At 62.6% G+C, this 115,343-nt stretch carries 88 protein-coding genes and 3 pseudogenes (1 of these 91 only partly in view); 60 read left to right on the plus strand and 31 right to left on the minus strand.

Annotation, left to right across the window (positions count from 1 at the left end; genetic code table 11):
- Positions 1-443 precede the first annotated feature (443 nt).
- Both ACFVTE_RS16455 and ACFVTE_RS16460 read left to right on the plus strand, forming a co-directional pair.
- Entirely contained in the window at positions 444-614 is a 171-nt protein-coding gene (locus ACFVTE_RS16455) for a hypothetical protein (protein ID WP_387102108.1), read from the plus strand.
- A 146-nt stretch (positions 615-760) separates the two neighbouring features.
- The gene (locus tag ACFVTE_RS16460; protein ID WP_387102110.1) at positions 761-1,039 is read left to right on the plus strand and encodes a hypothetical protein; all 279 of its coding nucleotides are present in this window, start codon (positions 761-763) and stop codon (positions 1,037-1,039) included.
- Between the two features lie 302 nt (positions 1,040-1,341).
- Here the strand turns inward: ACFVTE_RS16460 and ACFVTE_RS16465 are convergent, their stop codons facing one another.
- Positions 1,342-1,584, minus strand: a complete 243-nt coding sequence (locus ACFVTE_RS16465) for a hypothetical protein (protein ID WP_387102112.1) — start codon at positions 1,582-1,584, stop codon at positions 1,342-1,344.
- A 135-nt stretch (positions 1,585-1,719) separates the two neighbouring features.
- Here ACFVTE_RS16465 and ACFVTE_RS16470 point away from each other — a divergent pair, with 135 nt between their 5' ends.
- Positions 1,720-2,601, plus strand: a complete 882-nt coding sequence (locus tag ACFVTE_RS16470; protein WP_387102114.1) for a hypothetical protein — start codon at positions 1,720-1,722, stop codon at positions 2,599-2,601.
- A 532-nt stretch (positions 2,602-3,133) separates the two neighbouring features.
- Here the strand turns inward: ACFVTE_RS16470 and ACFVTE_RS16475 are convergent.
- Genes ACFVTE_RS16475 through ACFVTE_RS16485 form a run of 3 tightly spaced genes read right to left on the minus strand, consistent with a single transcriptional unit; the run spans position 3,134 to position 5,961 of the window.
- The gene (locus tag ACFVTE_RS16475; protein ID WP_387102116.1) at positions 3,134-4,174 is read right to left on the minus strand and encodes a DUF4365 domain-containing protein; all 1,041 of its coding nucleotides are present in this window, start codon (positions 4,172-4,174) and stop codon (positions 3,134-3,136) included.
- Between the two features lie 41 nt (positions 4,175-4,215).
- Positions 4,216-5,319 carry a helix-turn-helix domain-containing protein gene (locus tag ACFVTE_RS16480; RefSeq protein WP_387102118.1) on the minus strand — a complete coding sequence of 368 codons (1,104 nt, stop codon included), beginning with the start codon at positions 5,317-5,319 and terminating at the stop codon, positions 4,216-4,218.
- Between the two features lie 24 nt (positions 5,320-5,343).
- Positions 5,344-5,961, minus strand: coding sequence for a hypothetical protein (locus ACFVTE_RS16485; RefSeq protein ID WP_387102120.1), 618 nt, complete (start codon positions 5,959-5,961; stop codon positions 5,344-5,346).
- Between the two features lie 1,078 nt (positions 5,962-7,039).
- On the opposite strand from ACFVTE_RS16485, the gene ACFVTE_RS16490 reads away from it, so the two are divergent.
- The 4 genes from ACFVTE_RS16490 (at position 7,040) to ACFVTE_RS16505 (ending at position 12,937) form a co-directional block, all read left to right on the plus strand.
- Positions 7,040-8,068, plus strand: a complete 1,029-nt coding sequence (locus ACFVTE_RS16490; protein ID WP_387102122.1) for a hypothetical protein — start codon at positions 7,040-7,042, stop codon at positions 8,066-8,068.
- Positions 8,065-9,015, plus strand: a complete 951-nt coding sequence (locus tag ACFVTE_RS16495) for a hypothetical protein (RefSeq protein ID WP_387102124.1) — start codon at positions 8,065-8,067, stop codon at positions 9,013-9,015. The genes ACFVTE_RS16490 and ACFVTE_RS16495 overlap by 4 nt, the downstream gene beginning before the upstream one ends.
- Before the next feature lie 2 nt (positions 9,016-9,017).
- The gene (locus tag ACFVTE_RS16500; protein WP_387102126.1) at positions 9,018-10,067 is read left to right on the plus strand and encodes an ImmA/IrrE family metallo-endopeptidase; all 1,050 of its coding nucleotides are present in this window, start codon (positions 9,018-9,020) and stop codon (positions 10,065-10,067) included.
- Positions 10,068-11,458: 1,391 nt separating this feature from the next.
- Positions 11,459-12,937 (plus strand): ThiF family adenylyltransferase, encoded by a 1,479-nt coding sequence (locus tag ACFVTE_RS16505; protein WP_387102128.1) that lies wholly within the window; start codon positions 11,459-11,461, stop codon positions 12,935-12,937.
- A 372-nt stretch (positions 12,938-13,309) separates the two neighbouring features.
- Here the strand turns inward: ACFVTE_RS16505 and ACFVTE_RS16510 are convergent, their stop codons facing one another.
- The gene (locus ACFVTE_RS16510) at positions 13,310-16,951 is read right to left on the minus strand and encodes a family 78 glycoside hydrolase catalytic domain (protein ID WP_387102130.1); all 3,642 of its coding nucleotides are present in this window, start codon (positions 16,949-16,951) and stop codon (positions 13,310-13,312) included.
- A 312-nt stretch (positions 16,952-17,263) separates the two neighbouring features.
- Between ACFVTE_RS16510 and ACFVTE_RS16515 the strand changes: the two genes are divergently transcribed.
- Genes ACFVTE_RS16515 through rhaS form a run of 4 tightly spaced genes read left to right on the plus strand, consistent with a single transcriptional unit; the run spans position 17,264 to position 21,995 of the window.
- Positions 17,264-18,826, plus strand: a complete 1,563-nt coding sequence (locus ACFVTE_RS16515; RefSeq protein WP_387102132.1) for a sugar ABC transporter ATP-binding protein — start codon at positions 17,264-17,266, stop codon at positions 18,824-18,826.
- A complete protein-coding gene (locus ACFVTE_RS16520; protein WP_387102134.1) occupies positions 18,823-19,845 on the plus strand; it encodes an ABC transporter permease in 1,023 nt (340 codons plus the stop codon). The genes ACFVTE_RS16515 and ACFVTE_RS16520 overlap by 4 nt, the downstream gene beginning before the upstream one ends.
- Positions 19,835-20,848, plus strand: coding sequence for an ABC transporter permease (locus tag ACFVTE_RS16525; protein WP_387102136.1), 1,014 nt, complete (start codon positions 19,835-19,837; stop codon positions 20,846-20,848). Before ACFVTE_RS16520 ends, ACFVTE_RS16525 begins: the two co-directional genes overlap by 11 nt.
- A 49-nt stretch (positions 20,849-20,897) precedes the next feature.
- Entirely contained in the window at positions 20,898-21,995 is a 1,098-nt protein-coding gene (gene rhaS, locus ACFVTE_RS16530; protein WP_387102137.1) for a rhamnose ABC transporter substrate-binding protein, read from the plus strand.
- Positions 21,996-22,230: 235 nt separating this feature from the next.
- Here the strand turns inward: rhaS and ACFVTE_RS16535 are convergent, their stop codons facing one another.
- Positions 22,231-23,298, minus strand: a complete 1,068-nt coding sequence (locus ACFVTE_RS16535; protein ID WP_387102139.1) for a LacI family DNA-binding transcriptional regulator — start codon at positions 23,296-23,298, stop codon at positions 22,231-22,233.
- 165 nt (positions 23,299-23,463) lie between these two features.
- On the opposite strand from ACFVTE_RS16535, the gene ACFVTE_RS16540 reads away from it, so the two are divergent.
- The 10 genes from ACFVTE_RS16540 to ACFVTE_RS16585 all read left to right on the plus strand — a co-directional run bounded on the left by ACFVTE_RS16540 (position 23,464) and on the right by ACFVTE_RS16585 (position 33,876).
- Complete coding sequence (locus tag ACFVTE_RS16540) at positions 23,464-23,811, plus strand: L-rhamnose mutarotase (RefSeq protein WP_387102141.1); 348 nt, start codon at positions 23,464-23,466, stop codon at positions 23,809-23,811.
- 74 nt (positions 23,812-23,885) lie between these two features.
- Positions 23,886-25,064, plus strand: coding sequence for an L-rhamnose isomerase (rhaI, locus tag ACFVTE_RS16545; RefSeq protein WP_387102142.1), 1,179 nt, complete (start codon positions 23,886-23,888; stop codon positions 25,062-25,064).
- Positions 25,052-27,118, plus strand: coding sequence for a bifunctional aldolase/short-chain dehydrogenase (locus tag ACFVTE_RS16550; protein WP_387102144.1), 2,067 nt, complete (start codon positions 25,052-25,054; stop codon positions 27,116-27,118). Before rhaI ends, ACFVTE_RS16550 begins: the two co-directional genes overlap by 13 nt.
- The gene (locus ACFVTE_RS16555; protein ID WP_387102146.1) at positions 27,115-28,596 is read left to right on the plus strand and encodes a rhamnulokinase family protein; all 1,482 of its coding nucleotides are present in this window, start codon (positions 27,115-27,117) and stop codon (positions 28,594-28,596) included. The genes ACFVTE_RS16550 and ACFVTE_RS16555 overlap by 4 nt, the downstream gene beginning before the upstream one ends.
- A 4-nt stretch (positions 28,597-28,600) precedes the next feature.
- Positions 28,601-29,404 carry a (Fe-S)-binding protein gene (locus tag ACFVTE_RS16560; protein ID WP_387102148.1) on the plus strand — a complete coding sequence of 268 codons (804 nt, stop codon included), beginning with the start codon at positions 28,601-28,603 and terminating at the stop codon, positions 29,402-29,404.
- Positions 29,404-30,876, plus strand: a complete 1,473-nt coding sequence (locus ACFVTE_RS16565; RefSeq protein WP_387102150.1) for a LutB/LldF family L-lactate oxidation iron-sulfur protein — start codon at positions 29,404-29,406, stop codon at positions 30,874-30,876. Before ACFVTE_RS16560 ends, ACFVTE_RS16565 begins: the two co-directional genes overlap by 1 nt.
- On the plus strand, positions 30,873-31,502 hold the full coding sequence (locus ACFVTE_RS16570) for a lactate utilization protein C (RefSeq protein WP_387102152.1): 630 nt from the start codon (positions 30,873-30,875) through the stop codon (positions 31,500-31,502). Before ACFVTE_RS16565 ends, ACFVTE_RS16570 begins: the two co-directional genes overlap by 4 nt.
- Positions 31,503-31,628: 126 nt before the next feature.
- On the plus strand, positions 31,629-32,930 hold the full coding sequence (locus ACFVTE_RS16575) for an MFS transporter (RefSeq protein WP_387102153.1): 1,302 nt from the start codon (positions 31,629-31,631) through the stop codon (positions 32,928-32,930).
- A gap of 264 nt (positions 32,931-33,194) precedes the next feature.
- Positions 33,195-33,425, plus strand: coding sequence for a hypothetical protein (locus ACFVTE_RS16580; RefSeq protein ID WP_387102155.1), 231 nt, complete (start codon positions 33,195-33,197; stop codon positions 33,423-33,425).
- Between the two features lie 37 nt (positions 33,426-33,462).
- Entirely contained in the window at positions 33,463-33,876 is a 414-nt protein-coding gene (locus ACFVTE_RS16585; RefSeq protein WP_387102157.1) for a hypothetical protein, read from the plus strand.
- 286 nt (positions 33,877-34,162) lie between these two features.
- On the opposite strand, the gene ACFVTE_RS16590 is transcribed toward ACFVTE_RS16585, so the two are convergent.
- Genes ACFVTE_RS16590 through ACFVTE_RS16600 form a run of 3 tightly spaced genes read right to left on the minus strand, consistent with a single transcriptional unit; the run spans position 34,163 to position 37,333 of the window.
- On the minus strand, positions 34,163-34,948 hold the full coding sequence (locus ACFVTE_RS16590) for a citryl-CoA lyase (RefSeq protein ID WP_387102159.1): 786 nt from the start codon (positions 34,946-34,948) through the stop codon (positions 34,163-34,165).
- Positions 34,949-36,628 carry an AMP-binding protein gene (locus tag ACFVTE_RS16595; RefSeq protein ID WP_387102160.1) on the minus strand — a complete coding sequence of 560 codons (1,680 nt, stop codon included), beginning with the start codon at positions 36,626-36,628 and terminating at the stop codon, positions 34,949-34,951. It abuts the gene before it with no gap.
- A gap of 39 nt (positions 36,629-36,667) precedes the next feature.
- A complete protein-coding gene (locus ACFVTE_RS16600; RefSeq protein ID WP_387102162.1) occupies positions 36,668-37,333 on the minus strand; it encodes a TetR family transcriptional regulator in 666 nt (221 codons plus the stop codon).
- A gap of 248 nt (positions 37,334-37,581) precedes the next feature.
- Here ACFVTE_RS16600 and ACFVTE_RS16605 point away from each other — a divergent pair, with 248 nt between their 5' ends.
- The 7 genes and pseudogenes from ACFVTE_RS16605 to ACFVTE_RS16635 form a co-directional block, all read left to right on the plus strand.
- Complete coding sequence (locus ACFVTE_RS16605) at positions 37,582-38,460, plus strand: MaoC family dehydratase (protein WP_387102163.1); 879 nt, start codon at positions 37,582-37,584, stop codon at positions 38,458-38,460.
- Positions 38,460-39,326, plus strand: coding sequence for an alpha/beta fold hydrolase (locus ACFVTE_RS16610; RefSeq protein ID WP_387102165.1), 867 nt, complete (start codon positions 38,460-38,462; stop codon positions 39,324-39,326). Before ACFVTE_RS16605 ends, ACFVTE_RS16610 begins: the two co-directional genes overlap by 1 nt.
- Positions 39,327-39,378: 52 nt before the next feature.
- The gene (locus ACFVTE_RS16615) at positions 39,379-40,809 is read left to right on the plus strand and encodes an MFS transporter (protein WP_387102167.1); all 1,431 of its coding nucleotides are present in this window, start codon (positions 39,379-39,381) and stop codon (positions 40,807-40,809) included.
- Complete coding sequence (locus tag ACFVTE_RS16620) at positions 40,806-42,299, plus strand: aldehyde dehydrogenase (RefSeq protein ID WP_387102169.1); 1,494 nt, start codon at positions 40,806-40,808, stop codon at positions 42,297-42,299. Before ACFVTE_RS16615 ends, ACFVTE_RS16620 begins: the two co-directional genes overlap by 4 nt.
- 28 nt (positions 42,300-42,327) lie before the next feature.
- On the plus strand, positions 42,328-43,500 hold the full coding sequence (locus ACFVTE_RS16625; RefSeq protein WP_387102171.1) for a zinc-binding dehydrogenase: 1,173 nt from the start codon (positions 42,328-42,330) through the stop codon (positions 43,498-43,500).
- A gap of 88 nt (positions 43,501-43,588) precedes the next feature.
- Positions 43,589-45,097, plus strand: a complete 1,509-nt coding sequence (gene tcuA / locus ACFVTE_RS16630) for an FAD-dependent tricarballylate dehydrogenase TcuA (RefSeq protein ID WP_387102173.1) — start codon at positions 43,589-43,591, stop codon at positions 45,095-45,097.
- 563 nt (positions 45,098-45,660) lie between these two features.
- A pseudogene (locus ACFVTE_RS16635) lies at positions 45,661-45,862 on the plus strand (CoA-transferase); the annotation flags it as partial.
- Between the two features lie 24 nt (positions 45,863-45,886).
- On the opposite strand, the gene ACFVTE_RS16640 reads toward ACFVTE_RS16635, so the two are convergent.
- Positions 45,887-46,924: a LacI family DNA-binding transcriptional regulator gene (locus tag ACFVTE_RS16640; RefSeq protein WP_387102175.1), complete on the minus strand. Its 1,038-nt coding sequence runs from the start codon at positions 46,922-46,924 to the stop codon at positions 45,887-45,889.
- A 329-nt stretch (positions 46,925-47,253) separates the two neighbouring features.
- Here ACFVTE_RS16640 and ACFVTE_RS16645 point away from each other — a divergent pair, with 329 nt between their 5' ends.
- Together ACFVTE_RS16645 and ACFVTE_RS16650 are read left to right on the plus strand one after the other, a co-directional pair.
- Positions 47,254-48,540: an MFS transporter gene (locus tag ACFVTE_RS16645; protein ID WP_387102177.1), complete on the plus strand. Its 1,287-nt coding sequence runs from the start codon at positions 47,254-47,256 to the stop codon at positions 48,538-48,540.
- A gap of 65 nt (positions 48,541-48,605) precedes the next feature.
- Positions 48,606-51,476, plus strand: a complete 2,871-nt coding sequence (locus tag ACFVTE_RS16650) for a family 78 glycoside hydrolase catalytic domain (RefSeq protein ID WP_387102179.1) — start codon at positions 48,606-48,608, stop codon at positions 51,474-51,476.
- A gap of 309 nt (positions 51,477-51,785) precedes the next feature.
- On the opposite strand, the pseudogene ACFVTE_RS16655 reads toward ACFVTE_RS16650, so the two are convergent.
- From ACFVTE_RS16655 to ACFVTE_RS16695, 9 genes and pseudogenes are all read right to left on the minus strand, one after another.
- Positions 51,786-54,277: pseudogene (locus ACFVTE_RS16655) on the minus strand (FAD-dependent oxidoreductase).
- A 52-nt stretch (positions 54,278-54,329) separates the two neighbouring features.
- Entirely contained in the window at positions 54,330-55,238 is a 909-nt protein-coding gene (gene purU / locus ACFVTE_RS16660) for a formyltetrahydrofolate deformylase (protein ID WP_387102181.1), read from the minus strand.
- 157 nt (positions 55,239-55,395) lie between these two features.
- Positions 55,396-56,163, minus strand: coding sequence for an SDR family NAD(P)-dependent oxidoreductase (locus ACFVTE_RS16665; protein WP_387102183.1), 768 nt, complete (start codon positions 56,161-56,163; stop codon positions 55,396-55,398).
- 32 nt (positions 56,164-56,195) lie between these two features.
- On the minus strand, positions 56,196-57,785 hold the full coding sequence (locus ACFVTE_RS16670) for an APC family permease (protein WP_387102184.1): 1,590 nt from the start codon (positions 57,783-57,785) through the stop codon (positions 56,196-56,198).
- A gap of 218 nt (positions 57,786-58,003) precedes the next feature.
- The gene (locus ACFVTE_RS16675; RefSeq protein WP_387102186.1) at positions 58,004-59,515 is read right to left on the minus strand and encodes an aldehyde dehydrogenase family protein; all 1,512 of its coding nucleotides are present in this window, start codon (positions 59,513-59,515) and stop codon (positions 58,004-58,006) included.
- Between the two features lie 76 nt (positions 59,516-59,591).
- Complete coding sequence (gene dapA / locus ACFVTE_RS16680; RefSeq protein WP_387102188.1) at positions 59,592-60,491, minus strand: 4-hydroxy-tetrahydrodipicolinate synthase; 900 nt, start codon at positions 60,489-60,491, stop codon at positions 59,592-59,594.
- Positions 60,492-60,763: 272 nt separating this feature from the next.
- Entirely contained in the window at positions 60,764-61,645 is an 882-nt protein-coding gene (locus ACFVTE_RS16685) for a glycine betaine ABC transporter substrate-binding protein (RefSeq protein ID WP_387102190.1), read from the minus strand.
- Positions 61,646-61,687: 42 nt separating this feature from the next.
- The gene (locus tag ACFVTE_RS16690) at positions 61,688-62,584 is read right to left on the minus strand and encodes an ABC transporter permease (RefSeq protein ID WP_387102192.1); all 897 of its coding nucleotides are present in this window, start codon (positions 62,582-62,584) and stop codon (positions 61,688-61,690) included.
- Complete coding sequence (locus ACFVTE_RS16695; protein ID WP_387102194.1) at positions 62,574-63,680, minus strand: betaine/proline/choline family ABC transporter ATP-binding protein; 1,107 nt, start codon at positions 63,678-63,680, stop codon at positions 62,574-62,576. The genes ACFVTE_RS16690 and ACFVTE_RS16695 overlap by 11 nt, the downstream gene beginning before the upstream one ends.
- 413 nt (positions 63,681-64,093) lie before the next feature.
- Here ACFVTE_RS16695 and ACFVTE_RS16700 point away from each other — a divergent pair, with 413 nt between their 5' ends.
- The 5 genes from ACFVTE_RS16700 to ACFVTE_RS16720 are packed head-to-tail and all read left to right on the plus strand — an operon-like array spanning position 64,094 to position 68,112.
- Entirely contained in the window at positions 64,094-65,476 is a 1,383-nt protein-coding gene (locus tag ACFVTE_RS16700; RefSeq protein WP_387102195.1) for an LLM class flavin-dependent oxidoreductase, read from the plus strand.
- A gap of 12 nt (positions 65,477-65,488) precedes the next feature.
- Positions 65,489-66,049, plus strand: a complete 561-nt coding sequence (locus tag ACFVTE_RS16705) for a flavin reductase family protein (RefSeq protein WP_387102197.1) — start codon at positions 65,489-65,491, stop codon at positions 66,047-66,049.
- Position 66,050: 1 nt separating this feature from the next.
- Entirely contained in the window at positions 66,051-66,500 is a 450-nt protein-coding gene (locus tag ACFVTE_RS16710; RefSeq protein WP_387102199.1) for an ester cyclase, read from the plus strand.
- Positions 66,490-67,278 carry a 2-keto-4-pentenoate hydratase gene (locus ACFVTE_RS16715; protein ID WP_387102201.1) on the plus strand — a complete coding sequence of 263 codons (789 nt, stop codon included), beginning with the start codon at positions 66,490-66,492 and terminating at the stop codon, positions 67,276-67,278. The genes ACFVTE_RS16710 and ACFVTE_RS16715 overlap by 11 nt, the downstream gene beginning before the upstream one ends.
- 39 nt (positions 67,279-67,317) lie before the next feature.
- Positions 67,318-68,112, plus strand: a complete 795-nt coding sequence (locus ACFVTE_RS16720; protein WP_387102202.1) for an IclR family transcriptional regulator — start codon at positions 67,318-67,320, stop codon at positions 68,110-68,112.
- A gap of 143 nt (positions 68,113-68,255) precedes the next feature.
- Here ACFVTE_RS16720 and ACFVTE_RS16725 read toward each other — a convergent pair whose 3' ends face one another.
- A complete protein-coding gene (locus tag ACFVTE_RS16725; RefSeq protein WP_387102204.1) occupies positions 68,256-68,714 on the minus strand; it encodes an NUDIX domain-containing protein in 459 nt (152 codons plus the stop codon).
- Between the two features lie 579 nt (positions 68,715-69,293).
- Here ACFVTE_RS16725 and ACFVTE_RS16730 point away from each other — a divergent pair.
- From ACFVTE_RS16730 to ACFVTE_RS16755, 6 genes are all read left to right on the plus strand, one after another.
- Positions 69,294-69,458 (plus strand): hypothetical protein, encoded by a 165-nt coding sequence (locus ACFVTE_RS16730; protein WP_387102206.1) that lies wholly within the window; start codon positions 69,294-69,296, stop codon positions 69,456-69,458.
- Between the two features lie 237 nt (positions 69,459-69,695).
- Positions 69,696-71,036: an MFS transporter gene (locus ACFVTE_RS16735; protein ID WP_387102208.1), complete on the plus strand. Its 1,341-nt coding sequence runs from the start codon at positions 69,696-69,698 to the stop codon at positions 71,034-71,036.
- Between the two features lie 55 nt (positions 71,037-71,091).
- Positions 71,092-72,675 (plus strand): aldehyde dehydrogenase (NADP(+)), encoded by a 1,584-nt coding sequence (locus tag ACFVTE_RS16740; RefSeq protein WP_387102209.1) that lies wholly within the window; start codon positions 71,092-71,094, stop codon positions 72,673-72,675.
- Between the two features lie 206 nt (positions 72,676-72,881).
- A complete protein-coding gene (locus ACFVTE_RS16745) occupies positions 72,882-73,055 on the plus strand; it encodes a hypothetical protein (protein ID WP_387102211.1) in 174 nt (57 codons plus the stop codon).
- Positions 73,056-73,140: 85 nt separating this feature from the next.
- On the plus strand, positions 73,141-73,845 hold the full coding sequence (locus ACFVTE_RS16750; RefSeq protein ID WP_387102213.1) for a fumarylacetoacetate hydrolase family protein: 705 nt from the start codon (positions 73,141-73,143) through the stop codon (positions 73,843-73,845).
- Between the two features lie 42 nt (positions 73,846-73,887).
- Positions 73,888-74,646, plus strand: coding sequence for an SDR family NAD(P)-dependent oxidoreductase (locus tag ACFVTE_RS16755; RefSeq protein ID WP_387102215.1), 759 nt, complete (start codon positions 73,888-73,890; stop codon positions 74,644-74,646).
- Between the two features lie 108 nt (positions 74,647-74,754).
- On the opposite strand, the gene ACFVTE_RS16760 is transcribed toward ACFVTE_RS16755, so the two are convergent.
- Entirely contained in the window at positions 74,755-75,687 is a 933-nt protein-coding gene (locus tag ACFVTE_RS16760; protein WP_387102216.1) for an alpha/beta fold hydrolase, read from the minus strand.
- A gap of 194 nt (positions 75,688-75,881) precedes the next feature.
- On the minus strand, positions 75,882-77,096 hold the full coding sequence (locus ACFVTE_RS16765; protein WP_387102218.1) for a PucR family transcriptional regulator: 1,215 nt from the start codon (positions 77,094-77,096) through the stop codon (positions 75,882-75,884).
- A 115-nt stretch (positions 77,097-77,211) separates the two neighbouring features.
- Between ACFVTE_RS16765 and ACFVTE_RS16770 the strand changes: the two genes are divergently transcribed.
- From ACFVTE_RS16770 to ACFVTE_RS16790, 5 genes are all read left to right on the plus strand, one after another.
- Positions 77,212-78,546 (plus strand): Glu/Leu/Phe/Val dehydrogenase dimerization domain-containing protein, encoded by a 1,335-nt coding sequence (locus ACFVTE_RS16770; protein WP_387102220.1) that lies wholly within the window; start codon positions 77,212-77,214, stop codon positions 78,544-78,546.
- A 4-nt stretch (positions 78,547-78,550) separates the two neighbouring features.
- Positions 78,551-79,963 (plus strand): amino acid permease, encoded by a 1,413-nt coding sequence (locus tag ACFVTE_RS16775; RefSeq protein WP_387102222.1) that lies wholly within the window; start codon positions 78,551-78,553, stop codon positions 79,961-79,963.
- Positions 79,964-80,054: 91 nt separating this feature from the next.
- Positions 80,055-81,056, plus strand: a complete 1,002-nt coding sequence (locus ACFVTE_RS16780; RefSeq protein WP_387102224.1) for a thiamine pyrophosphate-binding protein — start codon at positions 80,055-80,057, stop codon at positions 81,054-81,056.
- A complete protein-coding gene (locus tag ACFVTE_RS16785; protein WP_387102226.1) occupies positions 81,026-81,706 on the plus strand; it encodes a thiamine pyrophosphate-dependent enzyme in 681 nt (226 codons plus the stop codon). Before ACFVTE_RS16780 ends, ACFVTE_RS16785 begins: the two co-directional genes overlap by 31 nt.
- 971 nt (positions 81,707-82,677) lie before the next feature.
- Complete coding sequence (locus ACFVTE_RS16790) at positions 82,678-84,660, plus strand: glycoside hydrolase family 2 protein (RefSeq protein ID WP_387102228.1); 1,983 nt, start codon at positions 82,678-82,680, stop codon at positions 84,658-84,660.
- A 112-nt stretch (positions 84,661-84,772) separates the two neighbouring features.
- Here ACFVTE_RS16790 and ACFVTE_RS16795 read toward each other — a convergent pair whose 3' ends face one another.
- On the minus strand, positions 84,773-85,723 hold the full coding sequence (locus ACFVTE_RS16795) for an AraC family transcriptional regulator (RefSeq protein ID WP_387102229.1): 951 nt from the start codon (positions 85,721-85,723) through the stop codon (positions 84,773-84,775).
- A 34-nt stretch (positions 85,724-85,757) separates the two neighbouring features.
- Between ACFVTE_RS16795 and ACFVTE_RS16800 the strand changes: the two genes are divergently transcribed.
- From ACFVTE_RS16800 to ACFVTE_RS16820, 5 genes are all read left to right on the plus strand, one after another.
- Positions 85,758-89,063, plus strand: coding sequence for a DUF5107 domain-containing protein (locus ACFVTE_RS16800; RefSeq protein ID WP_387102231.1), 3,306 nt, complete (start codon positions 85,758-85,760; stop codon positions 89,061-89,063).
- 119 nt (positions 89,064-89,182) lie between these two features.
- On the plus strand, positions 89,183-90,391 hold the full coding sequence (locus ACFVTE_RS16805) for an ABC transporter substrate-binding protein (protein ID WP_387102232.1): 1,209 nt from the start codon (positions 89,183-89,185) through the stop codon (positions 90,389-90,391).
- 71 nt (positions 90,392-90,462) lie between these two features.
- Positions 90,463-91,359 carry a carbohydrate ABC transporter permease gene (locus ACFVTE_RS16810; RefSeq protein WP_387102234.1) on the plus strand — a complete coding sequence of 299 codons (897 nt, stop codon included), beginning with the start codon at positions 90,463-90,465 and terminating at the stop codon, positions 91,357-91,359.
- On the plus strand, positions 91,359-92,294 hold the full coding sequence (locus tag ACFVTE_RS16815; protein ID WP_387102236.1) for a carbohydrate ABC transporter permease: 936 nt from the start codon (positions 91,359-91,361) through the stop codon (positions 92,292-92,294). Before ACFVTE_RS16810 ends, ACFVTE_RS16815 begins: the two co-directional genes overlap by 1 nt.
- Positions 92,230-93,603, plus strand: a complete 1,374-nt coding sequence (locus ACFVTE_RS16820; RefSeq protein WP_387102238.1) for a cellulase-like family protein — start codon at positions 92,230-92,232, stop codon at positions 93,601-93,603. The genes ACFVTE_RS16815 and ACFVTE_RS16820 overlap by 65 nt, the downstream gene beginning before the upstream one ends.
- Before the next feature lie 582 nt (positions 93,604-94,185).
- Here the strand turns inward: ACFVTE_RS16820 and ACFVTE_RS16825 are convergent.
- The 3 genes from ACFVTE_RS16825 to ACFVTE_RS16835 form a co-directional block, all read right to left on the minus strand.
- Complete coding sequence (locus tag ACFVTE_RS16825) at positions 94,186-95,538, minus strand: adenylosuccinate lyase family protein (protein WP_387102240.1); 1,353 nt, start codon at positions 95,536-95,538, stop codon at positions 94,186-94,188.
- An 11-nt stretch (positions 95,539-95,549) separates the two neighbouring features.
- The gene (locus tag ACFVTE_RS16830; protein ID WP_387102242.1) at positions 95,550-96,971 is read right to left on the minus strand and encodes a cation:dicarboxylate symporter family transporter; all 1,422 of its coding nucleotides are present in this window, start codon (positions 96,969-96,971) and stop codon (positions 95,550-95,552) included.
- A 102-nt stretch (positions 96,972-97,073) separates the two neighbouring features.
- The gene (locus ACFVTE_RS16835; protein WP_387102244.1) at positions 97,074-97,796 is read right to left on the minus strand and encodes a GntR family transcriptional regulator; all 723 of its coding nucleotides are present in this window, start codon (positions 97,794-97,796) and stop codon (positions 97,074-97,076) included.
- A 190-nt stretch (positions 97,797-97,986) separates the two neighbouring features.
- Between ACFVTE_RS16835 and ACFVTE_RS16840 the strand changes: the two genes are divergently transcribed.
- Entirely contained in the window at positions 97,987-98,295 is a 309-nt protein-coding gene (locus tag ACFVTE_RS16840) for a hypothetical protein (RefSeq protein WP_387102246.1), read from the plus strand.
- 588 nt (positions 98,296-98,883) lie between these two features.
- Here ACFVTE_RS16840 and ACFVTE_RS16845 read toward each other — a convergent pair.
- Both ACFVTE_RS16845 and ACFVTE_RS16850 read right to left on the minus strand, forming a co-directional pair.
- A complete protein-coding gene (locus ACFVTE_RS16845; protein ID WP_387102248.1) occupies positions 98,884-100,404 on the minus strand; it encodes an MFS transporter in 1,521 nt (506 codons plus the stop codon).
- 342 nt (positions 100,405-100,746) lie between these two features.
- Positions 100,747-101,352: a TetR/AcrR family transcriptional regulator gene (locus tag ACFVTE_RS16850; protein ID WP_387102250.1), complete on the minus strand. Its 606-nt coding sequence runs from the start codon at positions 101,350-101,352 to the stop codon at positions 100,747-100,749.
- Between the two features lie 274 nt (positions 101,353-101,626).
- Here ACFVTE_RS16850 and ACFVTE_RS16855 point away from each other — a divergent pair, with 274 nt between their 5' ends.
- The 6 genes and pseudogenes from ACFVTE_RS16855 (at position 101,627) to ACFVTE_RS16880 (ending at position 109,978) form a co-directional block, all read left to right on the plus strand.
- Positions 101,627-102,919, plus strand: a complete 1,293-nt coding sequence (locus ACFVTE_RS16855) for an alpha/beta fold hydrolase (protein WP_387102252.1) — start codon at positions 101,627-101,629, stop codon at positions 102,917-102,919.
- A 203-nt stretch (positions 102,920-103,122) separates the two neighbouring features.
- Positions 103,123-104,301: an iron-containing alcohol dehydrogenase family protein gene (locus tag ACFVTE_RS16860; RefSeq protein ID WP_387102254.1), complete on the plus strand. Its 1,179-nt coding sequence runs from the start codon at positions 103,123-103,125 to the stop codon at positions 104,299-104,301.
- Between the two features lie 68 nt (positions 104,302-104,369).
- Positions 104,370-105,419 carry a hypothetical protein gene (locus tag ACFVTE_RS16865; RefSeq protein ID WP_387102256.1) on the plus strand — a complete coding sequence of 350 codons (1,050 nt, stop codon included), beginning with the start codon at positions 104,370-104,372 and terminating at the stop codon, positions 105,417-105,419.
- Between the two features lie 151 nt (positions 105,420-105,570).
- A complete protein-coding gene (locus ACFVTE_RS16870; protein ID WP_387102258.1) occupies positions 105,571-107,094 on the plus strand; it encodes an NAD-dependent succinate-semialdehyde dehydrogenase in 1,524 nt (507 codons plus the stop codon).
- Positions 107,095-107,436: 342 nt separating this feature from the next.
- On the plus strand, positions 107,437-108,456 hold the full coding sequence (locus ACFVTE_RS16875; protein WP_387102260.1) for an alpha/beta hydrolase: 1,020 nt from the start codon (positions 107,437-107,439) through the stop codon (positions 108,454-108,456).
- 211 nt (positions 108,457-108,667) lie between these two features.
- Positions 108,668-109,978: pseudogene (locus ACFVTE_RS16880) on the plus strand (ISL3 family transposase).
- Positions 109,979-110,198: 220 nt separating this feature from the next.
- Here the strand turns inward: ACFVTE_RS16880 and ACFVTE_RS16885 are convergent.
- On the minus strand, positions 110,199-111,437 hold the full coding sequence (locus ACFVTE_RS16885) for an ATP-binding protein (RefSeq protein ID WP_387102261.1): 1,239 nt from the start codon (positions 111,435-111,437) through the stop codon (positions 110,199-110,201).
- Between the two features lie 125 nt (positions 111,438-111,562).
- On the opposite strand from ACFVTE_RS16885, the gene ACFVTE_RS16890 reads away from it, so the two are divergent.
- Positions 111,563-112,948 carry a plasmid pRiA4b ORF-3 family protein gene (locus tag ACFVTE_RS16890; protein WP_387102263.1) on the plus strand — a complete coding sequence of 462 codons (1,386 nt, stop codon included), beginning with the start codon at positions 111,563-111,565 and terminating at the stop codon, positions 112,946-112,948.
- A gap of 486 nt (positions 112,949-113,434) precedes the next feature.
- A complete protein-coding gene (locus ACFVTE_RS16895) occupies positions 113,435-113,716 on the plus strand; it encodes a hypothetical protein (protein ID WP_387102264.1) in 282 nt (93 codons plus the stop codon).
- 396 nt (positions 113,717-114,112) lie between these two features.
- Here the strand turns inward: ACFVTE_RS16895 and ACFVTE_RS16900 are convergent, their stop codons facing one another.
- Both ACFVTE_RS16900 and ACFVTE_RS16905 read right to left on the minus strand, forming a co-directional pair.
- Positions 114,113-114,733: a hypothetical protein gene (locus ACFVTE_RS16900; RefSeq protein WP_387102266.1), complete on the minus strand. Its 621-nt coding sequence runs from the start codon at positions 114,731-114,733 to the stop codon at positions 114,113-114,115.
- A 349-nt stretch (positions 114,734-115,082) separates the two neighbouring features.
- Positions 115,083-115,343, minus strand: the 3' portion of a protein-coding gene (locus ACFVTE_RS16905) for a hypothetical protein (RefSeq protein ID WP_387102268.1). Its footprint extends 222 nt past the window's final position; 261 of the gene's 483 nt are visible here — the last part of the coding sequence; its start codon lies beyond the right edge, outside the window — the gene reads right to left on this strand; the stop codon is at positions 115,083-115,085.

The following is a 115,343-nucleotide window of genomic DNA, read 5'->3' on the forward strand; positions in this document are numbered from 1 at the left end:
CCCCGGCGGAGAACTGTCCGTTCGCAGCGGGATAACCGCTTTGGCTCTGCCAGGTACAACCTTAAATCAGCAGCTGAAAAGAGAGCGGCCACCTGCTCTCACGGAATATGGAACGGAGTCCCAGTTGAATTCGTCATCCACTCGATACCGTTGGCGAGGGCCTGCCGGAGAGTCACAGCCAAGCACCGCGACCACTCCTGTCCACTGGAACGAACTAAGCCCAGGCGACCTCGTGTTAGTGCTGTCCGGGAAGACTTCGCACATCGGAACGGTCGACACTGTATCCGCTGACGGCGAGTACCTGTGGCTGCTCCTGAGCGACGGCACGGGCCGACGCCTGTTCACTCAAGACGAGGTTCACAAAACGTACGCCGATCCGATAGATCTCGCCAAGCACTCAGGCCCAGACCAGTGAATGCACTCACTTCACCTCATGGAGGACGATGAAAATGCTGCTCAATCTCATTTCGGTTCTGGTCGATGCGGTCGGCTACGGAGGCGACGGCAGCGCATGGTCCCATGACCCCGAAGAGGCGCGGTTTCCCCAGGGACTCCTCGCATCATTTCCTTGGGAAGGCTGGTGGCAGGAGGACCCGGAAAAGGACCGCGCCTGACGGCAACCCACGCTCTGCCAGACGGAGATGAATAAAGCGCCCGCAGCGCAGGGCACCCGCGGCACAAAAGACCGCTGCGTCCGGGCGACTGTCCGGAACACCCCGCCACCGATGCCTTGTCACAAGAACGAAGAGGAGACACCCTGTTGGAACCACTCGTAGTAGGACTCCTGGGAATCACCCACCCCCACGCCTCCGCACGGGTTCGTACCCTCCGCGAGATCGAAGGAGTCGAAGTGGTGGCCGCCGCAGACGACGATCCACGGCTGAAGTACTTCACTGACAAGTACGACATGGAGCCCCGTGACATCGATGGTGTGATTCAGGACGGGCGCATCTGGCCGCATCAACCCAACGGCCGGCTGGCCCACCACCTCAGTGTCTCCAAGCCGTGGAAACCTGCATTAGATGCAGGAAACCTTTAGCTACTGCGCTGCTCGTGGCCAGCTCCGGCGATGTCAGGCCGAACCGAAGGGAATGTAAGCCCCGCTTGACCTGCGAAAACTTCTAATTCGCACACAGACGGCAGTTCTCGAAGCTACTTCTACTCCCGCGGTTTAGAACGCCGATAATGCAGATTCCGTCAAGCTGACCGGTATCGGCAGCCTCGTATCTGTAACGGGATCGGTGGAAGCGGTGCGGGTGAGGGATGGTGTCCCTGACGGCGGCCAAGGCCAAAGTCCGGTTGCCCGTGCGGCTTCCCGCAGGCAACCAGACTGGCCGGAGTTCAGCAGGGCATCTGGGCCTGGATCTGCAGGACGTCGGCGATGAGCTCATCGGCTTTGGCGAGCGGGATGGTTTTGCCTGTCTGTGCCTGTATTTGGTTGATCAACGCGCTCAATGTCGTGCAGACGCCGGGAGTATCACCAGACGAAAGGGAGGTCTGAGCGCCAGCGACCTTGTCGGCCAGACTGGTGCCCGGACCCACGCCCTGCACGGCTGCGCCGTGAACAGGGTGCTGGCTGAACAACTCTGACTCCCGGAGTCCGGGAGAGAAGCCCGGAAACGCCCGATTTGCAGCCAGGCTGGTAGCAGGTCCCCATCGCCATCGAACACGCCGTGCCACAATACAGGGCGTGGATTCAGCTAATAGTACTATTAATGGATGATGCCGGAATCCGATATGTCTGAAGAGGGCGGAAAGCAGCCCCAGTACCGCGAGAAGACCAGCTTCTATCAGGAGCGGGTGGCCGCGGACCGAATGCGTGCAGCGTTCCTGAACACCAGGGCGATCACCGGCTTTGCCTCGCTGAGTGAATTTATCAACGCTGCCATCGAGGAAAAAGTTGCCGGCTTGGAGCAGGCGCATAACGATGGATGCCCCTGGTCACCGCTCGGCGCGGGTGAGATTCCGCAGGGCAAGCCTGCAGGGCTGCAGTCAAGGAGAACCGTTGCCACGGCTGGAAAAGAAGCACTGCGGGCACGGCGTCGCCTGGCACTGCGGGACCTCGTGGAGGGCATCCTGCCGGAGATTGAATCCAGACAGTCGGCCGGTGGCGGGGAGGTGCGTGCTTTCTATCGCGAAGACGGGCAGGAGGCGCTGATCGAGACCTATGGCGCCAGGGAGGGCGTGCCTGTTTTTCGCCGGTACGACGCTGAGACGTCGTTTGGGGAGGTTTGGATTCATACCAGCAGCGGATATGGCTGGGACGAAGGGGACGGGCTTCCGGGCGGAGAGATTTCGGCCGGGCCGGGGCGCCGGCCCGAGGCCGATGGCCAGGCTGCCGGAACACCCGCCGCCGACCTCCGCGGAACCGTCGAGAGAGCCCGCAAAGACCTGGAACGCCAGTCCTCTCAGCGGCAGATTGAGATCGAAGTGTTCTACAGTTCAGACGGTGCGCAGGCACTTGTCGAGTCATACCACTACGGCACCGAGATCTCGGATTTCATCCACTACGCCTATGACCCGGCCGCCGGCCAGATCGCCGCGCGAAACAGCTCCGGACACAGCTGGAAGGACTGGCAAACAGCCCCCTTCGACGCGTGACGGTGGCCGGGAAGCCTGCATGGCGGCGGGGTCGATGCCGAATCGCCTCGCAGGACATATGGACCTGAGTGGGCGGCTTGCGGTCGCCGGCCCTGGCCTTGGAGCCGGACGGTCGCACGGCCCCCGGCCTCAGAAGACTGTCTCGCTCCGGATCCAGTCAGGGCCGGCTTTCCGTTCCCGGTTGCCGCCAGCATCTGTGCACGGAGACCCCCGACAGGAGAACAGATAAGCGAATCTCTCGTCTAATGAGAGCCCACACCAGAACGCCGATAATGGACCTTATGTCAAGTTGCTTGAAAAAACGTCGCTTGATTCCTCTCTTGTAGAAAAGATCATCGCCCCTGTGTCAGCGCAATGAACAAAGGCTCAACGTTGGGCCCAGACGGGAAAGTTACTCGAGGTAGCTTGCCGGCATGCAGGAGGCGAGCAAAAGGATGCTCCCCTGCCCAGCAGGACGGGTGCGGTTCGACATCGCAATTGCGGACGACTCCAGGAAATATGCAGAAATCACTATGAAGCCTTTTTCAAAGCCTCACGTTGCGAAGTCCAGAAATGGATCCGTTCTGGGCAACCGTTCCATTCGACCCAGCGCTTGATAGTCACGACCCAATAGGTCAATAGTGCCTAGGCGACGCAGCTCCCAATCGGCCTTTCGGTCGAAAAGCTCCGCCAACTCAGTTCGCAGGCCTTCGTCGGTTTGCGAACGCGTCGCTAGCCTGTGATCCATATCTTGGCACCACTGGTAGATATCATCGAGGTCCGACGTCGCAGTGTGCAATATTTTCCAGTCGCGGTCTTCTGGGACAGGCCACACATCCTGCCGGCGTATCTCTTCTACATAGCTAGAAAAACGCCCAATGAAAGCGATTGCTGCTTCAAAGTACTTTTCCGATGGCTCGGGGCCATCGAACCCACTTTGGGGGAAGGCATTGCGAAGTTCTTCTTTGTAGTGATGGATGAGATTGAATGCTGAGAAGAGCTTACTGCGCCGAGCAAGGCGTGAAAAATAATTCCAGTGTTCCTCCAGCTCGTTCTCTTTGCCTGAGGTCGTGAGCTGGTTGCGTCGGGGAACATAGATCTTCACGCTCTTTTGTTCCCGCCATTTGGTTTTTTCACCGTCGAGATAATGCGAAACGTAATCGGTCAGGCACACGTAGTAGATCTCGTTTTTACTCCTATCCACGAGCAGCAAAACCACGGGGACGCTCGCCCCCATCCGGTCGACAAGCTTCAAATCTGTGGTCGACATTTGGAATGTCGCCACCGGTAGGTCGCTGGAGTCACCGCGGGGCAATTCCAGGGTTTCAAGGTTGTCTGTCGTCTTAACCTGCAGGTAGAGATGCTCCCCCCGTGTTTGGTACCTACGCACACCGTTCTTGGCACGCGCTGAGACTTCATAGAACACTTCCAGTTCCAGGTCGAGCCCGTAGTCGTCTGGTATCGGCCTCACGACCCAGTGTGGCGGGAACGCAAAGGCCGCCAGAAGCTCCCCGTAACGGCCTTTTACTTGATTTTCGTCCTGAAGCTTCTTATCCCAGTCCGGGTCACCGGGCGGGCGCTCTTCCATTGTCATCGCACTTCCTCATCTACTGCCTTGCTTAGGGACCGGCTCAACTAATTTGAGCTGTGGACGAGTTGCAGGTCAGGCCTCTTTGGCGGTGATTTCTCTGCGTTTCCGGCAACAGCTACGGGCGCAAGACCAAAAATCAGGTCGTTAATGTCTTGATCGGTTAGGGCCAGATCTTGACGGAGGCGCTCAAAACCGCCCCTGCTGGACCAGAGATCTGCAATCACCAGGCTGAGCAGCTTAGAAGACTCTCGGTCCATCCCATCTGGCTCACCGGATCGGTAACCGCGGCGTGAAAGATTCACGCATGTGGTGTGATACAACCAATCAGATAGCATCCCCAAGTCATGCAATCGATACGCAAGAGCAATCGCAGCGACCCCCCAGCGCCGTTTTTTTCGAATAATGGTTTCAACACTGCTGTTTTGGCTCATGTTGGCGCGCACATCGGCCTCCGGCATAAGAAACGCGGAGGCAAAAGCATCGGCTTCGCGCTCCGCTTCCAGGCCTGTGGAAGCGGCCGCTTCACCGTGCAAAACTAGGTGGCCCAATTCGTGGGCAGCATCGAACCTGCCCCTTTCTGCTGACTTGGTCGTGCTCAAAAGCACAAAAGGACGTCCATTGTCACGGAACGAAAAAGCGTCAAATTCACCTTTTTCTGCCTTTATGGAAAATACCGCGACTCCATGAAGCTCTAACAAATGCACCATATTCCCCAATGGCGCCTCCCCCAGACCCCACCGAGCCCGAACAATGGCGGCCGCTGCTGCGGCATCGTCTACGCCCACATGCTTGTGTAGCGTCGGGATGTCCGCCTCAGGGGTCGCGTAATTCCTGTCTATCCAACGCCGGAGTTCTATTGAATGGCTGGCCACCGACAACGCCATATCCCGGGTTTTCGCAGCCATTTTCGATGGGGCGCGAAAACTAGCAGCCGCTGCCGGTAGCTCGTCCAAGACAGGCCGCTCAAAGTACGCTGCAGGAACCTGCAATGCGTCAGACAGACGATTAACTGTCTCGCTGGAGGGTACCTTCTTTGAGTTCTCGAAGTCCGAGACACTCTTGGTGCTTAGTCCAGCTAGTCCACTGAGCGCAGTTATGGTTAGTCCGCGGCGTTTCCTTGCAGCTGTCAGTCGCTCGGGGACAAACATGAAAACTTCACTTTCTGCAGTCGGTTACTTCCGCACGACTGCAAAGTCGTAACTAGGGGGCTCTTCGTCCCTGGCATCGGCTTCTCCGCCTTGTGGGTCAACCGGGGGCATAAGGATCCGGTGATGCCATCCCGAAATGAACTCACCGCTCATACTGTTCGGCAGGCTTACTTCCGAGTAAATCTTTCCGTCAGGAGAATGAAAACTAAGAAGCATCCAAGTTTCCTTGAGACCCGCAAGGGCCGGCTCCAGTTCCGCCAAGTCAACGAGAGCCGCGTTATTATCCACGGCCGTCCGGATGCTTCGGCCTCGCGGGTTCTTCGTGGACGGCGTCGCGTACCGGACTCCGGTGAAGACGTTGCCACTCGCTACCACCAGACTGTGACGATTGCTTGGGTGCACGATCGTGGGCTGATTGTCGGGGTTTATCCTCGTCCACCCCTGGGGAACGTAGACTTCAGAAAGCCTTCGGATCTGACGGGTCCATCGCGCATATTCTCCGGCCCCTGGCGCATCAAAACTCGTGTAGGTCTCACGTTCAGCATGGCCGTAAAGGAGTGCGTCATGGATGGACGAGACGTCGAGGCCAAGCGCCTCGAGCTTGCGCTCTCCCTCGCTCCAATTGCCTGCTTCTAGAATCACGAACTTCTCCCGTCCTCGTAGCCCTAGTTCACGATATGCCACCTAAATCTAGGTGTCAAAACATGAACCTTGGGCCTTGCGGTTACACGCGACGCTCGGCGTGCGGCCCCGGTTCTCATCAAGTGAGAGAATCGCGCATCCGGTCACGGAAAACGGCAGCTCTGATGGCCCGCCGAACGTACCTGGCAGGGCTCACCTTCACCCTTAGCTCAGTGCTGCTGTTCGGTTGCGAAATCGCTGCTCCCGGGACGGTAGGAACAGGGCGTGGGCACCTCCCGGCTCATTTCATGGATCAGTAGCAGCAGGCAAATCCTCGGCATTCATCCGACGTCCTGCTATATGCAGGACGTCGGGGCCGCGGGAAAATATGCTGGAACAAAGAGGGGCTGACGAAGGAAGCTGTGGCTAACACCATCGATCTCAAGACCAGGGAGGATCGGACTTTGCCGGCCTGTTCGTCGAGGACGCCAACCTGACCGAGGGCTAACTTGTCGATCTGGCCGCCAGACTCCTGCATGGGCATGAGACGGCCTTCCTCTTAGCGCACCCCGAAATATCCTGAGACGACGACCCCTCTGAGGACCGGTAGAGAGTCCCGACCCTCGCACGACCGGCAATCGCTTCGAGGTCCGCCGCAACGGCGTCGATGTCAGTAGGCGACCATGCCCTTTTCGTCGCCGCTGAGTGCATACGGATCCGGCTCTGGCCTCCCGACGTACCCGGTCCCGAATGCGTCTTTGCCTGCCTCAGGCCCAAGCCGTTTTCGCCAAAAGTCCGGAGCTCAGACTCGGGCCGATGCGCTCCGCGCTGGGGACTTGGTCCAGAGCCGGAACTGTGCTGGGGCTGTTACCAACTGGTCCTGCTGTTTTGCCTGGTTCCTCAACGTCTTCAATCCGGCAAGAGACGCGAGGCTGACGATTGACCAGCTCGCCTTACCCGGTTGGCCATGGCTTTGCGGCATGTCCGTGTTTTCCCGGCGCTCACATGCGGTGGCGTCCAGCCGTGTAAGATCCGGACCAAGCGAAACGCAGAGAATCTATGTGGGCGTGTCGGAACAGAAGGAGCTGGCGGGGGCGGCATGGATCACGAAACGAGCGTGGCGGCAACAGTATTAGTGGAAGAGCTCCGTGCGCTTGGGTCATTTGGCCCTGAGACCGTGGAACTTCTTCTCGACACGGCCCGTGAGGAGCTCGGAAGATTCCCTGGCCTGACAGCCGATGCTGCGTCAACTTTCGAAGATTATGCCTATGACTTCTTCCTCGATCGCGGTAAGGCGTTAACGACAGCAATCCGACTCGAGGCTGAAGATGACGCTGCCCTAGGCCGCATGATTCGCCGCTGGCTTCGCAATTGGTTGGTCGACCTCAACAGCCAAACAGCTCTGGGTGCGCTGCGGGATCGTTTGGAAAAACGAATGAGCCGAGATGGACGGTTTGGTCGGGCGCCGGTCGGGCATTACTGGCGCCTAAATGATGGACCGACAGAAGCGGCAGCCGTCGACTTGGCAGCTCTTGCATCGGTCGCTCGACGCGTACACGTTGCGTTTTTTCCGGAACCCCCAGACGGAATCCGCCGTGCGCAACTGGGAAGGGCCGGCGAGCTTGAAACCTTGCTCGAGCAGCTTTTCAAGACCGCGCAGGGGAGCCTGCATATCTCCACACTCGTGCACGTTATCGCGAATCGTTTCCCGCACGTCCTAGACCCCCTCACCGTCTCAACGGAGGACGAGGTAACGGAATTGGCTGCAGCAGGCGGGGTGCTGCCCCTGGAACAGGTCGTTGAAGACGAGGAGCAGGAATACATCGAAAAACTTGCCCAAGCAGCTTTCGAGTCCTTGTCCGCGCAAGAGCGCGATCTCATCCTCGTCCTCGATGACCCGAAGGCGGCTGCAGCCATGCTCGGACTCGGGAAGAGTGCAACCGCTCTGCGAATTCGCGCGCTCAAATCGAAACTCATAGAAGTCTCAGGAGACGAAACGAGCGTGCGGGACGTAGCACGGCAGATCATCGCCCTTTGTTTGGAAGTGCATGAAAGCCCACCAGCTTCAGCTCTCGGGGACACCGCGCGCTTTGTCCCGTCAGTCCCGGATGGAGGACAAAAACTATGAGCAAGACCCACCCGGATAAGCGGGCCAAACTTCTGGAACTGGCAAGCCGGACTAAGACGCCCGTCACCGCGAACCAAGAAAAAGTGACAGCGGCCGACGTTGATTCATTCGATTTCGACATACGAACCAATGACCTGTGGCTCGCCCGGTGGTCTGGAGCCACCATGATGCTCCTGGTCATCAGCGAATCCACACCCCAGACTGTCATGGCCGCGCCCGTAACAGTCGAGCCCGGGTTGCTGGATCAGGAGGCAGTTACCGTGGAACCGTCAGCCAACACCCTCGGACTACCGATCACAGTTTGGTTCGGCATCACCCGCGAAGTGCCGATTCAAACCTTTGAACGTCGCCTCGGCGAACTCCCCCCTCACGCACTGGACACGGCTCGGAGCAGTAGCAAAACTAACTTCCTCCCTGAAGCCGAACAAGACCTTCTCCACTGGTCTTCCCCAAGTGCAGAGAAAAAAGCGGAGTTGGAGGACATCTTGGAGCGCTGGCTCACAGACCTCAAACCGTTACCGTCCTCGGCAACAAAATCAGGGCCAACACACGGAAGGCCCCCCTTTACCCTGCAACAGGTAATGGAAGCATTGAACGTTCCCCAACGAAAGGCAATGAACGTCATACGGGGCACCTTTCAGCTCAGTCCTGCGGAGACCGAGCAGTTGGCTTTGCATACGGGTCTTCCAGTAGATGCCCTGAGTTCCTTGGCCGCACCGTTGCCGGACGAGTTGTTATTTGAACTCCAGCAGCCACGTTGGAGATTCCTCATCCGGATGGAGGCGAAAAAGCTAAAAACGGATGAATCCGAGGCTCGATTGGCTGTTGCACGCGAAGCCTATGCGCTAGCGGCGCGACAAAAAGGCGAAGGCACAAACGTCTGGAGGCAGAGGCTCAGAACGATCGCGCTCGGACATCTGGGCAGCGGGACGAATGAGGGGAGATAGTCTTGCCCAAGCTGTTTGATGGAACGGCTAAACAGGTTGAGGGCATGATGGCCGTACTCGAGCAGCGCTGCCCTGGAGCTGCTGATAGGTTGGCCTCAGATGCCATTGCCGAAATTGGCACATGGGATGACCTTACGATTGCACCGGTCCCCGAAGAGGCAGATGTTCGCGATGGCTCCAGCGGTGGGTGTTCCGTGGCAGGCGCCTACCTTTGGGGAACCGAACCTCCGACCCTTGTCTTCGCGGAGTCCATGTCAACGCGCCGGCAGCGTTTTACACTGCTGCATGAACTCGGGCATCACATCCAGAGCACGGACGTCGACCTCGGTTCTGCGCTGATGCAAGTCGAAGACTCTGAAGAATTTGAAGACGCAGCTTGTGATGCCTTTGCAGCCGAGATTCTTCTGCCCTCGACTCTTGTCGGCCAGATCGCGCGACGCGGTCCCACGGCGGAGAGCGCGGTGAATCTATTTCGCATTTCCAAGGCCTCCCGGGCTGCTATCTGCGTCCGCCTAGCCGAGGAGCTCAAGAGCCCGGGCATCATTGCAGTCTTGGATTCAGACGGAAGCGTGAACTTCGCAGCTTCCCGCGGTCAGATTTTCCCTCCCGCCAGAGGTTCGGATCAGTCCGAAAACCCGTTGGTCGCCGCGGCGCTGGCCGATTCCTATCCCGATCGAGTGATCCAACGCGACGACAGTCTGATTCACTACTCCACGGGGCACACATCGAATCGCCTCTATGGCCAGATCAGCTGGTGCGACGGACTCTATGTTGCTGTCATGGTCGAGTACGGCGCCCCGTGGAAGAGCTTCTCTCCACCACAGGACGGCACAGCGTCATCGTCCGGTAGTAGCAGTTGGGAAGACTGCGATACCTGCGGCAGTAATTTTGTGATCGCCAAAACATGCTCCCGCTGTCGGGAGCCCCGCTGTCCTCAGGGGCACTGCGGGTGCACGAGAGCCGCTGAGCGGCTGTGTGAGGAGTGTTTCCTCCTCAAAGTTCCGTCTCAGTTTGAGGGTGTCTCCAAGGTTTGCATCGAGTGTTCCTCATGACGGCCGGACAATTCTGACGTTGTCCCGTCACTCCTAGTTGAGACGGGAAGAGTTCCGGTCTCTGCACCTGGAGAGGACGACCGTGGACAGTCACGAGACCTTAAAAGAACAGAATCATTCTCAGGCGATCACAATTACAGTGGTCCACGAGGACAGCGGGCGGGAGGTAGGAATCAAGGCCGGCCCCGGAACCCCTGTCCGGACTATGATTGAACGCGCATACGCAGAGCTGGGAATCGAGCGCAATCCCGCTGATCGTCTGCGGGTGGAGTCGTCAGGAACAAGCGTATTCGAACACCTGAGCCAGCACCTCGGTGACTTCCTGCAACTCGTCGGGGCGGACACTGTCTGGCTTCTGGCGGGCCCCACAGGTGGTGCATAAGGTGCCGGCAGTTCCGCTTGCAGACGCCGAATATGCTGCGCTGACATTCGCCACCCACCTGGAGTCGTTCTGGGCAACAGGGCGGCCAGAACGATGGGGATGGAGCTACACACTACTGGATCCCCTTCACGCCAAGGTACAAGCTGCGGGCGTTTCGGCGGATGGCTCGATCGACGATTACTGCATCCTGCTGGACGCCCGCAGCTATGACGCAATGCCTCCTGGCGTCTACTTCGTATCACCGACAAACCCGCAAGGTCCGAGACCGCAGCCTGGCAGTCGATGGCTGCCCTCCCACAGTTGCGTGCCTTTTGGTTTCGCTATCCATCAGACGTACAACTATCCCGATGGATCAATGGACCAACTGGTGTGCTTCTCGCAATCCCGCGACTACTACATCTCCAACCACACCCCGCTGCCCGGCGAGGAGTGGCAACCTGGAGCCCAAACTCTGGCCGCCACCCTGAGCCGACTACACGAAGTCCTCAGTCCCCCTTACTACATGGGTCGAGCCGGTGCTCTGGATACCTGAAGACATTTGGCACGGGCTGCTTCGGAATTTCGCCCAAGCCCCTGAGGGTGTGGAGAGAGTCGCTTTTCTAGACGGAGTTCCCCTGCCATCCGGTCAAGGCGGCGTCGTTACCACGCTTACCATTCCAGCTGCCGTTCTCACCCCGGGGAACTACCGGATCGGTGCGGCCGAAATGAGTGCCGCGGGCAAGCACCTGAGAGAGTATCGGTTGCAACGACTCGCTCAGGTGCACACTCACGGGGGTGGTTGCACGGCGCATTCATCCACCGACGATGCCATGGCCTTTTCCCAACACATGGGAGCCCTTTCAATTGTGCTTCCTCACCATGCGGTAGGGGACCCAGCACCGTGGGACGGGACGGTTCACGTCCGCGAGGCGGACGGGTGGTCCGGCCTAAGGAGCGGCGATGCACGCTCAATGATCCGGCTGGTTCCGTTGCAGATAGACCAGAGCCAATACTCGAAGGAGGTAGTTCCGTGGAAAGCATCGAAAACCGGCATACTGGCACGGCTGGAGGCGCTTTGGTCGCGTCTGACCAAAGCAAACCACTGAAGGTCCACGTCGCGATTTCTCTCTCTGCTTCCGGTACGGTGGCGGGTCAGAGGGCGCTATGGATGCTAACCAACCTCTTAGCCAGAGCAGTCGGCGCGGTCGCCAGCCTCACTGTCTCTTGCCCTGAAAGCAGGCTCTTGCCCGGTGTTTCCCCCGGATACGCCGACGGTTCCCCCCTCCTCCCGGCGGTGCTCAAGCCCGCGGAAGCGATCAAGGGGGTACCGCTGGCGCCTGCAACACAGGCGCCGGAACGGAGCTTTGTCATCGGCATCGGCGACATTGAAGACGCGCAGCTGTTCCTGGTCTTTGGCGACTGGTGGGGAGGGATCACTTCCACCGTTCACGAGGACAGCGCAGCGATACTACCTTTCGGTCCCTATATCGCGGCCGCGCACGCTGCCGGGCAGGTCTTCCGGGCATCACGTGGCCGTACCGAATTCGTCCCCTTCATCTACGACAGCTGGCAACACATCACGTCAGCTGAGATTCCGATCAATCATCCTCCGGTACCAGGCAAGCTCACGAGCAATCTTCTTCTTGCCGGAGTCGGGGCCGTCGGGACAGCGACGATGCTTGCACTGTGGGCGACACCGGGACTTGAGGGTACGGTCCAAATCGCAGATGCAGATACTGTCGACCTGACAAATCTGAACCGCTGCGTCCTCTTCGATACGTCCTCCATCGGGCTTCCAAAAGCGACTATTGCGGCCAACGCGCTGAAGTTTGGAGGAGCTGGAACACTGACGTGGGATCCGCATAACGGACTGGCCCAGGAGCACCCCCGCCGACAGCAGCCCCTCAACCTGCTGCTGTCGGCCGTAGACAAGAACCGCTCCCGCCTAGCGCTACAGCGACTGATTCCGACAACCACATTCGGTGCGTCCACCTACAACCTCCGCGCCAGTCTCATGCGCGCAGGACCCCCCGGCGCCCGGGCATGCCTGGTCTGCCACAACCCACTTGAGCCGGAGATCAGCGACCATGAACTCCGCGAGCGATATTTAGCAGCGGACACCGTAACCCGGGCACGCCTCGCAGAATCCCTCGCAATATCAAGAGTCGAGCTGGATGCCTGGGCGCGCACGGCGCGGTGCGGTGAACTGGACAACAGGGCACTCCCCTTCCTGGAAGAAGAGTTTGACGCTCAGCCAAGGCAATTCTCGGTCGGCTACCTGAGTGTCCTTGCCGGAGTGTTGCTTGCTGCCGAGGCAGTCAAGGAAGGGGCCGCTTCTCAAGGAAGTCTTAACGACGACCTGAATTACGTCAGCATTCAGACGGTAGGCCCATGGTCACCTCGCAATGGCGCGACCAGATACCTGCGTCAAGACGACTGCCTCTTCTGCGGCACGGGGAGCTCTACTACAATGCTGCAGATGTGGAAAACGCGGTTCTCTCATCGTTGAATGGCTCATCCTGCAACGGAGGTTCAGAACCAACTTGACGGGCCGGGACCAAGGCTGCCGGACTGGATTCAGCCGAGACTGCCGTACGGACGGATCGCGGTAGTCCTCGTTTAGGAGCGAGCTTTAGGCTTATGTGGCCACCACACCTTTAGTTGACGAAATCACCATTATCGGCGTTCAGAATGGCCAAGGGGAAACCTCCGTGTCCACGGGATCCGTGTGGTTCGACTCTGCAGGGGTCTGTGGCAATTTCCCGCGAATTCAAGGATCCTGGTGTGGCATGGTCAATCGAGACCCGTGAAAAGAACAAGGGTGCGGCCAGGAGTCTTCAGACCCGTGGCCACACCTTTGCACACTCGTTGCGTCTGACTACTATCGGTCGAGCGGAATGCCTCCCGCCGTCCGCAATTCCGTCCGGAGAGCTGTCGCCAGCGCAACCAACTCCGTCTTCGCGGCGGCCGAGGCCCGCGTCGAGTTGGCGTTTTCGATCTGGTTGAGGAACGAGCGCAGAGCACTGTCCGCGGGCTGCGCCTTACCCTGTCCGGATGTGTCAACGGCTTCGCTCACGAGCTTGAGTAGGTTGGCAGCGAGCTGGGAATCCAGGTCCCCGCTTGCCGCTCGTGTTTCGACGGCCGCCCTGAGGTCGCCGTACGACTGCGTCGGTGCGGTGAACGTAAACCGTCCGGCTCCGACGGAGTAGACGGCGAAGTTGCCGTTGATCCGCTGGAAGGTAGCCCGGGGAGGCGTCAACACGGCACGGTCTCCGCCCGTGGGCACCCAAACTTCTGCCGTCGTATTGGCCGGGACCTCTACCGTCAGAGTGAGCCGCTCGGCATTTTTATCCCATCGGCTGCTGGCGAGTCCGCGGGGGGTCTCAAAGCTGCCTTCGACCCAGGTGAGGTCGCCTGCAGGCTGGGGTTTGAAGACGAGCTTGTCATAGTTAACCGACCCTTCCGCACGATCGATTCCTGCAAGGCCGGTCTGGAACCACTCCACGATCTGAGCGAGAATCATGTGGTTCTTCGAGTCACCACGCGTCCACCGCTCGCCGATGGTGGTGAAACCGTCGGGATTGGCGGGCGTCGGCTGCATGAAGAAGCCGTAGCCGGGTTCAGTGTCGGTCTGCAGGGCGTCAAAGATCGCTTCTCCGTTGCCCGAATCCGTCAGCTGGCGGATAACGGCCGCGAGTCCGATCGTTCCGGCGCTGAAGTGCGGACCGTCATCAGGGCCGAACGCCTTCAGGTTTTCAACGAGCTGCTCCGTCACTGACTCCTTGTACTCGTCCGGCACCAGTCCCGCGTCCAGCGCCAGAGCCTGTGCGGCTTGCGTCGCACCCGCAGTTCCGGTGTTGCCAGTGGCCGTGTAGTACCCGAGCGTCGTGTTGAGGAATGCGTTATTGAATGCCGTCTTGATGCTCTTGGCGAGTTCAGTGTATTTGGCTGCGTCCGCATCATGGTCCGTGAGCTTGGCCATCATTGCCATCTTGGTGATCATGACATAGTAGCCCCAGGTTCCGGTGATGCGACCTGATGTTTGCTCCGCGGCGACCCAGTCTGCGAGGGCGGCGTCGACGATGTGCTCATTCTCGCCGGTGCCCACCTTCTGCCGCTGGATGTAGTTCACGAATTCGACCATGCGGTCGTAGTACCGCGTCATGGTCTCAGTGTCGTTGTAGTACTCGTAGAGGAACGCTGGAACCAGGATGATCCCATTTCCCCAGTTGATCTCGTCTCCGAACTGGCGCGTGTAACCCCAGTCATGCACGGGGGTCTTGAGCGCAACGTTGCCGAACATTGATGTGTCTGCCCGCGACTGACCTTCTACGAGGTGATGCTCGGTCGTGCGCATGTAGGCATCAAACTCGAACATGCGGTGGAGGCCGTTCATCGGCATTGTGTAGTCCGCCGGGTACGACTGCTTTTCACGTCCGGGAGTATCGGTGAAGGTTGAGAAGATCTGCGAGGCCATCGAGTAGTAGGCCATTTTATTGATCCGGTTAATGCGTGCGTTCGAACTGTCAAACGAGCCCACATCCGGCGTTCCCGCCTGCAGGCGGACGCCGCTGACGATATCGGCGGTAGGAGTGAAGCCTTCCGGCAAACCTTCAATCTGCACCCACTGCATGCCGAAGTAGTTGAACTTCGGATGATGGGCTTCTCCGCCTTTCAGGCCAGCCGTGATATAGGTGTTGAACAGGTCTGTCCCGCGGCCACCGGGACCGAGGGAAGACTGGTTCACGGTGCCGTCGGCATTGAGGCTCTCGGCTGGCTTGACCTTGACCATGGTCCCGGCGGGCAGTTGGGGAAGATTGAGCTCCGGCCAGCCCGCGAAGTTTTGTCCGAAGTCAAACACCCAAACCCCTGGCTTCGGGCTAGTCACCTTCTTGGGCACAAAACGCTCGGCCTCGAAGATGCCTTCAGCATCGCGGGAGACGAGTTCCGTGGCGAGGTTCGGCGGAGGTGCGATGCCTGCCGAAGTCCAGTTCATGGCTGATCCATCGCGTCGGGTGGCACCGTCGCCAAGGTTCGCCGCTGGCTTGTTCCAGCCCTCCTGCACACGACGCGCGTCGAAATCCTCGCCGGCGTACCAGGCATCTGTGACCAGAGCGCCCGATGCAGCCCGCCAGTTCCGGTCGGTCACGATAACATCGCTGGTTCCGTCCGTGTAGGTGATCTCCACGCGACCGATGAGGCGTGGTGTTACGGCTGCGCCGGCACTCGGATCGCTTGCGGCAATGTTGTTACCGGAGGCGGTCACCGCCGCGCCCTTTTGGTGAGCCGAGGACAGAGCTGGCTCGAAGCTGATGCCCGTGCCCTGTGCGCCGGCCGTGCCGATCGCCGTAATGACACGCGATTCAAGGCGGTCTCCGCCGTCTCCGGTGTCGATATTGATCGTTCCACCGACGTGGTAGTTCGTGGTCGCGCTTAGCTTGACGTTCGTGGCTCCGGCGACCACGTCCGCAGCGAGCGTACCGCTTCCCTTGATCTGACTCTGCCACCATGCGTAGGGCGCCGTTCGGCCTACACCGGGATTTGTGATCGACCGATTCACGTACGCGGTACCGTTGCCCAGCTCCACACCGACGGCGTTCTGTCCGGCCTCCAGAGCGGACTTGATGTCATAGGTCCGGTATTCCGTCGAGAGTTGATAGTTCGTGTTACCTGGTGCGAGGTGTTCTTCCGTGATCTCCTGCCCGTTGACTGTGGGGTAGTGTAGTCCAACTCCCGAGAGGTACAGGTTTGCGCTTTGGACCCGCTTGTTCTCGGGTATGGCGAACTGCCGTGCGAAGATCGGCAGCGGCTCTGACGGTGTGCGGCCGGCCTGCTCGATCCAGCGGGCGTCACCCCAGTCATCCTTCTTGAGTAGTCCAACGGTGAACGTCGAAGTTTCGCTCCATCCGGAAGGCTTGCCGAGGGCATCCCAAACACGGACTCGCCATGCCACCGTGTCGCGGGATTGCAGCTCCTCGGCGGCTCCGTATTTGATGTTGTTCTGCTGGTCGGACGAGACCTTTCCGGTGTCCCACAGAAGATTGCCCGCATTTAGGGCAGCGACCGTTTCGGCGGCCTCGATCTCGTATGCTGTCTGCTTATCGAGCGCGCAGACGCCATTAGCAGCGGCGTCGAAGCACGGGTTGCCGGGGGTGTCCTTTGAAGTCATACTCCATCCCAGAACCGGCCTGGAGCTGCCGATACCGAGAGATGAGCCGCTACGCCCGTTGATGCTGAGGGCTTTGACCTCGACCGGAAACAGCGACGCCTTGTCTTCGGCGAAGGCCGGTGCAGCCGCTAAGGGAGCGGTGAAGCCAAGGACCGCGGTGGCGACGAGCGCCACACGGATAGACTCCCTCATGACGCAATCACCGTCCTCCTGCGACGGTCCCCGGCAATCCTCGATGCTGGTGCTTTGGGAGCTGGGTCGTTGTTTAAAAATGTATGCATTGCACTCCTTCGTGACGGTGCGGTGATCAGCAATGGCGATCGCATGAATCGATTCATCCACTGCGGTGATCACTCTTCCCCCTCAAAATCGTCAAAGTCAATACCAAGACGGCTTGAGTCAGGTCATTACCTTGGCCAAAAGGTCTGAGGAGGATCCTTCAAGCCTGCATGCCAAAAGGCGGGAAAACCCCGGTTTGCATCGGTTTATGGACTGATAATGGCGAAACATTTACCCCCGGCGTTGGGCGCATAGCTGATTTTCCCCAAAGGGATTTCCCCGACCTTCGCTAGGGCGGCAACAGCGCACCATTGACACCCTATGAACCGTCCCCTAGTATCTGAAAAGATTCGCCGATGAATCGATTCATTCGAAGGAGTACAGGCTATGGACGACTACGACGTCGGCCTCCACAGCAGCCCGAACACCGCAGCCAACACCATGCCTGTGCTGGAACTGCGGGATATCCATAAGTCTTTTGGCGCCGTTAAAGCCCTGCAAGGAGCGAACCTCAGCCTGCACAAGGGCCAGGTCACGGCACTGGTCGGTGAAAATGGCGCCGGCAAGTCCACCATGGTCAAGACCCTCGCCGGCCTGCACCAGCAGGACCGCGGGCAGGTCTTCCTGGACGGTGAAGAGGTCTCCTTCCGCGACCCGCTCCATGCCCGAGAGGCCGGAATCGCCGTGATCTACCAGGAGCCCACCATGTTCCCGGACCTGACGGTCGCGGAGAACATCTTCATGGGCCGCCAGCCGGTCCGCTCGCTAAGGCGCATCGACCGGAGAGCCATGCGCCAGCAGGCTCTTGAGCTCTTCCGTCAGCTCGGCGTGAAAATCGATCCCGACCGTGCAGCTCAGGGCCTCTCCATTGCCGACCAGCAGGTGGTGGAAATCGCCAAGGCCATCAGCCTCAACGCCCGGGTGCTCATCATGGATGAGCCAACGGCAGCGCTCAGCGGAGTGGAGGTCGACCGCCTGTTCGCGGTAACGCGCACCCTGCAGGAACGCGGCGCGGCGGTTCTGTTCATTTCGCACCGCTTCGAGGAAGTGTTTGCGCTGGCTGACTGGATCACCGTGATGCGTGACGGCGCGCACGTGGCAACGTCGCCCGCCGCCGACCTCGCCGTCAATGAGGTGATTCGGCAGATGGTCGGCCGCGACGTCGCCTCGCTCTTTCCCAAACAGGAAACTGTCATCGGTGAGGTCGCCCTTGATGTCAGGGGGCTCAGCCGAAAGGGCGTATTCTCTGACATCTCGTTCAATGTCAAGGCCGGCGAGATCGTAGGCCTGAGCGGCCTCGTCGGAGCGGGACGGTCTGAGGTTGCCCGGGCGATCTTCGGCATCGACAAGTACGACTCGGGCACGGTCCAGGTCCGCGGCAAGGCATTGAAACCCCTCTCTCCGCGCGACTCCATGGCAGCGGGCCTGGGCTTCGTCCCCGAAGACCGGCGCAAGCAGGGTCTGGTGATGGAGCTTAATGTGAGCCGCAACCTGACCCTTACGCTGCGCAGGAAACTGAGCCGCTTCGGGCTGCTGACCAACCAGGCGGAGGCCCAGTCAACCAAGGAATGGGCCAGGAAGCTGCAGATCAAGGCCGGTGCACCGACGTCGCCGATTTCCACGCTGTCCGGTGGCAATCAGCAAAAGGTTGTCCTCGGCAAATGGCTGGCCACCGGTCCCAAGGTCCTGATCATCGACGAGCCCACCCGCGGCATCGACGTCGGCACGAAATCCGAAGTTCACCGGCTCATCTCCGAGCTCGCCGGGACCGGCCTGGCCGTTCTGATGATTTCCTCGGAACTGCCGGAGATTCTGGGCATGTCCGACCGCGTCCTCGTCATGCACGAAGGCAGGATTACCGCCGAACTCAGCCGCAGCGAAGCGAGCGAGGAAACCGTGATGACGGCAGCCACCGGAGCTGATCCATCCACCCAGGAGACCCCAGCGTGACAACACTAGCCCTCAACCGCCAGCCCTCGACGGCCTGGCTGGGAACACTGACCCGTTCGCGCGAATTCAGCGTCTTCCTGGCCCTGGCGATCCTTGTCGCCGCAACCGTGGCAGCCAACCCGAGGTTCCTCAGCGCCCAAAGCACCAAGGACCTGCTCCTGAATTCCTCAATCCTGGTGATCCTCGCCGTCGGCCAGGCCGTCGTCATCGTCACCAAGAACGTGGACCTGTCCGTCGGATCCGTCCTGGGTCTGACAGCCTTCGCCACCGGCAAGATCTTCATCGCACTTCCCCAGCTTCCCGTCGTCGCCATGCTGGCCATTGGCATCGGTCTCGGCGTCATCCTCGGAGCCGTCAACGGGGCACTTATCGCGGTGGCCAAGGTCCCCTCGCTGGTGGTCACCCTCGGAACCCTGTACATCTTCCGCGGCGTCGATTTCGCCTGGGCACAGGGCCAGCAGATCAGCCCCTCGAATCTGTCCCCGTCCTTCCTGGACTTCGGCAGCGGAGCCGTCCTCGGTCTGCCCTACCTGGCCCTCATCGCCCTCGCCGTCGTCATTGCCTTCGGCCTCTACCTGCGCAACTACCGGTCAGGGCGCGAGTTCTACGCCATCGGCTCGGACGTCCTAGCCGCACGGCTGTACGGAATCGGCGTCGGACGGAAGGTCTTCGCCGCGTTCGCCATCTCCGGAGCCCTCGCCGGCCTGGCCGGCGTCATCTACGCAGCCAAGTACGGCAACCTCGACGCGACCGCGGGGCAGGGCCTCGAGCTAAACGTCGTAGCCGCAGCCGTCGTCGGCGGTGTCGCCATAGCCGGCGGCGTCGGCACTGTGTACGGGGCGGCCATTGGCGCCGTCCTCCTGACCACCATCACCTCGGCGCTGCCTGTCCTGGGAGTCTCGCCGTTCTGGCAGCGGGCCATGATTGGCGCCCTCATCCTGGCGTCCATTGCCCTCGACCGTTACCTGGCCCTGCGCACTGAGCGCCGCCTGAGAGGACACGACAAACATGCTGGCTGAAACAACACGGCCTGCGCCCGTGCGTGACGCTGCCCCGCGCCTTGGTTTTCTCCGCAGCTGGGACACCGCGATCATCGCCGCAGTCCTCCTCAGCATCGCCGTCGCCGCGGCAACGGTGGCGGGCTTCGCCTCACCGCGCAATACCGGATTCCTGCTCATCGACCTGATCCCCATCCTCCTGCTCGCCCTCCCCATGACCCTGATCATCCTCACCGGGGAAATCGACCTGTCAGTGGCCAGCGTTGCCGGATTTATCAGCTGCGTCTTCGGGGCACTGTGGAGCGCGGGCATGTCCCTGGAGCTCATTGTTCCCCTGTGCCTGGTCCTGGGCGCAGTCTCGGGCGCGGTCAACGGCGTCCTGGTTTCCGTGCTGGGGCTGCCCTCGCTCGCCGTCACGATCGGTACCCTGGCGCTGTACCGGGGGCTGGCGTTCGTGGTTCTCGGCGACCAGGCCGTCACCAGCTTCCCCCGGGCCATCACCAGTGGTCTGCAGGCCAAGATCGGCGCCACCGGCATCCCAGTATGGATTATCCCGGTGATCATCCTTGCCATCATCTTCGGGGTGGTCCTGCACTTCACCGGTTTCGGGCGGTCCCTGTTCGCCATCGGCTACAGCGAAGAGGCGGCGCGGTTCGCCGGCATCCGCGTGGCGCAAACCAAATTCTGGCTCTTCATCGTCTCCGGCGCGGTGGCGGCGCTGGTGGGTGTGTGGTGGACCCTGCGCTACGGCAGCGCCCGCGGCGACAACGCCACCGGCCTCGAGCTGTCAGTCATCGCCGCCGTCCTGCTCGGCGGGGTCTCAATCTTCGGCGGCAAAGGAAACCTTCCCGGCGTCATCGCCGGCGTGGTCCTCCTCGGGATCCTCCGCAACGCCCTCCAGCTGGCACGCGTCCCCGAGGACACGCTGTCCATGCTCACCGGCGGCCTGCTGATCCTGGCGGTAGTGGCACCGAATGCCATTGCCTGGAGCCGAACGCTGTCCCGCACCAAACAAAGCTCCTAGTCCTCCCTTTTCATGCAACAACAATGAAGTTCAGTTGAAAGGCAAATCAATGAAATTCCGTTCCAAGTCGGGCCCCCGTCAGGCTGCACCGGTCTTCATCACCCTCCTGACGGGCCTGACCCTGGCGCTCACAGCCTGCGGTGGCACCACGGTCAATTCAGGTTCCACCGGTGGAGGGGGCGGGTCCAGTGCGTCCGCCTCCGCCAATCCGGACGCGCCCCTGAAGGAGGGCCTGAAGGTTGCATTCCTGCCAAAGCAGCTGAACAACTCCTACTTCACCGTCACCGACCGTGGCGGCAAGACGGCCGTTGAAGAGTTCAAGGGCTCATTCTCCGAAGTCGGGCCGTCGGAGGCCAGCGCTTCCAGCCAGGTCAGCTACATCAACACGCTCACCCAACAGGGTGCGGACGTCATCGCGACCTCCGCCAACGATCCGAAGGCCATCTGCTCGGCCCTCGACGAGGCACGCAACGGTGGGGCCAAGGTGGTCACTTTCGACTCGGACACTGACCCGGAATGCCGTGACATCTACATCAACCAGGCAACGGCCGAAGGCATCGCGTCCACCCAGGTCAAGCTGATCTCCGAAGCCATCGGAGCCGACGGCGGCGACATCGCCATCCTGTCGGCCACGGCCAACGCCACCAACCAGAACGCCTGGATCGCGCTCATGAAGAAGGAACTGGAAAAGCCCGAATACTCCAAGCTGAAGCTCGTGGCCACCGTTTATGGCGATGACAACGCCCAGAAGTCGCAGCAGGAAGTCCAGGCCCTCCTGCAGCAGCACCCCACACTCAAGGGCATCATCTCCCCGACCACCGTCGGTGTGGCCGCCGCTGCCCAGTACCTGGCCGGCTCCGAGTACAAGGGGAAGGTCCAGCTCACCGGCCTAGGCTTCCCCAGCCAGCTTAAGGAATTCGTCAAGAACGGCACCATGAAGTCGTTCGCGCTCTGGGATGTCGAGAAGCTCGGCTACCTCACCGCCTACGCCGGCGCAGCCCTCGCCTCCGGCCAGATCACCGGAGCCGAAGGCGAGAAGTTCAAGGCCGGCGACATGGGCGAATTCGAAGTCGGAGCCAACGGCGTCGTCCTGCTCGGCGACCCGACAGTGTTCACCGGGGACAACGTCGACAAGTTCAACTTCTAGTTCACGCCCGCGGTCCGAAGGGCCGCTCTGACCCTCAGGCCGGGGCCAATCACCAAGGTCCCGGCCTAAACCCTGGAACGATGCACATTCTTTTAGCTTTGGCACATCGGCAGAAAGGAGATAGCAAGGCATGACGCCCGGGCCAGCAGCTTGTAAGCGCATCTGTGCGCTAGGCGGCAAGCATGCAGAGGTGCAGCAGCAGGGTCAAGTACGCGTGCAGGTGGTATCGCTTTTACTAGGGCACCTGGTGCTGCACCCACACGGGCCCCTTCATTGCACCCGGCGCATCGGCGGTGCCAGCGGTACTTTGCCGTACGACCAGTTCGGGCGTGAATACGACGGCGCGGTGCCTCGGGTGCTGGGGGTCCAGTTCCTCGGTCAGGAGTTCAATGGCGGTCCTGCCGATTGCGTCCGTGGGCTGGCGGATGGAGGAGAGCGGCACCACGGCGGACACCGCGAAGTCGATATCGTCGTAGCCGATCAGGGCCACGTCATCAGGAATGCGCACGCCGTTGATCATGGTCAGCGACTGCATGACGCCAAGGGCCAGCAGGTCGTTGGCGCAGAAGATGCCGTCCGGCATGTCTTTGGCGCCGCGCTCCACGAGGCTGTTGCCCACGCCGCGTCCGGCGAGCACGGACTGGCCGTCGGAATCGAGCACGTCCAGCGCTGCGCCGTCCACCTCGGCCACGGCGCGGCGGGCCCCTTCGAGGCGGTCGGCTACCTGGCGGATGGTCAGTGGCCCGCCCACGAATGCCAGTTTCCGGCGCCCGAGATCGAGGAGGTGCCGGGCGGCAAGGTACCCGCCGGCGTCGTCATCCACGGAGACGGAGCTGAAGCGGTCCTCGTCGGCCAGCCGGTCCACGAGGACCGTGGGAACGCCGCGCTGCCGCAGCGCATCGAGCCGGTCGGCGATGTCCCCCACGGGAGAGATGAGCAGGCCCTGGACCCGCTGTTCCTGGAAGAGGTCGATGTAGTGCGATTCCCGCTTTGCGTCGTGGCCGCTGTCCCCCAGCAGCACGGCGCTGCCCTTCCGGGCCGCCGCGTCCTCGGCGGCCCGGACCAGCGAGGTGAAGAACGGGTTGCCGACGTCCAGGACCACGACGCCGATGGTGCGGCTGTGCCCGGCGCGCAGCTGCCGGGCGGCGTCGTTTCGGATGAACCCGAGTTCGTCGATGGCCTTCAGCACCCTGTCCCTGGTGCGGGTGGAGACGCGGTCGGGATTGTTGAGGACGTTGGAGACCGTTCCCACCGCAACCTGCGCATGGTTGGCGACGTCCTTGATGCTGGCTGTCCGCGGCATTTTGCTGGATCCTTCCACCAATCTGTCTCTGCAGGTGTAATGCTTGACACCCGTCCTCGATCAAGAGTACTTTGAAACGTAGCAATGAAACGATTCAACAAGATTTGCAACCGTTTCGCTTGTTAATTCCGTCGCACAATTGCAAAGCCGCTATAGGAGTACAGCATGAGGGTGTGTTTCCGCTCATCGATCAAGCCGGAGCTGATCGACGAATACAAGCGGCGCCACGGCGCCGTCTGGCCGGAGATGCTGGCCGCGCTCAAGGCAGCGGGCTGGAACAACTACTCACTCTTCCTCTCCCGGGACGGGCTGCTGGTGGGCTACGTGGAATGCGACGACTTCGACAAACTCCGGGCCCGGATGGCACTGACTGACGTCAATGCCCGCTGGCAGGCGGAAATGGCGTCTCTGTTTGAAAACTCCGGCCAGGCACCCGACGAAGGTTTCCAGGTCCTGGAGGAAGTATTCAACCTGGACAGCCAGCTCGCGGACGCGGGAACCACCGGTTCCTGAAGCGAACAACCAGCGGCTCCAGCAGCGGGGCGGCAATCAGATCACAGCAGAACAAGACACCGGAAAGAACCATCATGAATGACGTAGCAATGGCGCTGGGCAGGCTCGGGGAGCTTGCCATCGAGGTCCCTTCGTGGGCCTATGGCAATTCAGGCACGCGGTTCAAGGTGTTCGGCACCCCGGGCACGCCGCGGACGGTCCAGGAGAAACTGGCGGATGCCGCCAAGGTCCACGAGCTCACCGGCCTGGCGCCCACCGTGGCGCTGCACATCCCCTGGGACAGGGTGGACGACTACGCCGCTCTGAAGGAGTACGCGGCCGGCTTGGGGGTGGGGCTGGGCACGATCAACTCGAACACGTTCCAGGATGACGAGTACAAGTTCGGCTCGCTGACGTCCTCGGATGACGCCGTCCGGCGGCGCGCGATCGACCACCACTTTGAGTGCATCGAGATCATGCATGCCACCGGGTCTCGGGACCTGAAGATCTGGCTCGCGGACGGCACCAACTACCCGGGCCAGGACGACATGCGCGGCCGCCAGGACCGCCTGGCCGAGTCCCTGCAGGAGATTTACGCCCGCCTGGGTGAGGACCAGCGTCTGGTGCTGGAGTACAAGTTCTTCGAGCCGGCTTTTTACCACACGGACGTTCCGGACTGGGGCACCTCCTACGCTCAGACCTTGGCCCTGGGCGAGAAGGCGTTTGTCTGCCTGGACACCGGCCACCACGCCCCCGGCACCAACATCGAGTTCATCGTCATGCAGCTGCTGCGGCTGGGGAAGCTGGGGTCCTTCGACTTCAACTCCCGCTTCTACGCCGACGACGACCTGATCGTGGGCGCCGCGGACCCGTTCCAGCTCTTCCGCATCATGCACGAGGTGATCCGCGGCGGCGGGTTCGGCAATTCGTCAGGTAAAGAGTCCGGTGTCGCGTTGATGCTGGACCAGTGCCACAACCTGGAGGAGAAGATCCCGGGCCAGATCCGCTCGGTCCTGAACGTGCAGGAGATGACCGCCCGGGCCCTGCTGGTGGACACGGTTGCTTTGGCCGAGGCGCAGCGGGCCGGGGACGTGTTGGCCGCCAACGCCGTGTTCAACGACGCTTTCTACACCGACGTCCGGCCGGTCCTGGCCGAGTGGCGTGAATCCCGCGGCCTGCCCGCGGACCCGATGGCCGCCTACAAGGCCAGCGGCTACCAGAAGAAGATCAACGAGGACCGCGCAGGCGGCCAGCAAGCCGGATGGGGCGCGTAAGCATGACTATGCAGATCACAGAGAACAAGACCATTGAAGAGCTGATCGCCCGTTCCAACCGGCTGGGCGCGGACAAGCGCAACACCAACTTCGCCGGCGGCAACACCTCCGCCAAGGGTACCGAGAAGGACCCCGTCACCGGCGAGGACGTCGAACTCCTGTGGGTGAAGGGCTCCGGTGGTGACCTCGGTACCCTGAAGGCCCAGAACCTTGCGGTGTTGCGGCTGGACCGGCTGCAGGCGCTGAAGAACGTCTACCCGGGCGTTGAGCGTGAGGACGAGATGGTGGCCGCGTTTGATTACTGCCTGCACGGCAAGGGCGGGGCCGCACCGTCGATCGACACCGCGATGCACGGGCTCGTGGATGCGGCGCATGTGGACCACCTGCACCCGGACTCGGGCATCGCGATCGCGACGGCGGCGGACGGCGAGGCGCTCACTACCAAGATTTTCGGCGACAAGGTGGTGTGGGTGCCGTGGCGCCGGCCGGGGTTCCAGCTGGGCCTGGACATCGCCGCGATCAAGGACGCCAACCCGCAGGCCGTCGGCACCATCCTGGGCGGGCACGGCATCACCGCCTGGGGCGCCACGTCCGAAGAAGCCGAGCAGAACTCGCTCTGGATCATCGACCAGGCCGAAAAGTACATCGCGCAGAACGGCAAGGCCGAACCCTTCGGCGCCAAGCTGCCCGGCTACGCCCCGCTGCCCGAAGCCGAACGCAAGGCGAAGGCCGCAGCGCTGGCGCCGGTGATCCGCGGCCTGGCCTCCGCGGACAAGCCGCAGGTGGGGCACTTCAGCGACGATCCCGCCGTGCTGGAATTCCTCGAGGCCGCCGGGCACCCGCGCCTGGGCGCGCTGGGGACCTCGTGCCCGGACCACTTCCTGCGCACCAAGGTCAAGCCGCTGATCCTGGACCTGCCCGCGGACGCCTCCATCGAAGAATCCGTGGCCAGGCTGAAGGAACTCCACGCCGAATACCGCGTGGATTACCAGGCCTACTACGACCGGCACGCGGACGACGCAAGCCCCGCGCTGCGCGGCGCCGACCCCGCGATCGTGCTGGTCCCGGGGGTTGGCATGTTCTCCTACGGCAAGGACAAGCAGACCGCCCGCGTGGCCGGGGAGTTCTACCTGAACGCGATCAACGTGATGCGCGGCGCCGAGGCGATCTCCACCTACGCCCCGATCGACGAGGCCGAGAAGTTCCGGATCGAGTACTGGGCGCTGGAGGAAGCCAAGCTCGCCCGGATGCCCAAGCCCAAGTCCCACGCCACCCGCATCGCCCTGGTCACCGGCGCCGCGTCGGGCATCGGCAAAGCCATCGCCACCCGCCTCGCCGCGGAGGGCGCCTGCGTGGTCATCGCCGACCTGAACCTCGAAAACGCCCAAAAAGTCGCCGAGGAACTCGGCGGCCCGGACGTCGCCGTCGGCGTCCAGGCCGACGTCACCGACGAAGCCCAGGTCGCCGCCGCGATCGATGCGGCGGTGCTGGCCTTCGGCGGCCTGGACCTCATCGTGAACAACGCCGGCCTGTCCATCTCCAAGCCGCTGCTGGAAACCACCGAGAAGGACTGGGACCTCCAGCACAACGTCATGGCCAAGGGCTCCTTCCTGGTGGCCAAGGCCGCCGCGAAGGCCATGATCAACCAGGGCCTGGGCGGGGACATCATCTACATCTCCTCCAAGAACTCCGTCTTCGCCGGACCCAACAACATCGCCTACTCCGCCACCAAAGCCGACCAGGCCCACCAGGTCCGCCTCCTCGCCGCGGAACTGGGCGAGCACGGGATCCGCGTCAACGGCATCAACCCCGACGGCGTGGTCCGCGGCTCCGGGATCTTCGCCGGCGGCTGGGGCGCCAAACGCGCCGCCGTCTACGGCGTGGACGAGGAAAAACTGGGCGAGTACTACGCCCAGCGCACCCTGCTCAAGCGCGAGGTCCTGCCCGAACACGTCGCCAACGCCGCGGCCGTGCTCACCAGCAACGAACTCTCCCACACCACCGGCCTGCACATCCCCGTGGACGCCGGCGTGGCCGCAGCCTTCCTCCGATGAGCGAAGCAATAAATGGCGTCGACGGCGGCAGGGTGTTCGCCGCCGTCGACATCGGCGCCTCCTCCGGGCGCGTGATGCTGGGGCGTGTTTCGCCCCAAGGCGTTTCGCTGGAGACCGTCCACCGTTTCCCGAATGGCGTGGTGGAGATCGACGGCGGGCTCCGCTGGGATTTCGACGGACTCCTCCGCGAGGTCCTTGAGGGGCTCAGCGCCGCCGCAACGGTCGCAGCGATGCAGGGTGAGCGGATGGCCAGCATCGGCATAGACACCTGGGCTGTGGACTACGGACTGGTCAACGCCGCAGGCGAGCTCACGGCCCAGCCATTCAGCTATCGAGATGACCGCAGCCGCGCCGCCGTCGAACCCGTGCACGGCAGCCTCGACCCCGAGCGCCTCTACGCCACCACGGGGCTGCAGTTTCTGCAGTTCAACACCATCTACCAGCTCGCCACCGAGACGGACCTGGACGGACTGCAGGCACTGCTCATCCCGGACCTGATCGCGTTCCTGCTTACCGGCGTCCGCCGGACCGAAGCCACCAACGCCTCCACCACCGGGCTGTTCGACGCCGTTGCGGGCGAGTGGGCCACAGAGTTCTTCAAACCACTGGGCCTGCGGAAGGACCTGTTCCCGCCGCTGATCCAGCCGGGCGAGGCCTACGGCACGCTCCTGCCGGAGATTGCCGCGCAGGTGGACATGCCGCCGGACACCCAGGTAGTGGCCGTGGGCTCGCACGACACGGCTTCCGCCATCGCGGCCGTCCCCGCCCAGGCCGAGGACTTCGCCTACGTTTCCTCCGGCACCTGGTCGCTGGTGGGGCTGGAACTGAAGCACCCGGTCCTCACCGAAGCCAGCCGTGCAGCCAACTTCACGAACGAACGGGGCGTGGACGGCACCATCCGCTACCTCCGCAACATGGGCGGCCTCTGGCTGCTCAGCGAATGCCAGCGGACGTGGGCGGCGGGAGGGTTCCAGCCGGAACTGACCGCCCTGCTCGCCGCCGCTGCAGCCCTGCCGGCCGGCGGACCGCAGATCAACCCCGACGATCCGTACTTCATCGCCCCGGACAACATGCCGGACCGCATCCGTGCCGCGGTGCGCCGCACCGGCGACGTGCTGCCGGACGATCCCGCCGCCATCACCCGCTGCATCATGGACAGCCTGGCGACCGGCTACGCGCGGACCCTGGCCGACGCCGAGCGGCTGGCCGACAGGTCCGTGGACGTGCTGCACGTGGTGGGTGGTGGTTCGCAGAATGGCCTGCTGTGCCAGCTGACCGCCGACGCCACGCGCCGTCCCGTTATCGCCGGGCCCGTCGAGGCTACGGCGCTGGGTAACGTGCTGATCCAGGCACGGGCCGCCGGCGCGGTGGCCGGCAGCCTGCCGGAACTGCGCAGGATCATCGGCGCCGGAACCAGCCTCCGCCGCTACGAGCCTGCGGACCAGGCAGCCAACACCATCTCCGCCACCAGAAATTGAGCTTATGAGAATCGCATTGTTTGCCACCTGCATTGTGGATGGCATGTATCCGCGAGCGGCGCAGGCCACCGTGGAGGTCCTGGAACGGTTGGGCCACGAGGTGGTCTTCCCAAAGGGCCAGGCCTGCTGCGGGCAGATGCATGTCAACAGCGGCTACTTCAAGGAGGCCGTGCCCGTGGTGGCCAATCACGTCCGCGCGTTCGAGTCGGAGGACTACGAGGTTGCCGTGGCACCGTCGGGGTCGTGTGTGGCGTCGGTGAAGCACCAGCACCCGATGGTGGCCCGACGCGCAGACGACGCCGGGCTCGAGGAGCGGGCAACCGCCGTCGGGAAGAAAACCTACGAGCTGTCCGAGCTGCTGGTGGACGTCCTGGGCGTCACCAATCCGGCCGAACAGCTGGGCTCCTACTTCCCGCACACTGTGACGTACCACCCGTCCTGCCACGGGATGCGGCTGCTGAAGCTCGGCGACCGGCAGGCGGTCCTGCTGCGCGGGGTGAAGGGCCTGGAGCTGGTGGACCTGCCGGAGGCGGACCAGTGCTGCGGTTTCGGTGGAACGTTCTCGGTGAAGAACGCCGATGTGTCCTCGGCGATGCTGGCCGACAAGACCGCGAACATCGGTGCCACGGGCGCTTCGGTCTGTGCCGGGGGTGACTATTCCTGCCTGATGCACATCGGCGGGGGCCTGTCCCGGCAGGACTCAAGCGTGGCCACCCTGCACTTGGCGGAAATCCTCGCCAGCACCGAAGCCAGCCCGGCAGTCGTCCCGGGCACGGAAGGTCAACCCGTGAAAGTGGTGGTCAAGTAATGTCCCGCACCGCACTTGGCATGCCGGGCCTGCGGCCCGGCTCCGGAAACCTGTTCGCGGAGGAGAAGTTCCCGTCCGCCGCGCGCCGGGAGCTTGGCAACGGCCAGCTCCGGAAGAACCTGAAGCACGCCACGTCCACCATCCGGTCCAAGCGCCTGGCCGTCACCGGGGAGCTGCCGGACTGGGAGGACCTGCGCGAGGCCGGCAGTGCCCTGAAAACCTCGGTGATGGCCCGACTGCCCGAACTCCTGGAAGCCTTTGAGGCCAACGTCACCGCCCGCGGCGGGATCGTGCATTGGGCCCGCGACGCGGACGAGGCCAACCGGATCATCCACGACCTGGTTAAGGCCGAGGGCGTGGAAGAGGTGGTCAAGGTCAAGTCGATGGCCACCCAGGAAATCGGCATGAACGAGTACCTGGAGGGGCACGGCATCGCCGCCTACGAAACCGACCTGGCCGAACTCATCGTCCAGCTCGGCCATGACAAGCCCAGCCACATCCTGGTCCCGGCCATCCACAAGAACCGCAGCGAGGTCCGGGACATATTCCTGCAGGAAATGCCCGACGTCGACCCGGACCTGACGGACGAACCGCGCCGCCTGGCGATGGCCGCCCGAGCGCACCTGCGCGCCAAATTCCTCACCGCCAAGGTTGCGATCTCCGGGGCGAACTTCGGCATCGCCGACTCCGGGACCCTGGGCGTGGTGGAATCCGAGGGCAACGGCCGGATGTGCCTGACGCTGCCCGAAACCCTCATCACCGTGATGGGCATCGAGAAGCTGCTGCCCACGTTCTCCGACCTCGAGGTGTTCCTGCAGCTGCTGCCGCGCTCCTCCACGGGGGAACGGATGAACCCTTACACCTCGCTGTGGACCGGCGTCACGGAGGGTGACGGGCCGTCCAACTTCCACGTGGTCCTGCTGGACAACGGGCGCACCAACGCCCTGGCCGACGAGATGGGCCGGGCAGCCCTGCACTGCATCCGCTGCAGCGCCTGCATCAACGTCTGCCCCGTGTACGAACGCACCGGCGGGCACGCCTACGGCTCCACCTACCCCGGGCCCATCGGCGCGATCCTCTCGCCGCTGATGACCAGCGTCGAGGCCGAGGAAAACGGGTCCCTGCCCTACGCTTCGTCCCTGTGCGGGGCCTGCTACGACGCCTGCCCGGTGAAGATCAATATCCCCGACATCCTGGTCCACCTGCGCGGCAAGGACGTCGACGCCCACCGCGGCGGCCTCCCGACCCAGATGGACGTCGGCCTCAAAGCCGCGTCCTGGGCGCTGTCCGACGGCCGCCGCCTCGGTGCCGTCGAAAAGCTGCTGCCGCTGGGCCGCGCGGCCGCAGGCAAGGACAAGAAAATCACAAAGCTGCCCGGCATCGCCGCCGGCTGGACCCAAAGCCGGGACGTCCCCGCGCCGCCGTCCCAGTCCTTCCGCGACTGGTGGGCCAAGGAGCACAAAGAACAATGAGTACCCGCGAGCACATCCTCGCCGCCGTCCGGACCGCCCTCAACGACGCCCCCGCCGTCCCGGACATCCCGCGCACCTACCGGTTGGACGGGGACCTTGACGGCCAGAGACGCATCGACATCCTCGTCGACCGGCTCGAGGACTACAAAGCCGGCGTCACCGTCGTCGACGCCGCCGACGTCCCGGCCACCGTCCAGGCCCTCCTCGCCGGCGCCGCCACCTACGTCATCCCCGCCGGCCTGGACCCCGCCTGGGTCGCCTGGGAAACCGACACCACCCGCATCAAGCACGACGGCGCCAGCCACGGGGCACTAACCGTCACCGAGCTCGACGCAACAGACGCCGTCATCACCGGCTCCGCCGTGACCGTCGCCGAATCCGGGACCATCATCCTGGACGGCAGCCCCAACCAGGGCCGCCGCGCCATCTCCCTGATCCCGGACCACCACATCTGCGTCGTCCACAGCAACGACATCACCCAAATCCTGCCCGAAGCCCTCCGCCGCCTCGAGAGCACCCGGCCCCTCACCATGATCAGCGGACCCAGCGCCACCTCCGACATCGAACTCGAACGCGTCGAAGGCGTCCACGGCCCCCGCCAACTCGACGTCATCATCACCACCTGACCACCGCAGGCGGAACACGCCGCCTCCGCTTCGACAGCGCATGACCCCGTGCGCCCTCCGCTTTGAAACGTATCAACATAAGGCAAACTGCTCCGCACCAATGGCGCCGCAGAGAAAGAACCGCACATGACCAACTCCTCCATCGGCGGCTGGAAAGCCACAGTTGCCGTTTCCATGTCCAACTACATCGAGGCCGGTTCGATCATCGCCCTGGCCACGAGCCTGACCCTGTGGCAGGAACACTTCGGCTTCAGCAACCTCGTGGTCGGCCTGATCGCCGCCCTCAGCGCCAACGCCTTCGGCGCCGCCATCGGCGCGATGATCGGCGGTCCGCTGGGCGACCGGTACGGGCGCAAGTTCATTTACACGTACGACCTCATCCTTTACATGGCCGGCACAGCCCTGGTGATCTTCGCCGTCGCGCCCTGGATGCTCGTGGTGGGCGTGATCCTCACGGGCATCGCGGTCGGAGCCGGCGTGCCCGTCGCCTGGACCTACATCGCCGAGGAAGCGCCGTCCGAACAGCGGGCCCGGCACGTGGGCACCGCCCAGTTCGCGTGGTCACTCGCGCCGGCGCTAGTCTTCCTCCTGGCAACCCTCGTGGTTCCGCTGGGTCTGCTGGGCAGCCGCCTGGTCTTCGCCCACCTCTTCGTCATCGCCTTCATCACCTGGTGGATCCGCCGCCGCCTCTCCGAGTCGCAGACCTGGAAAAAGGCCAATGAGGAGCGCCGGCTGGAGGAAGCCGCGGGCATCAAACGGCGCAACTACCGCGAGCTGCTGACCAACGCCACCAACCTCAAGGCCATCTTCTTCCTCGTAGGCGTCTACGCCCTCTGGAACCTCGTGGCCGGCCAGATGGGCATCTTCATGCCCCGCGTCTACGAGACGTCCGGCGTCGAGTCCTCCACCGAACAGAACCTGCTGCAGGTGCTGCTGTGGACCCTCACCGTCCTGGCCACCTACTTCGGCTTCATGAAGTACGGCGACCGGATGGACCGCCGCGTGCTCTACGGAATCGGAGCCATCCTGGGCATCGCCGCCTGGGTTCTGCTCGTCTTTGTCCACGTCACCACACCCGTATTGATCCTCTTCGCCGCGCTCTGGGGCATCTCAGCCGGCATCGGCGCCCAGGCGTTTTACGCCCTTTGGGCAGCAGAAATGTTTGCCACCCGTTACCGGGCCAGCGCCCAGGGCGTACTGTTCTTCGTGGCCCGCATCGTCGTCGGACTCCTGAGCTACTGGTTCCCCACGCTGCTCGCCGAGCGGGGTGTGCCGTTCGTCGGCCTGATCATGATCGGCGCCCTGGTGGCCGCCCTGCTCATCGGTGTCATCTGGGCCCCCGACACCCGGGGCAAGAGTCTGGAACAGATTGAGCAGGAACGGTACGGCGAGCCCGCTCACTCATCGGGAAACCGCGCTACCGTCTAATCCCGCAAACAACGAGGTCCCGACCCGAGGCCGCAACCTTCGGGTCGGGGCCTTGGCGTCCGCGCCCAGAACGCGAGAACAGCCGCATCTCGCTCAAGCGTCCCAGCGCCGCCGCTCAAAACCGCTCCCCTCGCTTCGACCTCAAGTTAATTCCCTCGGGCCCCAGAACGTCAAACTCAGCAGCCTCAACAACTTCTTGTAGGACTGACGTACACCCCAGCCTGACGTCAGGGATCCCTGACAAGGCGCCGGACCGGTAATGAGTTGCTGCGCGTTCTGGAGTCGAAGGGCACCGGACTTGGCCATACCGTTGACGAGATTCACGCCGTCGACCGGACGGAGATCTCGCAACTGGCAGCCGATGTCCAGCACTTCATCCGCGATGGGCTGCCCATCGGCCTGATCTTCGCCGGCCTGCCCTCAGCCGTGTCCGATCTCCTCAACGAAGGCGTCGCAACCTTCCTCCGGCGGGCCGACAGGATCAATCTTCACTAAGCAGCCATCGCCGAAGTCACCACCTCGTACAGCCAACTTGTTCAGCCACGGAGGCATCACCATCTCCCACGACCTCATCAGCGAAGCGGCAGAGGCAACCGAGGGACACCCGTTCCTGATCCAACTGGTCGGCTACTACCTCTGGCTCGAAGCCGACAAAGCAGGATGGACGCTGGAAAGGCCAGCGTCCAACGCCATCGCCACAGCTCAACGCCGCAACACCCTGGTCGTCGTCGAATCGGCCCTCTCGGACATCTCCGACAGAGACCGTCAGTTCCTCGACGCCATGGCCACCCAGGATCGCCCCTCGGCCTCAGGGCAGATCGGGGCCGTCCTTAAGGCCAAACCCAACGTCGTGTCCAAATACCGTAACCGGCTCATCGCCGCAGGACCCATGGAGTCCGCAGGCTACGGAAAAGTCGACTTCGCAATCCCGGGACTCCGCCAATAAAGCGACAGAATTGCTCATCGTCCCCTAAGCGGTCGGAGTGCTCCAGATGAGATTGGCGGGCAGGCGGTGGTTCAAAGCCTCGCTCCTCGCTGCCCAGCGCGATCAATGGCGTCCACCGATGTACACCTGAGATACTTGGCAGCTACCTGACGAAATCGCCATTGTCGGTGTTGAAAGTCGAAAAATTTCCCGCGTGGAGAGTGCGTTGCGGCTGAGGGCGGCTCGTCGGACTTTGTTCAGCGTTCACATCCAGCATTGATTGCCCTGCGACTACGTAGTTGCGTCGCTACTGCTCGGAGCTCTCCCGTTCCGCGCGGGTCCATACAGATGCGGCCAGTGGCTGTTGGCGCTCCTCCAGGAGATGTCCGACGAGCCCGATGGCGCGGGCCATGACACCCAGGCCGCGGGCAACGTCCCAGGGCAGTCCGAGTACGGTTGAGATGGCGCCGATGGCTCCTGTTACGTTTACCGGTAGTAGCCAGCCGCGGCGCTCTGATGAGATCCGCGAAAGTTCTTCCATGAGCCGGATGGGAGTGTCGTCGAATCCCTGTTCACGTGTGATGGCAAAGAGCTTCTGAGCTCGTGGGTCGACTGGCTTGTGGACGGGGTGTCCAAGACCGGGGATCGGTTGGCCGTCTGAAGCGAAGTCGTCCGCGATCCTTTCGGCTAGGGCCTGGATGCCGCGGTCGTCGAGGCGGCCGGCATCTGCGGGGATGTATGTCTGGCAGATTCGTGCGGCACCCTCGATGGTTCCGACGAAGGTGTTGCCGAGGCCAAGGAGTCCGGCCGCGACGGCGCCCTGTAAGGATTCTGGCGCGCCGAGGGCTGTGAGTCGGGCGGTGAGGGCGCTGGGGGTTAGGCCGTGCTCCACGAGTGCGACCACTATGGCGTTGAATAGAACGGACTCAGATTTGTCGGGAAGCCGCCGGAACAGCTCCAGGTAGGCGAAGTCGCCCAGGGAGACGGTACCGAGCATGTCAACGAGGTCCAGTCCGTGCACGTGGACTGTGGAGGGTGTTGCGCGGGCGATGTCCGATCGGACAGGGGACCCTCCGCGTGTGTGGGCCGGCATTTAGTGAACCTCATTTTGTAGGAGCCGTTCCGGGGCGTTCCGCAGCGGCTGGGTGGAAGGGTGTTCTGCAAGGAGTGCTGTTGCCTGGTCCCGCAGCTGGTCGCGGCGGATCTTGTCGCCGTTGGCGCTAGGTGTCGATGGGTAGGAGTTCACCATGACGACGCGCTTAGGCACCTTGAAGCTCGCCATGCGCTCGGTGCAGTATTCCAGTACGCGTTCAGGGGTTATATCGGATCCGGCTTCAGCAATCACGAAGGCGACTCCGAGATCATCGCCGGAACGGGTGTCCCGTACGCCCACAACCTGGGCCTGCCGGATGCCGTCCAGCTCTTCGAGCGTCGTTTCAACGTCAGACGGGGAAACGGAGTAGCCTCCGAGTCGGAGTGTGTCGTTAGCACGGGCAAGGTAGGTGAAAGTGCAATCATCTATCAATCGGGCGCTGTCCCCCGTGCGGAACCAGCCGTCCGGGGTTCGACTTGCAACGGTTGCGGCATCGTTGTGCAGATATCGGGAAAACACGCTTGGGCCGGAAAACTGCAGTTCGCCCACGGAGCCTATCGGCAGCACAGCCCCGCTTTCCGGGTCTGTCACCCGAACCAGGGTGTCCGGGCCGGTGACGCGTCCGCCGGGGTTCGCGCGGACGGCAGTGTCCGCGCCGTATTCGCTGATCGCCGCGAAAGCAAAGACCTCGCTGGATCCGTAAACGTTCATAGCGGTAATACCGCGTCCGGTGGCGGCATCGATGATGTCCTCGATAGCAAGTCCTGCGGTGACGATGCGGTTCAGGGCGCCCAGATCGGCTGGCCCGGCAGCCTCGAGGAGCTCCCGCACGGATCCTTCCGCCGCGACCAGGAAGTCCGAAGGGTGGGATTCCAGAGCGGTGAGAACACGTTCGCGCTTGAAGATCGGCAGCATCGTGGCCGGCTGACCGGCCAGGAGCCCCGCCATGAAGGGTACGAAACCGAAGGTTCCCGACAGTGACAGGACAACGAGCTGGCTGGAGTCCGGGCTGAAGCGCATCCTGTCGGCCACTGCGTCCATGTGCGTAAGGACGGTCTGGTGTGTGTGGATGGCAAGTTTGGGCGCCGACGTTGTCCCGGAGGTGCCGAAGACGATGAGCGGGTCTGCGGGTTCGCCGGCTGCGGGGGGAATGGGTGCGGCGTTGGCCGAAAGATCCCGGCCAGGGTGTCGTTGCCACCGTGCCGGGGTTGCCTCGATGTCGCCGCTGACAATAACAATGTCTTTCAGCGGGACGGCATCGTCGCCTTCAAAGGCCGCTACTTCCGCTAGCCTGTCGGTGAAGTTCACGCCTTCGAAGTCTGTAGCGGTGACGAGTACGCGGGCCCCGCTGAGTCGAAGCAGATGTCCGATTTCCTGCGAACGGTATCGGGTATTAAGGGGAACGAGCAGCGCGCCAAGCTGCGCCGCGGCGAAGAACAGATCTATCCATTCCTGGCAGTTTGGCAACAAGGTGGCCACGCTGTCACCTCGCCGTACACCCAGCGATGCCAGGAAGGCAGCAGACCGGCTAGCGCGTTCGGCCAGTTCTCCATAGGTGGTGCAGTGCCCGCCCCCGACAGCGCTGAGGTCGACGACGGCGGGGGCGTCGGGGCGGGTAGCGGCGAGGGATGAGAGACGCTCGTGAAGCGTGGCGGGTGCTTGAGTATTCAGTGACATCATCGTTTCTTCTACTCTGTGGGACGGCCGGCGGGCCGTGATTCAACTTTTGTTGGCTGTGGTGCCAGGTCGGCGTGGTGAGGATGCGGCGGTTTCGAGCGTTGGTAAGGAAGCAGCGTCCTGAACCATGGCAAGGGCCAGTTGGGCGTATCGGTTTGCGACTTCGTCGCCCGTCAGGCTGCCATCCGGGCGGTACCACTGCGCTACTCCCCCGCACATGGTCAAGATGGCCCGCGTGGCTTCTCGGGGGAAAGGCGTGATGAACGTGCCCGACGCCGTTCCGGTCGTGATGATCCCCTGGAGCATTTCATCGATGCGGTCCCGTGCAACGACGAGTCGCCGGCGGTGTTCTGCATCCAGGTAGCGCAACTCTGTTTGGGCTACCAGCGCTTCGGCGGGGTGGGCAACGACATACTCCACGTAGGCGCGGACACCTGCCCTGAGCTGGTCCGCGGGATGGTTTCCCGCGCCGGATATCGCCCACTCCGTATGGGCGAGGTGGTTGTAGTTCGCCGTTTTAAGGATCTGTACCAGGAGGTCCTGTTTGGATGGGGCGTAGTTGTACAGATTGGAAAGCGCCATGCCGGCGCGCTGGGCAATTGTGCGCATCGAGGCACCCCCGAAACCAAATTCCGCGAAGGAGCCGATGGCGGCTTCGAACAGTGACTCTCGGGCAGGCGACATACGCTGAAGTGAACGATCGTTCATGGTGGACAACTCTGACATGGCCTAGGAGACGTGTCAATAGACTTCTTAGCGGTCAAGGAAATCGGGTGAGGACTCGACCTATTCCACGATCACGCAAATAGTTCCAGGCCGTTGACAGTGCCGCCTCATGCGGATAACGTTTTTGAGCATGAACGATCGTTCATGTGATGGACTGCACTTCTAGGATGATGCGGCGCCAACCGATCGTGGCTTATTTCTTTCCCTTTGATGCAGAAGGACCTTTTTTCGTGACCTTCCAGACTCCGCTGACGACGCCCGCCCCCGCCGGCCTCAGCACATCGCTATACCTTGAGGATTTCTTTCCGGGTCAGCGGTTCTTCAGTGAGCCGTTTGTCCTAACCGACGATGATTTGGTCCGCTTCGCCGACGTTTCCGAAGACCGGCACCCGGTCCACACGCCAGGGAGCGGCACTGCCGCCGAACTCATGGGGCATGGTCCGTTCGGGACAGCCCGATATTTCGGTTCTGTTTTTGCTTCGGGCATCCTGGCTGAGACGCTCATCGCCGGGCTCGACACGCACTGGTACTACCGGCACCCGCTGCGGGTCGGAGCCCAACTTCACTACGAGACGCTGGTGACCGGCTGGCGCAGAACCTCCGACCCGTCCCGAGGCATCGTTCACCGTTCCATCAGAATGCTCGACAGCGACGGGCTCGTCGTTCAGGAAGGAACCGCGGCCGTGTTGGTGAAAGCGGCCAATGCCCTGACAACGGAGGACCCGTCGTGGGCCCTGCCACTGGGGCTTCCGTGGGCGGCGGCGGTCGTCGCGGAACTTGAAGATTCCTCTGCTTTTCACGACGCGATGCAACTCTTTGACGGCACCATAGGCTTGGCCAGCGAAGCCGCAGATGTCCAGCTAAGGGTTTACAAGGGCCAGGTCATCGACATCGCCAAGCGCACCCCGCGCGGTCCAACTTTTACGCTCCGTGGAGAGGCGCGCTCGTGGTGTGAACTCCTCACTGGTGAACGCAACGACTTCATCGTGCGCGCCAACCGGGGCGAGTTCGACGTCAGCGGCGACGCCTACACCTATCTCCAGTTGACCAAGGCCCTGCATCTCATCATTGACGCCGGCCGTGCAGTGACGTTCAAAGGAGTTCAGTGATGACCCGGCAGACGCCTAGTTCCGCAGAATACCTGGACATTGACGAACGTCCCGGATTCGTCGCCACGTTCGGACAGGGCCGGCCGATTGTGTGTATCCACACGGCTGGACAATCCGGCCTGCAGTGGCGTGATGCCATTGAGGGCCTCGTCGCTGAGGGCTACCAGGTGGTTGTCCCCGACCTGCCCGGCCACGGGCATTCGGAGGAACCGGTCAGCGGCCCGGTGACCGACCTCGGATACTACGGTGACTGGATCATTCGTCTTATCGAGATCCTCGAACTGGACCAGCCTTACGTTGTGGGCTGCTCGATCGGGGGAAAAATCGCGCTGGACATTGCAGTCAAGTATTCCGCCCGGCTCTCCGGGGTGATCGCCATGGCCGCCGATGCACAAAACGACGGACAAAATGAACGCTCGCTCCGTCGCAACCTGGAAGACACGGTTTCCCCGTCTCGTACGGACCGCACCTATTACGGCACACTGGCTGCTTGCGGCTCGGCTGTGCCCGAGGAACTTCGGCAACGGATTGCGGCAAGGCACCGGCGCGAAGACCCGCAGGTCGCCCTCTCCGACCTCATCGGTTGGGCCAGGCACGACGTCGGGTCCAAACTTTCGGCCATTGTCTGCCCTACCCGGCTGGTGGTTGGCGGAGATGACTTCTGGCTCGATCCCGAAAGTGTTGAGCGAACCGCTGCCGGGATCCCAGGCGCGCGGTACTCGATCCTGCCGGGGATTGGTCACTACCCCATGGAAGAGCTTCCTGACATTGCACAACGACTGTCCGAGTGGCTTCTTGATCTGACCGTCGATGGAACCTCCACCGACAGCGCAGATGTTTCCCGCATATCTGACAGCGCATGCTGACCCCGTCTCCCCAACAACCCCTTTTCAAGGCAAGTAACCCGGAGGTTCAACGATGAACACCACAGACAACATTCGCGAGGATCTGCCACCGGCCGAACGCTCCCGGGCCCGCCGGGCCGTTCGCGGGGCCTCGATTGGCTTCGCCATCGACTGCTACGACATCTACCTGCCGGTCATCGCCCTGGCCCCGGCAATCGCCTACTTCATTCCAAAGCATCTGGATGCCGGTTCGATGGCTCTCGTCAACGGCCTGGTGTTCGCCGCGACCCTGCTCGGCCGGCCCCTGGGCTCCGTCCTGTTCGGCAACATCGCAGACCGCCTCGGACGTAAAAAGGCCACCGTGTGGGCAATGTTCGGCTCGGCTGTCGGGACTGCACTGGTGATCGCATTGCCAGGTTTCCAATCCGTCGGATTCGCCGCGATCGTCCTGCTTGTCCTGATGCGGTTCCTCACCGGAATCTTCCTGGGCGGGCAGTACACCGGGGCTGTCCCGCTGGCCATGGAGTCTGCCCCCAGGCACAAACGCGGCCTCTACGGCGGCCTGATCAGCATGGGCTTCCCGATCGCTTTTTGTGTCGTTTCGGCCATCACGGCCGCCCAAATTTCCGCGACGGTACTCCCGGACGGATCGAATCCGGCCTACATCGAATGGGGCTGGCGGATCCCGGTCGCGATCGGAGCGGTCGCTACCTTCGCCTTCACCTTCTACTACATGAAGTCCGTCGACGAGTCGCCGGCCTTCACCGCTGTGGCCGCAGCAAGAAAAGCCACCAGCGCCAAATCGACGGGAGCAGGACCTCTGCGCCAACTGTTTTCCGGTCAGAACGCGCGTAACCTGCGCCAGGTGTTCATCCTGATGACCGGTGTCTGGATCCTGTCGAACGCGACCAGCGCATCCTTTCCCGGCACGTTCCGCGGCCTGGAAGGCATGACACCTGGGCGGGCGACAATGATCATCGTTTTCTACCAAATCGCCCTGATCGTGCTGTATCCCCTCGCCGGTGCGCTTAGCCAGAAAATCGGCCGGCGCCGGTTCCTTGCCATCAACGGGCTCACCGGAGCAACGATCGCCCCGTTGACCTACGGGCTGCTCGTCAGCAACGTTGTCACTACCGACGTCGGCTACACCGTACTGGCAATCATTCTTGTCGCGACGTCGATCTGTGCCTTCGGCTGCACCGGCTCGTACCTCTCCGAAAGATTTCCCGCCAGCATCCGCTCCACCGGCTACGGAGTGGCCTACAGCGTGGCAGTGATCCTGCCCGCGTTCTACGCCATCTACGAGTCCGGCCTGGCCACCATCATCCCCTCGCCCTACGGCACGATCGTGCTGTACGTCCTCGGCGGTGTGCTCCTGCTTACCGGGGCGCTTCTGGGCCCGGAGACCCGCGGGACCAATCTGCGTCAGCCGGCCGGGCAGGCCAACGGAACCACTGCCGGGACGCTCCCGGCCACCGGTACCGTCGTGGAGGAGCTCCGATGATTACAGCCCAGGCAGTGTCCCCCGGGTTGATCACAGACCGCCAGTACATCGGCGGCCAGTGGCTGGAGTCCGCCGGCGGGGTCATGCAGTCCATCGACCCGGCAACCGAGGAAGTCTGGGCGCAGGTCCCCGACGGCACTGCAGCGGACGTCGACCTGGCAGTTGCCGCCGCACGCGATGCCCTGAACGGGCCATGGAAACGCATGACTGCTACCGACCGCGGGGACCGCATCCGCCGGTTGGGAGACCTGCTGGACGAACACGCCGCACGCCTGGGCGAGCTCGAAACCCGCGACAACGGCAAAGTCTGGTCGGAGACGACCAATGAGGTGCGCCGTGCGGCGAAATGGTTGCGGTATTACGCCGGAGCAGCCGACAAGATTGAAGGCTCCGTAGTGCCGTTCAAGACCGACGCGCACGCTTTCACCCGCTACGAACCCGTCGGGGTGGTCGCAGCGATAACGCCATGGAACTCTCCGATCAGCCTTTACAGCTGGAAGCTTGGCCCCGCTCTTGCCGCCGGAAACACTGTGGTTCTCAAACCGGCCGAGACCACATCCGTCTCGGCGTTCGCCTTCGCGCAACTCGTCCGTGAGGCCGGCATACCGGACGGAGTCGTCAACATCGTCTCCGGCCGCGGCTCCGTCGTCGGATCGGCCCTCTCCGGTCACCCCGGGGTCGACAAAGTGACCTTTACCGGGTCCTACCCCACCGCCCAGGCCATCATGAGGGCGGCCGCCAGCGGCTTGAAGCGGGTTTCGTTTGAGTGCGGAGGCAAGAGCCCGCACATCATCTTCGACGACGCAGACCTCGAACGCGCAGCCATCGTGGCAACCCACAGCGCATTCCGTTCAACCGGGCAATCCTGTTCCCTCGGATCACGGCTCCTGGTTCAGGAAACCATTTACGAGGACTTTCTGGCCGAAATCGTCAGCCGGGCCTCTCGGATCCGCGTCGGCATGCCCCTGGAGGCCGGAACACACATCGGCCCCCACAGCTCCGCCGAACAACTCGAAAAAACACTGGACTACATCCGCATCGGAAAGGAAGACGGCGGCACGGTAGTAGCCGGCGGCGGACCCGTCGCGGCCTTCGACCGCGGATTCTTCGTTCAACCGACCGTCTTCACAGGACTCGATAATGAGTCCCGGCTGGCCCGTGAAGAAGTGTTCGGGCCCGTACTCACCGTGCTTCCATTCCGCACCGAGGAGGAAGCGCTTCAACTGGCCAACGACACGACCTACGGTCTGGTCGCCGGGCTCTGGACACGGGACGTCGGACGGGCCCACCGGCTGTCCGCGGAACTCCAAGCCGGACTCGTCTCCGTGAACACCTTCCGCCCTACGCACTGGACGCTGCCCTACGGCGGCTACAAGCAAAGCGGCCTGGGACGCGAAAACGGCCAGGCTGTGCTCCGCGAATACCTCGAGGTCAAGAGCGTCGTCGTCGACTACTCCTCCACGCCGCCGGAAGACCCCTTTGCCCACTGAGCGCAGCCTAACCATTGAAGGAAACACCATGACAACCGCCACTGATACGCCGGCCTCCGGCCCGCAGACCGGCTCACGGGATGTCACCACCGCAGCCGTGTTCCGGGGTGTCGAAGTGGGACTTTCCATTGAACAGGTCACCCTCGAACCGCTGCTTCCGTCCGAAGTAAGACTCCGAATCGCCGCCTGCGGGGCCTGCCACAGCGACGTTCACAAGCTTCGCGGACACGGCCTGGTTCCGGCTCCAAACGTCTTCGGACACGAAATCTCCGGGGTAGTGACTGCCGTGGGCGGCGATGTGAAGGCGATTGCCGTCGGCGACCGCGTTGTCTGCTCCTTCCTCGTTCCCTGCGGAAGCTGCGCCGCCTGCCGCCGCGGCGACGAAGACGAATGCGGACCGTTCCGAAGCCACATGCAAAATGCCGGTACACGATTCAATGGCAGCCCGCGAATGCGCACACTGGATGGCCAGCCGCTCCGAACCTCAGGAGTTGGCGGCCTCGCACGCGAAATCACCCTCCCCGCCACCGCTGTCTTCCCCCTCCCAGCGGCATGGCCGACCTCCGTCCCCCTTAGCGACGCGGCAGTACTTGGCTGCGCAGGACTCACCGCATACGGCGCCGTCCACGAGGCAGCCAAGCTGCAGCCTGGCGAATCAGTTCTCGTCCTCGGCGGCGGGGGCGTCGGGCTCTGCACCGCTGCGCTGTCCCGGCATGCCGGTGCTCGCCATGTCGTCGGGACCGACATGAAGCCAGAAGCCAGAGAAGCCCTCATTGCCTTCGGAGCATCCGCAGCCATCGCGCCCAATGCCGCTGACTTCACCGAACAGACCGAGGCCGCATTCGACGGCCGCCGTCCCGACGTCGTCTTTGACACCATCGGCGTACCCGAGACGCTCCGCCAGGCAATGGCGCACGTGGCCGTTGGAGGCAGGGTTGTCGTCACAGGCCTCGGCGGAACCAACGGTCCCGCTGCCATTGACGACCTGACGGTCTTTGTCCGGCGGAAGATTTCCCTCATCGGCTCCTACGCCGCCGTTCCCTCGCGCGACATGCCCAGACTGCTGGAGGACGTCGCCGCCGGCGCGCTCAACCCATCCCAGCTCGTATCCGCCCGCTACCAGTTCACCCAGGCCGCCAAGGCCTACGAGGACGTGGCCGCAGGACGCGTCACCGGCCGCGCCCTGATTCTTGGTTCCTGACCTCCCCTATCCAAGTGGGCACCGGTCCGACAGCGGCAACCGGAGCCCCTTTGACAACACCCCAGCCCCACCCTAAGGAGTACCCTTCATGTCCCCGCAACTCCCCGTCGACACCTCAAGCTCCAGTGACAACACAAACACTCCGGATGTGATCGTCGTAGGCGGCGGCAACGCCGCGTTCACGGCCGCCCATGCCGCCGCAGTTCGCGGACGCAAGGTAGTGCTGCTCGAAAAAGCCCCGCAGGAACAATACGGCGGCAACAGCTTCTTCACCGCCGGCGCAACCCGCATCGCGCACAACGGACTGGCAGACCTGCAAGACTTCATTGAAGACGATGACCGCCACGAAGCCACCCACGTCCCCCCATACACCGCCGAGGAGTACACAGCAGACCTGGAAAAGGTCACCGAGGGACGCAACGACCCCGAACTGACCAAGGTCCTGGTCTCCGAAGCAGCCCCCGGCCTGCGCTGGCTGCACTCCCTCGGCCTGAAATACCGCCTGATGTACGAACGCCAGGCATACCGTCGCCCCGACGACACTTACCTCTTCTGGGGAGGCCTGCACGTCGGTAACGTCGGCGGCGGCGAAGGACTGATGGCCGACCATGTCCGGGTCGCGGCTGAACTCGGCACCGAGGTGCGCTACGGCCAGAACGTCGTCGGTCTTCTCACCGAGAACGGTGCAGTCAAGGGAGTTAAAGTCCGGCAGGAGGACGGAAGTATCCAGGAACTGCGCGCCGAATCCGTGATCCTCGCCGCCGGCGGGTTCGAAGCCAATCCCCAGTGGCGCCGGGAACACCTTGGCGAAGGATGGGAGAACGCCAAGGTCAGGGGTACCCCGTTCAACACCGGTGAGATGATCGCTGCTGGTCTTGAAGCAGGAGGCGCCAAGGGAGGCGACTGGGGCACCTGCCACTCCGTACAGTGGGACGCGTTCACCGAGCACAACGAGTCCAACCGGGAACTGACCAACCGGCTGACGCGCCAAAGCTACCCCTTGGGCATCATCGTCAATAACAAGGGTGAACGCTTCCTCGACGAAGGCGAAGACTTCCGCAACTACACCTATGCCAAATACGGCAAGGTGATCCTGCAGCAGCCTGACTCCGTTGGCTACCAGATCTTCGATGCCACGCTCCGGCCCATGCTGCGCACCGAGGAATACGAGATGCCGGGCATTTCCGTCGAAACCGCCGACACCATCGAAGAGCTGGCCGACAAAATCGGGATCAACCCCGAACGCCTGGCGAAAACCGTGGCCGACTACAACAACTCCATCGACACGACGATCGAATTCGACCCCAACGTTAAAGACGGCAGAAAAGCCGACACCACACCGGTAAAGAGCAACTGGGCAAACCCCCTCACCACCGGTCCCTACTACGCCTACGGCGTCACCTGTGGCATCACCTTCACATTCGGCGGACTGAAATCTGACACGCACGGTCGTGTCCTGAACAGCAAGGGGGAGCACATCCAGGGCCTGTACGTGTGCGGTGAAATGCTCGGCGGCCTGTTCTCCGCCAACTACCCCGGCGGTTCGGGCCTGGCCGCTGGAGTGGTCTTCGGCCGCCGCGCCGGCAATTTGGCCTGACACCACACACTCAGGCAGCCGCCACAGGGAGTGCCCATCGGTACGGTCCTTCGCAGTCCCCCAAGCCGGGACCGTACCGATGACCGTTGTCATGCTGAAAAGTCAACGTTGCTGAAGTACACCCCCAACAGACGACAAGGGGAGATGCGGCCTCGTGCTTGTGTTCTCGTAGCCCGTCGAGTCACAGGATGTTTCCGATGTCGCCGCAAGGGCGGGCGTCTCTAAAAGTCGACCACGCAGCGCACAATAAGTCGACTACGCAGCGCACAAGGAGGCGTCGCTGCACACCGCCCCTGCGCGAGATCGCGATGGCTGAACCAGGGATTACGCTGCGCGACAGCACCGCGTCGCAGCCGTCAGACAGCACGCCGGCCACGCGTAGGCGGACGCAGTGACCTTTGGCGCTTCAAGGCCCGGGTGGTGATCGGGGCCGTCGGACACCATAGCATCATGCGAAAGCACGCTTCCCCCGAACATCCAGACCCCGTGTCACCGATTACGTCCTCTGGCTCGGCACCGCCCGCGAAACCGAAAACGTAACTCCCGGAGTGAAGGGTTGGGCGATGCTGAATTTTACTGACACGGTCGGGGAGGCCGTCGCGGCCGTGAAGGACGGCTCGACGGTGATGATTGGCGGTTCGGCAACGCCGGGCAGCCGTTCCAACTGATCGACGCGCTGCTGGATTCCGGCGCCACGGACCTGACCGTGTGAACAACAAACCCGGCCGAGGTGATCAGGGTCTGGTTTTGCTGATCAAGGAGGGCCATGACGGGGCGACATGCCATGTCCTACCCCCTGGTGGTGGATTGTCTGATGATGAGCTCCGGCTGGAAAAGTATGTGCCGGCTGGCGGTTTGAGGCAACTCCCCGTGCTTTGTATTGGCAACGAGGTCCATCTCTTCGAATAGCAGCTCGGCCACTGCCGCTCCGAGCGCTTCTCCAGAAACGCGGATAGTGGATAGCGGAACTGCCATCGATCCGGCGAATTCGATGTCGTCGTACCCCATGACCGCGATATCTTCGGGCACGTTGATGTTGGGGCTGCTTGTGAGGTGCTGGACAACGCCAATGGCCAGAAGGTCGTTAGCGCAGAAGAGAGCGTCCGGACGTGTTTCTTTTGGGCGGGACGCGATGCTGCCGGCGACATACGCCCCGGCAGCGACGCTTCTTTCGGAAACGTTTATGACTTCAAACACTGCTCCTGGCATTTCCTCCACGGCTTTCAAGGCTCCCTGCATCCGGTCGGTCAGCTGCTGGAGCTCAAGGGAAGAACTGACGAAGCCGAGTCGTCGCCGGCCGAGGCTTAGGAGGTGCTTGGCTGCAATGTATCCCCCGGCCACACCGTCCGCTGCTGCCCAGGCAAGATGGGGGCTTTTTGCTTTCCTCGCACTGAGCACGCTCGGGGTGCCCCGCATCTTGAGTCGCAGGAGTTGTTCTTCGATGTCTCCTATGGGCGCGACGATGAGGCCGCTAACGCGCTGCATCTCGAAAAGTTCGATGTAGCTGCGCTCCCGTTCGGAGGAACCGTCATCATTGGCCATTAAGACGTGCATCCCGCGCGCTCTGACTTTTTGCTCGATTGACCGGGCGATTTCCGGAGTGAAGGCGCTGGAGAGTTCGAAGGCGATGTAGCCGATGACAGGATTTGTGCCTGACCTCAGTTGGCGTGCCGCATCGTTAGGAACGAACTGCAACCGCTCCACAGTTTCGCGGATCCTGTCCCGCGTTGGTCCGGAAAGCCGGCCGGGGCTGTTGAAGTAGTTCGAAACACTCGACTTGGAGACGCCGGCCATCAGGGCGACATCATTCACCGTCACTTTGCTCACTCGTTCATCTTCCCTGATGCAGGTCTGACACTTTTCATCACGAACGCAGGAGTGGTTCCTCTCCGACTCCGGCTTCAGGCCAACTCCCCCGCCCCTTCCAATTGTATCGGTTTACAAGCTCACGGATGCCTCCGCCTCCCGACGGCTAAATTCTCCTTGTAAATCGTTCCAATTTTGTCTATTGTTGTGGTGGTCGCCACACTCGACCAAGGAATCGTCAGGAACCGGCGACAATTCGACGCCGTACCGGTGAGCCCCTGGCTGTACAAGCTGGGCGTCTGCCCCCCTTCGGCTTCACATCACTCTTATGACTCAATGAGGAGATTTCCGTGACTAACACTGGAACCCCCACTGCACTTGACTCCCGGCACTGGAAGCTGGGCGTGGCTGCAGGAATGGCATCATTCCTGGACTCGGCCGCGATCATTTCGGTGGGTCTGGGCCTTGCCCTTTGGAAGAGCCACTACAACCTTGATGTATGGATGGTGGGAGTGCTGAGTTCCGCGCTCACACTGTTTATTGCCATTGGGGCGTTGTTCGGCGGTCGGGTGGCCGACCTGTTCGGCCGCACCAAAGTCTTTTCGATCACGATCCTTATTTACGCTTTGGGGACGGCGGCGGTCGCTTTGGCGCCGAATGCCGTGGTTCTGGTTGCCGGCGTGATCGTTGTCGGCCTCGCTGCAGGAGCGGACCTGCCCACCTCCATCGCCGTGTTGTCCGAGCGCGCCCCCGCCGGCGCGCAAGGCCGGCTAGTGGCGTTCACCCACGTGATGTGGACCGTGGGTGTCGTTGTAGCCACCGCTCTTGGCTTTGTCGTTGCAGGGCTGGGAACCTTGGGAATCACCATGATCTTCCTCCTGCTCACGGTCCTCGCGATCGCCACCTTCGCCTTCCGGGCCTTCTACCCGGCCTTCCGTGAACTCGAAGCGGAATCCGAGCGCCGCCACGAAGAACACGGCATCAACGCCGCAGTCGCACTGCCGCTCCGGACCCTCTTCACCAACCGTTCGTTCGTCGTAACGATCGTGCTTACCGCGCTCTTCTACGTGTTCTTCAGCCTAGTGGCCAACACCTTCGGCTCCTTCAAGACCTACTTCCTGGTGGTCGTCGGAGGCACGGACCAAGGCACGGCAACAGGGATCTCCTTCGTCACTACGCTCGTCGGCCTGGTGGGAACCATCATCTTCACCCGGATCGCAGACACGAAGTGGCGCAGCCGGTTCTTCTTCGCCGGCGTCGCCGTCTTCACCTCCTGCCAGGTACTCATCGCCATCACCGGCGGAACCGTCCTGCCCATCATGTTCACAGCGCTGGTGCTCTACAACATCGCCTTCCCCTTTGTCGGCGAAGCCCTCTACAAGATCTGGACCCAGGAATCCTTTCCGGTCAACGCACGGGCCACCGTCCAGGGAACAACGATCGCCGCCGCACGTTTCATCGCATCCGCCTTCGCCCTCGTCACCCCGGCACTGATCGCCTGGAGCCCCTCTGGCCTGTACTGGCTGCTGACTGTTTTCGCCCTGACCTCCGGAGGAATCGGAGCCATCATTCTTCGCCGCGTGCGCCGGGCCCAGGGCGCCCCGTTTCAGGAACCCACTCCCGCGCTTGTGAAGTAAACCGGAACGCCTGAGGCAACCGAGACATTCACCCCAGACCCCAGCCGACAAGGATAAGAACCACTATGCTTCGCCAGGTACAGGCAGCCCGCCCACGCTTCGAGAACCTCACGGACGACACCTTCGTTGCCGTGGACCGGCCGCGCCTCAGTTGGAAGATCCGGACCGAACTGCCGGGATGGATCCAGGAAAGCGCGGAAATCGAGGTCACGAGGGCAACCGGAATCCAGACCAGTGTCCTCGGCGGCCGGGAATCGGTACTTGTCGACTGGCCGTTCGCGCCGTTGTCACCTAGGGAATCCGTCGCGCTGCGGGTGCGTGTACACGGCACGGACGGTAGTGCATCGGATTGGAGCCCCACTTCAACCATCACCGCCGGATTCCTTGCCGAGGGCGAGTGGCGGGCCGATTTTGTGGGGTCAGGCGCAGAGGCGCCGTCGATGATCCGCACGAGCTTCCATGTTGACGGCGACGTCACCCGCGCCACCCTTTATACGTCCGCCCTTGGTGTTTTCGACGCCGAACTGAACGGTGCCGACGTGGATGACCATGTGCTGAAGCCCGGGTGGACGAGCTACCAGTGGCGGTTGCCGCTGGAGGCAACGGACGTCACCGGCCACATCCGTGCAGGCCGGAATACCCTGGGCATCCTCGTGGCTGGAGGCTGGTACACCGAACGGTTCGGATTCCGGGATGCCGCAAAACGGTTTTATGAAGGATCCCCGGCGGCTGCAGGACAACTCGTCATCGACTACGCGGATGGGCGAAGCCAAACCATTCTTACCGGCACAAGTTCACTATGGGCGCCGGCCCCCATCACCGCCAGCAGCCTGTATCAGGGTGAGACGTACGACGCCAGGCTGGAAGTGCCGGGCTGGTCCACCCCCGAACTCGACGACAGTGAGTGGCAGCACGTTCACGTCCGTAAAGACGTGGACGTGACACCAACTGCACGCAGAACCCCGCCGGTGCGCCGCATCGAAGAGCTCCCGGTTCACGACGTGCTCACAACCCCCAGCGGGGCCACCGTCCTGGACTTCGGCCAAAACCTCGTCGGCTGGTTGCGGATCAACGTTCGCGGCGAGGAAGGCAGGGTCATTACCCTGCGCCACGCCGAAGTACTCGAACACGGCGAACTTGGTGTGCGGCCCCTGCGCAACGCCGCCGCCACCGACCGCTACGTGCTGAAGGGGACGGGCACCGAGACCTGGGAACCGCGCTTCACCTTCCACGGCTTCCGCTACGCCCAGATTGACGGATGGCCCGGGGCCCTTGACCCAGCCGACGTCACCGCCGTCGTCGTCCACACTGACATGCCCCGCACAGGGGGCTTTGAAAGCTCGCACGAGCTGCTGAACAAGTTCCACGGAAACGTCGTGTGGGGCATGCGGGGGAACTTCCTGTCCGTCCCCACCGACTGCCCGCAGCGCGACGAAAGGCTCGGCTGGACCGGAGACATCCAGGTGTTCACCCCCACAGCAGCCTTCCTCTACGACTGCAACGCCTTCCTCGGATCATGGCTGCAGGACCTGGCCCTGGAACAAACCGCCAACGAAGGCATCGTCCCCATGGTGGTGCCAGCCGTTATCCCGCAGGTTCCCGGACTCTCCGATCCGGTGGCCGCGTGGGGTGATGCTGCAACCGTCGTACCCACGGTGCTACACCAGCACTTCGGCGACCTGGACATCCTCCGCCAGCAATACGACAGCATGCGCTCCTGGGTGGACGTGCTGTGCCAGCAGTCCGGAGAAGACCTCCTCTGGCAGGACGGCCTTCAATTCGGGGACTGGCTGGATCCCGACGCTCACCCCGACCGGCCAGGCGACGCCAAGGTCAACGCAGACATCGTCGCCACCGCCTACTTCTACCGCTCAGCAGAGCTGACCGCACACACAGCCGCACAGCTCGGCGACAGTGACGGCCACCGGAAGTACTCCGCGCTGGCCGACAATATCGCAGAAGCTTTCCGCGCGACCTACGTCACGCCCGCCGGCCGCATGATGTCGGACGCGCAGACGGCCTACGCCCTGGCCATTTGCTTCGGTCTAGCCTGCGACGAGAAACAAAAGCAGGCAATGGGAGAGCGTCTGGCGTTCCTCGTGCGCGCCGCGGGATACCGCATCAGCACAGGATTCGTTGGCACACCGCTCGTGTGCCACGCCCTGACAGAAACCGGACACCTCTACGCCGCATCCCGGATCCTCACGCAAACGGAATGCCCCTCCTGGCTATATCCAGTCACCATGGGCGCAACAACTGTGTGGGAGCGCTGGGACTCGATGCTCGAAGACGGCAGCATCAACCCGGGCCAGATGACAAGCTTCAACCACTACGCCCTCGGTGCCGTCGCCGAATGGCTGCACCACTCCGTCGGCGGCCTCGCACCGGCAACGCCCGGCTACCGCATGCTGAACATCAAACCCACCGTGCTGCCCGGTCTTGACCACGCCCGCAGCTGGCACGAAACGCCCTACGGGAAGGCAGATGCAGGCTGGCGGCTGAACGGTCAGCAACTGATTGTCGAGGTTACGGTGCCGCCAAACACGACGGCAAAAATCGTTCTGCCCTCAGGGGCGGTCCATGAGGTGGGCAGTGGCTCACACATCTGGTCCGAGACGTACAGCTGCCAAAAACCCGGAAGGGCCAAACTAAGTCTTTCCAGCGGCTTGGCGGAAATCATTGATGACCCCGAAGCCTATGAGGCTGTGCACACGACGATCTCCATCCACGACGAAAAACGATCTCGCGACTTCCGCCGGTTCACACGCTGGACCCCGGGGCGTGAACTGCGGGACCCCCTGAACAAAGCCCCATTAGCAATCCTGCACGACATCGAACTTGCCCTTGCCAAGCTTCCAACAACGCATGACACCGCCGACAGCAGCACTGACGGATTTGTGGATAGCAAAGCCGACGGTTTTGAAAGCCGCATTTGAATTACACGTCAATCTGACGGGGAATGCCAGCTGCCGGACTGTTGTCGGTGGCGTGTGTGGGACGAGTAGAAACAGGTGGGTGCCGCAGCACCCACCTGGCCCTCTTCTTGGCCACGCCGGCATGACTAAGACTTCCTGCTCCCTGAATAACGTCGGGCAGCACGGTCGGGGCAAAGAATTATCCGGGTCTCACCAGTGCTGTGCGCAGGTATAGGCCTAAAGCCCCGATGCCAAGCATCCAAGCGACGGAGGGATGACCGGGGCCCGATCTGCTGGGCGGGACCCGGCCCCCCTACCGATAGCACCCGATCAGCCGCGGAGCCTGGTCATCTTCGGGTCGTATAGCGGCTCTTCCGAAACGGTGGCCGCGATACGCCGTCCGAAGTATTCGATTTCGACGGAGTCGCCCACCGAAACGGTGGCCGGAAGGTATGCGTAGGCGATGGGCTTGGCCACGGTGTAGCCGTAGGCGGCGCTGGTGACGTAGCCGACGGCCTGCTCCTTGTAGAAGACGGGCTCTTTACCCAGGACGATGGAGCGGCCGTCGTCGATGGTCAGGCAGCGCAGCCGCCGGGCGGAGCCTTCCTCGGTGCGGCCTTCGAGCGCGCCCTTGCCGATGAAGCTGTCCTTGGCCATTTTCACGGCGAAGCCGAGGCCTGCTTCGAAGGGGTCGTGCTCGGTGGTCATGTCCGTGCCCCAGGAGCGGTAGCCCTTTTCAAGGCGGAGCGAGCTGAATGCGGCACGGCCGGCGGCGATGACTCCGAAGGGCTGTCCGGCTTTCCACAGGGCATCCCAGAGCCGCTGGCCGTGGTCGGCGCTGGTGTACAGTTCCCAGCCGAGTTCGCCGACGTAGGAAAGCCGCATGGCGGTGACGGGGATCCCGCCGATGACGACGTTCTTGGCCCGGAAGTATTTCAGGCCGTCGTTGGTGAAGTCATCGTTGCTGATGGTGCCGACCAGGTCGCGGGCGAGGGGGCCCCAGAGGCCGATGCAGCAGGTGCCGCCGGTGGTGTCGCGGACCTGGACCCAGTCGGAGGCGGACCCGCTTTGGGTCTGGTGCCGGGCGGCGCGTTCGAAGTAGGCGGTGTCGATGTTGCCGTTGGCGCCGAGCTGGAACGTGTCCTCGCTCAGGCGGGCGACGGTGATGTCGCTTCGGATGCCGCCGGCGTGGTCGAGCAGCAGGGTGTAGGTGACCGCGCCGGGCTTCTTGTCCAGGTCCGCCGTGGTGAGTTCCTGCAGGAGCTTGAGTGCTCCCGGGCCGGAGACCTCGAGGCGCTTGAGCGGGGTCATGTCGTACATGGCCACGGCGGTGCGGGTCTTCCACGCTTCGGCCGCCGCGATCGGGGAGCTGAACATTCCGGACCAGGCGTCGCGTGCCGGCGGCAGCCATTCGGCGGGCATTTCCTTCAGGAGGGCGGCGTTGGCTTCGAACCAGTAGGGCCGTTCCCACCCGCCGGACTCCAGGAAGAACCCGCCGAGTTCCTTCTGGCGGGCGTGGAACGGGCTGACGCGCAGGTTCCGCGGGGAGAGCTTGGGCTGGAGGGGGTGGAGGACGTCGTAGATTTCCACGAAGTTCTGCTGCGAGGTTTCGCTGACGTATTCCGGGGTGAGCTGGACGTCTTCGAAGCGGTGAATGTCGCAGTCGCCCAGGTCGATCTGTGATTTACCCGTGGTCAGCAGCTCGGCGACTGCACGCGCAATGCCGGCGGAGTGGGTGACCCATACGGCTTCGGCGACGAAGAAGCCGTCCAGTTCCTTGGATTCGCCCACCAGGGACCCGCCGTCGGGGGTGAAGGAGAAGATGCCGTTGAAGCCGTCCTCGATCTCGCTGTCCGCCAGCGCCGGAAGCAGCTGCTTGGTGGCTTCCCAGGCCGGGAGGAAGTCCTCCAGGGTGAAGTCCAGCCGGGAGGGCATGTTGTGTTCGCTGATGCTGCCGGGCTCAAAGGTGCCCAGCTCATCAAGGTCCACCGGCATGGGGCGGTGGGCGTAGGAGCCGATGCCGTAACGGTCGCCGTGTTCGCGGTAGTAGAGGTCCTGGTCCTGGTGGCGGAGGATCGGCAGCCGGGCACCGTTGGGCAGTTCGTTCTTGCCCTGCTGCGCCGGGACCGGGGTGGTCTTCACGTACTGGTGGGCCAGCGGGAGCAGGGGGACGGACATGCCGATCATTTCGCCGATCCTGGCGCCCCAGAACCCGGCGCAGGAGACCACGATATCGGCCGGGATCACGCCGTCGGCCGTCTCGACGCCGGTGACGCGGCGGCCGGACTGTTCGATCCCGGTGACTTCGGTGTTACCGATGTACTTCACGCCCGCGGCTTCGGTGCGCTTGATCAGCAGCTGCACAGCGCGGGCGGCCAGTGCCAGGCCGTCGCTGGGGACGTGGAGGCCGCCCAGGATGTCCTCTTCGTTCAGGAGCGGGTAGAGCTCCTTGCATTCTTCGCGGCTGAGGATCCTGCCGTCGATACCCCAGGAAGCGGCGTAGCCAAGCTTGCGCTTCAGGTCGGCGAGGCGGGTTTCGGTAGTGGCGACTTCCAGGCCGCCCACCTGGTTGAAGCAGCTCACGCCGTCCTCGGTCAGGGACAGCAGCTTCTCCACCGTGTACTTGGCGAAGAGCGCCATGGACTTGGAGGGGTTGGTCTGGAAGACCAGGCCCGGTCGTGTGAGGTGGAGCCGCCGGGCATGTTCAGTGGTCCCTGGTCCAGGACTGTGATGTTGTTCCAGCCCCGGGCGACCAGTTCGTCGGCGAGGTTTGTCCCGACGATCCCGGCTCCGATGATGACAATACGTGGCGTGGATGCCATGAAAGTTTCTCCTGCGTAGATAGTGGGCGTCAGCGGCCTGTGGGTGGCTGCCTTAGCGGAAGACGATGGTGCTGGTCTGGTCGATCAGCACGCGGTGCTCGCAGTGCCAGCGGACGGCGCGGGCCAGTGCCAGGGCCTCCGCGTCCTGCCCGATGGTGGACAGCGTGGTGGGGCCGAAGCTGTGGTCGACGCGGATGACTTCCTGCTCGATGATCGGGCCCTCGTCAAGGTCTGCGGTGACGTAGTGGGCGGTGGCGCCCACCAGCTTGACGCCGCGGCCGTAGGCCTGGTGGTACGGGCGCGCTCCCTTGAATCCCGGCAGGAAGGAGTGGTGGATGTTGATCGCCCTGCCCTCGAGGGAGCGGCACAGGTCATCCGAAAGCACCTGCATGTACCGGGCCAGGACGACGAGGTCGATGTCGTACTCGTCCACGAGCTCGAGCAGGCGCCGCTCGGCTTCCTGCTTGGTCTCCGGAGTGACGGGGATGTGGATGAACGGAAGGCCGGCAGCCTCTGCCATCGCCCGGTGTGTTTCGTGGTTGGAAACCACCAGGGCGAGTTCTCCGCCGAGGCTGCCGCCCCGCCAGCGGAAAATCAGGTCGTTGAGGCAATGCCCGAACTTGGACACCATGACCAGAACGCGCTGCTTGGTCTCGTCGTGGACGCCGAACTTCATCTCAAAGCGGTCGGCGATGGGGCGGAACTCCTCTTCGAGCTTCTGCAGGTCGTACCCGGTTGCGCCGGAGAAGGCGGTGCGCAGGTGCAGGGTCTGGCGGAGTCCGTCGTCGAACTGCTGGTGCTCTTCGATGTTGAATCCCCGCTCGAACAGGAACGTGGTTACGGCCTGAACTATGCCGGCGCGCTGGGCACACGACAGTGTGAGCACAAACTTCTGTGCCTTCTTCTCCTCCTCCACCTTGAGAAAAGGACTAGTTATTGTGTTTGTTTCAGTGAGCACCATTTGCTCCTCCTGTTAAAGCCGATTGTGAAACTGATATCCGTACTGGCGCTAGGTCCGGCAGAACGGGCAGTGCTCCGGCTGCGGGGAGCACTGCTGTGGAAAGGCTGTCAGCAGGTGACCGCTGAAGGCCTGCGTCCGCCCAGCGAGCATGGTTGCGTTACATCGACGTGAGTCCGCCGTCGATGGGAAGGAGCTGGCCGGTGATGTATCGGGCCCAGTCGGAGGCGAGGAACACCACGGAGGGGGCGATGTCCTCCGGGGTGCCCTGGCGCCCGAGCGGGACCTGACGCTGGACCATGTCGTCCAGTTCCTTGTCGTCAAGGTGGCTGAGCACCGGATCGTTGAAGCCGGTTTCAATCCATCCGGGACAGATTGCGTTGACCCGGATTCCCTGGCCGGCGTATTCCACCGCGAGCTGCCGTGTGAGGTTCACCAGCGCGCCCTTGGAGGAGTTGTAGGCGACCAGGTCGGGCTCGCCGACAAGCCCGGAGATCGAGGCGGTAATGATGATTGCGCCGGACTTCTGCTTGATCATTTGTGGCAGCACGGCCCGGGCGGTGAGGAACGTACCGCGGACGTTGACCCGGTAGGTGGTGTCCCACTCGTCCAAGGTCTGGGTCAGGGCCGTGCCGGCCATCAGCACGCCGGCGTTGGCGTGCACGATGTCGAGCCGTCCGTGCGTGCGGACAATGTCATCAACGACGGCCGTCATTGCCTTTTCGTCGGTGATGTCGGCTGTCGCGGCGGCACCTTGGTAGCCGGCTTCCTTGAGCAGCTGCACGGTTTCGGTGGCGCCCGCGAAGTCAATGTCGGACGCGACCACCAGCGCACCGGCCTGTGCGAGGGCTAAAGCGCTGGCCCGGCCGATTCCGTGCCCGGCACCGGTGACCAGGGCAACCTGGCCTGTTAGGGACAATGCGTTCATTTCCGTCTCCCGCAAAATCGTTAGTCGCTGGTCTACTCGACGGGTTCCAGCACGGCGGAATCCCCGGCTTCAGGCTCAAGGTCCGGCCTCGTCTCACCCGGCGGGGCGGCGGCATGTGCGGCCAGGACACCTTCGCCGTGCCGCAGCCGCAGCCGGTAGAGCAAAAGCCCGGCGATGACGGCCACTACCACGAAGATGACTCCGCCCCACTGGAGGTACCACTCGAACGGCGGAGTGGAGTTGTAGAGCTCCTTGCGGGGCCAAATGAGGTTGATGGTCATGGCTACTCCCCACAGCACCGCGAGAATGTTGACCGGAAGCCCCCACTTGCCCAGGCTGAATCCTGACTCCACACCGTCCCGCAGGGGCCAGCGCCCCTTGAGCCTGTTGCGCAGCATGGGGATGGTCACCAGCATGTAGGACAGGTAGATCAGGACGATGCCGATGGTCAGAACGATGGTGAAGATCGCAGGCTGGGTGATGTTGACGATCAGCGGAACCATGGCCAGTACACCGGTGACGATCGACGCGACCGTCGGTGTCTTGCGCTTGGGGTGGACCCAGGAGAGCTGTTTGGCGAAGGGCAGATTGTTGTCCCGGGCCATTGCGAACATCATGCGGATGGCAGCTGCCTGGATCGCCAGCGTGCAGACGGTGATGGCGACGCAGATGCAAACGAGGAAGGCCTTGCCGAACGGGTTGCCGAGGACGGACAGGAGGATGTACTGAAGTCCGCCTTCCGGTGAGCCGAGCTTGGGATCGTCGACGTTGCCGGCGGCCATGATGCCGAACACGAGCAGCAGGCCGCCCAGCACGAAGGATGCCGTGACTGCCTGGATGATCGCTTTGGGCGCGGTCCGCTTAGGGTCCTTGGTTTCTTCCCCGAGAGAGGAAGCGGTATCGAAGCCGTACATCACGGAGCCGGCAGCCATGGAGGCCACGAGGAAGGCTCCGAAGAATCCGAGCGACTGGCCGTCTCCAAATCCGTGGGAGGAGAAGAACACCTCGGGGCCCCGGATGATGTGCCAGCCCAGCGCGAGGATGATCAGGACCGCGGCGGTCAGTTCCACGAACACGCCGATGCTGTTGATGGCGGCAGTGAGTTTGACCCCGAATGCATTCACGATGGTGGTGAAGGTGATCAGGATGCCGGCGAGGATGACGCTGTTGATCGCGAAGTCGTAGGTTCCTGTCCCGTCGCCCACGAGCTGGAATCCGCTCCAGATCTGCGGGAGGGTGATCTGCAGTGCCAGGGCCACCCCGCCGACGGTCACGATCGAGGAAATGAGCAGCAGCCAGCCGGCCATCCAGGCGGAGGTTTTCGAGGAGAGGCGTTTGGCCCAGTTGTAGACGGAGCCGGCGACCGGGTATCGGCCAGCGAGTTCGGCGAAGCACAGTGCGACCATGAGCTGACCGACGAAGACCATTGGCCAGGACCATGCGTAGGCAGGTCCTGCCATGGAATAGCCGAAGTAGAAGAGCTGGAACACGCCGGTGAGGATGGAAATGTAGCTGACACCGGCGGCGAAGCTGGAGAACTTGCCGACTTTCCGGTCCAGTGATTGGGCGTATCCGAATTCCTCCATTCCGGTGCTGTCGGTGAATTTGAGTTTGTCGGTCATGGTTTTCCTGTTCGGGGCGCACCTGAACGGTGCGGGTGGGTACGGCGGAAACGATGGGGAGATGGCGCTGGGTCCGGGCGCATGCGTAGGGGTCCGAGCACGGTGCTTGCACCGTGCTCGGACCCTCGACGCCCGGACTTACAATCGGCCAGTTCCACTTGCCAGGCACATTCACCGTGCGTGACGCTGTTGCGGCAAAGTGCCGGTCCGTCCGGTTGTCAGCGTGCCTTGTTGTGCATGACGTGCTTGGTGCGGGAGTAGTCGTCGAGTGCGTAGGCGGACAGGTCGCGGCCGTAGCCGGAGCTCTTGAAGCCGGCCCAGGGCATCTCGTTGGCCAGGACGAGGTGGGAGTTAATCCAGACGGTGCCTGCGTCCAGGCGGGAGGCGACGTCGTGGCCCAGCTGCGGGTTGAGGGTCCAGGCCGATGCCGCCAGGCCGTACGGTACGGCGTTGGCCCGGGTGATGGCTTCTTCCTCGGTGGAGAAGGTCTCGACCGTGACGACGGGGCCGAAGATTTCCTCGAGGGTGCAGGCTGTGCCCTCGGGGACGTCTGTCAGCACGGTCGGGGCGACGAAGTAGCCGGGACCTTCCAGGGCTCCGCCTCCGAGCGCAGCCTTGGCGCCGTCGGCCTTGGCGCGCTCGAGGTGGTTCAGGACGCGGTCGTAGTGCGCCTTGGAGATGAGCGGCCCGATTTCAACGTCGGCGCCGGCGGTGGGTTCGCCGACCACGAGGGTTCGCACCTGCTCGACGAGCAGCTGTGTGAAGCGTTCGGCGACTGACTCGTGGACCAGCACGCGGCAGCCTGCGCCGCATTCCTGCCCGGAGTTCCAGTAGCCGGCGGCGCGCAGGGATTCTGCGGCGGCTGAGAGGTCAGCGTCGGCGAAAATGACGACCGGGGCCTTGCCGCCCAGTTCCAGGTGGACCCGCTTGATGGTTTCCGCGGCGCCCCGCGCCACGGCGCGGCCGCTGTTCACCGATCCGGTCAGAGCGATCATGTCGACCTGGGGGTGCTCGGAGAGCCGTGCACCGACGACCGGGCCGAGCCCGGTGACGACGTTGAAGACACCGGCGGGCAGGAGGTCGGCGACCAGTTCGGCGAATTTCAGTGTCGTCAGGGGCGTCTGTTCCGAGGGCTTGAGGACGATCGTGTTGCCGGCGGCGAGGATGGGGGCGATTTTCCAGGCTGCCATCAGCAGCGGGTAGTTCCACGGGGTTACGACGCCGACCACGCCCAGCGGTTCACGGACGATCACCGACAGGTGGTCCTCGGCGTACTCGCCGGCGGCGAGAGAGGTTGTTGCACGGGCCGCTCCGGCCATGAAGCGGAATGAGTCGATGGAGCCGGCGATGTCGTCTTCTGCGACCATGAGGGGTTTGCCGGTGTTCCAGGCTTCCAGCCGGGCAAGCATGTCTGCGTTCTCGGCGAGACGGTCGGCAATGGCGTGGAGGATCTCGGAGCGCTTCTTGGGGAGGGTGCGGCCCCAGGCGGTCTTGGCTTCGAGTGCTGCAGCGACAGCGGCGTCGACGTCGTCCGCGGTTCCCTGGCTGACCTCGCAGATGGTGGCCTCGGTGCACGGGTCCACGATGGTCTGGGTTTCGGCGCCGAGGCCTGCCCTGAATTCTCCGTTGATAAAGTGCCCGCTTGGCGGCAATGCTTCAGCGCCAAGAAGCGGGGATTCCCCGGTCCCGCGCCGGACTGTTGCTGAGTTGGTGACAGCTGTGGTTGTCATTTTGGTTTTGCTCCTGATCGTTGAGGTTGGTTCGGCCGGTGCAGCGGCGGTGCTGACTGGCCTTGGGCGGGATATTTCAGGTGGAGGCGGGTTCCAGCTGGAGTTCGGCCACGAGTTTTTCGATGCGGTTTACGGAGGCGGCGTCCAGGTCGGCCACGGGAGGGCGGGGTTTGCCGATGGGCTGTCCGAGCAGCTCCAGCGCAGCCTTCACGGCCGGAACGTAGGGTGCGGAAAGGACGGCGTCGATGAGGGGGTAGATGCGGTTCCATTCGGTCCGCGCCTTCACGTGGTCTCCGGCTGCGACTGCGCGCTGGACAGCGACGATTTCCTGTGGCACGAGGTTGGCTGTTCCGGCCATGACCGCGGGGGCCCCCTCGGTCAGGGCTGCGAGAATCAGGGTGTCCGAGCCGACAATGGTGGAGATGTCCCCGCTGTGGTGGTGGATGAGCTGGGTGGCCTGTCCCATGTCACCGCTGGAGTCCTTGATGTAACGGATGTTCTCCACTTCGCGGCCCAGCCTGCCGACCGTTTCGGCGTCGAGGTTCACTCCGGTGGCGAACGGGTAGTTGTAGAGCATCACGGGAAGTTCGACTGCTTCGGCCACGGTGCGGAAGTATCCGGTGGTCTCCGCCATCGAGAGCGGCTCGTAGTAGGGGGCAATCAGCATCAGCACATCAGCGCCGCATTCCTGGGCATGCAAAGAGTTCTGGATGGCTTCTGCGGTGCTGGTGGCACCGGTCTGGGTAACGACTGGCACGCGCCCTGCAGTGTGTTCTACGACAGTTTCGACGACCAGGCGACGTTCGGCCTGGGTGAGGGCGGCGAACTCTCCGGTGGAGCCGCAGGCCACGACCCCGTCGACTCCCCCGTCAATTGACCTGTCCACGAGAAGCCGAAGCTTCGGAACATCAATCTGGCCGTCGTCCGTGAAAGGTGTTGCAAGGGCGGTGAGTACCCCCGTGAGCTGCACAGTCATCCGTATTCCTGTCTGTTTACTGACGTCGAGGCCCTTCCGTGGAGGCGGGAACGACGTTCACTCTATGAACGGTTTATTCATTTTTAGGGGAAGGTTCGCTCGAAAACAAGGAGTTTCGCGGCTAAGTGGGTGCTTTTTATCGAACTTAAACGTCCGGGAAATGCTGATGAAACAAATGGCCAAGGCCTGGGGCCGCAGCGCACCGTAGGTTGTGCTGCGGCCTCTGGCGATGGCCTAGTGAAGCGGATCCATGGTCCGGTCAGCTATCCGGTTTACTTGAACCAGCTGTCGGCGGCCTTGCGGTTGTCAGGGTTCTCGAGCCACTTTTTGGCCCCTTCGGTGGGGCTGGAGGCTTCGCTGACGTCAAGCATCAGGCTCGCGTACTGCTCCTCGGTGATCTTGAAGTTTGACATCCACTTGGCGACCTCGGCTTCCTTGGAAGCGAACTGCTTTGAGAGGACGATGTAGGAGCCGTCCGGCTTGGGCCAGCCCTGAAGGTCGTCGTCCAGGGCTTTGATCGGCATCGATGCAAAGGCCCAGTGGGGTGTCCACAGCGTGGCTACCATGGGCTTGTTCTTGGCCGCGGCGTCTTTGAGGGCTGCGAGGGTGGCAGGGGTACTGCCCGCGACGATGTCGAGCTTGTCGGTCGCGTTGTACTTCTTCAGGACATCCGGGAGGATCTTCATTTCACCGGAGCCGGCCTCAATGCCGACGATCTTCGAACTGTACTTGGAGGCGTTGTTCACGACTTCGCTGATGGTGTTCTCCGGCATCGACTTTGGGGTGACGAGAACGAGCCGGTCGTTGTCGAAGAACGGCTTGTCAAGGATGTTGAGCTGGTCCTTGTATTTGTCCACGTAGGTTCCGTGGGTGGTCGGGAGCCAGGCGTTGAGGTAGCCGTCGAGGTCTCCGCGGGCGATGCCGGCGAATCCGGCGGCCAGGTCTACCTGCTTGGTCTGCAGCGTGTATCCGTGTTCTGAGAGCAGCTCTGTCCAGAGGCCGGTGACGGCAACAGTGTCGTCGTATCCTGCCACGGTGGCGACGGTGACGGTCTTGTCGCCGGACTGCGCGCCGGGAGCGGCCACTCCGGAGCAGGAACTGACGCCGGTGGCGATGAGCGTGCAGGCCAGGAAGGCCCCGATCTTCTTAATCAAGGTGGTTCTCCGTTTATCTGTGATGGAAGTTGGGTGGTGATGTCAGACAGCTGCCGCGGGAGCGGGCATCTTCGCTGCCTTGATTTGTTCTTTGCGGATGCGGCGGCTGCGCAGGACGTTGCCGAAGGTTTGTGCGCCGCTGGTGACCCGGTCCAGATAGATGGCGAGGATGACGACGGCGAGTCCTCCTTCGAATCCGCGGGCGGTGTCGAGCTGGGCAACGCCCTGGACGACGACGCCGCCGAGTCCGCCTGCGCCGACCAGGCCTGCGACGACGACCATGGAGAGGGCGAGCATGATGACCTGGTTGACGCCGGCCATGATGGACGGGAAGGCCAGGGGAAGCTGGACGTCTTTGAGGATGAGGCTCTTTTTGGCGCCAAAAGCGGTGGCTGCTTCGAGGAGTTCCAGGTCAAGCTTGCGGATGCCCAATTCGGTCAGGCGGACGGCGGGCGGGATGGCGAAGATAATGGTGGCTGCGATCCCGGGAACCATGCCGACGCCGAAGAAGAAGACGGCCGGGATGAGGTAGACGAACACGGGCATGGCCTGCATGAGGTCAAGGACCGGGCGCACGACGGCGCTGACGGTGCCGTTCAGGGCGGCCCAGATTCCCAGGGGCACGCCGATGGCGAGGGAAAAGACGACTGAGACGACGACGACGGCAAGGGTCGACATGCTTTCAACCCACAGGCCCATGGACACGATGAGCAGGAATGCCAGAGCTGAGAAGATGGTCAGGCCGAGGCTGCGGGTAAGGAATGCTGCTGCCCCGGCCAGGACGACGATGATCAGGAACGGGTGCAGGCCGACGAGGACGCTTTCCACGTTTCCTACGAGGAGGCTGACGAGCCAGGAGACTGCATCAAAGAACCAGCCGAAGTTGGCCAGTGACCAGTCGATGAATGTTGCGAACCATGTTCCGACATCAAGCTGCATTGTTGCTGTTCCTCTTGCTGGGTGAGAGTGCCGAGAAGACGTCCTCGGCGGTGATTTTGCCGACGATGGTGCCGTCCTGGTCGGTGACTTCCACAGGCTGCGAGCCGGTGGCGAGGATGGGCAGGAGGTCGTGCAGGACAGTGCCCTCCGGAACCCTCGACGAGCCGCTACCGAAGCCGCCGGTCTCCGGCGGAGAGGAGTGGCTTGCTGTGGGGCGGGCGATCATTCCGGCAGTGAGGACCCGGCTCCGGTCGACTTCGGCAACGAAGTCCTCGATGTAGGGGTCCGCGGGTGCTTCGAGCAGGTCCAGGGCTGTGCCGCACTGGATGTTCTTGCCCTGCTTCATCACCATGATCTTGTCCCCGAGGTACATGGCCTCGTTGAGGTCGTGGGTGACGAAGATGATGGTCTTTTTGAAGTTCTGCTGCAGCTTGATCAGCAGCTCCTGCATGTCCTTGCGGATGAGCGGGTCAAGGGCGCTGAACGGCTCGTCCATCAGGAGGATCTCGGCATCGGTTGCCAATGCGCGGGCCAGGCCGACGCGCTGTTTCATGCCGCCGCTGAGTTGGTCGGGCATGGCGTGGATGCGGTCACCGAGGCCGACGATGGCCAGGGCTTCGGCTGCCTTGGCTTCCCGCGCTTCCTTGTCCACACCGCGGACTTTAAGGCCGAAGGCAACGTTGTCCACGAGGGACTTGTGCGGGAACAGGCCGAAATGCTGGAAGACCATGTTGATGGTGCGGTTCCTGTAGTCGCGCAGAGCGGCCGGCGCCAGTGAGCGGACGTCCTTGCCGTCAACGGAGATGGTCCCGTCGCTGGCGTCGATGAGCCGGTTGACCATGCGGATGATGGTCGACTTGCCTGAGCCGGAGAGGCCCATGATGACAAAGATCTGGCCACGCTCCACTTCAAAGGAGACGTCGTCGACGGCGACGAAGCCCTTCTGGCCGGACTTCGGGGGCAGGAGGCCGAGCATGCGGCGGTTTTTGCCCGGATGGAAGACCTTGGTCAGGTTCTCCACTCGAATGAAGGGTTTATCAGGGTCCATGGGTTCCTCGCGGTGAAGGGTGGGCAATGCGGTGGGCTGGGCTGTCATGAATTCCTCGTGAACGTTGGGTCCAGCACTTCCACGGCGTCGACGGTGAGGCCGGAGAAGGACGAGAGGGTGGTGCCCGACAACGGGCCCTGAATGAGCAGGAGCAGAAGCAGAATCCTTGTTGTTTCTAAGGATTGACCCTGTACCTGTTCATCTGGTGAACGCTTCGGTTATTTAGTGATCAAAAGCATAGGGTGACCTCCGTCACCACGTCAACAGTTGAACGTCAAGTTCGGAAAAGGTTGTTGCTGCAAATGCAATCCAGCCCGAAGTGCCTGGCCTGCGACGGGGGTGTCGGAAACAGGCATCGGTTTTGCTTTCGGTACTTGACGATGTGGTGGACGCCACTCTACCGTTGATGTTCATTAGATAAATGGTACGTTCACCAAGTGAACACGTCGCAAGGAATGACTATGACGAAGCAAATGAGGATGTTTGCCTTTGACTTCAACGGGCCAGCGCACCTTTCCGCAGGCCTCTGGCGTCATGAAAGGGACGGCAGCGCCGACTACACCAACGTGCACCGCTGGGTGGAGTACGCCCAGATGTTGGAACGCGCGGGTTTCGACGGAATCTTCTTCGCCGACAACAACGGTTACCACGACAAGTACAACGGCAGCGTGGACGCTGCCCTGCGCGACGCCGCTCAGATTCCGGCCAATGACCCCGCCTACCTGATTCCTGCCATGGCGGCCGGGACGAAGCACCTGGGCTTCGGCGTGACCTCGTCCACCGCATATGACCACCCCTACGCGCTGGCCCGGAAGTTCTCTACCCTGGACCACCTCACCGGGGGCCGCATCGGCTGGAACGTCGTGACCTCCTACTCCGACAGCGCCGCGCGCAACCTCGGAACCGGCACCCAGACCGCGCACGACGACCGCTACGAGATCGCCGAGGAATTCATCGACGTGGCGCTCAAGCTCTGGGAGGGCTCCTGGGACGATGACGCCGTCGTGCGCGACAAGGAGGCGCGCACGTATGTGGACCCCAGCAGGGTGCACGAAATCGGCCACGAGGGCAAGCACTTCACTGTGCCGGGGATCTTCCTGTGTGAACCGTCGCCGCAGCGCACCCCGGTGATCTTCCAGGCCGGCGGATCCCCCCGCGGCGTGGAACTGGCAGCCAAGACTGCCGAGGCCGTCTTCATGAACGCCGCCACCAAGGCCGGCCTGAAGAAGCAGGTCGACGCGCTGCGCGCAAAGGCCGTAGAGGTTGGCCGCGAGCCCTCACACATCGCCGTCCTGCAGATGATCACCATCATCAGCGCCCCCACCGATGAAGAAGCCCAGGCCAAGTACCGCGAGTATCTGGACCTTGTGGACTACGACGGGGCCATGGCGCGGTACAGCGGCTGGGCCGGCATGGACATGGCCCAGTTCGACCCGGACGAGCCGTTTGAGAACGTGCAGACCAACGCCGGCCAGACCATGGTCAACTTCTTCACCAAGATCGACGCCGACCGGCAATGGACCCCGCGTGACATCGCCGAATACAACGGCATCGGCGGCACCTCCCCCGTCATCGTCGGCAGCCCCCAAACCGTTGCCGACGAACTGGTCTCCTGGATCGAGGAAACCGGCGCGGACGGGTTCAACATCGCCCACGCCGTGAAGTTCGGCGACATCGAGGACTTCGCCCGCTACGTCGTCCCCGAGCTCCAGGCCCGCGGCGTCATGCGCACCGCCTATGAAGGCGACACCCTGCGCGAGACGCTCTTCGGCCCCGGACAGGCCCGGCTCGCGTCGGACCACCCCGGCGCCGCTTACCACCGCACCCGCACACCCCAGTCATAACAGGAACCCACCATGTCCATCATCGTCACCGCCGAAACCCCGTCGATCGACCCTGCCGTGCAGCGTCAGGTCTTCGGCGCCCTGCCCACCGGCGTCACCGCCATCACAGGCCTTGCCGAGGACGGCACGCCCCGCGGCTTCGTTGTCGGCACCTTCCAGTCCCTCTCCCTCGAACCGCCCCTCGTGACGTTCTGCGTCGACAAGTCCTCAAGCACCTGGCCGACCCTGCGCTCCCTGGGCCGGTTCACCGCCAACGTCCTCTCCACCGAACAGCTGCCGGTCTGCCGCGCACTCTCGCGCAAGGGTGATGAGAAGTTCGCCGGAGTCGAGTACGAAACGAGCCCGATCGGCACCCCACGCATCCTGGGCGCCACCGCCTGGGTCGACTGCGAGGTGCTTTCTGAGGTTGTCGCGGGCGATCACTACATGATCGTCGGTTCCATCGAGAATCTTGTCCCCGGCGAAGGGGAAGCCCTGCTGTTCCGCGGCGGCAAATTCGGTGACTTCAATCAGTGGCCGGCACCTGCTCCCGCCCAGGCTGCAGCTCCCACTCCTTCCGGAAAGGCCCAGTGAAATGACCAACATGCTTAACCGCGTCACCGAGGCCTGGACCAAGGCCTGGGGCGAAGGGGACACCTCAGCCTTCGAACGCCTCGTGGCCCCCGACTACGAACGGCAGTCCAAGACCGGCTCCGAAGGGCTCGCCCAGGTGGTGCAGCAGATCGAGGAATCGCACCGCGCCTTCAGCGACTTCCACGTCACCGTCCTCCGTGCCATCGAGGACGACAACCTCGTGGCCATCCACTGGGAGACCGCCGGCAAGCACACCGGCGAGTTCATGGGCGTCCCCCCGACAGGCCGGACCGTCACCGTCCAGGGCGCCTCATTCATCAGCCACCGCGACGGCCTGATCACCTCCGAAGCAGTGGTCTGGGACCCCCGCGACATGCTGTCATCCATGAGCATCTGGCACCTCGGTGACCAGCGCTCTTCCCGCCGAAAGACCGAGAAAATTGCCGATTAATATTGCCGAAACGGCCCAGCGCATCCTGGACGCCAAGGCCAACAGGAAGCCCGTCGACACACTCATAGGCAGCGTGGATGGTCCCACCGTCGCGGACGCCTTCCGCGTCCAGCAGGAAGTCATCCGCCTTCAGGTGGCCGCCGGCGACAGCGTCGCAGGCTTCAAGCTCGGGAACATCGCCAAGGCCATGCAGGCCAAGTTCGGCGTCGATGAACCTGACTACGGATACCTGCTTGCCAGCCAGTTCTACCCCGAGAACCTGCCCCGTTTTGAGGACGAGTTCATCGAACCCTTCGTCGAACTGGAACCCGCCTTCGTATTAAAGCGCGACGTCGGCGGACCGCACGTGACCGTGGCGGACATCATCGCCGCCACCGACTTCGTAGTCCCCGCTCTGGAGATCATCGACTCCCGCGTCCGTGACTGGAACATCGGCATCTTCGACACGCTGGCCGACAGCGGTTCCAGTGCTGGCGTCATTCTGGGCGGCCAGCCCCGGAAGCTCAGCGACGTGAACCTCTCCGACATGGAGGGCACGATCACCTTCAATGGTGAGGCCGTCGCGGAGGGGAACACCAACGCCATCTACGGCAGCCCCGTCTCGGCCCTGGTGTGGCTGTGCCACCGGATCGCCGAGTACGGGATCACCCTGAAGGCCGGTCAGCTCATACTGCCTGGCAGCTGCCTTGCCGCTGCCAGGATGGTGCCCGGCACCCGCATCACCGGCCGCTTCGAAGGCTGGGGAGAGGTCAGCTTCGATTACACGGCCGCCGGTTAGGGTTGAGTAGAACCCTATTCGAAAGGCCTTGACCGAACGATGAGCACCAGCCAGGAAACACCCCAGCCGGGATACGCGTCGAATCGCTCAGTGACCCGGGCCGTCCGGATCCTGCGCGCATTGGCTGCATCGGGGACTCCCATGACGGTCACCGATGTGGCCAAAAAGATCGACCTGGCGCGCGCCACTACCTTCCGTCTCCTCATGACATTGGAGGAGGAAGGTATCGTGGACCGGCAGGACACGTTGTACTCCCTGGGGTGGGACCTGGGCCGCATCGCCCAATCGGTCGACCCTGCCTCTGGCCTGGTGCCCCGAATCAAGGACATCCTTGAGGAATTCGCCAACGAGACAAACGAGACCGTCACCTTCAGCCTCAGGCGCGGCCTGTACGAGCTGGACCTGGTACTCCAGGCATCACCCAGGCTCCTGGGCATGACAATGTCCGAGATGTACGGCATGCATTGGCCACACCACGCATCAGCCACGGGCAAGCTGCTGTTGGCCGAGCTCACAGAGGACCAACTGCGGATGGCCGTGGGAGACCAGCTCGAGGCCCTCACCGCCGCCACGATCACCAACTACGAGGACCTGATCCAGGAACTGAAGGCCGTCCGTGAACGCGGCTGGGCCAGCACCGTCGAGGAACTCGAAGACGGCGTCATCGCCTTTGCCGCCCCCGTGAGGGACTCAGTGGGGACGTTCCTGGGGGCGGTGGCCATCGTTGGCCCCCGCCACCGCATGGACAACGAAGAAAAACAGGCCGAGATGCCAGGTCGCCTGATGGCCGCTGCCGAACGCATGCAGCAGCGGATGAACCCCCCGCAGGCATAAGGACTTCCCGCATGCCAGTGGGGGCCTCTGAGGTCGGCGTCTCCGGCCGAAGTCCTATCAACCAATACAAGAGCAGTTAAACAAGCCAAGAGCAGTGCCGATCATCAGGATGATCGGCACTGCTCTTGTTGTTCTCCGGTCCCTTAGAGGGCGAGGTGTCCGGTCGCTTCGAGCACTGAATCGAGCCAGGAAACCCTGTTGCTGAAACGGGCCGTCTTGCCCGGCGGAGTCCAGCGGTAAGACTCGTGTTCCCAATCCAGCTCCAACCGCCGCCGGGACGTGACAGCGGTAAAGGTGTGGACCAGCCACGGCATTCCTGACCCATCGCTGAGCATCAGGTCTCGCCCCTCGCGGAGCTCGAGGAGGTCGTCCATTGCCAGCCCTGTCTCTTCCAGCAGTTCCCGGAACGCCTGTTCCTCCGGCGAAGCATCCGGCTCCAGGTACCCGGTGACGCAGTGCCAGCGCCCCCTGTCATGTGCCAGATCCCGGCTCCGCTTCAAGAGGGCGATCTTGTCCCGCCACTGGACAACCACGGCGACAACCCGGCACGGCGGGGCAGAAGGCGAAGTCTGGAACCCTGCGGCGTCAACGATGGTGCTCATGGTCCCTTAACCCTGAGGCCGGAGCGTTCCGGGGGCCGGAAAGGAAAGAGTAGGCCTGCTCCAGATAGATCCCTTCCCACGGGGAGGAGACGAGGCGCATGCCAGAGCCCAAGGAGTGTGTTTCGGCGCGTCGAGGGTCTCCGACGACCCCAGGCCCATCCGTCTGGGGCGTCAAGGCCGGCTCGGAACGAAAGACAATCGTCAACGGACTTTCCTCTCCTCGTCTGATTTCGCATCTCACGTAGCATTCATTGAATGAACGTTACGTTCACTAAATGAATGCTAACTATGGCATGGATCACCACGTACGGCAAGGAGGCGCCGTCCCCGAAGTTCGCCAGAACGGGCAGGCCGGCCGTCTCTCCTGACGCCCCAGCCCGCGATACCGCAGCTCGACCCCGTTCATCCAGTGAACACTTTGTTCAAAATATTTGCGTTTTGTACGTGGTGTGGGCCACAATGAAGATACGGTCCGATGCGACCGCAGCATTCAAATCTTCATCAGCCCGTGGGCAATTGGCTGCCACGAACTGCAGCTGGGGCGATGATGCCCCCTTAAGAAAATCCGAGGAGGACGCCGTGATCCAGATTGTTCGCTTTATCTCCACCACGCTGGCCCACCCGCACGCCATTGGCCGCCGGGCAAGGGGTACACAGGTCGTTTCGGGACCGGGTTCCCACCGATCGCCCGGCCAGTGGGTGTGCAGGCCCTGGGAGGGCCTGTCCCTCGAGGAACAGGACTAGCCTCCAGCAAATCCCTGATCCGAGCCGCGGATCAGGACCGGCAGCAACCTTCGCCGTGACAGCTGTTCCAGCAACTCACAGCATCACAGCCCCCACGGGCTGATCTTTCCCAACAGTTTTGACAGCGGTTCACCATCGGACGGGGGATCCGTGTCCGGCCGCGATCCCGCCCGCCAGGCACGACGGCACAGCCCGATCGCTGCATCCAATGAGCGAGCCCAAACCATGAGGAGTGACGTGGAAGTCACAGGAAACATCACCGACAATCCGGCCGAAACATCCCCGGCGTTCAAGAAACGTTTTATGGCGCGGCTGATCTTCGTGCTTACCGGGGGCATGTTCCTGGACGGCTACATCCTTGGCATCGTCGGCCCGGTGACCGGCAGCATCGCCACGGACCTGGAACTGTCAACGGTCTGGGAGGGCCTGATCGCAGCCGGCCCATTGTTCGGCATCCTCCTCGGCTCCCCGCTCGGCGGGTGGGCCGGTGACAAGTTCGGCCGCAAACCCCTGTTCATGATCGACATGGCCCTGTTCGTGATCGCCTCAGGACTGCAGTTTTTCGTCGACTCACCCCTGCTCCTGTTTGTAGTGCGCTTCCTGATGGGCGTCGCCATCGGCACTGAGTACGCGGTGGGCTGGCCGATGATGTCCGAGTTCGCCCCGGCCCGCCTCCGCGGACGCCTGATGGCCCTGACCCTCGTCGCCTGGTACGCCGGCTTCATGATCGCCTTCCTCGTCGGCCACGTCCTGGTCCACTCGACCGACCTCAGCTGGCACATCATCCTGGGCACCAGCACACTCCTGGCGCTGATCCTGTTCATCGCCCGCCTCGGCCTGCCCGAATCACCACGCTGGCTCTGGAACCAGGGACGCCAGCAGGAAGCACGGCGGATCGCCCACAAGTACATGGAAAGCTCCACCGAAATGGCCGACGTCGAGCACGAAGACATCCGCAAGGGCACCTTCAGCATGCTCTTCTCCCGCAGCTACTGGCGTGCCACCCTCTTCGTCTCGATGTTCTGGTTCTGCGCCGTCGCACCCTACTTCGCCATCGCCACCTTCGCCGACAGCGTGCTGCAGCAATACGGACTCGGCGGCGGGCTGGCCGGCGGCATCGGCCTCTCCGCAGTCGCCCTCGCTGCCGTCATCATTACCTTCCTGCTGATCGACAAGGTCGGGCGCCGTGCGCTTACCGTTCCACCCCAGTGGCTGTGCGCCGTCCTGCTGGCGGTTATCGGCCTCTGGGCGGGGGCGCCGCCCGTCGTGGTACTCGTCCTCTTCCTCGCGTTCTCTTTCTTCAACGCCATGTATACCACCCTCACCGGCGTCTACCCGGCCGAGGTATTTCCCACAGAGATCCGCGGAATCGGAACCGGCTTCGCCGCAGCCGTAAGCCGAGTCGGTGCCGGAATGGGGACCTTCCTGTTGCCCTGGTCAATGGCCAATCTCGGCCCCGCCGTATCGATGCTCATCGCCGCCGGCATCGCACTCCTCGGCGCTGCACTCTCGCAATGGCTCGCTCCCGAAACCAAGGGCAAGAGCCTTACCGAAACCGCGTCCGGGTTCTCCCACTAGTTGCAGTACGCCTGACTCATCTCTTCTGTTTTCGATCGCCCAGGAGGCGCACCAAATGACACTTCACGGACATTCCCTGATCGCGGGGGAAGCGACCCCCGGTACCAGCGGCACGGCCCACGGGATCAACCCGGCCACCAATGAACAGCTCGAACCGGCCTACACCCTGATCAGCGAAGAGCAGCTCAAGGCGGCCACCGCGGCCGCCGCCGACGCTTTCGAGTCCTTCAGCGCCCTCGAGCCGGAGCAGCATGCGCGGTTCCTCGAGGCGATCGCCGAAAACATCGAGGCCACCGGCGACGAACTCATCGAACGCACGGCCACCGAAACCGGGCTCGGCCTGGACCGGCTCCGCGGCGAACGCGCCCGGACCACCGGCCAGCTGCGGCTCTTCGCCGACGTCGTCCGCCACGGCGACTTCCGCGGCGTCCGCATCGACCCCGCCATCCCCGACCGCACTCCCCTGCCCCGCGCCGACATCCGCCAGCGCCAAATCCCGCTCGGCCCCGTCGCCGTGTTCGGAGCCAGCAACTTCCCGCTGGCCTTCTCCGTTGCCGGCGGCGACACGGCCTCGGCGTTCGCAGCCGGCTGCCCCGTCATCGTCAAGGCCCACAATGCCCACCCCGGCGCCGCCGAACTCGTCGGCCAGGCCATCACCAAGGCCGTCGCCGACCTCGGCCTCCACCCCGGCGTCTTCTCCCTCGTCTACGGCTCCGGCGCCAGCATCGGCCAGGCCCTCGTGGCCGACCCCGCCATCAAAGCCGTCGGCTTCACCGGCTCCCGCGCCGGCGGCACCGCCCTCATGCGCACCGCCGCCGCACGCCCCGAACCGATCCCCGTCTACGCCGAAATGTCCTCCATCAACCCCGTCTACGTCTTCCCCGGCGCCCTCGAAGGCGACGTGGCGGCCCTCGCGACACAGTACGTCGGATCCGTCACCGGCAGCTCCGGACAGCTCTGCACCTCACCCGGACTCGTCTTCGTCCCCGAAGGCGACGCCGGCAACCGGTTCACCGCCGCCGTCACCGACGCCATCAGCGCCCTGACCGGCCAGACCATGCTCAGCGGCGGCATCGCCAGCGCCTGGCAACACGGCCACGACGCACTCGAAGCAGCCCCCGACGTCGAACTCCTCGGCCGGGGCACGGAAGGTCCGGGCGAAAACTCCCCCGCGCCGGCAGTCTTCAGCGCCGAACTCGACGTCTTCATCAACAACCCCGTCCTGCACGAAGAAGTCTTCGGCGCCGCCTCCCTCGTGGTCCGCTACAAAGGCAGCGAAGACCTGATCGAGGCCACCGCCAAACTCGAGGGACAGCTCACCGCATCCCTGCACATCACCGACGACGACTACACCGCCGCCGCACCGCTCATCCCCACCCTCGAGCGCAAGGTCGGCCGGATCATCGTCAACGGCTGGCCCACCGGCGTCGAGGTCGGCCACGCCGTCGTCCACGGCGGCCCCTACCCCGCCACCTCGGACGCCAAAACCACCTCCGTCGGATCCCTCGCGATCGACCGCTTCCTGCGCCCGGTCGCCTACCAGAACTTCCCCGACCAGCTCCGCCCGGCACCCCTGAAGGACGCCAACCCCTGGCACCTCAACCGCCTCATCAACGGCAAACCGGAACAGGCCAACTAACAACCCAGCAACAAAACTCCAGGCTTCCGGCCCCGGACATGCTCCCGCAAGAGACGCCGTCCGGGGCCGGAAAACCACCCTGTTGTTCAACAGTGCCCATAACGCCGACCAACCCAAGCCACCCCAGGACCATGTACACCTACGCCCAATCGCGTCCTCAGCCTCGTCTCCATGCGCCCTCTCCACCGGTACCAGACTGGTCTAAATTGTCCCGCGGTGACACCGTCACCGTGCGCCACCGGGACGGCAAAATCATCACCGGTCGCATTGAAATGATGGCCATCGACCGCAGCGCTTTCTGGGTCATCCAGGACGCCGGCCTGGGGCGGACCATGGTCTACGGTGCCGATAAGCCCCTGGTCCACGTAAGGAAAACCTGAGGACAGGTGAAAAACCAGGATGACTGCGACAAACTTCCTCGGCGCCAACACCTCCCCCGCCCCCGCACACAGTAGGTAACCGGAAATGACACAGCCTCAAACACACACGACCTTTCGCACGGCTCTTGAAGACGGTCGCAATCTGCCCATTGCCCTGCCATCGAAGGTGATCTGCGTCGGGCTGAACTACCGTGATCATGCCACTGAAGCGGGCCTTGAGGCACCGATCAAGCCGCTGCTCTTCGCTAAATGGCCGAACACACTCATCGGCCACGGCGGCGAGATTCTTGTTCCACAGGGCGTCAGAACAGACTACGAAGCCGAACTTGCCGTGGTGATCGGTCGCCGGGCACGCAACGTCACCAGTGGGGAGGCCCTGGAGTACGTGGCGGGATACCTTTGCGCGAACGACGTATCCGCCCGGGACCTCCAGTTCGACGACGGGCAATGGGTGCGGGGCAAGAGCTTGGACACGTTCTGTCCGATCGGCCCCACGCTGGTGCCCGCCGACCAAGTGCCCGACCCCCAGAACCTGGGGATCAAGCTGTTGCTGAACGGAGTCCTGATGCAGGACTCATCTACCGCGCAGATGATCTTCAGCGTTGCCGACATAATCAGCTACGTCTCCCAGACGGCCACCCTGGAGCCCGGCGACGTCATACTGACCGGCACCCCGGCAGGTGTGGGCGTGTTCCGCAACCCGGCGGTGGGTCTCAAAGACGGCGACGAAGTCACCGTCGAGATCGAGCGGATCGGTAAGCTCACCAACCGCGTCCGAACCACCACCTAGAAAAGCCCCGCTGGAGCCTCCCGGCGGCCCGGAAGGAACACCATGCAACTGAAAGGCAAAATCGCCGTCATCAGTGGCGGAGGACAAGGAATCGGCGGCGGAATTGTTCAGCGCTTCCTGGAAGAAGGCGCACAAGTGGCAATCCTGCAACGCCGGCCGCTGCAGACCTCACTGGAGCAGCATCCGACTGTGCTGGGCATCCAGGCCGACCTGACCGACCCTGCAGCCATCACCACGGCCATAGAGCGAACTGCCACGCATTTCGGCAAAATCGACGTCCTCGTCAACAACGCAGGGATCATGTTCGAGCGAAGCGTCGCCGAAATACAATGCGAAGAATGGGACACCATGATGGCCCTTAACCTCCGCGCCCCACTCTTCCTGGCACAGGCGGTCCTCCCCCACATGAAGCGCAGCGGCGGAGGCAGCATCATCAACATCGGCTCCATTGAAGGACTGGCAGCGAACCCCGGCCACACGGCCTACTCCGCCTCCAAAGCCGGCATGCACGGAATGACCAAGGCCCTCGCTGTAGACCTCGGCCCCGACAACATCAGATGCAACGCCATAGCACCGGGCTGGATCTCCTCCGAGCTCAGCGAAAACTACCTCAACGCACAGGCCGACCCAGCCGCCGCACGGGCTGGCCTGAAGGCCCTCCACCCTGTGGGTCGCATAGGACGACCGACGGACGTCGGTGATTTGGCCGTCTACTTGGCAAGCGACAACTCAAGTTTCCTGACCGGCGAGATCATCGTCCTCGACGGCGGCAGAACAGCAAAGCTTCCCCTTCCCTTCTAATCCGGCACGCACTCCGAAGACGAACGCCATTCCAGGATTCGGAGGTCACCCGGGAACTGACGGTCACGCAGACAGCCCAGGGGGGAATGACCGCCGTCTGCGAGCAATTCAGCATATCCCCAGTGTGTCGGCCCTCCTGCTATGTGAGATCTGACGTACATCGAGAATGGCCGTGGCCAGGCCCTCCGGGTCTTCCTGTGGGGTGTTGTGACCGACCGGCGTCCGCCGGTAATCAACCATGCGCGCGAAGTGCGCCTCATGCTCCTCGCGTGTCAACGGTGGAGTGATCGGATCATCGGTCGGATCGATGACGATGGTCGGCACCGTGATCACCGGTTGTGTGGCGATGACGCGCTCCAACTCGTCGTACACGGGGTCGCCGGGCGTCAGTTCATAGCGGACGCGGTACGAATGAATCACGACGTCGACGAAGTCCGGATTGCCGAACGACGTGGCTGTCGCCTCGAACGTATCGTCGTCGAAGTCCCAGTGTGGTGACCCCTCGCACCACAACTGCCGGGCTAGTTCGTGCCGGTAGCGGGTGAGACCTTCACGGCCGCGTTCATTCTGGAAGTACCACTGATGCCAGTTGTTCGCCTCTATCGCAGGTGGTTCCGGCGTTGTCGCCATGGCTTTAACGTCGTGCACGTTGTATCCGCCGATCGTGACCAGACCGCTCACCTTCTCAGGCCAGAGCATGGCAGTCAGGCACGCCGCACGGCCACCCCAGTCGAACCCGGCGACGATCGGTTTGTCCAGCCCGAGGCCATCGATGAAATCGTGGAGGTCGGAACCGAGGGCCGCCTGCTGACCCGACCGCAGCGTGCCTGCTGACCGGAACCGCGTCGGACCGTGGCCGCGAAGATACGGAACAAGGACATGCGCGCCCTCTTCAACAAGACGGTCCGCCGCCTCGTCATAGCTGCGGGGGTCATAAGGAAAGCCATGTAACAGCACAACCGGAAAGCCGTCGTCGGCACCGGACCGCTCAAAGGCAATGTCGAGCGTGTCCGTCGTCAGGTAATCAAGCGGGAGGGGCATCCTTTGATAGTACTCAAGGGCTCTATTTCTCATTTTCTACGGGAGTCCCAAAGACTCCGGAGGCGGACCAGGGTTCGGGCGGTGCTAGGCCATTGTCGGACTAGAGCACGCCCCAACCTGACGCCGGGGACCAGCTTTCTGGGAATTCTTGGTTATCGGCGCTCCGAGGTGACCGTACGGAGCGGACAGAACTGTTACCTCCGGCCAGCGCGCAGCTGAAGGGCGTGGTGGAGCTTCAGGGCGACGTGCAAGGACACGGCCCGCCAGCCGTCGTCGAGGGCGTCTGGGCCAAGCATTTCGCGGACCCGTTCAAGCCGGTAATGCAGTGTTGCGCGGTGGATAGATAGCTTTTGGCTGGTGGCGGCTACATTCCGTCCTGAGTCGAGGTAGGCAACTACGGTCTGCCACCCTTCCCTGTTCCCGTCCTGGATGAGCTTCCTGGCGTCATCGCTGACCTCGTAAGCGGTCTGCCGGTTAAGCGGTCGGCCCTGCAGCAGGCGCCAGGTTCCCATCTCTTCCCACATGAGTGGTGCCTGTCCATCTCCCAGCAACGCGGAGACGGCAGCAGCGAACTCCGCCCTGTCCCGTGCGGTCTCCAGTTCAAGCTCCGAGCCGGCCATCGCGGAGCCGGTGTGTTCGACCTCAAGTCCGCCGGTCCGTACCAGGCGCCCGACGCTGGCAAGAACGGTGCTGGAATCCCGGGAGGACCGGTCGCGGGAAACGATGGTGAGCTGCCCCGGGGTGTAGCGCGCCAGGTACGGCCGGCCGAGACGGGGGCGGGACAGCTCAAGTTGGGGGTCTTTAGCGCGTGCAGCCGCCGTTGCCCCTCCGGACGGTCCCAGCCGCAGGACATGTACTGAGAACCGCCCGTCTTCCGGGAGGTGACCGAGCCCGACGGCTTCCTCCACCGCTCCCAGGGCAGTTGCCTTGACGACTGTGCGAGCAGTGAGTTCCCTGATCAGCTCCGCACGGTCCTGCAGCGTGACATCCTCGGCGCCGAGGATGTCCGCCAGTTGGGAGACCGTCCTGCCCGCCGCCTCCAGCTCTTTCTCACTCACCGGCGGTTCATCAAACAACCACAGGTAGCCTGACAGCTGCCTGCCCTGGCGGATCGGGAAACACACACGGGGCAGCATGCCAAATTCCTCGTTCGCCGGCAGCCGGACCGGCGCGTAGGAGTCCTGGATGCCGTGGCTGAGCATCCACGGAACAGGTTCGGGCGGCGGTGACCTGTCAATGATTGCCGAGATCCGTCGCTGGTCGATTGCACCAACTTGAGCGCTGGCGCAAAGGAGCTCAAAGGAGGGGTTGTCTACCGCAACTGACCTGCCCAACTCGTCGCAAAGCTCGTCAACCAGGATCTGCACGGCGTTTTGGCCTTCGCCGACAACACCCTTGTCTTTTGACATTTGTCGAAGATACTTCAGTAATGGGCTGAGGACAACCGGCACGGTCGTGGACGAGCATGAAGGAAGAACATGACCGGGGTCACAGTCGATCCCGGGCAAGATCCGGAAGGGCACCGTGACCGACAGTATCTTTACCCCAATGGCCAGCGCCGGCCTGACAACCTTGAAGCTCCAGTACGACTGGCGGAGCGACGAGCACCGTCTCTTCGCCGCCAAAGAATGGGAACCAGGGCAGGACTTCTCGCAGTACAACAAGTCGTTCTACAACGAGAATGTGTTGACGCCCGACGCGGTCTACCTCAACTCACGGCAAGTACGGCAACTGTTCGCCGACCACGGACTGACGGACTACTTGGAGCGGATCATGGAGCTGCTCCGCCAGGGACGGCATTTCGGGATCGAGGCGTATTTCCATGCGGAGAAGGACATCCGGTTCATGTGCCACCAGCACAGCCGCAAGCTGGGGGTCATGAACAAACGGCATGCGATCATGGCCGGCGGCATCCGCCGTCACCCCAGGCACGAAGCCGAGATCGACGTCGTGGTCGACGGGCTGAACCTGGGCCGGGCCATGAGCTTCAAGAACATAGCAGCGGATCTGGACTTCGGCGGTTGCAAAACCACAGTCCAAATGGACGAACTCGACCTCAATGACCTTGAAGCCCTCGGTTTCCTTTCCTTCGCCCTGGACAGGTGCCGGACCATGACGGGACCGGACATGAACTTCCCCACCGAGATGTCCGATGTGATCAACGAGCACTTTTCTGCCCAGTTCACCAACGGGCCTAGCTCCCCCTTGGGCGAGAGCGGCAAGCCCACGGCCTATGGCACGTACCTCGCGCTGAAGGAAGCCGTGCGGTTCACGGAAGGAACCGGTGAGCTGGACGGCAAGAGCGTGGCCGTTATGGGCCTGGGTGCCGTCGGCTGGCATCTTGCAGAACTGCTGAACGCCGACGGCGCAAAGCTGTTCGTGGCCGATGTGAACCGGGAACGTGTCTCCAAGTTCATATCCGCCCACTCACGGGGGCATGTCATGGCCGTCGACGTGGCAGGAGTCCTGGACCTGGACGCCGACATCCTCTGCCCGGCCGCGATCGGCGGGATCATCGACGAGGACGTCATTGGCCGCCTGCGCTACCGCTACGTGTTCGGCCCGGCCAACAACCAACTCAAGGCCACCAGCCAGGCCGAGGAAGAACGCCTGGCCCGGCTCCTCGCCGACCGCGGCATCCTCTTCCAGACCGAATGGTGGCACAACACCGCTGGAGTGATGTGCGGGGCCGAGGAATACATCAACGGTGCCAACGCCTCCTACGAATCGCTCCAGCAGCGCATCGAGCGGACCATCCCTGCCAAGACCCGCCGGAACCTGGAACAGGCCGGCGAACTGGGCATCACCCCCACCGAAAACGCCTACCGCACCTGCGCGGACATCATCTACGGGAACTAGGACCATGAGCAAAATCGAAACCACGGACCAGACGTCCGGCATGCAGCGCGGACTCAAAAACCGGCACATCCAGATGATCGCCCTTGGATCCTCCATCGGCACCGGGCTGTTCCTGATGTCCGGTACCAGCGTCCAGACCGCCGGACCCGTTGTCCTGTTCGCCTACATCATTGCCGGCGCGGTGATCTTCATGATCATGCGCATGCTCGGGGAAATGGCCGTCGCCCGGCCAGTCTCCGGTTCGTTCAGCACCTACGCCCACGAATACATCGGCAAGGGCGCCGGATTCGCCGCGGGATGGAACTGGTGGTTCACCTGCATCGTGGTCGGCATGCTGGAACTGACCGCCGCCGGGCTGTTCGTTGACTTCTGGTTCCCCGGCCACCCCCACTGGGTTACTGCTCTCATCGCCCTGGTGGTCATCACCGGCGCCAATCTCATCCATGTCAGCGCTTTTGGGGAGTTCGAGTTCTGGTTCACCATCATCAAAGTCGCCGCGGTCGTAGCCATGATTGTCTTTGGCCTTGCCCTGATCTTCGGCCTCGGAACCGGCCAAGGCCCGGTCGGTCTGGGAAACCTCTGGCAGCATGGCGGCTTCGCCCCGCACGGCCTGGGCGGATTCATGCTCTCCCTCGTCGCTGTGACCTTCACCTTCGGCGGCATTGAATCCCTCGGCACCGCCGCCGGCGAGACCAAAGACCCGGGACGGAGCATCCCCAAAGCCATCAACCGCGTGATCTTCCGCATCCTGATCTTCTACGTAGGGGCCATCGGAATCATGCTCGTGATCTGGCCCTGGGACCGCATCGGTCTGGACGGCAGCCCGTTCGTCCTCATCCTCGTGGGGCTGGGCATCGGCGGCGCCGCAGTAATCCTCAACATCGTGGTACTGACCGCCGCCCTGTCGGTCTACAACACCATGGTCTACAGCGGGGCGCGCATGCTGCACGGCCTCGCCCAGAGAGGGCAAGCGCCGGCACTGTTCGCCCGCACGAACCGCCGCGGCGTCCCCGTGGCCGGGCTCCTCGCCAACTCCTCAATCACCGGCGTCGTGGTGCTGCTGAACTACCTCTTCCCCGGCCAACTGCTCCTGGTGCTCGTGGCCGTCATCCTCTGCGCCGAAATCATCACCTGGAGCGCCATCGCGATCGCCCACCTGCGCTTCCGCAAAACCCAGCAGCGCGACGGAGAGATCAGCACCTACCGCTCCCCCCTTTACCCCTATGCCAACTACCTCTGCCTGGCCTTCTTCGCCCTGCTCGTAGTCCTCATGGCCATAATTCCCGACTTCCAAACGGGCGCCATCGCGCTGCCGATCTGGCTCGCCGTGCTGTTCACGGCTTCCGCCATCCACAGCCGGGTCTCCAACCGCAGACGCCGGGAAGAAGAACCCCACCCGGTACCCGCGGCCTCCTGACAGCCCCGAGCTGGAGGAGCGCCCGCTAATGCAAGCGCCGGGCACTCCTCCAGCCCGCGGCCCCACGATCTGAACCTGACAAAGGATCCCTGTGACCACTGTTTCCGACGCCGTCGCTGAAACCATCGCCGACCACACTGACGAAGTGTTCGCCCTCATGGGGAACGGCAACGCCCACCTCGCCGATGCACTCGCCCGCCAAAAACGTGTCCATATAACAGGTGTTCGCCATGAAGCGGCTACTGTCGCATCAGCTGATGCCTACCACCGCATCAGTAGGCGCATCGCCGTGGCCACCACTACCTATGGCCCCGGCTACACCAATGCCCTGACGCCCCTGGCCGAGGCTGCCATGTCCCGCACGCCCCTTGTTGTCGTCGTGGGAGGAGAACCCACTACAGGCCCCAGACCCTGGGACGTGGACCAAACCAAACTTGCCCACGCAGTAGGCGCCCGCACGGTAACCGCAACTAAACAAGCACCTCGGGCCGCGACGCGCCAGGCGTTTGAGATCGCCACCTCGGAACGGCTGCCTGTGGTCCTGACCGTCCCCTACGACCTTGCCGCCGCGGAAGCCGACGACGAAACTATCATCTGGGCAGGCACCCCCCTCCCATCCCCGGCCGTCACTCCCCCGGCAAAGGACAACGCCGCGGCGGCCGCCCGGCTGCTCGCCTCAGCCCATCGTCCCCTCGTCCTCGCAGGCCGCGGAGCCCGGGAAGCGGCAGCCGAACTCGGAGCTCTGGCAGATCGTATCGGTGCCCTCACCGTCAGTTCCGCGCCGGCCCGGGGGATCTTCGCCGGCAGGGAATGGGACCTAGGCGTGTGCGGCGGCTTCGCCGCCGAGGACAGCTCCAAGCTCATTCGGCAGGCCGACGTCGTGCTCATCGTCGGCGCCGGGCTGAACCAGTTCACCATGGCTTTCGGCAACCAGTTCGCTCCCGAAGCCACCGTCATTCAGGTCGACATCGAGACGAGCCCAACAAACCCCCGCGTGGACAGTTCCTCCACGGCAACGCAAAAGATGTTGTCGTCGGCCTGCTCGAATTCCTGCCAGCGACGGTGCAGGCCAAAGAAAGATGGGACGGAATAGCCACCGAAGCGCGGAACTCCCGACTGACATACACCCGTGACAGCGGCACCGGCCAGGCCGCGGACGGCCGCCTCGACCCCCGCACCGTCATGTCACGGCTCAACGAGATCCTTCCCGCCAACAGGCAGGTCGTGACCGACGGCGGCCACTTCATCGGGTGGCCCAGTTACTACTTCGATCTGCCCGCCACCGACAGTCTCACAATGGTCGGAACCCACTTCCAGTCCATCGGGCTCGGCTTCCCCTCGGCTCCCGGAGCCCTCCGCGCCCGGCCCGACGCCACAACCGTCCTCGTCACCGGCGATGGCGGCGGAATCATGGGCCTGCCCGACCTCGACTCGCTTAACCGGACCGCGCACAGCGCCATCGTTCTGGTACTCAACGACGCCTGCTACGGCGCCGAAATCCACCAATACGGTGCCCAGGGCCTGGACGAGAAAATCATGGAAATCGACCAGGCAGACTTCAGCAAACTCGCGGAAGGATTCGGCGCGACCGGCGCCGTCGTCGAGACCATGGACGACCTCGACAGAGTAAACGCCTGGGTGCAGGACGGCGCCCACGGCACCCTGGTCGTGGACATCCGCATCTCACGAAGCATCGTTGCCCCCTTCCTCCTCGAAATCATCGAGGCCACCCTGAAAAAGTAGGCAGATTGGTCGATGGGCATCGGTCCAGTTGACATATACCCCAACCTGACGCCTCGGGCCAATACGTCTTGATTTTCCCTCTGGGGAGGACCTAGAACTCAATCTGACAGGTTCGGGGGTTGGTGGCACCATTGGCTGGTCAGTGAATCGGGTGCGTACGGGTCAGCCCGCCCTCTTGAAGAGAACGGGGGCGCGAGCTTGACGGTTTGATTCTGGAGCAGGTTTCACGGACAATGCCTCCGGCAGGATTGCCGGCCGGCCTCAGCTGACCGAGTTGCTCCGGTTCGCGCGTGACGGGGCCACGGTCGTCGGGTCACAGGATGGGCTGCCTGTCCGGAACCTCGATGACTTGCACGCTCTGGTCCAACGCCTCACCCTGCCCCATGCTCTCCGTCTTGGGAGCCTTCGCCGAATTCGAACGCGCCCTCATCGGGAACGCCGGCTCGGAGGCATTGCCTTGGCCAACAGCGCGGCGCCTACCAAGGACGGAAAAGACCCTCACACCGGAACGCGCAGCCGAAACTGTTCAGCGTCTCGTCACGACCTCCGGCAGTGCGAGCGGACCTGTTTTCCCGCAGGCAATACCACTGGCCGGCTTGTCTCGCCCAGGTTCGGGCTGCGGGCAGCCTGGCTGGGCTTGATTCCATTAAGCGCTTCCACTACGAGGCGTAACTAGGAGTGGCCGTGAGGTCACCCGCCCCGAGCCTCCTCCTTTTCAGGGTTTGTCGCGCATATCTTTTCATCGGGGCTGCCAAGCGTCACGGGCCAAGAATCAGGACGGGTTAATCGTCGAATTGTCCATATACAGCATTCAATGATGCCTTCCTGGTGCGTCGTCCCCCTCGTACAGTCGGATCAGCGCTCCAGGCCGAGTGCTAAGCATCCATTCTCGAGAGGACTATCGCCCCATGAAAAATTGGGAACGTCGAAAGCGGTGCCTGTTGCGTAGGCTCAGATTGCCTACCGCAGCGATGACAGGACTCGCCATTGGGGCGTTGGCATTCCTGGGCGGCCCAGCTGAGGGCACGCCAAGCGCTGGACCGGTCAGCGGTGCAAACGAACCTGCCGGTACCGAGATCCTCTCGATAGGGGGCACCAACGTCGTCAGCCAGTATGGGCGGGTAGTGCCATCGTTTGACGGGTGGAGCCACACACAACCCACGCGGGACTACCAAAAGCTCGACGGCAAGTGGCGATTCACTTTTGATCCAGGAAACCGCGGACTCGACGAGCAATGGTTCGCCACCAAATACAACGATAAATCATGGGCAAGCACCCGCATCCCGGCCGCCTGGGATCTGGAGGACACCCCCGACTTCGGGTCGCTAGACGGCGCCAATTTCGGCCAAGGTACCGCTTTCACGGACGGATACGCTTGGTACCGCAGCGAACTGAACATTCCGAAGTCATGGAATGACAAAGATATTCGCCTGAACTTCTTGGCGGTCAACTACAGAGCCGACGTCTGGGTCAACGGTGCATTCCTAGGAACGCATGAGGGTGGAAATACACCCTTTTCGCTCCCAGCGAAGAATGCCATCGCCCCGGGGGAACGAGCCAGCATCGCAGTGCGCGTTTACCGGGCCCCGTCCTATCCGGACTACGCCACGGGCGCCAATCCAATTACCGATAATAAGGCTATTCCCTACAAGCCTGTCGACTACTGGCCCTATGCCGGGATCACTCGGTCGGCGTGGATCGAAGCCACCCCAGAGGTAGTCATCAGCAAGCTCTTGGTGAAGGCCGACGGACGCACCTTCGATGGCCGCGTGGTGATTGAAAACACCAGCAGCGGCCGATCTTCGGGTCACGTGACCGTCGACCCCGGAAAGAAAACGGGCATGAAGCCAGTAACAGTCGGTTATTCTATCGCCGCGGGAGCGACTGGCGTGGTTTCGGTCATAGGAGACACCCCCGGGGTGCAGCGCTGGTTCCCAGAATCGCCGACCATTCAGGAAGCAACCGCCCGCGTCGAGACAGACCGCGGAGAACGGGACGAGCTGACCACGCGGTACGGCGCACGGGAGCTCTCAGTGCATGGATCGAAAATCACAATCAACGGCCGACAGCAGTTCCTCAAAGGACTCAACTGGCACGAAGAGAACGCCACCCGCGGTCGGGCAATGACCACGGCGGACCTGAAGCGTGAACTCGACTCAGCAAAAGAAGCACACGCAAATTTCCTGCGGAACTCCGTCTACAACCGCCACCCCTACGTCTATGAGTGGGCCGATGAAAACGGCATGCTGCTCATGGACGACGTTGACAACATGTGGCTAAATACGCCTCAGGAACGACTTCAGACGGAGCAGTACGGGCTATCCCGGGCTCTTGCGGTGATGATGGCGTGGAACCAGCACAACAGTCCCTCGGTTATTTTGTGGGGCCTGCAAAACGAGTCGGAGATAGATCCTGGCGGCGCAGCCTACAAGGCTTGGATCAAGGACATGAAAGACGCCGTGAAGGCCGTCGATATTTCCCAGCGGCCCGTGACGTGGGCATCTTCAACAACTGCCGACCCTGCGTTCGACATTGCCGACGTGATCGGATTCAACGAGTACTTCGGATACTTCTACGGTGCCAGCAGCGACCTCGGTCGTGCCATCGATGGCGTGCATGCAAAATACCCAGACAAGCCGATCCTTATCACAGAGAACGGCACGTGGTCGCTTCCGGGAAACCACGGCCCGGCGGATACGCAGGGCACGGAGGAATGGCAGGCGGCTTACTTTCAAGCGCACTGGGACGAAGTAGCTGCCCGTCCGGAATACGTAGCGGGCTACACCCACTGGGTGTTGAAGGACTACAAAGAACGCGCCGGTTACAACCAGGCGTACAACGGCGTCTCCGTGATGGGAATGCTCGCATTCGACGGGACGAAGAAGCTGGTCTATGCAGCGTTCCAGGACGCCGCGCTCCCCGTTCTGTCAAAGAATCAAGCGGCGCGGCGGTAGCCGGCCCGGCGTCCGGGCGCCGCAGGCCCGGCAGCGCCCGTGTCCCCGGGTTTCCTGGGGACACGGGCGTTGCGGCTGGTCAATCGAGATGTAACAGCGGGAGAACCACGGTCTAGGGGGCGGACATCCGCGTTTGACGGCGGAACTCGCTGGGGTTCTGGCCGTGCTTCGTGCGGAACACCTTGGAGAAATAGAGTTGATCCGCATAACCCACCCGTTCCGCAATAGAACCGACGCTCAAGTCGGTTTCCTCCAGAAGACTGCGGGCTTTACGCATCCGTAGATCGGTCTGGTAGGCGAGTACGCCACCTCCGGTGGTTTTTTTGAACATCGCGCTGAGGTAGGAGACCGAAACGCCGGCCTCGGCCGCAATGTCGGGAACCCGCAGAGAGCTGGCCAATGAGTCGGCGATCCGGGTCATGGCGATCTGCAAGGGGTCGCCGTGCTCAGGAGTCAGCCGGTCAAGTGCCAGCTCCACGAGCAGGTGCCAGGCAACGCCTGAGGCCCCCAGTGCCGCCTGGGTCTCGGAGCCGACCTCGAGCTTACTGACCAGGTCATCCATAAGATGGATGATCCGTTCCACGCCTTTTACGGCGAAGCTGGGCTGCGTTGTGGTCACGTCCAGGGCGTCTGTCAGTTCCTGCAGGTCAGTGCCCCGGGCATGGAACCACCAGATCGACCAAGGGTCGGAATCCGACGCTATGTAGCTGTGTGGCGTCCCGTAAGGGATGACGATGAAGTCGGCCGGACGGACGTTATGGATGGTGTCGCCCAAGCTCACTTGTCCGCGGCCCCCGACGCAGAAGATAAAAATCGTCTCCGGCACACCCGCTGGCCGGACCCGGCCATGCCGGCGCGCGTGGGGGAAAAAGCCTGCGTCCGTGACCGAGAGCCTCTCCGTGATGGGAGACGCCAGCGTCCTCCGGATCAACGGACGAGGAAGAACCACGAGGCGCTGGTTTGGAAAGCCGTCCATAAGTCGAGGCAATGATTGCTCTACCCTCAGATGAGCTCGACGGCTTGTAAGAATAGAATTGTCCATAGTAAGGATAGATATCACCATTCTGGCGGATCGGGCAAGGGAGCATTCTGTAACTGTGCATGTTGAAGACGAGACCCCGAAACTTACCCTTCCCGAAGTTCCTGCCCATCTTGCGGAGGCTCTTGCTGGGGGCGCTGCTGTTGCTTGGCATGAGCCCGTCGAGATTGCCACCTTTGATGTGGGCGCACCCGAACGTTACCCGATGTTCTTTGAGAACCGGGTCTACCAAGGCTCGAGCGGCAAGGTGTATCCGATGCCTTTCACCGAGCGCGTTGCCCTTGAATCGCGGCCGCGCAAGTGGGCTGCGATTCATTTGGAAAACCGGTTCGTGCGGCTCATGGTGTTACCGGAACTGGGTGGCAGGATCCACATCGGTTATGACAAGACCAACGGCTACGATTTTTTCTACCGGAACAACGTCATTAAGCCCGCTTTGGTCGGTCTGGACGGTCCCTGGATCTCGGGCGGTGTCGAGTTCAACTGGCCGCAGCATCACCGTCCGGCGACCGCGTTTCCGGTCGAGACCGAGATCGAAACGCATGACAGCGGCTCGGTGACCGTGTGGTGCTCGGACCATGATCCCTTTGATCGGATGAAGGGCATGCACGGCGTCCACCTGAGTGCCGAGAGCAACCTCATCGAATTGAAGGTGCGGCTCTTCAACCGGACCAGCGAGACCAAGACTTTCCTCTGGTGGGCCAACGTCGCGGCACGCGTCCACGATGAATACCAGTCCTTCTTTCCGACCGATGTCCGCTATGTCGCCGATCACGCCCGCCGGGCCATCGTCAGCTTTCCCGAAGCGGACAGGCCATACTACGGAGTGGATTACCCGGGGCTGAAATCGGCGGTGAGCCCCGACGCTGCCCGGCTCGACTACTACCGGAACATCCCTGCACCAACTTCTTACATGGTCACCGACACCGAGGACAGCTTCTTCGGCGGCTACGACTTCAAGGCTGACGCCGGGTTCGTGCATTGGGCAGACCGGCATATCGCGCCGGGTAAGAAGCAGTGGACCTGGGGGAATTCACCCTTTGGCTGGGCGTGGGACGCAGCTCTGACCGAGAATGATGGCCCGTACGTCGAGCTCATGGCAGGGGTGTACACCGACAACCAGCCAGATTTTACCTTCATTGGCCCAGGCGAAACCAAAACGTTCTCGCAGTATTGGTATCCTGTGTCGCGAGTCGGAGTCGTTCACCACGCCACGACCGATGTAGCAGTGCACCTCGATGTTGAGCCGGGACAGGGCACCACCCGGCTCGGCATTGGTGCGGCGGCCACTCGTTTGATTGACGCCAGAATCACACTCGCAGCCGGCGACGCCGAGCTGTACGCCCAAGATGTCCGCCTCGCCCCCGGCGAACCTTGGCTTGGCGAGGTCGGGGTGGATGGCGAGTATGCCGCCGAGGACGTGCGAATCTCCATCTCCGAAGGGGGCAGCGAATTGCTTAGCTGGGCGCGCCCGGCGGTCGTCTATGTAAGCGAACCACCATTGGCAACGGAGCCGCCGGCGCCGGAGGACATCGAGACAATCGAGGAACTTTACATCACCGGCCTGCACCTAGTTCAGTACCGGCACCCCACCCGTTCGCCGCTGCCGTATTGGATGGAGGCATTGCGACGGGACCCTGGCGACGTCCGCAGCAACCTTGCCCTCGCCCGAGAACGCTACGAACACTTCGACTATGAAGAAGCCCTCGGCTACGCTGAGCGGGCTCTGGGCCGGCTCACCCGCCGCAACAACAACCCACGTGACGGTGAAGCCTCCTACCTGATCGGCCTTTGTAACATGAGTCTCGGACTGGAGCCGAAGGCTTATGCGGCCTTCGCGAAAGCCGCCTGGGACGTCAAATGGGCGTCTCCATCTTGCTTCGAGATGGGCCGCCTCGACATCAGGGAGGGAAGACTGGGCCAAGCTTTGGAGTGCTTCGATCGATGCCTGCGCCTGGACACCAACAACCTGCGGGCCATCGCCGGGAAGGTGATCGTGCTTCGCCGGCTGGGCCGAACCGAGGAAGCCGGGAAGGTGCTGGATGCAGGGCTCGCCTTGGACGGCCTCGACCAGCTCCTGCGGCAGCTGGCTGGCATGCAGCTTAGCGCCGATGGTCTTGTCGTCCTGGACGTCGCCTTCGAGCTCCAAGGATTCGGTCAGAACGACCAGGCCCGAGCACTGTTCGAGCAAGCCAGGGAAACCCACCCCACCGCAACGGGAAACGCTGCAGTGATCGCCCACTACGCATTGATGACGTGCGACGATACGTTGCAGGGCGCCGCTGCCGCAGCCGATGCTCCAGGAGCGGAACTTTGTTTCCCAAGCGGCCACGACATGTTCCGGGTTCTTGCCCGCGCGCGGACGCTCGTGCCGGACGACAGCACTGTTGCCGCGCTGATGGGCGCACTGCTCTATGGCTGCGGGGAACACGCGAGGGCTTGGGAGCAGTTCCGCGCCGCCGTCGCTTCCGGCACGTCCGACCCGGTGGTGCTGCGCAATGCGGCCGTGGCCGTCTTCCACGCTGACGGGGACGGCGGCGCAGCCCTGGCATATTACGAACGGGCCATGCAGGTTGCCGAAAACGATCCGCGACTGGTCTACGAAAGTGACCAACTATTGCGGAGGCTGGGATCCGGGCCCGAGGAACGGCTGGCCCGGCTGCGCACTTACGGCGAGACCATACTCAGCCGGGACGACCTGACCATAGAGTTCTGCGATCTTCTGATCAAACAAGGCGAGGCGGCCGAAGCCCACCGCATCATGTCCGGCCGCACCTTCCAGCCTTGGGAGGGCGGCGAAGGCCGCGCCCTGTCAGCCTGGCAGGCCGCAGCACTGGCCCTCGCCCAGGAATCCAAAGACCGCGGCCAGATCACCATTGCCTTGGACTACGTCCAGAAGGCGATCCACACCCCGCGGACGCTCGGCGAGGCACGGCATCCCTTGGCCAGTATGGCGCCGGTGCTCCTGACTCTCGGAGACGTCCTTGAAGCGATGGGCGACTCCGACGGGGCCTTGGAGGCCTGGTCGGGCATCTATCAGGACCCTGCCGGGCCGCATCGAAACGCCGCAGAGGTCAACGACGACGATATCTATGCGGCAGGCTGCGTGCTTGGCCGCCTCGGAGACCCGGCAGCGGAAGCATCCTGGCAGCATCTGGACGAGACCGCGCAGCGTCTGGAACGGGAAGCCCCTAATGTTGACTATTTCGCGACCTCACTCCCTGAGCTCCTGCTCTTCGCGGAGGAACCCGAGGAAGCCGCAGCCCGGCGCGCCGCGCGCCTGCGGACACTGGCAGCTGCAGGGCGACAAAGCATCACCGTGCCGGCCACAGACGCTTCCATGGCTGCAACGACCACACCATGACGGAAGGAAAAACAACGATGTTTAAGAAACTAGTGACGGGGGTGAGCGTTGTCCTGGCAGTCGGTCTCGCAACAGCGTGTTCCGCCCCAGGGCCGACCAACCAAGACTCAAACGCACCTGTGCACCTCACCTTTTGGAGCTGGCTGCCCGCCGGCCTGGACAAGTCAGTGGACCTGTGGAACAAGGAACACCCGAACGTCCAGGTAAAACTCGAAACCGTACCCGCGGGCAGTTCAGGCACCTACGCGAAGATGCGGACCGCCCTGCAGGCCGGCTCCGGCGCGCCGGATCTGGCCCAGATCGAGTATCAGAATCTGCCGGAATTCGTGATGGACGACAGCTTGATAGACCTCGCCCCCTTGGGCATGGCCGACCAGGCAGACAAATTCATCGACTGGCAGGTAGCGCAGTCGACCTTCGACAGCAGGATCGTGGCCGTGCCGCAGGCCTCGGGACCCATGGGTCTCTACTACCGGAAGGACGTCTTCGCTAAACTCGGGATCAAGCCGCCCACCACGTGGCAAGAATACGCGGACGCTGCAGCCAAGGTGCACGCCGCGAACCCCAAGCAGTATCTCTCCACCTTCCCGCCCGGAAACTCTGCATGGTTCACCGCGCTGGCATGGCAGTCGGGGGCAAAGTGGTTCGGCCTGGACGGCGACACCTGGACAGTAAACATAGACACACCGGAGACCCGGAAGGTGGCACAGTACTGGGACGATCTGATCAAGTCAGGTGCGATCAAGACGGAGCCGGACTTTGCGGACGGCTGGTACAGCGATCTGCAGAACGGCAACATCGTGGGCTGGGCCTCGGCGCAGTGGGGCGAGGCTATCCTCAAAGGCAACGCTGCAGGCACGTCCGGTAAATGGTCCGTGGCACCTATGCCGCAGTGGGGCGGCGGGAAATTCGCCTCCTCCAACTGGGGCGGATCCACTACCGCAGTGCTGAAAACCACCAAGAATGCCAAGGAAGCGGCTGACTTCGCACTCTGGCTCAACTCCGATCCTCGCAGCATCGCGTACCTTTACGACGGCGGGTTCGGTTGGCCAGCCGCCAAAGACGGCCTGAGCAACAAGTCGCTATCCGCACCGTCCAAGTTCCTCGGCGGCCAGGAGACCAAGCAAATCTGGGCTGACTCCGACAAGGCAGTCAATAACGAATGGAAGTGGATTCCGACCACAGCCACGACCTACCAGCACCTCAACGACGCCTTCCAAGCGGCCGTTGAAGGGCACGGGACTTTCGTCGACGCAGTGGCAAAAGCACAGCAGCAGACACTGGACGACCTGAAAGCCAAAGGGTTGAACGTCCGGGCCGGCAGCTAAGACCGGGAGGGGAGGCAGCCTCTGCGCGCCTCCCCTGCCCAGCCGTTTCCTACTCACTCAAGGATGCTGAGATGACTTCTATCACCACCCGGCGGCGCTGGACCGTCGTCGGGTTCCTGAGCCCGTTCCTGCTGCTCATGACACTGTTCCTGATCGTGCCGATCCTGTTCGCCCTCTACCAGAGCGTGATGGGGATCAAGCGCTCAGGCGCGTTCGGAAAGGCCGGATCTCCCGAATTCGTCGGACTGAACAATTACATCCAGGCGTTAGGCGACCCTACATTCACGGCCAGCTTCGGCAGGGTACTCCTCTTCGCCGCAGTCCAGGTGCCCCTCATGATCGTCTTCGCCACGGTCCTGGCACTGCTGCTCGACGCTGCCTCGGCGCGTTGGGTGAAGTTCTTCCGCACCGCCTTCTTCCTGCCATATGGCGTGCCGGGGGTGATCGCTTCGATGCTCTGGGGCTTCCTCTACACCCCCCAGCTCAGCCCGCTCATCGACGTCGGAAACCTTCTCGGGATCAGGCTCGATTTCCTGGGCGGCGGCTCCATACTGTGGTCAATCGCCAACATCGTGACGTGGCAGTACGCCGGCTACAACATGCTGGTCCTGGTGGCCCAGCTTAAGTCGATCGATCAGGACCTCTTCGAAGCAGCAGAAATAGACGGGGCGAACGCGTGGCAAATGGTCACGAAAATCAAACTCCCGTTGATCCGTCCGGCCCTGATCCTCACCACCGTTTTCACCATCATCGGCACCATCCAGCTGTTTACCGAACCAATGATCCTGCAACCCATTTCGCCGAGCATCGGCACCGGGTACACCCCCAACCTGGCCGCTTACAACGAAGCGTTTACTCGGAACAACTACAACCTCGCAGCAGCTGAGGCCGTGATCCTGGCCGTGGCGGCCACCGGCCTGTCCTTCGGCTTCCTCAAATTCGTCACCCGCAAAGAACGGAGCGTGTGATGAGCACCGACATTGTGGAAAACACCGAGAACGGGACCACAGCCAGCACCCGAAGGACTGCCAAAGCGCTTCCCAAGAAAACCCGGAAAGCAGGCAAGGCGCCGCTGACAGCAAGGATCCTCACGACCACCGTGATGGCGACCGCCGCAATCTACTTCCTGCTGCCGGTCTATTGGCTCATCGTGGCAGCGACCAAGGACAGGGCGGGACTTTTCACCTCCTCGGGTCTATGGTTCAGCGATCCACAACTCTTTCAGAACATCAGCGACGTACTGACGTTCGACAACGGCATCTACCTGCGCTGGGTTCTGAACAGCGTGATCTATTCAGCGGTCAGCGCCGTCTTCGCCACGCTGTTCTCGCTCATGGCAGGGTATTGTTTGGCGAAGTTCCAATTCCGCGGCCGCGAACGGATCTTCGACGTGATCCTTGCCGGAGTGATGATCCCGGGGACCGCGCTGGCTCTGCCGCTGTTCCTGCTGATGACCCAATTCGGCCTGGTGAACACATACTGGTCGGTCCTGTTGCCCTCTCTGGTCAGTCCCTTCGGGGTGTACCTCGGCCGAATTTACGCCAAAGCCGCGATACCCGACACTCTCCTGGAGGCGGCCCGGCTCGATGGCGCCGGCGAATTCCGGACCTTCTTCACCTTGGGACTGCGGCTCATGGCTCCGGTCGCCGTGACGATTTTCCTGTTCCAATTCGTTGGAAGCTGGAACAATTTCTTCCTGCCGCTGATCATGCTCTCCGACCGGGATTTGTACCCCATCATTCTTGGGCTCTCGCAGTGGCGCAGCGTCGCCGACAGAGTGCCCGAGATGTACCAGCTGACTATCGGAGGTTCGTTCATCTCGATCGTCCCCATTGTCATTGCCATCGTCAGCCTGCAGCGGTTCTGGCGCGCCGGCCTCGTCGAAGGCAGCGTCAAAGGCTGAGATCGAGCACGCCCGCCATTCCCCCAAAGATTATGAAGGACTTCATGAAAACCCCCTCCATTTACCCGCCAAGCTAACCATCACTCTTTGGGATTTCAGCTGGTACACCCAGACCGCTCCCGGCGAACCGTTCCACGATCTGGACGAGGCATTCCGTCAAGCCGTCGCCCGCGGCTACAACACAGTCCGGATCTGCGCCGCCCCTTTGCTGCTATTCGGTGACCACCAGATTGAATCCACCGCGCTCCAACTCACCAACATGGGCGGCGAAACGGGCCAACGGACGCGGTGGTACGACGCGGCTGGCGGGCAGACCATCAACGGTCGGGCGCACCTTATGAACTTGTTCGAGGCAGCCCGCAGGAACGACTGCTACGTCATCGTTTCATCCTGGGAATACCAACAGAGCCCGGCCTTCCTGGAGACATCGGCCTGGCACGACATGCTTAGTGCGATTTCGCCAAACCTCCGGCACATGGCACTCGCTGAAGCGTTGGGCCGCCTGTCCGATTTTCTGGGCGAGGCCGGACTGGCCGACAGAATCGCCTATCTCGAGCTACACAATGAGGTCGATCTCTCCCGCCTCGGCCAGGTCGTAACCGACGGCGAGAACACTTACTGGGGCCAACGGCCGTACCTCGAAGCGGCCCTCGACAACCTGCAACGGCTACAGCCGGACCTCCTCTCCACTGTTTGCTACGGAATTCCGCCCTACCTGGACATGAACTCAGTTCCGGACAATGCCCAGGTCGCCCATCAGCACATCTATGTTTATGGGGTACTCCATGAACTCGAGCGTTGGGCACAAGTCCGGGCCGCGCCACCCGCGTTTCCCAGCGCGGAGCTGCGCAGCCTTCTCCGCCCTGACGCGCCCAACTTTGCCACCTGGGGAGCCCAAGTCGCGCCCTGGCGGCTGGAAGCCACCGGAATTAGCCCAAGCATGTTCTACGCCTACGACTGGGTGGACCCCGTGGCCTGGGACACGTGGCTATACCGTAACTACGGCCGCCATGAACTGGAGATGAAGCAGGCAGTCGATGCCCGACTACGTGCGACAGCGAACTGGGCCCACCACCACGACGTCCCGGCCGTCATCGGCGAAGGGTGGATCGGTTACACACCCCTGCAGGCGGATTTCGAGGACGGGCCTATCGGCCAGGACTTCGCCCGCTACGCCGTCACACGGTGTGCCGAGTTGGGCTATTGGGGAACCTTGCCTGGTTCGAATTCGGCCCCCCAGCACCCCGGCTGGGCGAACACCGCTTTTCAGAAAGCGCTCAACGAATCTTTCGCTGGACATCGCAGTTAAAGCAGGTGGAAGGCATACTATCGGCGGCTTGAGGGAACGTACTTGGCCTGGTCATCAGCGCGGCTCTCCCAACGGAAGCCGGTGACCTCCGCCGGGATGAAGGTGCTAATGACCTCCCCGGCACTCACTCCCAGCGTCGTGGAGGAGCGGGGCCGGATAAAACCGGCTCCGCTTGATGCCAGCGGCTTTAACCCGGATAACGGCTTGCGATGTTTACGAGCCTGCAGTCCTGGTTGAATTCGAACGCAGCCAACTAAACAATTTCCCCGGGCCCGCGAAGTAGGTCGGTGCATGGTCTGATTGAGGGTACCCCCCAATCGGACCGGCCGATTGCTTGACGGAATCTCCATTACCGACCTTTGAACGGGACCAGTAGAAGTAGATGATCTTCTGCGCGAACGGCAGGTGGTAACACAATCTCCCCTGCTCACCAGGGATTCGGGTCTGGTCGTGCCGACTGTCTTGAAAGCACGGCATTTGGACGGGGGTTCTGAGACCGGGGCCAGCCGTTGCTCCTTGTTAAATGCCCAATCCCACCGGTGCTTTGGTCTGCACCGGTGGTTGGCCTCCCGTAGGTACGGGCTATCGGGTGCGGGAGGAGATGACCTGTTTGGTCATGGCGCCTGCGCTGCCGAGGTAGCCTGCAGGGTCGCAGAGTTGGGCGATGCGGTCTGCCCCGAGATGCTGGACCAGCTCCGGGTGCTTGAGGAGTTCAGATTCCAGCGTGGTGCGCGTTTCGATGGCGGCTTTGCAGGCGTCGTAGATGACGTGGTGGGCTTCCTGCCGGCCGAGTACCGGGGCGACGGCCATCATGACGGCTTCGGCAACGATCAGCCCGCCGGTGATGGCGGTGTTCTCACGCATCCGGTCGACATCCACCTCGAGGCCGGAGAGCATGAATTCTGCCTGGGCGAGCGAGCTGGACAGCAGCAGGAAAGATTCCGGAATGGTGGCCCATTCCAGGTGCCAGGGGCCCGTGGCGCGTTCGAAGTCCTGCACCATGGCGTCGAGCATCGTGGAGGACTTGTCCCTGAGCATTTTGGCCGCCGCGAGCATCAGTTCGCAGGAAATCGGATTGCGCTTCTGCGGCATGGTGGAGCTGGCGCCGCGGCCCATGACGAACGGCTCGGCCGTTTCACCGTACTCGGAGGAGCACATCAGCATGACGTCCAGGGCGATCTTGCCGAGGGAGCCGCCGATGTTGGCCAGCAGGGACACCAGTTCGGCCAGGCCGTCCCGGGCAACATGCCAGGTGATGTCGGGGTCCGTCAGTCCGAGCTCCGCTGCCAGGGCGGCGCGTGTTTCCAGGCCTTCGGGTCCTTCGCCGAGGGAGGCGAGCGTGCCAGCCGCGCCGCCGAACTGGACCATGAGGTCGCGCTCGGCTGCCTGGGCGAGCCGGTCGGCCTGCCGGTCCAGAGAGGAAAGCCAGACGGCGCAGCGGTAGCCGAAGGTCACCGGCAGGGCGTGCTGCAGGTGGGTGCGGCCGGCGGCGAGGGTGTTCACGTGGGTTTCGGCGAGCCGCGCCAAGGCAGCCCGGACGCCGTTGAGCTGTTCGGTGAGGAGGGCGACGCCTTCCTTGCACTGGAGCATCGTGGCCGTGTCCATGATGTCCTGGGTGGTGGCGCCCCAGTGGATGTAGCCGCCGTCGTCGCCGCACTGCTCGGAGAGCTGCTGCACGATCGGCAGGATGGGGTAGCCGACGATCTCTGTTTCGCGGCGGAGCCGCTCCTGGTCGAGCCCGGCGAAGTTGGCGGTCTGCGTGATGCGGGCCGCGGCGTCTCCCGGGATGAGGCCAACGCGGGCTTCGGCGCGGGCGAGGGCCGTTTCTGTGTCGATAATGCGGCTGACGTACGCGTCGTCGCTGAACACTTCGCGCATGCGGGCGGTGCCGAACATGTCGCGGAACAGCAGGGAGTCGTAAACGGTGGAGCTCATGGGTGGATCCTTTACTTCGTGGCGGCGGTCGAGAGGCTGGCGGATTCGTGGTTGCCGGCGGCAAATGCGGGGGTGTCAGCCCCGGTGCCGGGCACGGTGGGGGATGCGGCTTCCTTGGCTTCCCGGCGTTCCATTTCGGTGAGGAAGCCAGCGGGGTCGGCCAGTGCGCGCCGGACCTTGGGGACGTCCATTTCCTTGGTCATCTTGGAGACGACTATGGTGGCCACGACGTTGCCGAAGGTGTTGCAGAAGGCGGTGGCGATGGACATGAACCGGTAGACGCCGAAGAGGATCGCGACGCCTTCCAGCGGCAAGTAGCCGGTGGCTGCGACGGTCGACGCGAAGACGACGTAGGTGCCGCCGGAGACGGTGGCTGCGCCCTTGGACGTCAGCAGCATGATGGCCATCAGGCCCAGCTGTTCGCCCAGTCCCATGTGAACGCCAAATGCGTTGGCCAGGAAGATGGTGCAGATGGACATGTACAGGGACGTGCCGTCCAGGTTGAAGGCGTAGCCGGTGGGGACCACCAGCCCCACGCTCTGCTTGGAGCAGCCCATGGCGGTGAGTTTCTTCAGCAGCCCGGGCAGCGCCGATTCGGAGGAGGCCGTGCCGAGCACGAGGGACATCTCGACCTTGACGAAGCGCAGGATCCGGAAGACGTTGAACCCGGCTAGCAGGCAGACCAGGCCGAGGATGACGGTGATGAACAGCGCGACGACGGCCCAGTATTCGAGCACGAGCTGGGCCAGGGCCAGCAGCATGGCGCTGCCGTTGGTGCCGACCGAGTAGGCGATGGCTCCGAACGCTCCGATTGGGGCGAGCTTCATGATTACGTTGATGAAGCCGAAGAACGCCTCGGAGACGGTGTCCAGGCCGCCCTGGATCTTGCCGAGAACGGCAGGTTTGAGGGTAAGCAGGCCCGCTCCGAAGATGACGGCAAGGATGACCACCTGCAGCAGCTGGCCGGACGTGAACGCGCCAAAGAAGTTGTCCGGGAAAATGCCGGTGAGGAAGCCGGCGAAGGAGTGGTCGCCGTCGGTGGCCGGAGGCTTGCCGCTGTTCGCGGTGAGGGCGCCGGCGCCCTCACCGACATGCAGCAGGTTCGCGGCGAGCAGTCCCAGGCCAAGGGCGAGCGTGGACACCACCTCGAAGTAGATGAGGGCGGAGAACCCGATCCGGCTGGCCTGCTTGAGGTTTCCGGCAGAGAGAATGCCCAACACCACAGTCAGGAAGACCAATGGCGCGATGCCCGCCTTGATCAGTGCCAGGAACAGGTCCCCGACGATCTTGAGCTGGGCCGAGAACTGCGGGAACGCGAAGCCCACCACGATTCCCAGGGCCATGGCAATCATGACCTGCGTACCCAGGCTTCGGTACCAGGCTTTCTTTGGTCGGGGAGCTGCTGCTTCCAGGAGCTGTTCTTGCGACTTCATTGACGCCTCACTTGTCTAGACACACTTTCTGTCTAGACAAATGTGAGGCATGTCATGGGGTTATGTCAAGACCGGTTTTGCAGCAGCCGCCCAAAGGGCTGCTCAGCCGCGCTCGAGAACTGATTCATAGACGAAGCGGGCAGCAGGGTGCGTGCTGATCGCGACGGCAAGAATCCCGCCGGCGGCATCCATATAGCACCTCGACAGCCGAAGGGCCACCGAGCCCGGTATTTCGCCCAACGCCCTGGCGGCTTCCTCATCCAGTGCGGTCGCCTTGATCTGCTGCAGGACACGGGTGACTTGGCGGCCAGTGTGTTCGGCAACCAGGTCGGCGACGAGCCGGTCACTGTCCTTGAGTTCCTCCAGAATGAGGGGTGCATCCGCGGGAGAAATGTAGACCTTTGCCCAGGAGGCCGGCGGGCCACCGTCTGACGGATCCCGTCGGGTGGATGTGATAACCGTCCGCCTCGTACCTTCGTGCACCCCCAGCTCATCAGCTAAGTGGCTATCAACGGCCACCTCTTCGATCGAAAGGATGGTGCGCTCAGCAGTCCGTCCATACTGCGCCAATTCCTCGATAGAGGAGAGCTTTGTGTGGAATTCCTGCACCGGCTGGAGCCTGACCACCCGGGTACCCTGGCCCTTGCGCCTGGCAATCAGCCCGGAATCCTCGAGTTGACGGAGTGCCGCGCGGAGCGTTTCCCGGGACACACTATATTCGGATGCAAGTTCCGGCTCCGATGCAAGGAAGGCGCCCACCTCCCACTGCCCTTTGGCGATCCGGGCCTGTAGATCCTCAGCGATCGTTACGTACCTGGCAGCCACGGCAACCCATCCCTTCCAAGTTCAACAATTCCTTGAACAAGTCTAGACAGGCTGAATGTCGTGCACCCCCATTACGCCGAGGTTGGCACAAAGCCATTGAAACAGTACCTTGGGGCACTTCGAAGAAGTCCAAAGGTTCATCTTCGATACCCTCACTAAGGCCGATAAAAGCGGTTCCAGGAGACCAGCCATGCTCGGTGCCATGCTCGGTGCCATGGTGCAGGACTTCGAACGCGCCTCCGGCCCCTGGCATCTGGAATGGGCAACCATCCCCGAGTCGTTCCTGCTGCTCTCCAGCTCCCTCGCCCGGGCAGAATTCATGCTCTCCGGTCTCGAGGTGAACGTCGAGCAGATGCGCGAGAACACCGCCATCACCGGCGGACTGATCGTGGCCGAAGCCGTCATGATGGGCGTTGCCCCGGTTCTGGGGCGCCAGGAAGCCCACTACGTCATCTACGACGCCCTGCAAAACCGCCATCGAAACCCACACCACACTTGAATCAGAGCTCCTTGCATACCCCGAACTCGGCCAGCACCTCGGAGCAGGCAGTATCGGGCAGTTCTGCGACCCCGCCGGCTACCTCGGCAGCGCCGGCGCCATGACCAAACAGGATATTTCCGCCCGCACCCGGTAACCCGTACACCCTAAGGCGGGCGCACCCACGCACCATGAGTGCAAGGGCGAGCCTGGCGTTGACCCACCGACGACAACCATACGAAATTTGCGCCTTACCGCTATGCCGGTCACGGCAAGGAATCTGCTCTCGAGGGAGGTGTGCGCACCTGTCCGTGACAGACAACAGGCCTTGCCCACGATCGCGTCCACCACGCGGCCATGTTCTCCGCGCCGCAGTGAAGGCATGTGCTGCCGCCGCAACTCGGGAAAAGCTTTCTTAGGTTACCCACCGATACCGCTTCCAGGTAGCTCCCCGGCGGCTCCCAACTCCAATCCGTGGATAACCAGATTGAACCCCAGCATGGCTGGATTGGAGCATGGTTCCGGGCTGTGGCAGTAAAAGGGTGCCGGATGGCGGCGGTTCTATCAATCCGGTGCGGCGACCTAAGATCGCCGCACCGGTGGGCTGCTTTAGGACCGCGTGCCTGCTTGGAGAGCACCCCGTCGCTTTACTGCCAAGGCCAAGGTGAAACCGGCGGCCACAAGGGCTACTACGACGGGTATAAGAGTCGCCGAATTCATGCTGCTGACCGAATAGACCATCGCCCCCTCGGGTCCCACTGACGCGGTCGAAGCCATAACCGTAAAGAATGCAACAGGAAGAATCGCACTCATCAGGAAGCCGGCGAGCGAGACCACCGCGGACACTGTCGCCTGCCTCTCCGGTTCAACGACGAGAATGACCATATTATAGGCGGCTGCATATGAAGCGGCTGTAAGGCCTCCGGCCAGGAATGCTGCCACGCCGAAAAGGATCGGGTTTTGGAGACCCAGCAACGACACCCCGAAGGTCACCGCCAATAAGATCATGGCGACAGCTCCAACGACGGGAACCGGGACCTTGCTCAATGCGCGCCCTATGACGAAACCGGAGACAAAAGTTCCCAGCGAGAAGAGGGTAGCGATCATGCCTTCGCCGTCTGGGGTTAGACCTAGCCCCCAACCCAAGTCCCCGCCTGGCGCAAGAGAAACGATGGGCATAAGAACGTAGAACCACGTGGACAGGCCAATGCCGATGCCCGCGATCAGCAAGGCAACGAGCAGTGGGAAGGTGGCAACCTCGCGGAGGTTGATGAGCGGGTCTTTGACCCGCAGTGCCTGCACGACCCACACGGCCAGGAGCAGCGTCCCGAGACCAATGGAGGCCACCGTCAGGAGGGAGCCCCAGCCCCATGTCGGGCCGAGGCTGACACCCAGCAAGACACCCGCCAGTCCTGCTCCAAGCAGCGCCGCGCCAAGAAAGTCTATCTGGCCGTGTCCCGTGCGCTCCTTGGATTCGGGGACGAACAGACGCACGACGACAATAAGAACGGCGGCAACGATGGCCGGCACCCAAAAAGTGGCGCGGAAGCCGAAGTTGGTTATGACAGGTACGACCAGCACCGTGGCGATGACGGACAAGATTCCGGAACCACTGGCGGCGATGGAGACAGCGAAAGGGACTGTTCTAGTAGGGAAGACGTCCCTGATGATCGCAGGGGTCAAAAAGGGTATGGACAACGCGGTGCCTTGCAGGACACGGCCGCCGATGAGAATGCCGAAGTTGGGCGCTGCCGCGCTGACGAGGAGACCGATAACTACTGTGGTCATGACAGCAAGCAGGACGGTGCGGTGTCCGAAGCGGTCCGCCAGCTTGCCGATAATCGCGGCGGTGACGGCGGCAGTGAGCGAGTACGCCGTCTGAAGCCATGCCAGTTGTGTCGTCTGGAATGCTTCCCCGATTTGGGGCAAGGCGATAAGGGGGTAGGCGAAAGCCAGGAAGCCCAGCTCGGCAGTGAACACCAGTAGGGCGACTACAGAGATGAGCCTGGGGCTCCACCCTCCGTCACGAAATGCATGCGCTTGATTCTGCTCGGAGTAAGGGAGTTCAACCTGGGCTGTTCTCCCGGGTGCCGCCAAGCTGTTGTGGTTTGTTTGTGGTTCCGACGTCATCGTCGTTGCGCCTCCTTGCGCTTATGGGGCCGCTGTGTGGCTGACCGGTGATCCCACCCCTGTCCAGCGGCATGAAAGAAGCCGTGTGACACGGGTCAGTGTTCCTAAGTGGCCTCGCGGAGGGAAGCAGCAAAAGTCAACCCAGCGAGAAATGCGGACGATGCTGAAATGCTAGACCGAGAGAAACGTGCCCTCTTCGGCCGCCTTCCAGAGCATCCAACCGATGATTTGCCAACCGATAGGTTGCCATAGTGGCACTATGGCATAGATCACGTCAAGAGTCCGATCCGGCTTGCCGGGACGGTCCCAGCCTCGGGCGGCGCTGACCCCTGCGCGGGGAAGCTACCTGGCCTTTGGATCCAGCCCGAGGAGTAACTCCAGAAGTCGCACCATTTGCCTGCGGAATTCGGGGCTGCTGCCATCCTCTCCCGTGAGGACCAGACTAAGTTGCGGAAGGATTTGGGGGGCGATCAAGGCAAGCGAAACGAGCAGTGTCGCGTATCGGGGATCAATCCTGACATCGAGCCTGCCGTCCTTTTGGAGGCGCTCGATATCGCGCTGCAAAACGCTAAAGCCTTCACCGCGTTCTCGCGCGAACGGAATGTCACCCCCGCCGTACTGCAGGCCCTCCCAGCCCAGCATCCGGACCCATTCTTGGGCGTACTCAAACTCTGGAGTTGCCTCCAGGATCTCCTCAATCCCGGCGTCCGGGGCCGAGAGGGTCCTCTTGAGCATGGTTTCTAGCACGGCGTCATACAGGCCACGTTTGCTGCCAAAGTAGTGATAAATGAGCTGCTTGTTCAAACCCGACTGCTTGGCGATAGCGCTGATATTCGCGCCCTCATAGCCGACAGCGGCAAATTCTTTGAGTCCTGCCCAAAGGATGCGCTCCCGGTTTTCTGGATTTTGAAGTCGGATGGATCGCTCACTTCGGCCCGTCGTGCTCACCGCGTCCCTTTCTCTCTCACTGCCCAAGACATCCCTCACCCATGATCCCGATGCACCCCGACCTGCCGGGTCACATCAGGATAGCCCGCCCACTCAGGGCCCATCCGCCTCCGCGACCATTCCTCTTGACAGGAGCTGTGCGGTGCTTCAGAATTTGGTAACCGATCGTTTGCCAACCGATCGTTTACATGAATGATTCCACCGTCTTGAATAAGATTCCACTGCCTAAACATGGAGCAACAGTTAACAAGCTGCTCCAGGGAAAGTAGGACTGATGTCCGTCGATTTCGCCCACGATGATGTGGTGAAAGCACTTAGTGAAGACCGCGAATTTCGCCTCGCGAGCCGAAACTGGACTGCCATGGTTCGGATAAACCGGGGAGCACGCAAGGACGATCTCGTCCTCATCAAGGGCCAGGTTGCCTCTTTCGGCCCGGCCACTGACGACACCGCGCACGTTACGCTGAGCGGCCCCGAAGAAGGCTGGGAGCGTCTGCTCCACGGTGACCCGACGCTGCAGTTTGCGTTCATGACAGGCGAAGGAGGCTTCAGCCTGGAGGGCGACCTCGTGCAGCACCTCGCCCCATATGGAGCGGCAATCCGCCGGTTCCTCAAGATCCTGGCCCGGGTCCATGGCTACCTTCCGGAAAATGCGCACATAAGCCAAGACCCGTTCCAGGACACTGATGTAGCCGTAGGTCGTTACGTCTACTATGACGTCGACGGCATACGATACCGCGTCTACTACGAGGAAGCTGGCGAAGGCATTCCCCTTCTGCTCCAGCACACGGCAGGAGCAGACAACCGGCAATGGCGGCACTTCCTTGCTGATCCCGAACTGCAGAAGACCTACCGCATGATCGCCTACGATCTGCCGTACCACGGCAAGTCACTTCCACCACTGGGTGGGACCCCGTGGTGGGAAGCAGAATACGCACCATCCAAGGAGGACCTGCTCAAGCGCATCGTAGGATTCAAGCAGGCTCTTGGCCTGGACCGCCCCCTTTTCATGGGTGTGTCTGTCGGAGGACAGCTTGCACCTGACATTCTCGCTCACTACCCCGAGCACTTCCGGGGTGCGGTATCAATCAACGGCTGGTATCACCCCGACGCCATGGCCGGTTTCTCTAACGAACCCTTCCATCACCCGCAGATTTCGTCGGAGTACTGGGCAGGTCTGATGTACGAGGCGACATCGCCTCTCGCAGCCGAACAGTTACGGCGAGAGTCGGCCTGGATCTACGCCTCAAACGGACCCGCAGTCTACAAGGGCGACAACGAATACTACGCTCACGGGCATGATCTGCGTGTTGACGGGCATCTCATCAATACGGCTAACACCCCTTTGTACGCCGTTGCGGGGGAATTCGACCCCGCTGCACATGCGCCCGGCGGCTCACCAGAGATTGCAAAGAACATCCCCGGGGCGAAGTATCAAGAGCTTAAAGGTCTTAGCCACTTCGCTATGTCGGATGACCCCGTCCGCTTCCATGCTGCAATCAAACCCATCCTTGCCGATGTTGTCGCCCAATCGGAGGCGAACTCAGCGGCGACGGCACCTGCCTGAAAATACCGGCAAACGCCCAACCCGAAAGAACCCTCCAAAGCCGTCTTTCAGTAACGCTGCAGCATAGAACGAGCCGGGATACCAAGCGCCCCAGACGGAAAGCTGCCAGCTAAAAAAAGCGTCCTGCAAATGGCGGACGTTACAGCCAGGGGCCGGACCGGAGATGGCGTTCTCAACTTATGGAAACGATAGGAGTTATCAAGATGGCGATTTGGCGGCATGCGACCGGGGCGACCTCGGTCATCGTCGGCGAGGGTGCACTGGACGAGCTACCCGGAGAACTGACAGCAAGGAATTTCAAACGCATCTTCCTGCTCTCCAGCCCATCAGCCGGGGTTGGACAAGGGATGGCCTTGGTCAAGAATGCTCTCAAAGGCGTAGACGTGCTCGGAAGTTTCACCAACGTCCGGCCCCACCTACCAGAAGCAGACATCGCGACGATCGCCGAGCGGTTGCATGATACGGCGCCCGATGTCATCGTCGCCGTCGGAGGGGCAAGCGTCGGCGACGCAGCTAAGGCGGCTGCCTTGTTGTTAGCCAAGGGAAAGCTCGGTTTCGATCTGTCTGCCATGGTTCCAGGCACAGCTCCGCTCCCGGGTCTCCTCCCGATTCTAAGCGTTCCCACCACACTCGCTGGTGCTGAGTTCGTGCCGGGTGGGGCCTACACGAGCGGCACACACAAGGGCTTCTTCGTGGCCCCGGGCCTGGCCCACAGCCTAGCCATCTACGATCCCCGAGCGTTCCGCGACGTACCAGCCGATATCCTTCTCAGCACCGGGATGAATGGACTCGCGCACAGCCTCGAAACCTCTTATTCCAAAGGATCCACCCCATACGTGCGCGCCCTTGCATCGGCTTCCGCAACAAACTTCGCACGCTACCTTCCTGCACGCGCAGCAGGTGACACCACCTCACAGGTGCTCACCGGACTCGCCGATGCCGCGGTCCTCGGGATCCTTGCCTACGTGCAAGGTGGAGCGGGGGTACACCACGCAATTTGCCACGCACTCGGCGGTTTGCTGGGCCTTTCACATGGCGCAGCGAATGCCGTCATGCTTCCGTACGTCCTTGCCGCCAACGAACCCTATTCGCGGGAGGTCCAGGCGGAGCTTGCATCCGTCATGGGCAAGGAAATGAAGCGCTACGACGTGGAAATTGGCGGTACCCTTGCCGACCATGTCCGCGCCCTCCAAATCCTCATCAGCCAGCCCTCAACCCTGTCGGAACTTGGTGTCAACCATGAGGATCTTCAACAGGTCGCGGACCACATTATTCAGCACGAGCCCGGGCTGGGAGGCAACCCCCGTCCCGTCGACGTGGAACTGCTAATGCAGATCCTCCGAGCAGCATGGCAGGGCGACCTGGCTCTGACGGGAGTTTGAAGCCCCGAGGGCTCGCCAATCCTCCGGCAGCCCCCAGATACAGAAACTAACTCTCGAAGGGAGTACGAATGAGCATCATCGATGATGCAACCATCACTAAAGATCAACTGAACAGCCTCCGGCAGGAGCTTCGTAGCACCCGAAAGAAAGCACTCACCTGGCTGACAGATCGTATAGGCGACGATGGCCGGCCAGAGGGAGCCGAACTGGGCAACGCCTGGTGGCGAGCACCCTGGGCACTGGTCGTTGGCGGAGCCCCCGACGTGGCTGCGGCGATGCTTGGGTGGATCGAACGCGAAGCTCTGACAGACGAAGCAGACCTCAGGCCCGGCCCCTTCGGCGGAGACGGCCCCGGCACACCCGTCTACCATCTTTCCCCCTTAGCAATTGCCTCCTGGCTCCTCGGCCGTTACAGCACGGCCAACGCTGTCATGGACCGGCTCGAACACTGGACCGACCAGAACACCGGCGGCGCTTACGAAAACCAGGACTTCGCAGCCAACCCCATCCAGGACACCCTCAAGACCTGCCAACTCGGCGTCAGTGCCCTGGTCACCGGACGCACCCAAGTATCCGAGGGCGTCTATCGCTGGCTGCAGGCAAGCTGGAGCGGACAACCGGACCTGCCCAACAAGCTTTACACCTCCATGGCAAACGGATCCGTGGTCACCTCCTTCAGCGACACGGAGAAGCTCATGAGGGTCGTAGACTTCCGCAAGCCACGACAGCTCTATTACCACCCGGGCATCGCAGGCGCCTTTCTAGCCGGACATGCACAGCAGACCGGCAACCGCGAAGCCCTTGCTCTCGGAAACGACTACCTCGCACTAAACAAAGTCGGCACCAGCGAACAGTTCTACGACCGCCCCAGCAGCCAGATCTGCAAATTCGGATGGGGCGCCGCAGCCATGCACGTCGCGGCGCCTGAAACCAACCAACTGCCATGGGTTACCAAAATGGGCGAGTGGTTCATCGATCGGCAGTTTCCAGAAGGCTACTGGGCTCCCTCCCCATTTCTGTCCCCTCATGAACCCGGTCTGCTCGACCACTTCTGGAAGACCTCCGAACACATCATGGAGGTCTCGTACATCGAACAAGCCATCGCCGCCAGCCTGTAAGGCTGCACCCGCCGGCCGTACCGCCGACAACCAACATCTCTGTCGGTGCTCGCCCTACCAAACCTTAGCTCGGTGCGACGGGCCGTCTCACCGGATCACAACGTGGACGTTATAGCTCCACCAGTTCACTGACCACTTGGAGGATTTTCCGATGACAGTCATATCAGCACTCCCTCCGTCTACGCCCACGTCACAGCCAGTATCACCCCAGCGCGAAGCAGCGTTGGTCTCCTCAATACCCACCGGCCTGCTGATCAATGGTGAGTGGGTGGAGGCGTCTGACGGCGGTACGTTCGATGTGCATGATCCCGCCACCGGGGAGGTGCTCGCCACCCTCGCCTCGGCAACGAGCGAGGACGCCATCGCTGCGCTGGATGCGGCCGACGCTGCCCAGGCGTCCTGGGGACGGACTGCGCCGCGGGTGCGGGCGGAGATCCTGCGCCGTGCCTTTGATCTGGTCACCGAACGGGCCGAGGATTTCGCGCTGCTGATGACCCTGGAAATGGGCAAGCCCCTGGCCGAGGCCCGCGGCGAGGTCACCTACGGTGCTGAGTTCCTGCGGTGGTTCTCCGAGGAAACCGTGCGTGACTACGGTCGGTACCTCACCGCCCCGGAGGGCAAGAACAAGATCCTGGTCCAGCACAAACCGGTGGGCCCGTGCCTGCTGATCACGCCGTGGAACTTTCCTCTCGCGATGGCTACCCGCAAGGTCGCCCCCGCCATCGCGGCGGGGTGCACCGCGGTGCTTAAACCCGCGAACCTCACACCCCTGACGGCACAACTGTTCGCCCAAACCATGATGGAGGCGGGGCTGCCGGCGGGTGTCCTGAACGTCGTTTCGACACAAAATGCTGCAGAAATCTCCGGGCCGTTATTAAGGGACTCCCGCCTGCGCAAGGTCTCCTTCACCGGATCCACCCCCGTGGGCAAACGGCTGATGGCCGACGCGGCTCAGAACGTGCTGCGTACCTCGATGGAGCTCGGCGGGAACGCACCGTTTATCGTGTTCGAGGACGCCGACCTCGATGCCGCCGTCGAAGGTGCCATGGCCGCCAAGATGCGGAACATGGGCGAGGCCTGCACCGCCGCCAACCGGTTCCTGGTCCACGAATCCGTCGCCCAGGAGTTCACCCGCAAGTTCGCCGCGGCCATGGGCGCCCTCACCACCGGCCGCGGCACCGAACCCGAAACCCAGGTAGGCCCCCTGATCGACGCCGGCGCCCGCGACGACGTCCACGCTTTAGTGAGCGCCGCCGTCGACGCCGGCGCGGTCGCAGTGACAGGCGGTGCACCCGTCGAAGGAGCCGGATACTTCTACCAGCCCACCGTGCTCGCCAACGTCCCCAACACCGCAGCGATCCTGGGCCAGGAGATTTTCGGGCCCGTCGCACCCGTCACCACCTTCACCAACGAAGAGCAGGCCATCCGGCTGGCCAACTCTTCCGAGTACGGCTTGGCGTCCTACCTCTACAGCCGCAACTTCAACCGCCTCCTCCGCGTCGCCGAACAGATCGAATTCGGCATGGTCGGCTTCAACGCCGGCGTCATCTCCAACGCCGCAGCACCCTTTGGCGGCGTCAAGCAGTCCGGGCTCGGACGCGAGGGCGGCACCGAAGGCATCGCCGAATACACCACCATCCAATACATCGGCATCGCAGACCCCTATGCCAGCTAGACGTACCTGCGAGCGGAGTAATTCCCAGTCTGGGAGGAAACTTACTCAGGGAACTTCCCACAGCTGACCCGACTTCCGCTCATGCGAATTATCGATCAGATGCCGAATGCCCGTTTTGTCATGACGACCCGCCTCCAAATGGATAGGAAAATGTCGTGACCCATGGCAGCCCGCTTATTCTGCCGCCGACTTCGGAAATCTGTCAGACGGAAGGCCCAACTGCGGCTGCCAGGGCTTTCCACCCACCGGAGGTCCTGCTGGATGAGTCGCTGGGTTAGTAATTAGCCCAAGAACAGCTCTTTAGGACCCCACAACCACCCTCGATCCATAGAAACAAGCATCATGAACAAAGAAGCGAACATCCCTGGACCAGAACAGATAGCACCGCCTGTGCCATTCGACGTTGAACTGGCCAAAGTCCTGGCCCCACTTGGAGAGCTAGCCCCCGCCTCGATAACGCCTGAGGTGTTTCACGCGATGCGCGCACACGCTATCCCGGGCCCCACCAACAAAGACCTTGAGCGTGAAGGGAGATTCAGCGTGCAGAACCTTACGATCGCCGCAACCGACCAATCCCCTGAACTCTCTGTCCTCATATGCCGACCGGCCTCCGCCGCAGGTCCGCTTCCTGCGGTGTACTTCGTTCACGGCGGCGGAATGATTCTCGGCACCAATCGGGACGGAATCCAAGAAATGCTCGACTGGGCCGAGGAGCTGGAGCTCGTTGTCGTTTCCGTTGAGTATCGCCTCGCGCCGGAGCATCCGTACCCCGCCGGTGTGAATGACTGCTACTCCGGCCTTGTTTGGACTGCCGAAAATGCTACCGCTCTGGGCATCGATTCCGATCGAATTATCATCGCCGGCGCAAGTGGGGGTGGTGGACTCGCCGCGTCCATCGCCCTGATGGCGCGCGATCGTGGAGGCCCGACAATCCTGGGGCAGGTGCTGATCTGTCCCATGCTCGATGACCGGAATAACTCAGCCTCTGCCATCCAGATGACTGGTATCGGCATGTGGGATCGCGTCAGCAACAACACTGCCTGGAGCTTCGTGCTCGGAGACGACCATGGGAAACCCGGGGTTTCCCCTTATGCCGCGGCTGCCCGCGCATCTGACTTGTCACAACTTCCTCCCGCCTTTATTGACGTGGGATCGGCGGAAACGTTCCGTGAAGAGGACATCGAGTACGCGCGCCGCATTTGGGCAGCAGGCGGCGAAGCGGAGCTGCACGTATGGCAGGGAGGATTCCACGGCTACGCACTGTTCGCGCCGCAGATCGACGTCAGCAAGGAGACGCTCCAGACGCGTGTGAGGTGGCTCCGCCGGCTCCTACGCCAACGCGCTTCGGTCACAGCGAAGTGAGAGTTTCCTTTTAGTCATTCCATCGAGGCCAGTCAAGGCATTTCGAAATCAAAAGACGGTTAGGCCAGAAAAATACAACCGGGGACTCGTAGACTTTAAGCGGCTCATCGCATTTGAGGGTGCAGCGGGAGTTGGTGCGTCGGTGGCCGGATAGAGGTCGAGGTCTTCCGATGATGGAAGTTCCTACACTGCCCATCCGGAAGACCTCGACGTGTCCCACGCTACCTTCCTGCCTCCTGACCTGACTACGTTCTGCCGGCTCGATGAGCATGGGCTCGAAGCTGCCGGGCAGCGTCTCGCCTCCTGGCCGTGCGGTGTTGGAATGCCGTGCCGTTGATCCGGATGACTGGTGCCGTTCGTGCGGCGGCCAAGGCGTCGCCCCCGGCACCGTCACACGTCCGCTCGCGCACGAACCGCTGGGATGGCGGCCGACCACGCTGCTGGTGAGGGTCTGCCGCTACAAGTGCACCGGGTGCGGTCGGGTGTGGCGACAGGACATCTCCAAAGCAGCGCAGCCCGGGCGAAGATCTCCCGCCGCGGGCTGCGCTGGGCGCTGGAGGGCATTGTGTGCCAGCACCTCACCGTCGCCCGCGTCGCCGAAGGCCTGGGCGTGTCTTGGCATACCGCGAACAGCGCGATCCTTGCCGAAGGCAAGCGGGTGTTGATCGAGGACCCGGCCCGGTTTAACGGGGTGGCCGTGATCGGCGTTGATGAACACGTCTGGCGGCACACCCGGCGCGGGGACAAGTACGTCACCGTGATCACCGACCTCACCCCGGTCCGCGACAGGACCGGCCCGGCACGGTTGCTGGACATGGTCGAGGGCCGCTCGAAACAGGTCTTCAAAGCCTGGCTCGCCGAGCGGCCGAAGGCCTGGCGGGACGGGATCGAAGTCGTGGCGATGGATGGGTTCACCGGGTTCAAGACCGCAGCCGCCGAAGAGCTCCCGGACGCGGTCGACGTCATGGACCCTTTCCACGTCGTCCGGCTTGCCGGCGATGCCCTGGACAGGTGCCGTCAACGCGTTCAGCAGCAGACCATTGGGCACCGCGGACGGTCCGGGGACCCGCTCTACGCCGCCCGGCGGACCCTGCACACCGGGCACGATCTGCTCACCGACAACCAGAAGGACAGGCTGGAAACCCTGTTCGCCGCGGACGACCACGCCGAACTCGAAGCGACCTGGGGGATCTACCAGCGCATCATCGCCGCCTACCGCGAACCCAACGGCACCCGAGGCAAACAGCACATGCAAGCACTGATCGGCGCAATCAGCACCGGCGTTCCCGCAGCGCTCACCGAGGTCATCACGCTCGGCCGGACAATGAAACGCCGGGCAGGAGACGTGCTCGCGTACTTCGACCGGCCCGGAACCAGCAATGGTCCCACAGAAGCACTCAATGGCCGGCTCGAACACCTCCGCGGCTCCGCCCTCGGCTTCCGCAACCTTGCCAACTACATCGCCCGGTCACTCCTAGAGACCGGCGGATTCAGACCGCGATTACACCCTCAAATGCGATGAGCCCTTTAAGCTCAGCTACCCGTTGACGTTACATGGTCCCCCTTCCTCGACGACGGGCTGTCCACCTGGCCCACACCCCAACCTGACGTCAGGAGACCGGCCCAAATGCCGTCAGAATAGGGTCGGTTTCCTTCTTTTCTGACAGGGGCTATCGGGCTCTAGAGCTTAACCTGACGTTGTCGTGCGGATGCCGGTGAACGTCGGGGCCTGGGTGTCTGTTTCACTTGGGCTGGCGTTTGATGAATGCCGCCATTCCTGGGACGGTGAAGGCGATGACGCCGTGTTCCGGCGCGTAGACCAGCCCTTTTGCGATCAGATTCGCTCGGATTGGGCCGAAACTTGCTGGCCCGCGTCCCAGGCGGGCTGCGATTTCGCCTGATGAGCTTCCCTTGTCGCCGTCCTCGGCCATGGCTCGGAGGTAGTTTTGCTCGGCTCTGGTGGCCCGGTCCCAGCGGGCCCTGAAGAACCCGCTGTCCAGGGCTGCCCTGCCGTTTGCTGCTCCGACGCGGGCATCGTTGTATGTGATTTTCAGGCCGTGGGCGGCGTTCCAGGTGTCCTGCCCGAATTGCTGCAGGAAGTAGGGGTAGCCGGCGCTTTCAGCGACGATCAGTGCTACGGCGGAGTCCTCCCACTCGACTCCGTCCTCGCTCGCCGGTTTCGTCAGCGCCTCGGAGGCAACGGATCCTCGGAGCTCCTCGATCTTTTCGTAGTTGAACCGTTCTGCATAGGACTTCGCTTCGGCGAGAACCCTGGGCAGACTCGGCAGGCCCGCAAACGCAAAAAGTACCCGCCAGTCATCTTGTGCGGCTGCATGGGCGATCGCGCAGAGAGCCACCAGCTCGGACTGATCGAGGTCTTGGGCTTCGTCGATCAGGATTGCCAGGCCAACGTTCTCCTCCTCTGCTGCCAGGGCCAGGTCGTGGATGAGTTTGCGCAGATCGGTTTCGAGGACGCCGGTATCCGCTCCACCACCTGATGCGCCCGAGAGGTCCAAGCCGAAGTTCCATGTGCCGGCTTGGTCATAGGATGCTTTGAAGCTGACTGCCGTCTTCAGGGCCTTCAGGAGGCGCCGGCCGGCGGAGGGGCGCGCCAGATCGGCAAGAGGCGCGTGGAGGGCTTCCCCCAACGCTTCGCGCAGTGACTTGCCGGTGCCGGCTTCGACTTGGGCGACCATCCAGTCCCGTTCGGCCGCGGACCGGCGGAAGTCCGAAAGAAGAACGGTTTTACCCACTCCCCTCAACCCGTAGAGGACGACCGGTTGGGCCGTTCTGCCTGCTTCGACCCGGTTGATTGCAATCTGCCAATCCCTCCGGGGCTGGTCGCGGCCGACGAGTGCTGCAGGTTTGCGGCCCGCTCCGGGGGAATAGGGATTCAGTACAGGGTCCACGCCCGCCTCATCTCTACGAATTTTTACTAAAATATAGGCAAGTCTAGCAAAACAGTAGATGTCGGTAGACATTGCTAGTATTCGGCAGGCACTTCGCTGCCTGATACAGCCAACCGCCCAGGAGGAACGCATGGCACGGGGCCGGTATCCGGAACCCGATGACCGTCTCCTTGGGCCGGGACTGGCAGGATGGTGCTGTGACGGAACACGCGGAGAACGGGTCGAGGCTGCTGAGGGTAAGAGTGTCGATCGTGGGCAGCGAGCCGGAGATCTGGCGGGTCCTTGAAGTCGATTCGTCCCTGACGCTGGACAGGATCCATGACGTCCTTCAGACGGCCCTGGGCTGGCGAGACGCTCATCTTCACTCGTTCACCGACACCGACCCCTATGTTCGCCTGCGTGCCGTGAATGGCCACGTGCGTGAACCCCGGCGCTGGGTGTCCGAAGACCTCCTGGAAGACAACGAAGGTGACCTGCCAGAGACCGCCTGGGCCTTGGGCAAGGTCCTCACCTCCGAGTCTGGCCCCCTGTTCTACGAATATGACTTCGGAGACTCGTGGCTGCACCGCCTCGAGCTTATCGACAGCATCCCCATGCCAGCCGACGTCCCGAGGGCGCGGCTGCTGGACGGGGCGCGGCGGGCGCCGTTGGAGGATTCCGGTGGGATCGGCGGCTACTACGATATGCTCGACGCCCTCGCTGACCCCGCCCACGAGGATCACGACGAGCTAAAGGAGTGGGTTGCGTGGACGGTCGGGCCATGGCAGGCCTTTGATCCCGAACACCTGGACATCGATGCATTGAGCAATGAACTGGCACGGCTGTTCGAAGCTCCCGCACAGGGTCCGGGTCCGGAGACCGAGTCATTGATCCAGGAACTCATTCACCGGATGCCGCCGGGGCTGCGCCGGGAGTTCCGTTCCTATCTGGACTCCGTCGGCCTCGACGCGCCCGGGTCGGTGGAAGATGATGTGGCCGGAGCAATGACAGCCCCCTACCTCTGGCTTGCCGGCCGCATCGGGCAGAACGGACTGTCGCTCACTCCAGCCGGGTGGCTGCCACCAGCCGTGGTCCAGGAGGCAATGACCGAGATCGGCTGGGCTAAGAACTGGATCGGCAAGGCCAACCGCGAGGAGCAGACCCTACCCGTACTTCAACTGCGCGAAAGCGCCCAACGCTTGGGGCTCATCCGCAAAATCAAAGGCAGGCTCCTCCTCACGTCTGCCGGCAAGCGGCTGGTCGATGATCCCGTCGGTCTCTGGATGTTCATCGCCAGAAGCCTGGCGCACCGCCACCGGCATGACTCCGGGCGAGATGCAGTCCTGCTGCTCCTCCTCGAGATCGCCGCAGGAAAACGAGCGGCCTGGGACGACTACCTTGACGCAGTAGCCTTCGGCCTCAGCGCACTCGGATGGAGAAGCCCAGAGGGAGCAGACCTCGACACGAGAACCCTCCATGCGCTCCTCGCCGAGCCCCTGGAAGTACTCCAGAACCTAGGCATCTTCAATGACCACGGAGGACTGGAACCAGACAGCACCACACCGCACGGAAAAGCCTTCGCCCGGGCTGCCCTTCACTCATGAACCTGAACCACCAACTGGAGACCGTAGCTGACGAGGCCATTCTTCCGTTCAGGCAGCGCGTCGACTGTCCGACCGAAGAGATCCATCTGGAGGTCATCGCGCCCGCCGGCCGGAAGCTCCGACCCGTCGCATAACTAACGATGTAGACACCGAGTCATAAAGAAGGTTGTGCGACATAGTAACGAGAACGGCCCGCGGCCGTCCGGCTTGCGATCATCAGCAGGATATTCGTCCAGCAAGGTGACGCGGTTACCAGCTAGGTGAGACGTCTCGTATGGCAAGGGATACGAGACGTCCGATGTAGTAGTTGGGGCGGGCTCTGCGGCGCATCTATTCGGACTGGCTATACGGAGCGAACAGCTCGGCACCCCTCACAGCACTCTTGCGGGTACTGGCAGATCCCAATGATGGACCGGCTTACGGGACGATACGCGGACTGGCCTCTTCCGGGACGGAGCCGTTGCACGTCGATGAGATGCTTTCACCATGGACGTATTCATGGTTTGGCACGTCCGTCATGCGAAATTCTTAGACGGATCGCCAACGGAACAATTTGGCGAGGACGGCGAACTGACCTGGGATGAACAATCGGGCGACGACCCGAAGATCCTGGGGATTTACGCTACAAAGGCGGAAGCCGAAGGCCGTATCGAAAGAGCACGGCAGCAGCCATGCTTCAAAGATAAACCTGACTGCTTCATGATTGACACTTTTACGCTGGGTGCCGACCAATGGACCGAGGGATTCATAACTATCCCCTATGAGTAACGAGGTGACGGACAAAGACCTCCTACCGGCCTTGTCATCGAGTGGGCACTAGCTCCAGCTTTTGCGTTTTCCGATGAAGTAGCCGCACATCATTACGACAATGCCGCTAACGACGATCACGTATGCCCAGATGTTGTTCGATTCGGACCCAAAAGCCAAGATTGTGCCTAGGAGGGCGTTCACTGCCCCCACACAGAGTAGAAAGATTCCAAGCCCTCGAGGCGTCATGCGGCCATCCTAAAGTTCCTCGCGTGAAAACAGAACAACTCGACGATGGGTGGATTAATGTCCGCCGAGCGTTCGGCTGATGACCCCTCTACATCTTGTTAGGCGCCACCGACGGATGTCGGCCGAGACGCCATTCGAGGCCGTCCGCCTCGACGCTGACGACCGTCGTCAGCTACCGGGGCTGAAGGTTACCTCGCCGGTCGACTTCCGGAACATGACCATCTCTCCGTACTGCTTAGCAATTTGGAGGACAGCCGGGTTGCTTTCCAGGGGGAAGCCTTCGCTCCGCACTGTGACTACAACCGTGTCCAGAGCAACGTTGAGCCCGACGGACTGGATTAGGCCTTTGGTCTGCACGAGGTACTCTGCTGCGAGGATGTCCTTCACCTTGTCGAGGGCAGACCAGGACCATTTCGCGGGTTTTGTGAGCACGCGTTGCCGTCCGGGGTCCAGCTTGTTTGCCAGCTCCTCATAGTCTGATGCCGCCGGATGATCAGGCTGCGCAACGCCCACCATGAGGCGCGAGGAATCGGAAGAAAAGTAGCCTCCCGAAAAGACCTCCGGATACACCGCGATGTAGTCGCGGATCTTGTCATTGATGACGTTCAGTTCCGAGCTGGCTTGTCCCTTGAAGGACGGCTCTGTATAGAGCCGGATGCCTGATGCCTCCGCCGAGGTTGCCTGGGTCAGTTGTCCCTGTGCGGATGTGTTCGCTGGGTACGGGTCAGAGCATCCGGTCAGCGACAAACCGACGAGCGCCGCTATCAGGAGCGGAGAAGATTTCCGCATGTCGACGAGACCTCCTTTGCAGCCTTGCAAAATGGATCGGCTCCCGCCAAAATTCAGCGCTTACAACGCAGTATCAAGCCGGCTCAGCTGGTTGTCAACGCAATGAAACGTCGCCCGGAATAGGACGGCTGCCCAGCTAAGAATCTCTTCAGATGAGGAACGTGGCGGCTCAACATGGACTAGACCTCTCCCACTGTCCCAGCCGAGGTTCGGTCTTCGGCAGGTGTCCGGCTGATTTGGCATACGGCGAGTCAGGGAAGCCTCTCAAATCGCAGCCTTGCGCGACGAATACCCGGAATGCTAATTGACGGCCTAACAGTTGGTATCGCCATCCAGCGACGACCGATCCTCAGTCTTTCGGAGCATCAGCTTTGCCGTGGGGAATTCGCCTTTTTCTGGGCGTTCCAGAGGTGCGGCCAGAGATGGCCGCGAAATCTTCTGGGATGATCCGCGAACCGGCTAAGCCACCAATGACCAGAGCGAGTATTACAACGGCTAGGGTAATCCCAACACCGAATGGCTTTTCCTCCCAGTCCCCGGGCGAGCCTACAGCGATCACGCGTGACTCGTTCTCCGGGTCGACGACGACCGGGACAGCAGCTCCTAGAGT

Source organism: Arthrobacter sp. NPDC058097 (assembly GCF_042884885.1).
Classification (GTDB): domain Bacteria; phylum Actinomycetota; class Actinomycetes; order Actinomycetales; family Micrococcaceae; genus Arthrobacter.

Coding starts and splice junctions, on each gene's coding strand:
- ACFVTE_RS16455 (WP_387102108.1), top strand. CDS start 444: ATGAAAATGCTGCTCAATCTCATTTCGGTTCTGGTCGATGCGGTCGGC.
- ACFVTE_RS16470 (WP_387102114.1), top strand. CDS start 1,720: ATGATGCCGGAATCCGATATGTCTGAAGAGGGCGGAAAGCAGCCCCAG.
- ACFVTE_RS16475 (WP_387102116.1), bottom strand. CDS start 4,174: ATGACAATGGAAGAGCGCCCGCCCGGTGACCCGGACTGGGATAAGAAG.
- ACFVTE_RS16480 (WP_387102118.1), bottom strand. CDS start 5,319: ATGTTTGTCCCCGAGCGACTGACAGCTGCAAGGAAACGCCGCGGACTA.
- ACFVTE_RS16490 (WP_387102122.1), top strand. CDS start 7,040: ATGGATCACGAAACGAGCGTGGCGGCAACAGTATTAGTGGAAGAGCTC.
- ACFVTE_RS16495 (WP_387102124.1), top strand. CDS start 8,065: ATGAGCAAGACCCACCCGGATAAGCGGGCCAAACTTCTGGAACTGGCA.
- ACFVTE_RS16515 (WP_387102132.1), top strand. CDS start 17,264: ATGGACGACTACGACGTCGGCCTCCACAGCAGCCCGAACACCGCAGCC.
- ACFVTE_RS16525 (WP_387102136.1), top strand. CDS start 19,835: ATGCTGGCTGAAACAACACGGCCTGCGCCCGTGCGTGACGCTGCCCCG.
- rhaS (WP_387102137.1), top strand. CDS start 20,898: ATGAAATTCCGTTCCAAGTCGGGCCCCCGTCAGGCTGCACCGGTCTTC.
- ACFVTE_RS16535 (WP_387102139.1), bottom strand. CDS start 23,298: ATGCCGCGGACAGCCAGCATCAAGGACGTCGCCAACCATGCGCAGGTT.
- ACFVTE_RS16540 (WP_387102141.1), top strand. CDS start 23,464: ATGAGGGTGTGTTTCCGCTCATCGATCAAGCCGGAGCTGATCGACGAA.
- rhaI (WP_387102142.1), top strand. CDS start 23,886: ATGAATGACGTAGCAATGGCGCTGGGCAGGCTCGGGGAGCTTGCCATC.
- ACFVTE_RS16550 (WP_387102144.1), top strand. CDS start 25,052: ATGGGGCGCGTAAGCATGACTATGCAGATCACAGAGAACAAGACCATT.
- ACFVTE_RS16555 (WP_387102146.1), top strand. CDS start 27,115: ATGAGCGAAGCAATAAATGGCGTCGACGGCGGCAGGGTGTTCGCCGCC.
- ACFVTE_RS16560 (WP_387102148.1), top strand. CDS start 28,601: ATGAGAATCGCATTGTTTGCCACCTGCATTGTGGATGGCATGTATCCG.
- ACFVTE_RS16565 (WP_387102150.1), top strand. CDS start 29,404: ATGTCCCGCACCGCACTTGGCATGCCGGGCCTGCGGCCCGGCTCCGGA.
- ACFVTE_RS16570 (WP_387102152.1), top strand. CDS start 30,873: ATGAGTACCCGCGAGCACATCCTCGCCGCCGTCCGGACCGCCCTCAAC.
- ACFVTE_RS16575 (WP_387102153.1), top strand. CDS start 31,629: ATGACCAACTCCTCCATCGGCGGCTGGAAAGCCACAGTTGCCGTTTCC.
- ACFVTE_RS16590 (WP_387102159.1), bottom strand. CDS start 34,948: ATGCCGGCCCACACACGCGGAGGGTCCCCTGTCCGATCGGACATCGCC.
- ACFVTE_RS16595 (WP_387102160.1), bottom strand. CDS start 36,628: ATGATGTCACTGAATACTCAAGCACCCGCCACGCTTCACGAGCGTCTC.
- ACFVTE_RS16600 (WP_387102162.1), bottom strand. CDS start 37,333: ATGAACGATCGTTCACTTCAGCGTATGTCGCCTGCCCGAGAGTCACTG.
- ACFVTE_RS16610 (WP_387102165.1), top strand. CDS start 38,460: ATGACCCGGCAGACGCCTAGTTCCGCAGAATACCTGGACATTGACGAA.
- ACFVTE_RS16615 (WP_387102167.1), top strand. CDS start 39,379: ATGAACACCACAGACAACATTCGCGAGGATCTGCCACCGGCCGAACGC.
- ACFVTE_RS16620 (WP_387102169.1), top strand. CDS start 40,806: ATGATTACAGCCCAGGCAGTGTCCCCCGGGTTGATCACAGACCGCCAG.
- ACFVTE_RS16625 (WP_387102171.1), top strand. CDS start 42,328: ATGACAACCGCCACTGATACGCCGGCCTCCGGCCCGCAGACCGGCTCA.
- tcuA (WP_387102173.1), top strand. CDS start 43,589: ATGTCCCCGCAACTCCCCGTCGACACCTCAAGCTCCAGTGACAACACA.
- ACFVTE_RS16650 (WP_387102179.1), top strand. CDS start 48,606: ATGCTTCGCCAGGTACAGGCAGCCCGCCCACGCTTCGAGAACCTCACG.
- purU (WP_387102181.1), bottom strand. CDS start 55,238: ATGGTGCTCACTGAAACAAACACAATAACTAGTCCTTTTCTCAAGGTG.
- ACFVTE_RS16665 (WP_387102183.1), bottom strand. CDS start 56,163: ATGAACGCATTGTCCCTAACAGGCCAGGTTGCCCTGGTCACCGGTGCC.
- ACFVTE_RS16670 (WP_387102184.1), bottom strand. CDS start 57,785: ATGACCGACAAACTCAAATTCACCGACAGCACCGGAATGGAGGAATTC.
- ACFVTE_RS16675 (WP_387102186.1), bottom strand. CDS start 59,515: ATGACAACCACAGCTGTCACCAACTCAGCAACAGTCCGGCGCGGGACC.
- dapA (WP_387102188.1), bottom strand. CDS start 60,491: ATGACTGTGCAGCTCACGGGGGTACTCACCGCCCTTGCAACACCTTTC.
- ACFVTE_RS16690 (WP_387102192.1), bottom strand. CDS start 62,584: ATGCAGCTTGATGTCGGAACATGGTTCGCAACATTCATCGACTGGTCA.
- ACFVTE_RS16695 (WP_387102194.1), bottom strand. CDS start 63,680: ATGACAGCCCAGCCCACCGCATTGCCCACCCTTCACCGCGAGGAACCC.
- ACFVTE_RS16700 (WP_387102195.1), top strand. CDS start 64,094: ATGACGAAGCAAATGAGGATGTTTGCCTTTGACTTCAACGGGCCAGCG.
- ACFVTE_RS16705 (WP_387102197.1), top strand. CDS start 65,489: ATGTCCATCATCGTCACCGCCGAAACCCCGTCGATCGACCCTGCCGTG.
- ACFVTE_RS16710 (WP_387102199.1), top strand. CDS start 66,051: ATGACCAACATGCTTAACCGCGTCACCGAGGCCTGGACCAAGGCCTGG.
- ACFVTE_RS16720 (WP_387102202.1), top strand. CDS start 67,318: ATGAGCACCAGCCAGGAAACACCCCAGCCGGGATACGCGTCGAATCGC.
- ACFVTE_RS16725 (WP_387102204.1), bottom strand. CDS start 68,714: ATGAGCACCATCGTTGACGCCGCAGGGTTCCAGACTTCGCCTTCTGCC.
- ACFVTE_RS16740 (WP_387102209.1), top strand. CDS start 71,092: ATGACACTTCACGGACATTCCCTGATCGCGGGGGAAGCGACCCCCGGT.
- ACFVTE_RS16750 (WP_387102213.1), top strand. CDS start 73,141: ATGACACAGCCTCAAACACACACGACCTTTCGCACGGCTCTTGAAGAC.
- ACFVTE_RS16755 (WP_387102215.1), top strand. CDS start 73,888: ATGCAACTGAAAGGCAAAATCGCCGTCATCAGTGGCGGAGGACAAGGA.
- ACFVTE_RS16760 (WP_387102216.1), bottom strand. CDS start 75,687: ATGCCCCTCCCGCTTGATTACCTGACGACGGACACGCTCGACATTGCC.
- ACFVTE_RS16765 (WP_387102218.1), bottom strand. CDS start 77,096: ATGTCAAAAGACAAGGGTGTTGTCGGCGAAGGCCAAAACGCCGTGCAG.
- ACFVTE_RS16775 (WP_387102222.1), top strand. CDS start 78,551: ATGAGCAAAATCGAAACCACGGACCAGACGTCCGGCATGCAGCGCGGA.
- ACFVTE_RS16790 (WP_387102228.1), top strand. CDS start 82,678: ATGACAGGACTCGCCATTGGGGCGTTGGCATTCCTGGGCGGCCCAGCT.
- ACFVTE_RS16795 (WP_387102229.1), bottom strand. CDS start 85,723: ATGGTGATATCTATCCTTACTATGGACAATTCTATTCTTACAAGCCGT.
- ACFVTE_RS16810 (WP_387102234.1), top strand. CDS start 90,463: ATGACTTCTATCACCACCCGGCGGCGCTGGACCGTCGTCGGGTTCCTG.
- ACFVTE_RS16815 (WP_387102236.1), top strand. CDS start 91,359: ATGAGCACCGACATTGTGGAAAACACCGAGAACGGGACCACAGCCAGC.
- ACFVTE_RS16825 (WP_387102240.1), bottom strand. CDS start 95,538: ATGAGCTCCACCGTTTACGACTCCCTGCTGTTCCGCGACATGTTCGGC.
- ACFVTE_RS16830 (WP_387102242.1), bottom strand. CDS start 96,971: ATGAAGTCGCAAGAACAGCTCCTGGAAGCAGCAGCTCCCCGACCAAAG.
- ACFVTE_RS16840 (WP_387102246.1), top strand. CDS start 97,987: ATGCTCGGTGCCATGCTCGGTGCCATGGTGCAGGACTTCGAACGCGCC.
- ACFVTE_RS16845 (WP_387102248.1), bottom strand. CDS start 100,404: ATGACGTCGGAACCACAAACAAACCACAACAGCTTGGCGGCACCCGGG.
- ACFVTE_RS16855 (WP_387102252.1), top strand. CDS start 101,627: ATGTCCGTCGATTTCGCCCACGATGATGTGGTGAAAGCACTTAGTGAA.
- ACFVTE_RS16860 (WP_387102254.1), top strand. CDS start 103,123: ATGGCGATTTGGCGGCATGCGACCGGGGCGACCTCGGTCATCGTCGGC.
- ACFVTE_RS16865 (WP_387102256.1), top strand. CDS start 104,370: ATGAGCATCATCGATGATGCAACCATCACTAAAGATCAACTGAACAGC.
- ACFVTE_RS16870 (WP_387102258.1), top strand. CDS start 105,571: ATGACAGTCATATCAGCACTCCCTCCGTCTACGCCCACGTCACAGCCA.
- ACFVTE_RS16875 (WP_387102260.1), top strand. CDS start 107,437: ATGAACAAAGAAGCGAACATCCCTGGACCAGAACAGATAGCACCGCCT.
- ACFVTE_RS16885 (WP_387102261.1), bottom strand. CDS start 111,437: ATGTCTACCGACATCTACTGTTTTGCTAGACTTGCCTATATTTTAGTA.
- ACFVTE_RS16895 (WP_387102264.1), top strand. CDS start 113,435: ATGGACGTATTCATGGTTTGGCACGTCCGTCATGCGAAATTCTTAGAC.
- ACFVTE_RS16900 (WP_387102266.1), bottom strand. CDS start 114,733: ATGCGGAAATCTTCTCCGCTCCTGATAGCGGCGCTCGTCGGTTTGTCG.